This is a genomic window from Escherichia sp. MOD1-EC6098, from assembly GCF_002965865.1.
Classification (GTDB): Bacteria; Pseudomonadota; Gammaproteobacteria; order Enterobacterales; family Enterobacteriaceae; genus Escherichia; species Escherichia marmotae.
Genome location: NZ_PTSN01000014.1, coordinates 1 through 114,829, shown reverse-complemented (window position 1 = coordinate 114,829; position 114,829 = coordinate 1). Strand labels below are relative to the sequence as shown.

Here is a 114,829-nt window from a genome sequence, read left to right as displayed (position 1 = left end):
CTCTTTTCACTCGGTTTTATTTTTACCGCACCCAATGCATAGCCAAAACTTTTATCGCCATCAAGATACCATCGGGTACTCATATCAGCACGAGCACCTAATTTATAAACATAATAGGCTCCACCTTCGACGCCAATAATATTAGCGTAATAACCGCTATTAAAATCGAGCAATCCTCCTTGCACCCATGCGTAAATATCTCTTCCCGCGCCAGCACTGGGCTTGTCAGCCCGGCGCAATTCATTTTTCAGTCTGATTCGTAGTCCCGCTTCATCGTCAGCCAGTTGTGCAGCGTAAGCGGAGGTAAGGCCAGAGGCAGCCGTCAGGGAAATAACGGCCATGGCCACTATTTTTCTCATAGTTGCACCTTTGATGTTCTGATTATTTTTATAAGATATTAATTAGTGATATCGCTGATTAATTGCTGCTGCATTTTTTTACGATTATCAATTTCGACCACAATTTCTTTGAATTTTTTATCAGTCAGCGGATAAAACCAAATTATAACGAATGCCAGTAGCATAAATCCGCAAGGGACTAAGGCAATTGATGTGCGGATCCCCATAATAACTTCCGGCGTTTGTGCCTGATTCGCAATATATCCGCTTAATCCCAAAATAAAGGCGGGAATTGAACCCCCTATTGCCTGTCCACATTTTCGGGTAAATGAGAATAATGAATAGGTAAGCCCTTCAATGCGTACACCGGTCAGGTATTCACCATATTCTACAGTATCGGCCTCCAGCGCCCACATCACCGTCATGGTAACGCCCTGACCCACTGAAGCGATGGCTAACGCGATCAGTGCCACCGGCAGCGACCAGACTGAAACCCAGAAGAACAGCAAATAACCACAAGTTCCCAGCAGAGCGCCAATCAGGAAGGTATTCTTTTTACCGATTCTGGCAACCATTCCCGGCACCAGCGGTGCCGATGCCACTGTGCCGACCAGGTTTTGCACCAACACCAGCACAGTAAACAACCCGGCATCATTCAGTACATAGCGCACGTAGAACAACGACGAAGCACTGACCGCGAAGGTCGAGATCAGCACGCATAGCGCGCCAATGCACAACATAAACAGCGGACGATTCCGTTTCAGCGTTTGCAGGCTGATCTTCAATGACGGCTGCGCCACGATACGCACTACATTCTCGCGCGTCGATTTAAAGCAAATGAAGTAAAGCACCATCCCGGCAATCGCCAGGGTAATCGTCCAGAAATGGTATACCGACACCATCTCCTCCGGGCTGGAGTGCTTAATGCTCGGGCCAATCAGAAAAGCCAGGCAGACAAAGGTCAGCGAAGCGGCAATCCCGCGAGCCGCGCCCAGACGGGCGCGGGATTGTGGTTGTTGGGTCATGGCAGTTGCCAGTGAGCCATAAGGTATATTGACCAGGCTGTAACAAAGCCCCAGCCCCATATAAGTCAAATATGCATACACCACTTTGCTGCTATGACTCCAGTCGGTCGGCACCCAGAAAACCAGCACGCTGAAGATCATTAACGGTGCAGTGCCGAACAGCAAGAAGGGGCGGAATTTGCCCCAACGGGTATTTACGCTGTCTACCACCCGTCCGGCGAAGACGTCAGCAAAAGCATCGAATACCCGCACCAGTAATAGCATGGTGCCCGCCGCAGCGGCACCGACGCCAGCGACGTCGGTGTAGTAACTCAACAGGAAGAGCGCCCCCATGGCGAAGGCGAAGTTATTGGCAACGTCACCGAGGCTGTAGCCGACGATGGTGCGCCATGAGAGTTGTTGATTCATTTTTTGCCTCCCTGCTGCGGTTTTTCACCGAAATTCATGCCAGTCCAGCGTTTTTGCAGCGAGAAAGCCGCCGATTTTGGTTTGCGGTCACGAGTGAAAATCCCTTTCTTGTTACCGCCAACGCGCAGAATGCCCTGCGAAGTCGCAAAATCAGCGAAGTTCCATACCTGTTCACCAACGACAGCACTAACACGGTCAAAGACGCGGTGATACATATCCAGCCACGCGCACTGATACTCTTCACTCCACATATCGGTGTACATCGAGTGCAGACCGGCTAACGTATCCACCCCGTATTCGGTGATGATAATCGGCTGATGCAGTTTCTCCTGCCACGCAAGCAGTTCTTTTTCCAGTACCTTTTCTGCCGTCTCCAGATCGCCGCTTTGGACATACCAGCCGTAATAACGGTTCAGACACAGCACATCAAAGAGATCGCTGATGGTATCGGTGTGAGCGTCGCAGAACATCACATTGACGCAGGTGATCGGTCGTGTCGGGTCGAGTTTACGCGTTGCTTCTGCCAGTGGCGCGAAATATTCCCGGGCACCTTGCGGGCGGGTATCTGGTTCATTGGCAATGCTCCACATCACCACGCTTGGGTGGTTTTTGTCACGCGCAATCAGTTCTTTAATCGCCTGTAAGTGCGCCTGCTGGGTTTCCCCATTGACCGCCTCTTCGCTGTACAGTTCTTTCGGTTTGTTGCCCGCTTCGAAACCAATTCCTAAAGAAAGGTTAAAGCCGACGGCGGCAGTTTCATCAATCACCACAATGCCATGTTCGTCAGCCCAGTCGAGCATCTCTTCAGCGTAAGGGTAATGCGAGGTGCGGTAAGAGTTGGCACCAATCCAGTCCATCAATGCGTGATCGTGCACCATCAGCACGTTATCGAATCCCTTGCCACGCAAATCCGCATCTTCATGACGACCAAAGCCAGTGAAGTAGAACGGTTTGTGGTTGATCAGGAACTGTTCACCCTTTACTGCCACCGAGCGGATACCGACGCGCAGTGGATAGATGTCGCACTCTGTCTGGCTTTTTGCGGTGACGCACAGTTCATAGAGATACCCATCACCGGGTTGCCAGAGATTCGGGTTCACCACTTGCAAGGTTCCGCTGTGACCTTGTCCGGCTGCGACAACCTGCTGATCAGCATCACGCAGTTCGACGCTGATATCACCATTGGCCACCACCTGCCAGTCAATGGAAGCGTGGTTGCAGTCTTGCGCTACATGCGTCACCACGGTGATATCGTCCACCCAGGTGTTCGGCGTGGTATAGAGCATTACGCTGCGGTGGATCCCGGCGTAGTTAAAGAAATCATGGAAATAAGACTGCTTTTTCTTGCCGTTTTCGTCGGTAATCACCATTCCCGGCGGGATAGTCTGCCAGTTCAGCTCATTGTTCACACAAACGGTGATACGCACACTTTTTCCGGCAATCACATATGGAGTCACATCGGCTTCAAACGGCGTATAGCCGCCCTGATGCTCCATCACTTCCTGATTATTAACCCACACTTTGCCATAATGAGTGACCGCATCGAAACGCAGCACGATACGCTGGCCCGCCCAACCTTTGGGTATAAAGACTTCGCGCTGATACCAGACATTGCCCACATAATTACGAATATCCGCATCAGCAAACTGATCGTTAAAACTGCCTGGTACGGCAATCGCCCGACTCTCTTGCAACGTGCTTTCCCACCAACGCTGATCATTTCCACAGTTTTCGCGATCCAGGCTGAATGCCCACAGACCGTCGAGTTTTTTGATTTCACGGGTTGGGGTTTCTACAGGACGTAACATAAGGGACTCCTCATTAAGATAAAAACACTGGTCAACCTTTAATTTGATTAGTTAACCAATTAAGCAATGCAAACAGTTATCTGTGAGAAACCCACGGAAGAGAAATGGAAATAAAAAGAACTGACACCGCGATCAAAAAACCAAAAACTGCAATACCCACAGCGTGACATGGATCGCATTAATCTCTAAAACAACGTTGACAGAAGCTACAAAATAAGCAACCGAACGCTCGTTCGAGTAGCTTAAAACGCTAAATTTCCGTGACATATGATTGTGGTGTATGTGTTAACGGGATTTTGCGATCAGGCGAGAACGTTTTGGTATGGTGCTGTTAAGGACATTAAATGCGGGCGCAGTGGTCACCGGCCCGCGGCAAGAAGATATCAGGATGCGGTTAAAATACCGCCAATCATCGCACGTAATCCCTGGGCAAATGACGCGTCACCCGCCAGGTCTTCGGCTTCGATGTCGGCCAGTACGCCATAGGTCAGATCCAGCAATAAACGAGAGGTCATCGCCGTGTTAATGTCAGGACTTATCTCACCTTTTTGCTGGGCATCGCGCATACGCTGGGCGATGTATTCGGTGATTGTCAGATGCTTATTCCTGAGCATAGCGGCAACCTGCGGATTGCGCATTCCTTCCGCCATAATCTCTACCACCAGCGCCCGCTGGGCAAAGGCTTCATGCGTCAGGGAGACTATCGACTCGACCATATATTCTACAAAATGAATCCCTTCGATAGGGTCCCGGAAGCGGGCCAGCGCCCTCTCCTGATCCTGGAGGATAATTGCCTGAATCAAGGCTTCTTTAGAAATGAAATGGTGGTAAAGCGTCCCGGGACTTATACCGCAGGATTTACAGATGGCTTTCATCGAGGCACTGTGAAATCCATTTTCTGAAAAAATCTCTCTGGCAGCATTGAGGATCCGGGTCCGTGTCGGTTGTGCTTCAGTCTGCATGTTATCCATCGTTAAACCAATATAGTTAGCATGAATAACTAGTTTACCGCGTTGTCAGGTGAGCGCCTATCATTGCTGTTGAATAGTGCGAAGGCACACCCGATTCGTTTACTATTCACACGATAATTGGTCAACCAATGAACATAACATGGTTACCAGTTTTCTGGCGTTTTTTCACTGCTGAACTCGCTGTACCGGTAAACAACACTCACTCAGTTGTTTACCGGCCTGCTAGCGATTAATTAAGCTCCTGTACCCCACCGCCGGATACGGTGAGTATTTGCCCGCTTATCCAACTGGCAGCAGGTGAACACAGAAACAGCGCCGCGTTAGCAATATCTTGCGGTTGACCCAGACGTCTGATTGGCGTGTGCTGCAACATTTTTTGTTCAATTTCTGGCGTAATAACGGATTTTAGAGCATCAGTTAATATTGCCCCCGGCGCAATGCCATTCACCCGAATATTTTTTTCACCCAGATCAAATGCCATATTTCTCACCAGATGACTGGCCGCAGCTTTAGATGACGCATAGGAAGTCATGTTTTTATTTTTATTTTCTGCAGCCATAGAAGTGATAGTCAGAATAACACCTCCGCCATTTTTTTCCATTTCTGGCGCAATGAGTTGTGACAGATGGAAAAAAGAAAACACATTCAGTTCATAAGCGCGGCGGAAATCCGCCATTGGCATATCAAACGGTTTAGGACCACCGCCACCCGCGTTGTTAACCAGAATATCCACTTTGCCCAACTTACTGATGGCAAAGTCTGCCAGAGCAGATAATTCCTGTTCGGAAGTAATATCACAACGCCAGGCAAATGCCTGTCCACCAAGCTGTTGAATCTCATCAACAACATGATTTGCTGCATCGGCATTAATATCACTGACCACCACAGATGCACCTGCTGTCGCGAATGTAATGGCAATTTCTTTACCAATACCAGCACCCGCACCGGTGATGATGGCGCATTTTCCGTCGAGTCTCAGGTTGTCAGAATTAAACACATAAACCTCCTGTGAACTTCAGTAAATAAATTAAAAGGCACCGCCTGTGTGCCACATTTTTTATCATTAACCTCGGGGAAAAGACACTACCAGGTATAGCAGATAAAGAGAGATTATTTCGCCGTAATGAGCCGCGCGGGGATAATCAGATTTCGAGAGTGATTCTCTTCGTGACTGATTTTTTGCATCATGCGATCGGCAAGCGTAAAGCCCAGTTCCCGCGCAGGTGTGCAGGCCCAGACAATCGGAAAATCATCAAGAGCAGTTTGCGTTACATCAGTAAATGCCGCTAATGAAACCTGTTGCTCAAAATAACGATCGACCCCGCTTTCGCCGCTTTGCCGCCCTGCTTTCAGTAAACCAAACCACGCGCCCATCGCAATGGTTTCGTTGTAGCACACCACCGCGCTGATGGTCGGGTTATGGCGCAAAAGCGCCGTTATAGCTTCCGCAGCCAGCTTCTGGCTGGAAGAACATTCCAGTACCCAATCGCTGTGAAACGGCAGACCAAATTTTAATAGTGTTGCGCAATATCCACCCACTCGTTCCGCGCGGGTTAAAGAGGAACTTTGCCCTCCCAGCCAGGCGATACGCTGATGCCCATTGCGAATAAGGTGTTCCGTCAATAACTGCGCTGCCTGCATGTTATCCGGGCGAACAGTATCCACATCTTCAAGATAGCTGGCACGGGATGCAAAAATCACCGGGATGTCTTTTTCTTCTGCCATGCGCCGCAGGTCATCACTGCTTCCTGCCGCACCGGCAATCACCACACCATCGACACCCTGATTCAGTAGCAGTGAAAATCGCTGGGCCAGTTGCTCGCCATCTTTACCGCCGTGGAGCAAAAAAACCATCCGCCCCTGTGCTTCCAGTGCCTCTGTCAGCCCGGCCGTTAATTCAGCGTAAAACGGCGAAGATAAGTCGCGCACAATTAAGCCAATTACGCCACTCTGCCCGCCGCGCAGCGCAGATGCCTGGCGATTTCGCACAAAGCCTAACTCTTCAATGGCCGCGTTAACCCGTTCTCCCGTGGCGGCAGATATTCGCCCTTTGCCACTAAGCACCAGCGAAACGGTACTGACTGACACGCCCGCAGCCAGCGCAACATCATGAATGGTGATTTTTTTGGCGGTAGCCATGCAGATGACCTACTCCCTGATTATGTGACAGATAAAACGTTTTACCTTTAATTTATCTTATACCCGCTATTATCGTTGCGTAATGTGATTTATGCCTCACTAAAATTTGATAAAACGTTTTATCTTCTCGCGCAATTTATTGAATCCAGACTGTTCTCAACAAGGAGTCGTTTTATGACGGCGAAAGCAGCACCGAAAGTCACGCTGTGGGAATTCTTCCAGCAGTTAGGCAAAACCTTTATGTTACCCGTGGCGTTATTGTCGTTCTGCGGCATTATGCTCGGAATTGGCAGTTCCCTTAGCAGCCACGATGTCATCACCCTAATCCCGGCATTGGGTAACCCCGTGTTGCAGGCCATCTTTACCTGGATGAGTAAGGTTGGCTCGTTTGCTTTTAGCTTTCTGCCAGTGATGTTCTGTATTGCAATCCCACTCGGGCTGGCGCGTGAAAACAAAGGTGTTGCAGCATTCGCGGGTTTTGTCGGTTACGCGGTCATGAACCTTGCGGTTAACTTCTGGTTGACCAATAAAGGCATTCTACCAACCACCGATGCAGCCGTTCTGAAAGCCAATAATATCCAGAGTATTCTTGGGATCCAGTCGATCGACACCGGGATCCTCGGTGCAGTGATCGCCGGTATCATTGTCTGGATGCTGCATGAGCGTTTCCATAATATCCGCCTGCCAGATGCGCTGGCGTTCTTCGGCGGCACCCGCTTCGTGCCCATTATCTCCTCACTGGTGATGGGACTTGTCGGTCTGGTAATTCCGTTAGTCTGGCCGATATTTGCTATGGGCATTAGTGGATTAGGTCATATGATCAATAGCGCAGGCGATTTCGGACCGATGCTGTTTGGTACTGGCGAACGTCTGCTGTTGCCGTTTGGTCTGCATCACATTCTGGTGGCATTAATTCGCTTTACTGATGCGGGCGGCACGCAGGAAGTCTGCGGTCAAACCGTAAGCGGCGCGCTGACTATCTTCCAGGCGCAATTAAGCTGCCCGACCACACACGGTTTCTCTGAAAGCGCTACGCGTTTCCTCTCCCAGGGAAAAATGCCTGCCTTCCTCGGCGGCCTGCCTGGTGCGGCATTAGCCATGTATCACTGCGCACGCCCGGAAAATCGCCATAAAATTAAAGGCCTGCTGATTTCTGGCCTGATCGCCTGTGTCGTTGGCGGCACCACAGAACCGCTGGAGTTCCTGTTCCTGTTCGTTGCGCCAGTCCTGTATGTCATCCACGCACTGTTAACCGGCCTCGGCTTCACTGTCATGTCCGTTCTCGGTGTCACCATCGGTAATACCGACGGTAATATCATCGACTTTGTGGTATTCGGTATTTTGCATGGTCTGTCGACTAAGTGGTACATGGTGCCAGTGGTGGCGGCAATTTGGTTTGTTGTTTACTACGTCATCTTCCGTTTCGCTATCACCCGCTTCAATCTGAAAACACCGGGGCGCGACAGTGAAATCGCCAGCTCAATCGAAAAAGCCGTTGTCGGTACGCCCGGTAAATCAGGTTACAACGTTCCGGCAATCCTCGAAGCCCTGGGTGGTGCCGACAATATTGTCAGCCTTGATAACTGTATTACTCGCCTGCGTTTGTCTGTGAAAGATATGTCGCTTGTGAATGTGCAGGCGCTGAAGGACAATCGGGCAATTGGCGTAGTTCAATTGAATCAACATAACCTGCAGGTTGTTATTGGGCCGCAAGTTCAATCGGTAAAAGATGAAATGGCCGGTTTGATGCGCACTGTTCAGGCATAAGGATAAAATATGTTCGATTTTTCAAAGGTCGTGGATCGTCATGGAACATGGTGTACACAATGGGACTATGTCGCTGACCGTTTCGGCTCTGCGGATCTGCTGCCGTTCACGATTTCAGACATGGATTTTGCCACCGCACCCTGCATTATCGAGGCGCTGAATCAGCGCCTGATGCACGGTGTGTTTGGCTACAGCCGCTGGAAAAACGATGAGTTTCTCGCGGCAATTGCCCACTGGTTTTCCACCCAACATAACACCGCTATTGATACGCAGTCGGTGGTTTATGGCCCTTCTGTTATCTATATGGTGTCGGAATTGATTCGCCAGTGGTCTGCCGTCGGTGAAGGCGTGATGATCCATACCCCCGCTTACGACGCATTTTACAAAGCCATTGAAGGTAATCAGCGCACCGTGATGCCCGTTGCTTTAGAGAAGCGGGAGGACGGTTGGTTTTGCAATATGGCAAAACTGGAAGCTGTACTGGCGAAACCAGAATGTAAAATTATGCTCCTGTGTAGCCCGCAGAACCCCACGGGTAAAGTCTGGACTTGCGATGAACTGGAGATAATGGCAGACCTTTGCGAACGCTATGGTGTACGCGTTATCTCCGATGAAATCCATATGGATATGGTATGGGATGAGCAACCACATATTCCCTGGAGCAACGTGGCGCGCGGAGACTGGGCGCTGCTGACTTCTGGTTCGAAAAGTTTCAATATTCCTGCCCTGACCGGAGCTTACGGTATCATTGAAAACAGCGAGAGCCGCGAGACGTATTTATCAGCACTGAAAGGTCGTGATGGGCTTTCCTCCCCTTCTGTACTGGCATTAACAGCACATATCGCCGCCTATCAGCAAGGCGCAGCGTGGCTGGATGCCTTACGTGTCTATCTGAAAGACAATCTGAGGTATATCGCCAATACAATGAACGCCGCGTTCCCGGAACTCAACTGGCAGCCCCCACAATCCACTTATCTCGCCTGGCTTGATTTACGGCCTCTGAACATTGATGACAATGCACTGAAAAAAGTCCTGATTGAGCAAGAAAAAGTGGCGATCATGCCGGGATATACCTACGGCGAAGAAGGCCGTGGCTTTGTTCGTCTCAATGCCGGATGCCCTCGTTCGAAACTGGAAAAAGGTGTCGCCGGATTAATTAACGCCATCCGCACTGTACGTTGATTGCGATTGCGCAACGCAAATAATCGTTGCGCAATCGTAGATTTTTACCCTGCTTTGTTTTTATAATGGTGCGCACTTTTATATCCAGAAAAAGAGTGCGACCATGATTGATACCACCCTGCCATTAACTGATATCCATCGCCACCTTGATGGCAACATTCGTCCCCAGACCATCCTTGAACTTGGCCGCCAGTATAATATTTCACTTCCTGCACAATCGCTGGAAACGCTGATCCCCCACGTTCAGGTCATCGCCAACGAACCCGATCTGGTCAGCTTCCTGAGCAAACTTGACTGGGGCGTTAAAGTTCTCGCTTCTCTTGATGCCTGCCGTCGCGTGGCATTTGAAAATATTGAAGATGCCGCTCGAAACGGCCTGCACTATGTCGAACTACGTTTTTCGCCAGGCTACATGGCGATGACGCATCAGTTGCCTGTTGCGGGCGTGGTTGAAGCCGTCATTGATGGCGTGCGTGAAGGTTGCCGCACTTTTGGTGTGCAGGCGAATCTTATCGGCATTATGAGTCGAACCTTTGGCGAAGCCGCCTGCCAGCAAGAACTGGAGGCATTTTTAGCCCACCGTGACCAGATTACCGCGCTGGATTTAGCCGGTGATGAACTTGGTTTCCCGGGGAGTCTGTTCCTTTCTCACTTCAATCGCGCACGTGATGCGGGTTGGCATATTACTGTTCATGCAGGTGAAGCTGCTGGCTCGGAAAGCATCTGGCAGGCTATTCGTGAACTGGGGGCGGAACGTATTGGACATGGCGTAAAAGCCATTGAAGATCGGGCGCTGATGGATTTTCTTGCCGAACAGCAAATTGGTATTGAATCCTGTCTGACCTCAAATATTCAGACCAGTACCGTAGCCTCTCTGGTGGCACATCCACTGAAAACGTTCCTTGAGCATGGTATTTGCGCCAGCATTAACACTGATGATCCGGGGGTTCAGGGCGTAGATATCATTCACGAATATACCGTCGCCGCACCCGCTGCGGGTTTATCTCGCGAGCAAATTCGCCAGGCGCAGATTAACGGTCTGGAAATGGCGTTTTTGAGCGCCGATGAGAAACGTGCTCTGAGAGAAAAAGTGACTGCGAAGTAAGAACATGCCTGATAAGGCGCGTAAGCGTCGTATCAGGCATTTGAATTCATCGCCGGATGCAGTGTAGTCGCTTTATCCGGCTCCAAAAATCGATTATCACGCCAGGCACAGCGTCGCGCGATGTTTGGCGGATTCGATACCAAGTTCAATGAGTTCCATCACCTGAATCGCCTGACTTGCCGGCACCGGATTTTCTCCGTCACCATTCAACGCATCACGAATAGCAGCGTAGTAAGCCGGATAATTTCCCGGCACCGTCAGCAGTGTTTCTTCGACGCGTTCCTCACCTTCAACACGGGTAAGTACGCCGTCACGCATATCATAGCCCCAATCTTCCTGCGGCAAACGTTCGCCATTTTTCAGCCGCTCTTCCTGTGGATCGAGTCCATACTTAACGTAGCTGCCGCGAGAACCATGAACGATATAGCGTGCCGACTCTGCTGCCGCCAACATAGTGCCGTGTAAAATGACCCGCCGCTGTGGGTAGGACAAAATGGCGTGGAAATAATCTGTCGACTGCGCTCCCGGGCGTAACTGTGCTAAATCTACGGTCATGCTGACGGGTAAGCCAAACAGCGTAATAGCCTGATCGAGCAAATGCGGCGCTAAATCGTACCAGATACCGCTACCGGGGCCGCCCTGTTCACGCCAGCGATCGCGCACCTGTGGACGGAAGCGGTCGAAATGAGACTCAAAGTAAGCCACTTCCCCCAGCAAGCCTTCCGCGAGCAAACCTTTTAGCGTCAGGAAATCGCTATCCCAGCGACGGTTATGAAACACTGACAACACGCGCCCAAGACTCTTTGCCAGAGCATCCAGCTCCCGTGCTTGTGACAGTGTCACGGTGAAAGGCTTATCAACAACCACATGTTTACCCGCTTCCAGTGCCGCTTTTGCTAACGGAAAATGGGTATCGTTGGGCGTAGGAATGACAATCAGGTCAATATTAGGATCATTAAAGAGATGCTTCGGTTCAGAGACAACCGTAACTGTTGGCCAATCAGCCTTCACTTTTGTTTCGTCACTGCTGGAGATCACCGCCAGCTCCAGCCCGGGCGTGCCCGCAATCAGGGGAGCATGGAAGGTTTTGCTCGCATAACCGTACCCAATCAACCCAACACGGATGTTGTCGCTCATGTCATTGCCTCTCATTGAAGTATGATGCTATTTGACACTATCCTTTACCCTCTCTCAACAGTTTAATAACCTGCCTGCAATACGGGGGGTTATTTAACTTAAGTCAAAAAAAGAGCGAATTTTCTGAAGGCAAAAGATAAATATCGCAAAAACATCAGTAAAAATCTTGCTGGAGCAATTATTGCTAAGTAACATTTACGGCCTTAGTTAATGGATCAATCAACATAGATGTGGGCAGTAATGAATCGTCTTATTGAATTAACAGGTTGGATCGTTCTTATCGTTTCAGTCATTCTTCTTGGCGTGGCGAGTCACATTGACAACTACCAGCCGCCTGAACAGAGTACTCCGGTACAACACAAGTAATCTCTGCGTTTGCAGGGCAACATGCAGCCCGTCCGGGTGCATGTTTTGACTTGTCGGGTATTTAAACCAGGAATTTATTATTTTGCACGGTGTTGTTGACGATTGTCAGGGATAGTAAAGCGCGTTACTCTTTTATTAGCAGTATTTCATCCCAGAATTATTTGCCATCAGCACATTCTTATTATTGCTTTAACGTTCACCTATGGTGAGATTTTATCATTACATATAATGCCTACCACTTTGGTATTAGTTATTTAATGGATCTTTTATGACAGCTCAGGAATACTTATTAAAATTTCGTAAAATCAATTCACTCGAAAGCCTGGAAAAACTCTACGATCATCTTAATTACACCCTGACGGACGATCAGGATATTATAAATATGTATCGTGCAGCCGATCACCGCCGAGCAGAGCTGGTTTCTGGCGGGCGTTTGTTTGACCTCGGACAGGTTCCGAAATCGGTCTGGCACTACGTTCAATAAAGAAAGTAGCGATCGGTTATAAAAGCTTTATAATGACGCCCCTAAAATTAGATTTGCCCGTTTGCTGTCGCTATTCTGGAGAACTTATGACCACCACAACGCCACAACGTATTGGAGGCTGGTTGCTTGGCCCGTTAGCCTGGCTGTTAGTTGCCTTACTGAGTACGACGCTGGCGCTGTTGCTGTACTCCGCAGCGTTATCTTCTCCTCAAACATTTAAAACGCTCAGCGAACAATCCCTGACAACGCAAATCTCATGGGGCGTTTCGTTTATTACCGCCATCGCTATGTGGTATTACACACTGTGGTTAACCATCGCTTTCTTTAAACGTCGGCGTTGTGTTCCTAAACATTATATTATCTGGCTACTGATTTCCGTATTACTGGCAGTTAAAGCCTTCGCGTTTTCTCCGGTTGAAGATGGTGTAGCCGTTCGCCAGTTGCTGTTTACTTTGTTGGCAACTGCATTGATCGTCCCCTATTTCAAACGCTCGTCGCGGGTGAAAGCGACGTTTGTGAATCCGTAATAACCTTACAGTTAACCTGTTGTCGCCTGCTCTGGATTAACGGATAATAGGCGGCTTTTTTATTTCAGGCCGAAAAATGACTGACTACCTGTTACTGTTTGTCGGAACTGTACTGGTCAATAACTTTGTACTGGTCAAGTTTCTGGGGCTCTGTCCGTTTATGGGGGTTTCCAAAAAGCTGGAAACCGCGATGGGCATGGGGCTGGCAACAACATTTGTGATGACGCTGGCGTCTATTTGCGCCTGGCTTATCGACACGTGGATTTTAATCCCACTCAATCTGATTTATCTGCGCACCCTGGCGTTTATTCTGGTGATTGCCGTAGTCGTGCAGTTCACCGAGATGGTGGTGCGTAAAACCAGCCCGGTACTTTATCGGCTACTCGGGATTTTTCTGCCGCTTATCACCACCAACTGTGCGGTGCTCGGCGTAGCGTTGCTGAATATCAACCTCGGGCACAATTTCTTGCAGTCGGCGCTGTACGGTTTTTCTGCTGCTGTCGGCTTCTCGCTGGTGATGGTGCTTTTTGCCGCCATTCGCGAACGTCTTGCTGTGGCCGATGTTCCGGCCCCTTTTCGTGGTAATGCCATTGCGCTGATTACTGCGGGTCTTATGTCTCTGGCCTTTATGGGCTTTAGTGGTTTGGTGAAGTTGTAATGAATGCTATCTGGATTGCCGTTGCCGCCGTGAGCCTGCTGGGCCTGGTGTTTGGCGCCATTCTGGGTTATGCCTCCCGCCGTTTTGCGGTGGAAGACGATCCGGTCGTTGAGAAAATTGACGAAATTTTACCGCAAAGCCAGTGTGGTCAGTGCGGTTATCCAGGCTGTCGTCCGTATGCGGAAGCCATCAGTTGTAATGGCGAAAAAATCAACCGCTGCGCACCTGGTGGCGAAGCTGTGATGTTGAAAATTGCCGAGTTGCTTAATGTCGAGCCACAGCCGCTGGATGGCGAAGCGCAAGAGTTGACGCCTGCGCGCATGGTGGCAGTTATTGATGAAAATAACTGTATTGGCTGCACTAAGTGCATTCAGGCGTGTCCGGTAGACGCCATTGTTGGCGCTACCCGCGCAATGCATACAGTGATGAGCGATCTGTGCACGGGCTGCAATCTTTGCGTTGACCCATGCCCTACACACTGCATCTCCTTACAACCGGTCGCAGAAACGCCTGACTCCTGGAAATGGGATCTGAACACCATTCCCGTGCGCATCATTCCCGTGGAACACCATGTTTAAGTTATTTTCTGCTTTCAAAAAAAATAAAATCTGGGACTTCAACGGCGGTATTCATCCACCGGAAATGAAAACCCAGTCCAACGGTACGCCTCTACGCCAGGTGCCACTGGCGCAGCGATTTGTCATTCCGCTGAAGCAACATATTGGCGCTGAAGGTGAGCTGTGTGTTAGCGTCGGGGATAAAGTGCTGCGCGGTCAGCCACTCACTCGCGGTCGCGGCAAAATGCTGCCGGTTCACGCACCAACCTCCGGCACCGTTACAGCTATTGCCCCCCACTCTACGGCTCATCCTTCAGCATTAGCTGAGTTAAGCGTGATTATTGATGCTGATGGTGAAGACTGCTGGATCCCACGTGACGGCTGGAGCGATTACCGCTCACGTAGCCGGGAAGAGTTAATTGAACGTATTCATCAGTTTGGCGTCGCCGGGCTGGGGGGGGCGGGCTTCCCTACGGGTGTTAAATTGCAGGGTGGCGGCGATAAAATCGAAACCTTGATTATCAATGCTGCCGAGTGCGAACCGTATATTACCGCCGATGACCGTCTGATGCAGGATTGCGCTGCTCAGGTGGTGGAAGGCATTCGCATTCTTGCGCATATCCTACAACCGCGCGAAATTCTTATCGGTATTGAAGATAACAAACCACAGGCGATTTCCATGCTGCGCGCAGTGCTGGCAGACTCCCGCGATATCGCTCTACGGGTTATTCCAACTAAATATCCTTCCGGCGGTGCCAAACAGTTAACCTACATCCTGACCGGGAAGCAGGTGCCACACGGCGGCCGTTCATCAGATATCGGTGTGTTAATGCAAAACGTCGGCACCGCTTACGCGGTGAAACGCGCAGTTATCGATGGCGAGCCCATTACCGAGCGCGTGGTGACGCTGACTGGTGAAGCCATTGCACGTCCGGGCAACGTCTGGGCGCGACTGGGTACACCTGTGCGTCATTTATTGGATGATGCCGGATTCCGTCCTTCTGCTGATCAAATGGTGATTATGGGCGGCCCGCTAATGGGCTTTACATTGCCGTGGCTGGATGTGCCGGTCGTCAAAATCACTAACTGCCTGCTGGCGCCGTCGGCCAGTGAACTCGGTGAACCGCAGGAAGAACAAAGCTGCATCCGCTGTAGCGCCTGTGCTGACGCCTGCCCTGCCGATCTTCTGCCGCAACAGTTGTACTGGTTCAGCAAAGGTCAGCAGCACGATAAAGCCACCGCGCACAACATTGCCGACTGTATTGAATGTGGGGCCTGCGCCTGGGTTTGCCCGAGCAACATTCCACTGGTGCAATATTTCCGTCAGGAAAAAGCAGAAATTGCCGCCATTCGTCAGGAAGAGAAACGCGCCGCAGAAGCAAAAGCGCGTTTTGAAGCCCGTCAGGCACGTCTGGAGCGCGAAAAAGCCGCGCGTCTTGAACGACATAAGAGCGCGGCGGTACAACCTGCAGCCAAAGACAAAGACGCGATTGCTGCCGCACTGGCACGTGTGAAAGAGAAGCAGGCCCAGGCCACGCAGCCTATTGTGATCAAAGCTGGCGAACGTCCGGATAACAGCGCAATTATTGCAGCACGGGAAGCGCGTAAAGCGCAAGCCAGAGCGAAGCAGGCAGAATTACAACAGATCAACGACGCAACAACCGTTGCTGATCCGCGCAAGGCTGCCGTCGAGGCCGCTATTGCCCGCGCCAAAGCACGCAAACTGGAACAGCAGCAGGCTAACGCCGAGCCGGAAGAACAGGTTGATCCGCGCAAAGCCGCCGTCGAGGCCGCTATTGCCCGCGCCAAAGCACGCAAACTGGAACAGCAGCAGGCTAACGCCGAGTCAGAAGAACAGGTTGATCCGCGTAAAGCTGCCGTCGAGGCCGCTATTGCCCGTGCCAAAGCGCGTAAACTGGAACAGCAGCAGGCTAACGCCGAGCCGGAAGAACAGGTTGATCCGCGTAAAGCTGCCGTCGAGGCCGCTATTGCTCGTGCCAAAGCACGAAAACTGGAACAGCAGCAGACTAACGCCGAGCCGGAAGAACAGGTTGATCCGCGTAAAGCGGCAGTTGCCGCGGCTATTGCCCGCGTTCAGGCAAAAAAAGCCGCCCAGCAAAAGGTTGTAAACGAGGACTAAATGGTATTCAGAATAGCTAGCTCCCCATATACCCATAACCAGCGCCAGACATCGCGCATTATGCTGCTGGTACTGCTCGCAGCCGTGCCTGGAATCGCGGCACAACTGTGGTTTTTTGGCTGGGGCACTCTCGTTCAGATCCTGCTGGCATCGGTCAGTGCATTGTTAGCCGAAGCGCTTGTGCTTAAGCTGCGCAAGCAGTCAGTAGCCGCAACGTTGAAAGATAACTCAGCATTACTAACAGGCTTATTGTTGGCGGTAAGTATTCCACCTCTCGCGCCGTGGTGGATGGTCGTGCTGGGTACGGTGTTTGCGGTGATCATCGCTAAACAGTTGTATGGCGGTCTGGGGCAAAACCCATTCAACCCTGCAATGATTGGTTATGTAGTATTACTGATCTCCTTCCCGGTACAGATGACCAGTTGGTTGCCGCCGCATGAGATTGCGGTCAACATCCCTGGATTTATCGACGCTGTGCAGGTTATCTTCAGCGGCCATACCGTCAGCGGCGGTGATATGAACACGCTACGCTTAGGCATTGATGGTATCAGCCAAGCGACGCCGCTGGATACGTTCAAAACCTCTGTCCGCGCCGGTCATTCAGTTGAGCAAATTATGCAGTATCCGATCTACAGCGGTATTCTGGCAGGCGCTGGCTGGCAATGGGTAAACCTCGCCTGGCTGGTTGGCGGCGTGTGGTTGCTATGGCAGAAAGCGATTCGCTGGCATATTCCCGTCAGCTTTTTAGTGACGCTGGCGCTATGCGCAACGCTGGGCTGGTTGTTCTCACCGGAGACGCTGGCATCACCGCAAATTCATCTGCTGTCTGGCGCGACCATGCTTGGCGCATTCTTTATTCTGACCGATCCGGTGACCGCTTCTACGACTAATCGTGGTCGTCTGATTTTTGGCGCACTGGCGGGCTTATTAGTCTGGTTGATCCGCAGTTTCGGCGGCTATCCTGACGGCGTGGCTTTTGCTGTCCTGCTGGCGAACATCACGGTTCCTCTGATCGATTACTATACGCGTCCGCGCGTTTACGGCCATCGCAAAGGATAAACCATGCTGAAAACTATCCGAAAACACGGTATTACGCTGGCACTGTTTGCCGCCGGTTCAACAGGTTTAACGGCGGCCATCAACCAGATGACCAAAACGACGATTGCTGAACAGGCCAGCCTGCAACAAAAGACGTTATTTGATCAGGTGTTGCCAGCCGAACGCTATAACAATGAGCTGGCACAAAGTTGCTATTTAGTGAATGCGCCTGAGCTGGGTAAAGGTGAACATCGGGTTTACATCGCTAAACAGGATGGCCAGCCGGTAGCTGCCGTTCTGGAAGCGACTGCGCCGGATGGCTATTCAGGCGCGATTCAGCTACTGGTCGGAGCCGATTTTAACGGCACTGTACTTGGCACACGCGTGCCAGAACATCACGAAACGCCAGGGCTTGGCGATAAAATCGAACTGCGCCTCTCTGACTGGATCACTCATTTTGCGGGTAAAAAAATCAGCACCGCAAATGACGCTCACTGGGCGGTAAAGAAAGATGGCGGTGATTTCGACCAGTTCACCGGCGCGACCATTACGCCTCGCGCGGTGGTGAATGCGGTAAAACGCGCCGGGTTGTACGCCCAAACGTTACCAGAACAACTTTCTCAACTTCCTGCCTGTGGAGAATAGACCGTGAGCGAAATTAAAGACGTTATTGTTCAGGGGTTATGGAAGAACAACTCCGCACTGGTTCAGTTGCTCGGTCTCTGCCCGCTGCTGGCAGTCACGTCAACTGCCACCAACGCACTGGGTTTAGGGCTTGCGACTACGCTGGTGTTGACTCTCACCAACCTGACTATCTCGACGCTGCGTCACTGGACGCCAGCCGAGATCCGTATTCCTATTTACGTGATGATCATCGCCTCGGTGGTCAGTGCCGTACAAATGCTGATCAACGCCTACGCCTTTGGTCTGTATCAATCGTTAGGAATTTTTATTCCGCTGATTGTCACTAACTGTATCGTTGTTGGTCGCGCTGAAGCCTTCGCTGCAAAAAAAGGTCCGGCGCTTTCGGCGCTGGACGGCTTTTCGATTGGCATGGGTGCAACCTGCGCAATGTTCGTGCTGGGTTCACTGCGCGAAATTATCGGCAACGGAACGTTATTTGACGGTGCCGATGCGCTGTTGGGTAACTGGGCAAAAGTATTGCGCGTGGAGATCTTCCACACTGATTCCCCTTTCCTGCTCGCAATGTTACCACCAGGGGCATTTATTGGCCTGGGACTGATGCTGGCAGGAAAATACCTGATTGATGAAAAAATGAAAAAGCGCCGCACTGAAGCAGCCGCTGAACGCGAGTTGCAAAACGGTGAAACAGGGAATGTCTGATGAACAAAGCAAAACGACTGGAGATCCTCACCCGCCTGCGTGAGAACAATCCTCATCCCACAACCGAGCTTAATTTCAGTTCGCCTTTTGAATTGCTGATTGCTGTACTACTTTCTGCCCAGGCCACTGATGTCAGCGTTAATAAAGCAACAGCGAAGCTCTACCCGGTAGCCAATACGCCTGCCGCGATGCTCGAACTGGGTGTTGAAGGCGTGAAACCGTATATCAAAACCATTGGGTTATATAACAGCAAAGCGGAAAATATCATCAAGACCTGCCGTATCTTACTGGAGCAGCATAATGGCGAAGTTCCGGAAGATCGCGCTGCGCTGGAAGCATTGCCCGGCGTTGGACGCAAAACAGCTAACGTGGTGTTGAATACCGCTTTCGGCTGGCCGACCATTGCTGTAGATACCCACATTTTCCGTGTCTGCAACCGCACCCAATTTGCTCCCGGGAAAAACGTCGAACAAGTTGAGGAAAAACTGCTAAAAGTAGTTCCTGCAGAATTTAAAGTCGACTGCCATCACTGGTTAATCCTTCACGGGCGTTATACCTGCATTGCCCGCAAACCGCGCTGTGGCTCCTGCATTATTGAAGATCTTTGTGAATACAAAGAGAAAGTTGACATCTGACACAAACAGGTACTGCCGTTTCTTCATCCATTACCGCTACTCATCCTCTTCAAAAACAACTTTCTAACGTTAATGATGCCGCCTCGCTGCGGCATCATTAGGCAATCCGTTTGTGAATAACCAAAAATGCAGGTTAATTGTTTTTTTAATAGCGAAATTTTCTATTCATTTGTGATCGAAATCACACTGATACACAAATGTAAAAATAATGCACCTCAAAAGTTAAATTTAACAAAGCATTGATTCAATCCGACCTGAAACCTACAAAACATTACACTGGCTATTTTTCAGATAATGGACTATCCCACTACATGAAACACCTTATAGCAGAACATATCGCCAAAGAGGAATTATTACCCGGCTCAAGTAGTGAAAAAATCTGCCGTTACGTTTTTTGAAAAATTTAACGCTGGATAACATTTCCCAAAACCGATGAATTCTCCAGGTCAGTTATATGTAACAGATTATTACAAAGGACTTGTCTGAAAGTGCAAGATAGTGAACATTACCTGCCGTTTCCCCTCCCACTATAACAATTGCGCGTATGTTTTTTAGACATCACGCGAGAATGCACCCCCGTTAATATGGGATGTAAAAAAAGAGGTAAAAGTGTCCACTGCAAACCAAAAACCAACAGAAAGCGTTAGTTTGAACGCTTTCAAACAACCGAAGGCGTTCTATCTCATCTTCTCGATTGAGTTATGGGAACGTTTTGGTTATTACGGCCTACAAGGAATTATGGCTGTCTACCTGGTTAAACAACTGGGTATGTCTGAAGCGGATTCAATCACACTTTTCTCTTCCTTTAGTGCCCTGGTTTATGGTCTGGTCGCTATCGGCGGCTGGTTAGGTGACAAGGTACTGGGTACTAAACGCGTCATTATGCTTGGCGCTATCGTGCTGGCGATTGGCTATGCGCTGGTTGCGTGGTCTGGTCACGACGCAGGTATCGTCTATATGGGTATGGCGGCAATTGCTGTCGGTAACGGCCTGTTTAAAGCCAACCCGTCTTCGCTGCTCTCGACTTGCTATGAGAAAAACGACCCGCGTCTGGACGGTGCATTTACCATGTACTACATGTCCGTCAACATCGGTTCTTTCTTCTCTATGATTGCAACCCCGTGGCTGGCGGTTAAATACGGCTGGAGCGTCGCGTTTGCGCTTAGCGTAGTCGGTCTGTTGATCACCATTGTTAACTTTGCCTTCTGCCAGCGCTGGGTTAAACAGTACGGTTCGAAACCTGACTTTGAACCAGTCAACTACCGTAACCTGCTGCTGACCATTATTGGCGTTGTGGCACTGATCGCGGTTGCAACCTGGCTGCTGCACAACCAGGAAGTTGCGCGTATGGCGCTGGGCGTTGTTGCCTTCGGTATCGTTGTTATCTTCGGTAAAGAAGCGTTCGCCATGAAAGGTGCTGCGCGTCGTAAAATGATCGTTGCCTTCATTCTGATGCTTGAAGCAATCATCTTCTTCGTGCTGTACAGCCAGATGCCGACGTCGCTGAACTTCTTTGCGATTCGTAACGTTGAACACTCCATTCTGGAGATGGCGGTTGAACCTGAACAGTATCAGGCGCTGAACCCATTCTGGATCATCATTGGTAGCCCGATTCTGGCCGCTATCTATAACAAGATGGGCGACACTCTGCCGATGCCGACCAAATTTGCAATCGGTATGGTGATGTGTTCTGGCGCATTCCTGATCCTGCCAGTGGGCGCGAAATTTGCTTCTGACGCCGGTATCGTTTCTGTAGGCTGGCTGGTAGCAAGCTATGGCCTGCAGAGTATCGGTGAACTGATGATCTCCGGTCTGGGTCTGGCAATGGTTGCTCAGCTCGTTCCTCAGCGTCTGATGGGCTTCATTATGGGTAGCTGGTTCCTGACCACTGCCGGTGCAAACCTGATTGGTGGTTATGTTGCGGGCATGATGGCTGTTCCGGATAACGTAACCGATCCGCTGATGTCGCTGGATGTGTATGGCCGCGTGTTCTTGCAGATTGGTGTCGCCACTGCCGTTATCGCAGTGCTGATGCTGCTGACCGCACCGAAACTGCATCGCATGACTCAGGACGATGCTGCAGACAAAGCAGCGAAAGCTGCCGTAGCATAAATTTCAGGGAAACTCTTTTACAAGCCGCTAACTTTTCGTTAGCGGCTTTTTTTTTATTCAACAACGCACTACCATTCTTTAAACCACAGCCAAAAGGAGTTACCGATGAAACTGTTCTATAAACCGGGCGCCTGCTCTCTTGCTTCCCATATCACCCTGCGTGAGAGCGGAAAGGATTTTACGCTCGTCAGTGTGGATTTGATGAAAAAACGCCTCGAAAATGGTGATGATTACTTTGCCATTAACCCTAAGGGACAGGTTCCTGCGTTACTGCTCGATGATGCCACGCTACTGACAGAAGGCGTGGCGATTATGCAATACCTTGCCGATAGCGTACCCGACCGTCAATTACTGGCTCCGGTAAATAGTATTTCGCGCTATAAAACCATCGAATGGCTGAACTATATTGCCACCGAACTACATAAAGGCTTTACCCCGCTGTTTCACCCGGCTACACCAGAAGAGTTCAAACCGATTGCGCGCGCACAACTGGAGAAAAAACTGCAGTATGTTAACGACGCGCTGAAAGATGAGCACTGGATCTGTGGGCAACGTTTTACTATTGCTGATTCCTACCTGTTTACGGTTCTGCGCTGGGCATACGCGGTGAAACTGAATCTGGAGGGTTTAGAGCACATTGCGGCATTTATGCAACGTATGGCTGAACGTCCGGCGGTGAAAGCTGCGTTGACGGCGGAAGGATTGCAGTAATAGTCATCGGCCCACAGGAAACTGTGGGCCGAAAAGAGGTATTTCAGAGTTTCGTTGCGCTGAAATAATGTTCCGGTTTGGCTATACGATCTTGTGCTGCAACCACCTGCAGCTCATATTCCTGCATTGCTTTGGTGGTCACCATAATTTCGTATACTGCGGCAGTCACATGTTCCAGCGCCTGTTGCAACGTTGCGCCCTGCAACAGTTTCACCAACAGTAAACCGCTCGTCACATCACCAACACCGACCGGCTGACGCATACCAAAATCTACCAGCGGACGGCTGATATGCCAGGCTTCATCGGCAGTAACCAGCAGCATTTCAAAACGATCGCGGCTGTAACCCGCACGCGCCAGGTGTTTAACCAACACAATTTGTGGCCCTTGCGTAATGAGTTCGCGCGCAGCTTTAACGGCTTCTTCGACGGTATGTACCGGATGCTCACAGAGGATTTCCAGCTCCACCAGATTCGGCGCGATGATATCGCTGGCAGGCAGACCGTGACGCACATGAAACTCCGCCACACCCGGCGCGACGATGCAACCTTTTTCAGGATGCCCCATTACCGGATCGCAAAAATATTTCGCCTGTGGATTCGCCGCTTTCACCTGACGGACAATACCGAGGATATGTTCCCCCTGTTCCGCCGACCCCAGATAACCACTGAGTACAGCATCACAGGTATGTAATTTATCGATGGCGGCAATGCCCTGAACAATTTCGGTTAAATGGCTGGGCGGCATTACGCAGCCAGTCCATTTGCCGTATTGGGTGTGATTAGAAAATTGAACGGTATTCAACGGCCAGACATTCGCGCCCAGGCGGCGCATCGGAAACTCTGCCGCACTGTTACCCGCATGACCATAGACAACGTGAGACTGGATAGCGAGAATATTTTTCATCGTGTTCCCTGTATAAAAACCAGGGGAGTGATTTCTCACTCCCCTTTTCCACTTAGTGCATTATTTCCAGCAAATCAGACAGTAATTCTTTTTGCCACGACGCAGTAAGGTATAACGACCAAACAGACGATCTTCTTCTTTAAAGAAGTATTCAGGATCGGACTGTTTTTCACCGTTAATGGTGATGGCATTGGACGCGATAGTTTTACGCGCCTGACCACGGGACGGTTGAAGCTCAGAATCGACCAGTGCCTGCATCAGATCAGCGCCTTTTTCCATCTCAACCATCGGTACGCCGTCCTGCGCTAGCTGTTCGAAGTCCGCTTCACTAAGCGCACTCAAAGAACCGCTGAACAGGCATTCGGTAATACGTTTCGCGGCTTGCAAACCCTCTTCACCGTGAACCAGACGCGTCACCTGCTCCGCCAGTACATACTGGGCGCGTGGTGCTTTACCACTGTTCTTATCTTCCTCTTCGAGGGCATTGATCTCTTCAATGCTCATGAAGGTGAAGAACTTCAGGAAGCGGTAAACGTCGGCATCAGCGGTATTGATCCAGAACTGGTAGAACTTGTACGGACTGGTTTTCTTCGGATCCAGCCATACGGCTCCGCCTTCAGTTTTACCAAACTTAGTGCCGTCAGCCTTGGTGATCAAAGGAACGGTCAGGCCAAACACCTGATTCTGATGCAGACGGCGAGTCAGATCGATACCAGAGGTGATGTTCCCCCACTGGTCAGAACCGCCAATCTGCAACGTCACACCATACTGTTTATTCAGGCAGGCGAAGTCATAGCCCTGCAACAGGTTATAAGAAAACTCGGTGAACGAAATACCTTGATCTTCACGGTTGAGACGCTGCTTAACCGCTTCTTTGTTGATCATCTGGTTAACGGAGAAGTGCTTACCGATATCGCGCAGGAAGGTCAGCACGTTCATATTGCCGAACCAGTCATAGTTGTTCGCGGCGATAGCAGAATTTTCTCCACAGTCGAAATCGAGGAACGGGGCAACCTGCTTGCGGATTTTGTCCACCCACTCCTGAACAGTTTCTTCGGTGTTCAGCTTACGCTCGGCAGCTTTGAAGCTCGGGTCGCCAATCAGACCCGTCGCGCCGCCTACCAGCGCAACCGGCTTGTGGCCCGCTTGCTGGAAGCGTTTCAGGCATAACAATGGAACAAGATGCCCCAAATGCAAGCTGTCAGCGGTAGGATCGAAGCCGCAATAGAGCGCGATCGGGCCTTGCGCCAGTCGCTCTGCTAACGCTTCTTCGTCCGTCACCTGGGCCACCAGCCCCCGCTCTTGCAATTGTTTAATCAAGTTACTGCTTGCCATCAAAATCTCCATGTATATAACGACTGCACCTTTGCCGGTACACGACTTTTCGCCAGATGCGAAAGAGACATAGAATAAAGTGCCGGAATCAGGAGTGCCAGCGATTAAAGCAAGATTTTTGCATCTTTTCAGGGTGCGAGACGATCGATTTTCCACGCCTCATTTTCACGCTGGTACAAAAAGCGGTCATGCAGACGATGCTCACCACCCTGCCAGAACTCAACCTGCTCAAGACTGACGCGGAAACCGCCCCAGAAACTCGGTAAAGGGACTTCGCCCTGCTGAAACTTCTGCTTCAGCTCAAGGAATTTACTCTCAAGGATCCCGCGCGCGGAAATACGGCTGGACTGCTTCGATACCCACGCGCCAATCTGGCTGTCACGGGGACGGCTATGAAAATATTTCATCACTTCGAGAGGCGAAAGACGTTCCGCTTTACCGATAACCATCACCTGGCGCTCAAGAGTATGCCAGGGGAAAAGCAGGCTAACGCGCGGATTTTGTTCGATTTGATGCGCTTTGCGACTGCCAAGGTTAGTGTAAAACACCATACCTTTTTCGTCGTAATGTTTGAGTAAAACGATGCGCTGATAAGGCTGACCATGTTCATCAACGGTCGCGACGACCATCGCTGTAGGATCAGCCAACTTAGCTTCACACGCCTGGGAGAGCCAGCGTTCGAAAAGGGTTAATGGATCGGCGGGAAGATCGCGGCGGCGTAAACCGCCTTTGGTGTATTCACGCCGCAGATGCGCGATTTGCTGCAATTCGTCGTTATCAGACATGGTTTTCTTTACGGATTGTCAGTGGGTGACGCTATTGTGCGCCGCCCCTGGAAAAATCTCAACGCTGTGGATTTTGTAACTGACAGTTATTCAAGACAATGCGGTCACGCTTATAGACCGTCGCCTCATTGCCTTTCGACCAGAAAACGTAGATACCGTCGGTATAACGCGCGCCTGATGCTGAAATGCCCTGTTTAAGGTGCAGTAATTGATTGTCGTAGACAAAACTGACTTCCTGACGTGGATTATTCAGTTTTACCGTCAACGGTTTTTCATCACACTGGTATTCCAGCGTATCGGTTTGCATGCGCTCAACCAGTTGATTGAACGCGCTACAGCCGGTGAGAAGCACCGGTAAACAGATCAGTAACAGTTTTTTCATAAACATATCCCGAAGACTTTCCTGGTCCGGAGAGCAAAACGCTCTCCTCAACATCCAAGTGTAACGGCAGAAGCAGTAGGAAAAATTCAGTTAACTCTGATATCGCGGGTTTGCGGGAAAAATTGCGCCCAATACCGTCGCCTCGCTTGCGCCAGTGACCGAGGGCAGATTGCCAGGCAGCCCCGCCAGCGTCCGCCAGGCAAGCCAGGCGAAGGCCAATGCTTCCATGTCATCACCGCTAATGCCGACAGCATCAGTGGTGGTCACTTCCGTTCCTGGCAGCAAGGCAGCAAGTCGCGTCATCACTAATGGATTACGGCTTCCGCCACCACATACCATCAAACGATCACAACCACCACTCAATAACACCTGTTCAGAAATGGTCACTGCTGTCAGTTCCACCAGCGTCGCCTGGACATCGCGCGCATCAACGCCCGGGAATTGACGCAGGTGACGCTCCAGCCAACCGTAGTTAAAGTATTCACGCCCGGTGCTTTTTGGCGCAGGCTGGGAAAAATACGCATCACTAAGCATATTTTGCAGCAGAGGGAGAATGACCCTGCCCGCGCGTGCCCATTCAGCGTCTTTATCGTAAGGTTTACCCGCCTGACGCCAGATCCACGCATCCATCAGCATGTTACCCGGTCCGGTATCGTAGCCACCCACCGGTTGCCCAGGAATGAGCAGTGACAAATTGGCAATACCACCAATGTTGAGCACCATACGCCGCTCAGTAGGATGAGCCAGCAATGCATGATGAAACGCTGGCACCAGCGGTGCGCCCTGTCCACCCAGGGCGATATCGCGACGGCGAAAATCCCCGACGACAGTAATTCCAGTGCGCGCCACAATTTGGTTGTTATCCCCAATCTGTAGAGAATGCGGCGCGACGCCCGTGGGTTCGTGCCATACAGTCTGACCGTGGCAACCAATAGCAACGATATCTTTCGGCTGCAAATTTTCTTCTTTGAGCAATGCGTTAACGGCATCGGCAAACAGGCGACCAAGTTGAGTATCCAGTTGACCAAACTGCGAAAGTGTAAGCTGCTGTCCCTGGCAAATATCCAGCACCGCTTGTTTAAGTGATGGAGGGATCGGCCAACTCAAACTTGCCAACTGCGCCACCCTGTGTTCATCGATTGTCGCCAGCACAACATCGACACCATCCAGACTAGTGCCTGACATTACGCCAATAAAGCGGCCTGATTTCATAGTTCATCCTTTTTCAACCTGACGTTTGCGCTCCACTCAAACACAAACCTCTCGCGAATTCCATGCATGAGTGCCGATTTTTACCGTTGGTAGGAAAACATTATATTTATATCAATAACTACTATGAATGTTTTGTTTATACTTGGTTAACCGTATTCTAATTATGATTCCATCATGTTTTAGTGGAACATGTAATCATAGTTATACCAATGCCATTTACTTTGGCCATGAGGGATGCTTGTGAGGCGTTTCATGGTAATCAGGAGATTTTTCAATGATTAAGCGCGTACTGGTTGTATCAATGGTCGGTCTGTCTCTTGTAGGTTGTGTCAACAACGATACCCTTTCTGGTGATGTCTATACCGCCTCTGAAGCGAAGCAAGTGCAGAATGTCAGCTATGGCACAATCGTTAATGTACGACAGGTACAAATTCAGGGTGGTGATGATTCCAACGTTATCGGCGCAATTGGCGGTGCGGTTCTCGGTGGCTTCCTTGGAAATACCGTTGGCGGCGGAACCGGGCGTTCTCTGGCTACCGCGGCAGGTGCTATCGCAGGCGGTGTAGCCGGTCAGGGCGTGCAGAGCGCAATAAACAAAACCCAGGGTGTGGAGTTGGAAATTCGTAAAGATGATGGCAACACCATCATGGTGGTACAGAAACAGGGCAATACCCACTTCTCTCCGGGACAACGTGTCATTCTGGCCAGCAACGGCAGCCAGGTGACTGTTTCCCCGCGCTAAACACGTTAACGTGTGGTCAGGTAACTGGCCACACGCCTCCTTCATTTCACCCTTTGGCCTGTAACTCTATGATGTTATGCTCAATTTTTACAATGAGCTTAATCAATTGTTCCAGCTCCTCTGCGGAAATCCCATGCAAAATTTCCGCCCGGGTTTTGTTAATCACAGCTTCCATTTCGCTAATCAGCGGCTCCGCCTTTTCCGTCAGTTTAATGCGTTTGGCCCGACGATCACTGGCACAAGTTTGACGCGAAATTAACCCTTTTTCTTCCAGTTGGTCCAACGTACGAACCAGTGAAGGCTGCTCAATGCCGATCGCTTTTGCCAGTTGAATTTGCGACTGGTCTGGAGGTAACTGATGGATATTGTGCAACGTTACCCAATGGGTTTGCGTTAACTCCAGCGGTTTCAGGCGATGGTCTATCAGAGCACGCCATATGCGCACCAACCGTGCCAGATCAGAACCTAGTGGCGATTCCAATTTCATCTCCTTATAATTAGCTTGCTAAGATATTATACAGCTTTTAGAATAGTGTGCAGCAATTGTATTGCTAAAACAAATGTATTGCTGCATTTGCTTACCATCAGACATGCTTTTCAGAAATAGCGAGTAACTTTCTCGCACATAAAGAATATTTATTAATCTAAAGCAATATATTCAGCCGTAAAGGAATCTATTTTGTGAAGTTTATGCATAGTGCAACAGGATTACCCTTACAAGATCTGGTGTTCGGTGCATCCATCTACTTTCCTCCGTTTTTCAAAGCGTTCGCGCTTGGATTTGTCATCTGGCTCGTTATACACCGCCTGCTTCGCGACAAAATCTACGCCGGAGACATCTGGCATCCCTTGTTAATGGATTTGTCGCTGTTTGCGATTTGCGTTTGCTTTGCCCTGGCAATACTGATTGCGTGGTAACTATGTCAATTAAAACCATTAAATATTTCTCAACAACTATTGTAGCGGTTTTTGCAGTTCTTGCCGGATGGTGGCTATGGAACTACTACATGCAGTCCCCCTGGACACGCGACGGAAAAATACGCGCAGAACAGGTTTCTATCACGCCACAGGTGTCTGGACGTATTGTTGAGCTGAATATAAAAGACAACCAGTTGGTTAACGCGGGTGATATTCTGTTCTCTATCGATAAAACGCCCTTTCAGATTGCTGTGCTTAATGCCCAGGCTCAGTTGGCAAAAGCGCAATCTGACCTCGCCAAAGCCAATAATGAAGCTAACCGTCGCCGCCATCTCTCACAAAACTTTATCTCTGCCGAAGAGCTGGATACCGCTAACCTCAATGTTAAAGCGATGCAGGCAAGTGTCGATGCCGCACAAGCAACGCTGAAACAGGCACAATGGCAACTGGCGCAAACGGAAATTCGCGCCCCGGTGAGTGGATGGGTCACTAATCTCACCACCCGCATCGGTGACTACGCCGACACCGGAAAACCACTGTTTGCTCTGGTGGACAGCCATTCGTTTTACGCCATTGGTTATTTTGAAGAAACCAAATTGCGCCATATCCGGGGCGGTGCGCCAGCACAAATTACACTCTACAGCGACAATAAAACGTTACAGGGTCACGTTTCCAGTATTGGTCGGGCGATTTATGATCAGAGTGTGGAAAATGATTCCAGCCTGATTCCCGACGTTAAACCTAACGTTCCCTGGGTTCGTCTCGCCCAACGTGTTCCTGTTCGTTTTGCTCTCGATAACGTCCCCGGCGATGTCACGCTGGTATCCGGCACCACCTGTAGTATCGCTGTAGGCCCGTAATGAACGTACCGCCATGGTTGCTGCACAATTTCCCCTGGTTCAGAGCCACGCTGGCGCAATGGCGTTATGCGTTACGCAACACCATTGCCATGTGTCTGGCGCTGACGGTTGCCTATTATTTAAATCTTGATGAACCTTACTGGGCAATGACCTCGGCGGCGGTGGTCAGCTTCCCCACCGTTGGCGGTGTCATCAGCAAAAGCATGGGACGTATTGCTGGCAGTTTGCTCGGAGCTATCGCGGCACTGATTCTTGCCGGACATACTCTCAACGAGCCGTGGTTTTTTCTGTTGAGCATGTCTGCGTGGCTTGGCTTTTGTACCTGGGCCTGCGCGCATTTCACGAATAACGTGGCCTATGCATTTCAACTGGCGGGCTATACTGCGGCCATTATCGCCTTTCCGATGGTCAATATTACTGAAGCCAGCCAGCTATGGGATATCGCTCAGGCACGTGTTTGTGAAGTGATTGTCGGTATTCTTTGCGGCGGCATGATGATGATGATCCTGCCGAGCAGTTCTGATGCCACCGCTCTTTTAACCGCACTGAAAAACATGCATGCTCGTTTACTGGAGCATGCCCGTTTGCTTTGGCAGCCCGAAACGACCGATGCCATTCGCACAGCACATGAATTGGTAATTGGGCAAATACTGACCATGAATTTGCTGCGTATTCAGGCGTTCTGGAGCCACTATCGTTTCCGCCAGCAAAATGCACGCCTGAATGCACTACTCCACCAGCAATTACGTATGACCAGCGTCATCTCCAGCCTGCGACGTATGTTGCTCAACTAGCCCTCACCGCCCGGTGCCACACGGGAAATTATCGAACAGTTACTGACGGTGCTCGCCAACTCGCAAACAAATTTTTACACCGTTGCGCGCATTATTGCCCCGCTACGCCCAACCAACTTAGCCGACTACCGGCACGTCGCCTTCTGGCACCGATTACGTTATTTTTGCCACCTTTATCTGCAAAGTAGTCAGGAATTGCATCGCCTGGAAAGCAGCTCAGATGATCATACCAGGCTCCCTCGCGCATCTGGTCTGGCACGTCATACCGATAATGCCGAAGCTATGTGGAGCGGACTGCGTACATTTTGTACATTGATGATGATTGGCGCATGGAGTATTGCCTCGCAATGGGATGCTGGTGCCAATGCATTAACGCTGGCAGCAATTAGTTGCGTACTTTACTCCGCAGTCGCGGCACCGTTTAAGTCGTTGTCGCTACTGATGCGCACGCTGGTATTACTTTCGCTATTCAGTTTTGTGGTTAAGTTTGGCCTGATGGTTCAGATTAGCGATCTGTGGCAATTTTTGCTGTTTCTCTTCCCGCTACTGGCGACAATGCAGCTTCTCAAGTTGCAGATGCCAAAACTGGCCGCGCTGTGGGGACAACTGATTGTATTTATGGGGTCGTTTATCGCTGTCACTAATCCTCCGGTGTATGATTTTGCTGATTTTCTTAACGATAACCTGGCAAAAATCGTTGGCGTGGCGCTGGCATGGTTAGCATTCGCCATTTTGCGACCGGGGTCCGATGCCCGCAAAAGCCGCCGTCATATTCGCGCACTGCGACGGGATTTTGTCGATCAACTTAGCCGTCACCCAACCCTGAGTGAAAGCGAATTTGAATCGCTCACTTATCATCACGTCAGCCAGTTGAGTAACAGCCAGGACGCGCTGGCTCGCCGTTGGTTATTACGCTGGGGCGTGGTGCTGCTGAACTGTTCACATGTTGTCTGGCAATTGCGCGACTGGGAATCACGTTCCGATCCTTTATCGCAGGTGCGAGATAACTGTATTTCATTGTTGCGAGGAGTGATGAGCGAGCGTGGCGTTCAGCAAAAATCACTGGCGGCCACACTTGAAGAGTTACAGCGAATCTGCGACAGCCTTGCCCGCCATCATCAACCCGCTGCCCGTGAGCTGGCGGCGATTGTCTGGCGACTGTACTGCTCGCTTTCGCAACTTGAGCAGGCACCACCACAGGGTACGCTAGCCTCTTAATTAATAACACCACAGGCATAGCGTTCACCGCCGCCGCCCAGCGGTTTTGGTTGATCGGACATATTATCGCCGCCAACGTGGATCATCAGCGCCTTGTCTTTAACTTCGTCGAGTGATTTCAGACGAGGCGCAATGACGGCATCGGTTGCTTTACCGTCATTGTTGACCACCAGCGCAGGCAGATCGCCTAAATGCCCTGCACCTTCTGGCCCTTCATGTTTACCGGTATTTTTGGGATCAAGATGTCCGCCTGCAGATTGCGCCGCAGTAGCTTTGCCATCTTTCGTTGCTGGCTGGCAGCTTCCTTTGGCATGAACATGGAAGCCATGCTCACCGGGCGGTAATGCTTTCAGATCGGGCGAAAATTCCAGACCTTTATCGGTTTCAGTAATCGTTATGCTGCCAATTGACTGCCCAATCCCCTGTGATGTGACGAGGTTCATCTCGACTTTTTCACTGGCGGCTTGCGCGCCGGTCGCAACAACCAGCGTCAGAATAGCCAGACTAAAACGTTTCATAAGACCTCCGCTCAATGTGCATACCTGAATAAGTGTAAACCAGTGACACATATTTGAACGGAGGCGATTCCGAAAGTGCTTACGGGACGTCGTAACCTAATGCCGCTTTACGGATACGGAACCACTGCTGGCGTGTCATTTTCAGGGATTCCGCTTCAACGGCGGCACGCACACGCTCAATTTTACCGGAGCCAATAATCGGCAGCGGCTGCGATGGCAGGCGCAATATCCAGGCATAAACCACCTGCTCGATAGAACCCGCGTTTAATTCTTCCGCCACCACAGCAAGTTCATCACGTAGCGGCCTGAAATAATCATCATTAAATAAACGGCCACCGCCAAGACAAGACCAGGCCATCGGGCGAATACGCAGTTGTTGTAGTTGATCGAGCGTACCATCCAGCAACAACGGCTGATGCACCGGAGAAATTTCCACCTGATTAGTGGCTAGAGTAAATGGCAAACGCGATTGCAGCAGGGCAAATTGCGCAGGCGTGAAGTTCGATACGCCAAAATGGCGCACTTTGCCGCTCTGATGCAAATGTTTAAACGCATCCGCCACTTCATCGGCATCCATTAACGGGTCGGGACGGTGGATTAACAGTAAATCCAGATGATCGGTCGCGAGATTAATTAGCGACTGTTCGGCACTTTTAATAATATGGTCGCGATCGGTGATGTAATGACCAATAACGTTTTCTTCACGCGCAGTCGTCGCGATGCCGCATTTGCTGACAATTTCCATCCGTTCACGCAAATGCGGTGCCAGTTTCAGCGCCTCGCCAAATGCCGCTTCGCACTGATAGCCGCCATAAATATCAGCGTGATCCACGGTGGTCACACCGAGATCCAGATGCTCTTCAATAAAACTAACTAACTGGCGTGCGGACATATTCCAGTCCATCAGTCGCCAGTAGCCCATCACAAAACGGGAAAACTCCGGGCCTTGCGGCGCAATAGTAATACGCTGAACCATAATCGCTTCCTCTTATCAGATATGAGAGGAGTATACGCAAGATTGCTCTCAAAAGAGTGATGGTTGCTCTGGTTCGTCTGATGACGTTGGCCTGTTCGCGCGTAATTTACGCATAAGTCGTTGTCGGCAAAGTCGCAGAACCTCCTGTTTTTCACCATCACTCATTTTATTCCAGTTAAAACGCTCATCCCGGCTACGAAAACAGCCACGGCAAAATCCGCGTTCGTCAGACTGGCAAATTCCCCGGCATGGGCTCTGGACGGGAAAGAACTCTAATTGCTCCGCCACCTCGCCCTCCTTATATAAGATTATTACCACTATTGAAGCTGTTAATGCCCAAAGTAGCAACTTTGCTTGCACTAGACCGACCGGTCTACTACACTCAAGCGCATGAACAAACATCCTGAACACGATACTCGCGAACACCTCCTGGCAACCGGAGAGCAACTCTGCCTGCAGCGTGGGTTTACCGGAATGGGGTTAAGCGAATTACTGAAGACCGCCGAAGTGCCAAAAGGGTCTTTCTACCACTACTTTCGTTCTAAAGAGGCGTTTGGTGTTGCCATGCTTGAACGCCATTACGCGGCATACCACCAACGACTGACGGAGTTGCTGCAATCTGGCGAGGGAAATTACCGCGACCGTATTCTGGCCTATTACCAGCAAACGCTGAACCAGTTCTGCCAGCATGGGACGATCAGCGGCTGTCTGACAGTAAAACTTTCTGCTGAAGTGTGCGACCTGTCAGAAGATATGCGCAGCGCGATGGATAAAGGTGCGCGCCAGGTCATCGCTCTGCTCGCCCAGGCGCTGGAAAATGGCCGCGATAGCCACTGTTTAACCTTTTGCGGAGAACCGCTGCAACAGGCGCAAGTTCTCTATGCGTTGTGGTTGGGGGCCAATCTGCAAGCCAAAATTTCGCGCAGCTCCGGGCCTCTGGAAAACGCGCTAACACATGTCAAAACCATTATTGCGACGCCTGCCGTTTAGCAGGCATTTTTTATTTTATCACCAGACGACCGGGAGTCTTTATGTCATCTGAAAAACTGTATTCCCCACTGAAAGTGGGCGCAATCACGGCGGCAAACCGTATCTTTATGGCTCCTCTGACGCGCCTGCGTAGCATTGAACCGGGTGATATCCCTACTCCGTTGATGGCGGAATATTATCGCCAACGCGCCAGTGCAGGTTTGATCATTAGCGAAGCCACCCAGGTTTCCGCCCAGGCAAAAGGGTATGCGGGCGCGCCAGGCATTCATAGTCCGGAGCAAATCGCCGCGTGGAAGAAAATTACCGCCGGTGTTCATGCTGAAAATGGTCATATCGCCGTGCAACTTTGGCACACGGGACGCATTTCTCACGCCAGCCTGCAACCTGGTGGCCAGGCACCGGTAGCGCCTTCTGCACTTAGTGCGGGTACACGAACTTCTCTGCGCGATGAAAATGGTCAGGCGATCCGCGTCGAAACCACCATGCCGCGTGCGCTGGAGCTGGAAGAAATCCCGGGTATTGTCAACGATTTCCGCCAGGCTATCGCCAACGCCCGTGAAGCCGGTTTTGATCTGGTGGAACTCCACTCCGCTCACGGTTATTTACTGCATCAGTTCCTCTCTCCATCCTCCAACCATCGTACCGATCAGTACGGCGGCAGCGTGGAAAATCGCGCTCGTCTGGTGCTGGAAGTTGTTGATGCCGGGATTAAAGAATGGGGTGCCGATCGCATTGGTATTCGCGTTTCGCCAATTGGTACTTTCCAGAACACCGATAACGGCCCGAATGAAGAAGCCGATGCGCTGTATCTGATTGAACAACTGGGTAAACGCGGCATTGCTTATCTGCATATGTCCGAACCAGACTGGGCAGGCGGCAAACCATATACCGAGGCGTTCCGCGAAAAAGTACGCGCCCGTTTCCACGGCCCGATTATCGGGGCTGGTGCATATACGGTAGAAAAAGCAGAAACGCTGATCGGCAAAGGGTTAATTGATGCGGTGGCGTTTGGTCGTGACTGGATTGCAAACCCGGATCTGGTCGCTCGATTGCAGCGCAAAGCTGAGCTTAACCCACAGCGTGCCGAAAGTTTTTACGGCGGCGGTGCGGAAGGTTATACCGACTACCCTACGCTGTAATCCAACATTGCGAGCGGCGCAAAACCGCCGCTATACTAAAACAACATTTTGAATCTGTTAGCCATTTTGAGGATATAAAGATGCGTCTTCTTCACACCATGCTGCGCGTTGGCGATCTGCAACGCTCCATCGATTTTTATACCAACGTGCTGGGCATGAAACTGCTGCGTACCAGCGAAAATCCGGAATACAAATACTCGCTGGCGTTTGTTGGCTACGGCCCGGAAACAGAAGAAGCGGTAATTGAACTGACCTATAACTGGGGCGTGGATAAATACGAACTTGGCACCGCTTATGGTCACATCGCCCTTAGCGTCGATAACGCCGCAGAAGCTTGCGAAAAAATCCGTCAGAACGGCGGTAACGTTACCCGTGAAGCGGGTCCGGTAAAAGGCGGTACTACGGTTATCGCTTTTGTGGAAGATCCAGACGGTTACAAAATTGAATTGATTGAAGAGAAAGACGCCGGTCGCGGTCTGGGCAACTAATCTCCTGCCGGGCGTGAACTCATCGCGCCCGCATCTTTACTGCATCAGCGGGTAATATTTGTCATAATGCACGCTGCAATTTTTCCGTATTAAGAGAATCAGATGTCCGATAACGCTCAACTTACCGGTCTGTGCGACCGTTTTCGTGGTTTTTATCCTGTTGTGATCGATGTCGAAACCGCCGGATTTAACGCCAAAACCGATGCACTGCTTGAGATCGCCGCCATCACCCTGAAAATGGATGAACAAGGCTGGCTGATGCCGGACACCACATTACATTTTCACGTCGAGCCGTTTGTCGGCGCTAATTTGCAACCAGAAGCCCTCGCCTTCAATGGTATTGACCCGAACGATCCCGATCGCGGTGCAGTCAGCGAATATGAGGCGTTGCATGAGATTTTCAAAGTTGTCCGTAAAGGCATTAAAGCGAGCGGCTGTAACCGCGCCATTATGGTGGCGCACAATGCCAATTTCGACCACAGTTTTATGATGGCTGCCGCAGAACGCGCCTCACTGAAACGTAACCCGTTCCACCCTTTTGTCACTTTCGACACCGCGGCACTGGCCGGGCTGGCTCTCGGACAAACCGTATTATCAAAAGCCTGCCAGACCGCTGGCATGGATTTTGACAGCACCCAGGCGCATTCCGCGCTGTACGACACTGAACGCACCGCCGTGCTGTTTTGTGAAATCGTCAACCGCTGGAAACGACTGGGCGGCTGGCCGCTCCCTGCCGCTGAAGAGGTGTAATCGAGTCGATGCCTGATGACATGTAATGACTCAGGCATCTATAGTGAGGCTATTCCACGAATCATGCATGATATTCACGGGGAATAGCGTTAATTGTTGTTCCGGGAAGTCGCCACCTGGTTCTCGAACGCTGTCACGATGAAATTGGCGACTGGCGTATTATTTTACACTCCCCTTATGGGCGACGAGTGCATGAACCGTGGGCGGGGGCGCTGGTAGTCATTGCTGGCGGAAAATTGTTGCTCTACCTGGCACAAGGCGGCAAGAAGATGCTGGTATGGCAAGAAAAAGATGAACTGCTCCCCCCAGAAGTATTCCACGCACTGGCAACCGCACTACGCCGCGAACCACGGCTACGCTTTACATTGACAGAAGTGAATGATCAACCGGTACGGCAAACGCCGATGTTTACGCTGCTGCGTGAGGCGGGATTTTCCAGTTCGCCACAAGGGCTGGATTGGGGATAAAAAACACTGACGGATGCCCGTTAGCCTCCGTCAGTATTGCGGGACGGATTATTCCGCGTCCGGCTCTTCAGACTTGTATTTAGCGGCGGTTTCTTTGATTAGCTGCTGCAGTTCGCCACGCTGATACATTTCGATCACGATATCACAGCCACCTACCAGCTCGCCGTCCACCCACAACTGTGGGAAAGTCGGCCAGTTAGCGTATTTCGGCAGTTCCGCGCGAATGTCCGGATTCTGCAGGATATCAACGTAGGCAAAACGTTCGCCACATGCGGCAAGCGCCTGAACTGCCTGGGCAGAAAAACCGCAGCTTGGCAGTTTCGGTGAACCTTTCATGTACAGCAGGATCGGATTTTCAGCAATCTGGCGTTGGATTTTTTCGATAGTGGTGCTCATTGTCTTGCTTCCTCAAACTTCTTTACGGCAGTAATCTGACATTGTAGCGGGTCAGTGCGGCAACGGAAAATAACATTTTCATCACGCTTTTGCTATTTTATCCCTTTGCTCTATTTGTTGCATTTCAAATATTCGTTTCTTCGCTGTTGCGCTGCAAACTGGCGTATTTATGACCATTTCCAGCTTTCACTGCTGCATTTTTTTACGCTCACCGACGAAATATATTTTTTAACAATAAAAGCTATTAACTTTCTCTTCTTCTATGCATTAGAATCATCAAGTTTTGTAAATCAGACGCAGGCATGATAGACCTGCCTTAACAGAGGGACGCTCAGTGGCGCGGATAAACCGTATTTCGATCACGCTCTGTGCTTTACTTTTTACCACCCTGCCTTTAACGCCTATGGCCCATGCTTCAAAGCAAGCCAGGGAGAGTTCTGCTACTACTCACATCACCAAAAAAGCAGATAAAAAGAAAAGCACGGCAACCACCAAAAAGACCAATAAAGCCAGCCAGAAAACAGCGAAAAAAGCCGCCAGTAAAAGTACCACTAAAAGTAGAACTGCTTCTTCCGTAAAAAAATCCTCCATTACCGCTTCTAAAAACGCCAAAAACCGCAGCAAACAAGTTGTGAATAAAACAGCGGCAGCCAGCTTTACGGAAAAGTGCACTAAACGTAAGGGTTATAAAACACATTGCGTGAAAGTTAAAAATGCCGCACCAGGAACCCTCGCTGACGCACATAAAGCCAAAGTACAGAAAGCCACTACCGTGGCAATGAATAAACTGATGCAACAAATTGGCAAGCCATATCGCTGGGGCGGCAGCTCACCGCGTACCGGTTTCGATTGTAGCGGGCTGGTTTATTACGCCTATAAAGATCTGGTGAAGATCCGTATTCCACGTACAGCTAACGAAATGTATCACCTGCGTGACGCCGCACCGATCGATCGCAGTGAATTGAAAAATGGCGACCTGGTCTTCTTCCGCACTCAGGGTCGCGGAACCGCCGATCACGTTGGCGTGTATGTTGGCAACGGCAAATTTATTCAGTCTCCGCGCAGTGGACAGGAAATTAAAATCACTTCTTTAAGCGAAGATTACTGGCAGCGCCACTATGTAGGTGCTCGTCGGGTAATGACCCCAAAAACACTTCGCTAAAACTTTACCCTGTTGTTACAGCAACAGGGTAAGTTCATCTTTTGTCTCACCTTTTATTTTGCTACCCTATCCTCACGCACAATAAGGCTATTGTACGTATGCCAATTAATAATAAAGGAGAGTAGCAATGTCATTTGAATTACCTGCACTACCATATGCTAAAGATGCTCTGGCACCGCACATTTCTGCGGAAACTATCGAGTATCACTACGGCAAACATCATCAAACTTATGTCACTAACCTGAACAACCTGATCAAAGGTACTGCGTTTGAAGGTAAATCACTGGAAGAGATTATTCGTAGCTCTGAAGGTGGCGTATTCAACAACGCTGCTCAGGTCTGGAACCATACTTTCTACTGGAACTGCCTGGCACCGAACGCCGGTGGCGAACCGACTGGTGAACTGGCTGACGCTATCGCCACTTCTTTTGGTAGCTTTGCCGATTTTAAAGCGCAGTTTACTGATGCTGCGATCAAAAACTTTGGTTCTGGCTGGACCTGGCTGGTGAAAAACAGCGATGGCAAACTGGCTATCGTTTCTACTTCTAATGCCGGTACTCCGCTGACCACCGATGCGACCCCGCTGCTGACCGTTGATGTCTGGGAACACGCTTACTACATCGACTATCGCAATGCGCGTCCTGGCTACCTGGAACACTTCTGGGCGCTAGTGAACTGGGAGTTCGTGGCGAAAAATCTCGCTGCATAATAACTGATGGCAAATGCAACATTGCCTGATGCGTTACGCTTATCAGACCTACGCGGATGAGGCGTTAACACCACATCTGGCAAGATAAATCGCACTTTGCCTGCAAACTGTAACGCAGAAGGTTATCCTTCTGCGTTTTTGTTTTATTAGCTGTTGGCAACGCAAACTGCTTCAGGTTGTTTTCTGGCTGACATAAACACCAACAATAATGCCAGTCCCGCGACAATCGCCCCCATCACCGGCACAAAACTATACCCCAGACCACCGGAAATCACCGCACCACCAGCAGCCGCTCCCAATGCATTTCCAAGGTTAAAGGCACCAATATTCACCGATGATGACAGACCCGGCGCTTCGCTGGCGACTCGCATCACTCGCATCTGCAAGGGCGGTACGACCGCAAAGGTTGCCGCGCCCCACACTACCATGCTGATTGCCGCACCGAACTCATTACGGGCCAGGAACGGGATTGCCAGCATAATCACCATCAGCAGCAACAAAAATCCCTTCAGCGTGCCGTTGACCGAACGATCTGCCAGTTTACCGCCGAGATAGTTACCGATAGAGAATCCGACACCAATCAGCACCAGCATGGCTGTAACAAACACCGGCGTCGCGTGGGTGATACTTTGCAGCACCGGAGAAATATAAGTGTAGAGCGTAAACATTGCGCCAGCCCCCAGCACCGTCGTCAGTAAAGCCGATAACACCTGCGGACGCAGCAGCACCGCCAACTCTTTTTTCACTTCTGGTCGCGCCCCTGCGCCACCTTTCGGTAAAGAGAAGTACAGGCTAATCATCGAAATCACGCCCAACCCCGCCGTTGCCAGGAACGACATTCGCCAGCCAATAGTTTCACCCAGCCAGGTCGCCGCCGGAACACCGCCGATATTCGCCAAAGTTAAGCCCATAAACATGGTCGCAACTGCGCTGGCCTGTTTATGTTTTGGCACAACGCTTGCGGCCACAACTGACCCCAGGCCAAAAAATGCACCGTGATTCAGACTGGTCAAAATACGTGAAAGCAGCAGTGTCATGTAATCCGGGGCAATGGCAGAAAGTACATTACCAAGGGTAAAAATCGCCATCAGGAAAATTAGCGCGCTGCGGCGGGCACGATGAGAAAGTAATAATGTCATCAGCGGCGCGCCAACCATCACACCAACCGCATAGGCACTGATTAACATTCCGGCAGCAGGGATCGAGACATCCACACCGCGCGCAATGACGGGCAACAGGCCCATTGGCGAGAACTCCGTTGTCCCGATACCAAACGCGCCAATCGCCAGCGCCAGCAACGGATAGTTAATTTTCATGCCTAATCTCCACCTCTTCGCGTCATCACGCGATGTTCATCAAAGTGGCGAAAGCATGACATCAATCACAAAAGAATGAAAATAACAAAAAGAGAAAACACTTTTGCCATTTTGCTAACAAAGAGGAGAGAGATGCGAGGGAGAACGCGCTCCCTCGAGGGGAAATCAGTGCAGCGCGGCAGTCAAACCCACTGCCACGATCAAACCAAGAACGATAATGGTTGTTACCAATGAAAATTTAAGGTCGGTGCTCATCAAGTTTTCTCCTTTTTTATTACCACACAAAAAATGATATTACTCATTTTTACACAGTGTGATGAAAAAATCTCCCGGCATTTATAATGATAAGTGTTTTTACTACTTCCCCTTTTCATCAAGATCGGCCAAAATTCCACGCTTACACTATTTGCGTACTGGCCATTGACCCCTTCCTGACGCTCCGTGTCATTTTTCCGGCGTACCGCAACACTTTCGTTGTGCGTAAGGTGTGTAAAGGCAAACGTTTACCTTGCGATTTTGCAGGAGCTGAAGTTAGGGTCTGGAGTGAAATGGAATGGCAACAATAAAAGATGTAGCGAAACGAGCAAACGTTTCCACTACAACTGTGTCACACGTTATAAACAAAACGCGTTTTGTCGCGGAAGAGACTCGTAACGCTGTGTGGGCAGCGATTAAAGAATTACACTACTCTCCTAGCGCGGTGGCGCGTAGCCTGAAGGTTAACCACACCAAGTCTATCGGTTTGCTGGCGACCAGCAGCGAAGCGGCCTATTTTGCCGAGATCATTGAAGCGGTAGAAAAAAATTGCTTCCAGAAAGGCTACACACTGATTCTGGGCAATGCGTGGAACAATCTTGAGAAACAGCGGGCCTATCTGTCGATGATGGCGCAAAAACGCGTCGATGGCCTGCTGGTCATGTGTTCTGAGTATCCGGAACCATTACTGGCGATGCTGGAAGAGTATCGCCATATCCCGATGGTGGTGATGGACTGGGGCGAAGCAAAAGCGGACTTTACCGATGCAGTTATCGATAACGCTTTTGAAGGCGGCTACATGGCCGGGCGCTATCTGATTGAACGCGGTCATCGCGAAATTGGCGTTATTCCTGGTCCGCTGGAGCGCAACACCGGCGCTGGCCGTCTGGCGGGTTTTATGAAAGCGATGGAAGAAGCCATGATCAAGGTGCCGGAAAACTGGATTGTGCAGGGTGACTTTGAGCCTGAATCGGGTTATCGCGCCATGCAGCAAATCCTGTCGCAACCGCACCGCCCTACTGCTGTCTTCTGTGGCGGCGATATCATGGCTATGGGCGCACTTTGCGCCGCTGATGAAATGGGTCTGCGCGTACCGCAAGATATTTCGCTGATCGGTTATGATAACGTGCGCAACGCCCGTTATTTTACTCCGGCGCTGACGACTATCCATCAGCCAAAAGATTCGCTGGGCGAAACGGCGTTCAACATGCTGTTGGATCGTATCGTCAACAAACGCGAAGAACCGCAGTCAATTGAAGTTCATCCGCGGCTTATTGAACGCCGCTCCGTGGCTGACGGCCCGTTCCGCGACTATCGTCGTTAATCATCCGTTGCGGGAGTCTCTTCCGGCTCCCGCAGCCATTCCTTATTCAGCGTCTCGCTATCACCGAGATACTCCAGCAGCCAGGTTAACGCAGGCGACATATCATTCTGCTGCCAGGTCAGACAACATGCCGAATCAGGGAATGGATTTTCCAGTTCTAATGCTACCCACTTCCCCTCGTTCAGCCACGGTTTAGCGAAATGGGTCGGCACCATGCCAATGCATAACCCGGCCGAGATACAGGTTGCCGATGATTCCCAGTCCGGGACAACCAGGCGCTTTTGGTTATCGAGCAGCCAGGTAATACGTTTGGGCAGCGTCCGTGACGTGTCTTCGCGCACCAGTGACGGCCAGTTGCGCAACGTATCATCGCTGAACGGCCCATTCATCGACGCAAGCGGATGGTGGCGGGCAACAACACAACTCCAGCTCAACATTCCCATATCACGGAAGGCGTAACGCCCACCTACCGGAATCGCCCGTGTCGCACCAATCGCCAGTTCCACACGTCCGTCGGAAAGCGCATCCCAGACACCGTTAAACACCTCCTGAAAAACCAGAAGTTCGACGTCATCAAAATGGCGATAGAAATCAACAATCATCTGCCGCGTGCGTTCTGGCCTGACAATATTATCTACCGCGATGGCTAACTGACCGCGCCAACCGTTCGCTATCTGCTGACATTGCTGGCGAGTGATCTGCATTTTTTTGACAACAGAGCGCCCTTCTTTGAGAAACCACGCCCCGGCAGCGGTCAGTTCCACGTCACGATGACGCCTTTCAAAAAGCGGCACTGCCAGCCACTCTTCCAACTGACGAACGGTATAGCTGACCGCAGAAGGAACGCGATGCAACTCCTGGGCCGCGGCGCTAAAACTACCATTACGCGCCACCGCATCAACCACTTCGAGAGAATACTCAGACCACATAGTTTGCCTGCAAAATTTTTGAAACCAGTCATCAAATATTACCGTTTCACAACACGAATTTCACTCCCTACACTTTGCGACGGTGTTTAATTGAGAGATTTAGAGAATATACATGCAACCTGGGAAAAGATTTTTAGTCTGGCTGGCGGGTTTGAGCGTACTCGGTTTTCTGGCAACCGATATGTATCTGCCTGCTTTCGCCGCCATTCAGGCCGATCTGCAAACGCCTGCGTCTGCTGTCAGTGCCAGCCTTAGTCTGTTCCTTGCCGGTTTTGCCGCAGCCCAGCTCTTGTGGGGGCCGCTCTCCGACCGATATGGTCGTAAACCGGTGTTATTGATCGGCCTGACAATTTTTGCTCTGGGTAGTCTGGGGATGTTATGGGTGGAAAACGCCGTCACTCTGCTGGTATTGCGGTTCGTGCAAGCTGTGGGGGTCTGCGCCGCGGCAGTTATCTGGCAGGCGTTGGTGACGGACTACTACCCTTCACAAAAAGTGAATCGTATTTTCGCCACTATCATGCCGTTAGTGGGACTGTCTCCGGCGCTTGCTCCTCTTTTAGGTAGCTGGCTGCTGGTCCATTTTTCCTGGCAGGCGATTTTCGCCACCCTGTTTGCCATTACCGTAGTACTGATTCTGCCCATTTTCTGGCTTAAACCCACGACTAAAGCACGTAATGATAGCCAGGATGGTCTGACCTTTACCGATCTGCTGCGTTCAAAAATCTATCGCGGAAACGTACTGATTTATGCTGCCTGTTCAGCCAGTTTCTTTGCCTGGCTGACCGGTTCTCCGTTCATCCTTAGCGAAATGGGTTACAGCCCGGCCGTCATTGGTTTAAGTTATGTCCCGCAAACTATTGCGTTTCTGATTGGTGGTTATGGCTGTCGCGCCGCGTTGCAGAAATGGCAAGGTAAGCAGTTGTTGCCGTGGCTACTGATGCTGTTTGCTGTCAGCGTCGTGGCAACCTGGGCGGCAGGATTCATTAGCCATGTTTCACTGGTCGAAATTCTGGTCCCATTCTGTGTGATGGCGATTGCCAACGGCGCAATCTACCCGATTGTTGTCGCACAGGCGTTGCGGCCCTTCCCACATGCAACCGGACGCGCCGCAGCCTTGCAGAACACTCTGCAACTGGGACTGTGCTTCCTCGCAAGCCTGGTGGTTTCCTGGCTTATCAGCGTTAGCACACCTCTGTTCACCACCACTAGCGTGATGTTATCAACTGTGGTGCTGGCCGCTCTGGGTTACATGATGCAACGTTGTAAAGAACGAGACTGCCAGAATCAAAGCAATGCCGAAGTCGCTCATAGTGAATCGCATTGATATATATCGATATCTTTATACTTAGGCCGCTAACAAAATTTTGTTGTATGATTGAAATTAGCGGCCTATACTAATTTTCAGTTGTTAAGATTACGATAAATATTATGTTTCTACGGGGACAGGAGTGTTCCCGGTTTACTATGGATGGTCATTTCGGCAAGGGTTCCTCCTTTCCCTCTGTTCTACGTCGGATTATAGACTCGCGGTTTTTTCTGCGAGATTTCTCACAAAGCCCAAAAAGCGTCTACGCTGTTTTAAGGTTCTGATCACCGACCAGTGATGGAGAAACTATGAGTTCATCGTGTATAGAAGAAGTCAGTGTACCGGATGACAACTGGTATCGTATCGCCAACGAATTACTTAGCCGTGCTGGCATTGCTATTAATGGCCCTGCTCCGGCAGATATTCGTGTTAAAAACCCCGATTTTTTTAAACGCGTCCTGCAAGAAGGATCGTTAGGGTTAGGCGAAAGTTATATGGATGGTTGGTGGGAATGTGACCGACTGGATATGTTTTTTAGCAAGGTCTTGCGCGCAGGTCTCGAAAACCAACTCCCCCATCATTTCAAAGACACACTGCGCATTGCTGGTGCACGCCTTTTCAATCTACAAAGTAAAAAACGTGCCTGGATAGTTGGCAAAGAGCATTACGATCTCGGTAATGACTTGTTTAGCCGCATGCTTGATCCCTTCATGCAATACTCCTGCGCTTACTGGAAAGATGCCGATAATCTGGAATCAGCCCAGCAAGCGAAGCTCAAAATGATCTGTGAAAAATTGCAGTTAAAACCGGGTATGCGCGTACTGGATATTGGCTGTGGTTGGGGCGGTCTGGCACATTACATGGCATCTAATTATGACGTAAGTGTGGTGGGTGTCACGATTTCTGCCGAACAGCAAAAAATGGCTCAGGAGCGCTGCGCAGGTCTGGATGTCACCATCTTGCTGCAAGATTACCGGGACCTGAACGACCAGTTTGACCGTATTGTTTCGGTTGGAATGTTCGAACATGTCGGGCCGAAAAATTACGATACCTATTTCGAAGTGGTGGATCGTAATCTGAAACCGGAAGGTATTTTCCTGTTGCATACTATCGGCTCGAAAAAAACCGACCTGAATGTTGACCCGTGGATAAATAAATATATTTTTCCGAACGGTTGTCTGCCCTCTGTTCGGCAAATTGCTCGCTCCAGCGAACCGCATTTCGTGATGGAAGACTGGCATAACTTTGGTGCCGATTACGACACCACGTTAATGGCCTGGTATGAGCGATTCCTCGCCGCATGGCCAGAAATTGCTGATAACTACAGTGAGCGCTTTAAACGGATGTTTACCTATTATCTGAATGCTTGCGCTGGTGCTTTCCGCGCCCGCGATATTCAGCTCTGGCAAGTGGTGTTCTCACGTGGGATCGAAAGCGGTCTTCGGGTTGCACGCTAAATGTCATTCTATCGCCCCCGTTTTGGGGGCGATGTCATTTCAAATCAGGCTTCAGTATCTTATTGATTCAAGGCCTGCTCACGCATTGCCAGCACACGTTCTACCGTATCTACCACTGCCTGAGTTTGTGGATCGATTTCGATATTGACACGCGCGCCGAGTTTTTTCTTACCGAGGGTGGTACGTTCCAGCGTTTCCGGAATTAAATGCACACAGAAACGGGTCGACGTTACTTCGCCTACGGTCAGGCTAATACCGTCGATTCCGATAAATCCTTTATACAGGATATATTTCATCAACTGACTATCCTGCACTTTAAACCAGATCTGGCGATTATTTTCAGAGGTTAATATTTTCGCGACTTCGGCGGTGGTCATAATATGACCCGACATTAAATGCCCACCTATTTCATCACTGAATTTCGCCGCACGTTCTACATTTACCCAATCCCCAACCTGTAAATCGCCAAGATTGGTAATGCGTAACGTCTCTTTCATCAGGTCAAAACTGATATGGTTACCGTTGATTTCCGTCACGGTCAGGCAACAACCGTTGTGTGCTACAGACGCTCCGGTCTCCAGACCATCAAGCATGTAGTCAGGTAACTCAACCACATGAGTACGAAAATTTGGTTTCTCGTCAATCGACACCAGTTTTGCAGTGCCCTGCACTATCCCCGTAAACATACTTACAACTCCTGAAATCAGTTAAGGCATTCTGTTCAGCACAATAGCAGGTGGGAAACACCCTTGCCAGTAAAGGGGGCTGAATGGTTATTTTTTCACTGGAGAATTAATAAATCCTCGCTACAATAGACTGAATTTCCCCTGCTTCTTCTTTTTGCTGCCCATTCAGGCGGCTTTTTAGTCTCTCATATAACAACAATATAAAAGGTGTTCACGTGCAGAAGTATATCAGTGAAGCGCGTCTGTTATTAGCATTAGCAATCCCGGTGATTCTCGCGCAAATCGCCCAAACCGCAATGGGTTTTGTCGATACCGTGATGGCGGGCGGCTATAGTGCCACCGACATGGCGGCGGTGGCTATCGGTACGTCAATCTGGCTTCCGGCCATCCTCTTTGGCCACGGACTGCTACTGGCATTAACGCCGGTTATCGCGCAATTAAATGGTTCTGGTCGCCGTGAGCGCATTGCGCACCAGGTGCGACAAGGTTTCTGGCTTGCCGGTTTCGTTTCAGTGCTCATTATGGTGGTACTGTGGAATGCGGGTTATATCATCCGCTCCATGCAAAATATCGATCCGGCGCTCGCTGATAAAGCGGTAGGTTATCTGCGAGCACTGTTGTGGGGCGCACCGGGCTATCTATTCTTCCAGGTCGCACGTAACCAGTGTGAAGGTCTGGCAAAAACCAAACCTGGGATGGTGATGGGTTTTATTGGCCTGTTGGTGAACATTCCAGTGAACTATATCTTTATTTATGGTCATTTTGGGATGCCAGAACTCGGTGGCGTCGGCTGTGGTGTGGCGACTGCGGCTGTGTATTGGGTGATGTTCCTCGCTATGGTTTCTTATATTAAACGTGCCCGCTCCATGCGCGATATCCGCAACGAAAAAGGCACCGCTAAACCGGATCCAGCCGCCATGAAACGCCTGGTGCAACTTGGTCTTCCTATCGCGCTGGCGCTGTTCTTTGAAGTGACGCTGTTTGCTGTGGTGGCGCTGTTGGTATCCCCACTCGGTATTGTCGATGTGGCAGGCCACCAGATTGCACTGAACTTCAGTTCGTTGATGTTCGTTCTTCCAATGTCACTGGCTGCAGCGGTAACCATCCGCGTAGGTTATCGTCTGGGCCAGGGTTCGACGCTGGATGCACAAACAGCCGCACGGACAGGGCTTATGGTTGGCGTTTGTATGGCGACTCTGACCGCAATTTTCACGATTTCACTGCGGGAGCAAATCGCCCTGTTGTATAACGATAACCCAGAGGTTGTGACGCTGGCGGCTCACTTGATGTTACTGGCAGCGGTGTATCAGATTTCTGACTCCATACAGGTGATCGGCAGTGGGATTTTGCGTGGTTATAAAGATACGCGTTCCATTTTCTATATCACCTTTACGGCTTACTGGGTGCTGGGTTTGCCGAGCGGCTACATTCTGGCTCTGACCGATCTGGTGGTTGAACCAATGGGGCCAGCAGGCTTCTGGATCGGTTTTATTATCGGCCTGACTTCTGCTGCCATTATGATGATGCTGCGTATGCGTTTTCTGCAACGTTTACCGTCAGCCATTATTCTGCAACGAGCCGCTCGTTAATAAAGACAAGGCGCAACCTTCGCGGGTTGCGCCTTTGTTTTCATGCAGGCCGGAGCGTTGCGCCAATCCCGTCTTCGTCTGGCTGAAGTTTAAGCGCGCTACAGACAGGTTGCCGACTGGCATCCGTTATCTCAACGTGAATATCACCGCTAACTTCCCCTTTCACACTGATAGAGTCAGGCGAAATCTCTTTCGCACTGGTTTGCAGGCAGATCGTTCCTTCTCCGCGCAGGCTTTTCGCTTTCAGTTGTACATGCGTTGCTGCCGCCGTGATCAGCCACACTTTTCCACCGTCAAGCTTTAACTCTCCAATACGAAAAGTGACACCGTCACCTTTCACCGTGCTACCATCGAGGATTAACACGCCACCCTGCTGTACCGTAACCGTTGACTGCTGTAAATCGGCACCATAACCAATAATCAAAGAGCTACTTTCTTGTACGGCGACGTTACCCATCAGTTCAACTGGCGCACAATCCTCTTCCACTACAAATTTATCGTCCGCGCTGGTGGGAGACATGACAATCATCGTGCCACCTTTCACCACCACATTTTCCACCGTCCCCGCATGAATTTCAGCCCGTCCTCCCGTATTCACCGCCAAATCTTTGGCCTTACCGGAACTGTAGAGCTGTAGACCGTCCGTCCCCAGGCGATAAACGGCGCTATTCTCAACCAGGGTGTGGATGTCTTCTCCACCAAGATTATTCATGGCACCGCCCACAAGTGTCGTATCGCTGGCTTTCCCCGCCAGCATAAAGACACCGCCCTGGTTAATCATACTGTTGGAAGCTTCTCCACCTGGGTAAACCAACAATTCACCGCCTTCATCCACTATTGCAGATGAAGTTGTTCCGTTAACCAACAAACCACCAGCCTGATCGAGAATGATTTTTTCTGCCCGGTGACCTTCCAGTACGCGCAAGTTACCGCCGTTCTCCAGCAACAAACCGCAGGCATAGCCCTGATCAACGCTAAATTCACCTTCAGGATGGCGGCCATTAACAGTAGCGAACGTTGAAAGGCTAATTGCTCCACCGTCGGACTGAACAATATCTGTGGCAATGGCCCCGTCACTGACTGATAACGTGCCATTGTTGCCGTACTGTGCCCCCCTGGCGATCCCGCCTGCTTCCACTTTCAGCCAGCCCGCACCAGTCACTATGGTGTTTTCTGCCCTTCCGCCAGCCTCAATAATCAACTCACCGTCCGTAAGTTGAGTCGCACCGACGACCTCGCCTGTCTTAACAATTTGCACGTTCCCGTCGCTCATCAAATTTTTTTCATCAGATCCCATGATTTATTCCTTTGCTGCATCTGTGTGCCCTTATCACCACCTAAGTGTAAAGGCTACGAAGGATTTATCCACGCCAGAATTGATATGGAGGCAAACGGCACGGTTTACATCCTGATGCGCGAGGCCATTGACTGTGTCAGATGTAAATATGACTCTGAACAAAAACCGCCCTTTAAAATCAACAAAATATAGACAATTTGCTTAAAAGCTCTGCAAACGGTCGAAATGGTGCAGAAAATTACGTTTTACCTCTTGCCACCTTTCCACTCTGCCGCTAATATTCGTCCCCGTTGTCACCTACAACGTTGCGTTCATAGCTCAGTTGGTTAGAGCACCACCTTGACATGGTGGGGGTCGTTGGTTCGAGTCCAATTGAACGCACCATCCTGCGTCCGTAGCTCAGTTGGTTAGAGCACCACCTTGACATGGTGGGGGTCGGTGGTTCGAGTCCACTCGGACGCACCAGATTTTCTTAGTCTGGTCTCCTCATTTTTATTCCCTTATTTATTCTCTGTATCCAATACGTTAAAAGATTTACACTATTTTCGTATGTGTTATCAGAAGGAGAATAACGATGGCGACTTTGTTACAGCTTCACTTTTCATTTAATGGTCCCTTTGGCAATGAAATGGCCGAACAGCTTAAACCGCTTGCCGAGTCGATTAATCAGGAACCCGGTTTTCTGTGGAAGGTGTGGACGGAAAGTGAAAAGAACCACGAAGCCGGTGGCATCTATCTCTTTGCTGATGAAAAAAGCGCTCTTGCCTATCTGGACAAACATACAGCTCGCCTGAAAAATCTCGGTGTCGATGAAGTTATTGCCAAAGTTTTCGATGTCAATGAGCCACTGAGTCACATCAATCAGGCAAAACTTGCCTGACAGATCTTAATGAAGGGCGGTTAGCGCCCTTTTCATCCCTGTCTGAAATTTCTCATTTTATATAGATTTCAACCAAACTTATCTGATAACGCTAAATTCGAAAGAATGCACACAGGTAAGTAACAATGAAAAAAATCGCCATTGTGGGTGCCGGACCAACAGGGATTTATACTTTCTTCTCACTTTTACAACAACAAACGCCGCTTTCTATTTCCATCTTCGAGCAGGCCGACGAAGCCGGTGTCGGTATGCCGTACAGCGATGAAGAAAATTCTAAAATTATGCTGGCAAATATTGCCAGTATTGAAATACCACCGATTTATTGTACTTATCTGGAATGGTTACAAAGGCAAGAGGCCAGTCACCTGCAACGTTACGGCGTTAAAAAAGATACCTTGCACGATCGCCAGTTTTTACCGCGTATTCTGCTGGGTGAGTATTTTCGCAATTGCTTTTTACAATTAGTTGAACAAGCCCGACAGTTGAATTTTGAGATAAACGTGTATGAATCATGTCAGGTGACCGATCTGCAGGTCACAGACTCCAGTGTCATTCTTGCCACAAATCAGGAGCTACTCACAGAGACGTTTGATTTAGCGCTGATAGCTACCGGTCACGTCTGGCCTGATGAAGAAGAAGTCACCCGAACGTATTTCCCCAGCCCGTGGTCAGGATTACTGGAAGCGAAAATTGATGCCTGTAACGTCGGAATTATAGGCACATCCTTGAGCGGACTGGATGCAGCAATGGCGGTTGCCATTCAGCACGGTTCGTTTATTGAAGAAGATAATCAACACGTTCGCTTTCAACGCGATAGTAACAGTGAAAATCTGCATATTACGTTGATGTCCCGTACAGGTATTTTGCCGGAAGCCGATTTCTATTGCCCTATCCCCTACAAACCATTACGCATCGTCACAGAACAGGCTTTAAATAGAGAAATAGAAAAAGGTGCAGACGGTCTGTTGGATCGGGTATTCAAATTGATACAACAAGAAATTAGTTCTGCCGATCCTGACTGGAGTCAACGTATAGCGTTAGAGAGCCTCAATGTAGATACCTTTGCTCAAGCCTGGTTTGCCGAGCGTAAACAACATGATCCTTTCGGCTGGGCGGAAGAGAACTTAGCCGAAGTCGAGCAAAATAAACGGGAAAAACATACTGTCCCCTGGCGTTATGCCATTCTGCGTTTGCATGAAGCCGTACAGGAAATTGTGCCGCATCTGAATGTACACGACCATAAACGATTCAGTAAAGGACTTGCCAGAGTCTTTATCGATAATTATGCGGCAATCCCTTCAGAATCTATTCGTCGCCTGCTGGCCTTGCGCGAGGCGGGGATCATTCATATTCTCGCCCTTGGTGAGGACTACGAGATGGAAACCAACGAAACGCACACCGTTCTGAAAACAGCAGACAACAGCTACTCGTTTGATGTTTTTATTGATGCCCGGGGTCAACGTCCACTCAAAATACAAGATATTCCTTTCCCTGGGCTGCGCGAACAGTTGCAGAAAACAGGCGAGGAAATCCCTGATGTTGGTGAAGATTATTCGTTACAGCAGCCTGAAGAATTACGGGGGCGCGTGGCATTCGGCGCGTTACCCTGGCTGATGCACGACCAGCCTTTCGTTCAGGGGCTTACGGCTTGTGCAGAAATTGGCAAGGCTATGGCACAGGCCATCGCAAAGCCTGCTTCCCGTTCACGCCGGCGTCTTACGTTTGATTAAAGGTAAAGTTATCAGCACTCAACAAACTGATGTTGCTCATTGAGACGATAGCGAACTCCGGCACAAATATTATTTTCGCCTTCAACGGCGACGGCAAAGCGCACTCTTTCGCCGTCATGATATGCCAGCACGGCGCTGCAACCTGGACCGAGAATATTAGCCATGATTTTTCCTTTGCAAGACTCACACAGTAATATCTTTCCACTCGGTTATTTTTTACTTTTGGTATTTACGGTGGCCATCATCCACGGACATGCCGTAGTACAGGCACTACAGCCAATACGCTATAAATTAAAATACATATCGAAATTATGATAATTCCCTTTTATACCTTTCTTAAAACAAATCCTCATAGAGCAATAAAAGAATAGAGGATGAAGTATTGCACTCCATCCCCGAACAATTATTTCACCAGTGCGTTAATAACTGTTTCCATCGCTTGCTTTTCCAATTCGCTACGCTGAATACGTTTATTTGCTAATGCTGTACGCAACACACCAGCGATGACTATGTGTTTTGGCTCCTGACCCAAATCGCGCATCTCCAGAACCACCTTCCCTACCACTCTGCACATTTCGCGGTACAGCTCGTCATCTTTTGTCCGGTTGCCCATTATTCATACCCATTTATCATGCCAGTCATCAGCATATATCAATCTCATCAATTAAACAAAAAACAAACAAAATCAAACAAATAACCCGATAAATTATTTTAATTGTATCAGTTGAATGGTATGACTTTGCGCCAGCAGACCTTCTCTCTCCAGCTATCGTTTTCACGTTGCGCAAACAGTGATGTTTTTGCGTAATCTCTTTCTGAGGACGTTAAATCTTTGATAACAATTTATTGTGAATATGGATGATTGTTTTTTGAAACGCTGTTTTTGTTTTCCTTTTGGATTAAATTCAGCGTATAATGCGCGCCAATTGACTCTTGAATGGTTTCAGCACTTTGGACTGTAGAACTCAACGACTCAAAAACAGGCACTCACGTTGGGCTGAGACACAAGCACACATTCCTCTGCACGCTTTTTCGATGTCACCTATCCTTAGAGCGAGGCATCATCACTTTCGTAATACCGGATTCGCTTTCCGGCAGTGCGCCCAGAAAGCAAGTTTCTCCTATCCTTCTCAACTTAAAGACTAAGACTGTCATGAAAAAGACCAAAATTGTTTGCACCATCGGACCAAAAACCGAATCTGAAGAGATGTTAGCTAAAATGCTGGACGCAGGCATGAACGTCATGCGTCTGAACTTCTCTCATGGTGACTATGCAGAACACGGTCAGCGCATTCAGAATCTGCGCAACGTGATGAGCAAAACCGGCAAAACTGCCGCTATCCTGCTCGATACCAAAGGTCCGGAAATCCGCACCATGAAACTGGAAGGCGGTAATGACGTTTCTCTGAAAGCAGGCCAGACCTTTACTTTCACCACTGACAAATCTGTTATCGGCAACAGCGAAATGGTTGCGGTAACTTATGAAGGTTTCACTACCGACCTGTCCGTCGGCAACACCGTGCTGGTTGACGATGGTCTGATCGGTATGGAAGTTACCGCTATCGAAGGTAACAAAGTTATCTGTAAAGTACTGAACAACGGTGACCTGGGCGAAAACAAAGGTGTGAACCTGCCGGGTGTTTCTATTGCCCTGCCGGCACTGGCTGAAAAAGACAAACAGGATCTGATCTTCGGTTGCGAACAAGGTGTAGACTTTGTTGCAGCTTCCTTTATCCGTAAGCGTTCTGACGTTATCGAAATCCGTGAACATCTGAAAGCGCACGGTGGCGAAAACATCCAAATCATCTCCAAAATCGAAAACCAGGAAGGCCTCAACAACTTCGACGAAATTCTCGAAGCCTCTGACGGTATCATGGTTGCACGTGGTGACCTGGGCGTAGAAATCCCGGTTGAAGAAGTTATCTTCGCCCAGAAGATGATGATCGAAAAATGTATCCGTGCACGTAAAGTCGTTATTACTGCGACCCAGATGCTGGATTCTATGATCAAAAACCCGCGTCCTACCCGTGCAGAAGCCGGTGACGTCGCGAACGCCATCCTTGACGGTACTGACGCAGTCATGCTGTCTGGTGAATCCGCAAAAGGTAAATACCCGCTGGAAGCTGTTTCTATCATGGCAACCATTTGCGAACGTACTGACCGCGTGATGAACAGCCGTCTCGAGTTCAACAACGATAACCGTAAACTACGCATTACCGAAGCAGTTTGCCGTGGCGCGGTTGAAACGGCTGAAAAACTGGATGCTCCGCTAATCGTCGTCGCAACCCAGGGCGGTAAATCTGCTCGTGCAGTGCGTAAATACTTCCCGGATGCAACTATCCTGGCCCTGACCACTAATGAAAAAACTGCACATCAATTAGTGTTGACCAAAGGCGTTGTACCGCAACTGGTTAAAGAAATCACCTCTACTGATGATTTCTATCGTCTGGGTAAAGAACTGGCTCTGCAGAGCGGTCTGGCGCACAAAGGCGACGTTGTAGTAATGGTTTCTGGCGCACTTGTCCCGAGCGGCACTACCAACACTGCATCTGTTCACGTCCTGTAATATTGCTTTTGTGAATTAATTTGTATATCGAAGCGCCCTGATGGGCGCTTTTTTTATTTAATCGATAATCAGAAACAATAAAAAATCAAATCGGATTTCACTATATAATCTCACTTTATCTAAGATGAATCCGATGGAAGCATCCTGTTTTCTCTCAATTTTTTTATCTAAAACCCAGCGTTCGATGCTTCTTTGAGCGAACGATCAAAAATAAGTGCCTTCCCATCAAAAAAATATTCTCAACATAAAAAAGTTTGTGTAATACTTGTAACGCTACATGGAGATTAACTCAATCTAGAGGGTATTAATAATGAAAGCTACTAAACTGGTACTGGGCGCGGTAATCCTGGGTTCTACTCTGCTGGCAGGTTGCTCCAGCAACGCTAAAATCGATCAGCTGTCTTCTGACGTTCAGACTCTGAACGCTAAAGTTGACCAGCTGAGCAACGACGTGAACGCAATGCGTTCCGACGTTCAGGCTGCTAAAGATGACGCAGCTCGTGCTAACCAGCGTCTGGACAACATGGCTACTAAATACCGCAAGTAATAGTACCTGTGAAGTGAAAAATGGCGCACATTGTGCGCCATTTTTTTTGCCTGCTAATGACTGCTATTGCATCGCGCGTAACATATTTCCCTGCTCAGGCTCGCCATTCTGCGCTGACTCAACTGCGGACGCATTGCTGGCTGCGGGCGTCGCTCCGTTGCTCACCGCAACCGGATACCCTGCCCGACGATATAATGCTTTATCAACTAGCGTCTGATCTACCGCCTTATTATCTTTGAATTGTGTAAAACCAACGGGCAGTTTATACGGCATCGTCTGAACGTTCTGCTGTTCCTCTGCCGATAGCGGTCGATGCACTTCCACATAACGCATTCCGTTCGGTTCTACGGAGTATTTCACCGGCTCATTGATCACTTTAACCGGCGTTCCCGTTCTCACGCTGGAGAACAACGCTTTAATATCCGGCGCATTCATACGAATACAGCCCGAACTGACGCGCAAACCAACGCTGTCCGGCGCGCTGGTGCCATGAATGAGATACTCGCCATTACCATGCGCCAGGCGCAGTGCGTAGCGTCCTAGTGGGTTATTTGGCCCAGCGGGTACAACTGGCGGTAATTTGATGCCTCGCTCCAGTGAGCGTTGACGAATACCTGCAGTTGGCGTCCAGGTAGGATTCGGGATTTTTTGCCCTACCCGTGTTTCCATCACCGGCGTTTCCAGTCCCTGCAAACCAATTCCTATCGGGTAGACCTGTACGATATTTTCTCCCGGCGGATAATAATAAAGTCGCAGCTCAGCAAGGTTAACAATAATTCCCTGACGCGGCGCATCAGGTAATAACAATTGCGAAGGGATGGTTATCATCGTGCCAGGTTTTGGTACTGGTGCAATGGTGTTATTGGCTTCAAGGATCAACATTGCCGCAGTATCAAAACGTCGTGCGATAGCCTGAAGGTTTTTATCCCCCTCTTGAACCGTATAGGTTTGATTCTGCCCAACCAGTCGGCTTCCGGTTGGTGGAAGCGGATAATCTACCGCCCAGGCCGCGTGGATGGCGCTAAAAGCACCGATAAGAGTCAGTGTAAGCAGAGACGCGCGTTTCATTGTAAACCTCCTGTATTTGCCGGAGACTCACGCTGAGACGTCGGATGGTGCTTTTGCTTACCTGAAGCCAAAACACTCCTGTGCTGACCAGAGTAAACATCGACCATCCGGCAATGTGAGTCATCCGGATGAAAGCTGTTCTTTTAGTTTAGCTAAGTGCAGCGGCTTTGGCGCGAATTGCACGAATCATCGCTTCCAGACCTTGTGAGCGAGACGGGGTGAGATGTTGGGTGAGCGCCATTTTTTCAAACCACGGACGCACGTCAAAATTAATAATATCCTGCGGCGTCATCTGGTCGTAGAGAATAAAGACGACCGCGATAAGCCCTTTCACAATGGCGGCATCGCTGTCGCCCTGTAATTCAATAATTCCCTGCGCATTCTGGCGCATCACAATCCACACCTGACTCTGGCAGCCCTGAATGCTATTTTGCGGGCTTCTGTCTTCGTCACGTAATTCAGGCAGACGCTGGCCCAGCTCAATAATGTAGAGGTATTTTTCTTCCCAGTTGGTGCAACGTAAAAAATTACGCAGCAATTTTTCTTTATCTGGCAACACAGCCATAGAGCCTCCCTGTTATCCCAGCAGACGGTGAATACGTTGTAATCCTGTTACCAGACGATCCACTTCTTCATGGGTGTTATACATAGCCAACGATGCCCGACACATAGCGGGCACGTTGTAATACGCCATTAATGGCATCGCGCAGTGATGACCGGTACGCACAGCAATGCCATAGTTATCAAGAAAACTGCCGACGTCATAGGCATGATGTTTACCGAGATTAAAGGCAATAACGCCAAGTCTGTTCTGTGGGCCATAGAGAGTAAGATCCGGCACTGCTGCCAGTTGTGACAGCGCGTAATGCATCAGATTCTGTTCATACTCAGCAATGTGCTTAAGCCCCAGCGCCGAAACATATTCCAGCGCCGCGCCAAGTCCAATAATGCCGCCGGTATTGGGCGTACCTGCTTCAAACCGCCACGGCGCTTTGGCCCAGGTGGTGCCTTCGCTAAGACTAACGGTGGCGATCATTGATCCGCCCCCTTCCCACGGCGGCATCTCCTGCAACAAGGCTTCTTTAACATAAAGAATGCCAATCCCGGTGGGACCATACAGTTTATGCCCGGAGAAAACGTAGAAATCGCAATCCAGCGCCTGCATATCCACCGGATGATGCATCACTGCCTGAGCGCCATCCACCAGCACTTTTGCGCCATGCTGATGCGCAAGAGCAATCATTTCCGGTAGCGGATTTTCCGTCCCCAGCACATTAGACACGTGAGTAATCGCCAGCAGACGGGTTTTCTCATCGAACAGATTAGGCAGCGTCTCCAGTTGCAGCGTACCATCGGGGTTGAGGGGGATCACCCGCAACTCTGCACCAACGCGCGCACAAAGCATTTGCCAGGGAACGATGTTAGCGTGGTGCTCCATCTGACTGATAATGATGTTATCGCCCGCCCGCACGTTGCTGTTGCCCCAGCTATTGGCCACCAGATTGATGCCTTCCGTTGTACCGCGAACGAACACCAGTTCTTCCGCCGAGCGGGCATTGATAAACAGCGACGCCCGCTTGCGCACGTTCTCCATTTTCTCGGTCGCCTGGGCGCTCAACGTATGAATACCGCGATGCACCGCCGCATAGCCGTGACGATAGAACCCGGCTTCAGCGTCAATCACCTGGCTCGGTTTCTGCGCGCTGGCGGCGCTGTCGAGATAAGCCAGCGGCAGACCGTTCACCTCACGCGAAAGCACCGGAAAGTCGGCCCGCACTTTGTCGACGGAAAAAGTCATCTTGCACCTCCCGGCAGCCGTTGACCGATACGGGCCAGCACCTGCTGTTTAAGCCCCTCATCACGCAATGCTTCTGTCAGTTCAGCAGCAAAGGCGTAGATAATCATCTGCAGGGCATCCTGCTGATTGATCCCGCGCGAACGCAGATAGAACATCTGTTCGTCATTGATGCGCCCGACCGTTGCGCCGTGGCTACATTTCACATCATCAGCATAGATTTCCAGTTGCGGTTTGGTATCCACTTCCGCCAGCTTGCCCATCAACAGATTATTGTTGGTCATCTGGCCGTCAGTTTTAATGGCGTGCTGCGCGACGTTAATCAAACCATTAAATACCGCGCGCCCTTTGTCGCTGACGATGGTTTTGTGCACCTGACGGCTGTTACAAAACCCTTTATTATGTTCAAGCCAGGTGCGGGTATCACATACCTCGTTTTTCACCGGCATCGCCAGGCTATTAATACGTAACGTGCTGTTTTCGCCATTGAGTTGCGTACTGGTGTTATGGCGTAAAACAACGCCACCAAGCAGGAAGCTGTGGCTAAATACGGAGGCATCGCCCGCCAGCAGCAAATCGTTATGTGCAAAGTGGTGGCTTACAGGATTTTCAAACGCGAGCTTGATATGCTGCAAGTGGGCGTTCGCGGCAACGTTGATAGTGAACCGCGCTCCGGTAAAATGACGAGCGTCATTCAGGCTGACAAAATGTTCAATCACCGTGGCTTCGGCACCTTCCGCCAGATCCAGATGATGCCGATAGTGGGCGGTGTTCACTTCTTCACCTGCCACGCCCTGGGTAATATGCATTAACAGCAATGGCTTCGCGGGCCGTTGACCGCGCTTCACGGCAATATGTGTCACGCTTTGTGCCAGGCTTTCCGTCAGATGCAGAAACACTTCCGGCTGTATGGCATCAGGCAGTCCCTGACGTTCGTCGTTAATACTCACCTCATAGCCGCTGCCTTCGGTCGTATCGCTAAGTGATGGCACGTAGCGTCCATCGACAAACACCAGCCGCACGGCGTCTAAAGTGAGTGCTAAAGCATCTCGCTGTTGCGGGGATATCTCACCCGCAATGCTGACAAACTGGCTATTGGTCAGCCCTTCCAGTGGCGTATATTTCCAGTGCTCATGTTTACGTGTCGGCAGTCCGGTACGCAGCAGTTGTTGTAAATGCTGCTGTGCTTGCGGGGAGCGTTTCGCCCCTCCGACCTCAAACAAGTGATGCCACTGTTGCAGCATGTTACTGCTGTTCGCTAAGCCAGCCATAACCCTGCTCCTCCAGTTGTTTGACCAACGTGAAATCACCGGATTTCACAATTCGCCCCTGATACAAAACATGGACATAATCAGGTTTGATGTAATCAAGAATGCGCTGGTAATGCGTAACGATGATGAACGAGCGTTTGCCATCACGCAGCGAGTTCACACCATCAGCAACCACTTTTAATGCGTCAATATCCAGCCCGGAGTCCGACTCATCAAGAATACACAGTTCCGGCTCCAGCACGGCCATTTGCAAAATATCGTTGCGCTTTTTCTCGCCCCCGGAAAACCCAACGTTAACCGAACGGGTTAATAAATCTTCCGGCATTTTCAGCAGGGCGATTTTCTCTTCCATCAAATCCTGAAAATCGAAGCGGTCGAGTGTTTCCTGGCCGCGATAGCTGCGCACCGCATTGAGCGCCGTTTGCAGGAAAAACTGGTTACTGACGCCAGGGATTTCCACCGGATACTGGAAGGCCATAAAGATACCTTCACCTGCACGATCTTCCGGCGACAACTCAAGCAAATCTTTGCCTTTAAACTCAACCGCCCCCCCCGTCACTTCATAATCTTCGCGCCCGGCAAGCGTTGCCGATAAGGTACTTTTCCCCGAACCGTTTGGCCCCATAATGGCGTGAACTTCACCTGGACGAACGTCGAGGCTTAATCCGCGCAGGATAGCTTTATCTTCCACGCTGACGTGTAAATCTTTAATACTTAACATATTTATTCCTTATCCGACGCTATGTTCAAGACTGATGGCGAGGAGTTTTTGTGCTTCAACGGCAAATTCCAGCGGCAGTTCAGAGAACACATCTTTGCAGAAACCGTTAACAATCATCGAGATGGCGTCCTCTTCACTGATCCCGCGTTGCAGGCAATAAAACAACTGATCTTCGCCAATGCGCGACGTAGTCGCCTCGTGCTCCAGTTGCGCGCTGTTATTGCGACACTCGACATACGGGAAAGTATGCGCCCCGCAGTTAGCGCCAATCAGCATTGAGTCGCACTGAGTGAAATTGCGCGCATTGGTTGCCGTTGGCATGATTTTCACCAGGCCGCGATAACTGTTCTGGCTGTGCCCTGCGGAGATCCCTTTCGAGATAATGGTCGATTTGGTGTTCTTACCGATGTGGATCATCTTGGTGCCGGTATCAGCCTGCTGATGGCCACTGGTCAGCGCCACCGAGTAGAACTCACCGATTGAGTTATCGCCGCGCAGAATGCAGCTTGGGTATTTCCAGGTAATCGCTGAACCGGTTTCCGATTGCGTCCACGACATTTTACTGTTTTCTCCTTCACACAAGGCGCGCTTGGTGACGAAGTTGAGAATACCGCCAGTATTGTTATCGCCTGGGAACCAGTTTTGCACCGTGGAATATTTCACCTCGGCGTTTTTATGGATGATGACTTCCACCACCGCCGCGTGTAGCTGATAGCTATCTCGCACTGGTGCGGAGCAGCCTTCGATGTAGCTGACATAACTGTCTTCGTCGGCTATCAGAATAGTGCGCTCAAACTGCCCGGTTTTTTCTGCGTTAATACGGAAATAGGTCGAAAGTTCCATTGGGCAGCGCACACCTTTAGGTACATAAATAAACGTACCGTCGGAAGCTACTGCCGCATTGAGTGCGGCAAAGAAATTGTCATTACCTGGCACCACAGTGCCGAGATATTTCCTCACCAGTTCCGGGTGTTCATGAATCGCTTCGCCAAAGGAGCAGAAGATGATCCCTTGCTCTGCCAGTTTTTCACGGTAGGTGGTGGCAACCGAAACAGAATCGAAAATGGCATCCACCGCCACCTCTTTGCCTTCACGCACCGGTACGCCCAACTGCTCAAATGCCGCTTCCACCTCTTTACTTAAAAAAGCGTTCGCACCCGTTTGTTGCACGGCACCAGGTTCCGACGCACAAGTATCATCACAGTTACCGCACGATGGTGCCGAGTAATAGCTGTAATCCTGATAATTCAGCTTGTCATAGTGGCCTTTCAGCCAGTGCGGTTCTTCCATCTCCAGCCATGCGCGGTAGGCATTGAGCCGAAATTCCAGCATCCATTCTGGCTCATTACGCTTAGCCGAAATTGCGCGCACCACTTCTTCGTTTATGCCCTTAGCCAGCTCATCAGTAGCTAACTGGGTGAAGAATCCTTCTTTATAATTCAGTGGGCCGCCGGTCCAGGTTTTGACATCGTCAGTTGCTTCAGTATTACGAGACATAGTACCGCCTATACCCCAAAGCTTTCGCCACAGCCACATTCATTCTGGGCTTTCGGGTTGTGAAATTTGAATATCTGATTAAGTCCTTCGTGAACGAAATCGACTTCCGTGCCATCAATAAACGGCATCGCTTGCAGCGGGACGAACAACTTCGCGCCGTCGTGTTCAAACAGCAGATCGTCTTTGTCCGGCTCGCTGACGCTGTCGAGTACATAGCCAAAGCCCGCACAGCCCGTTTGTTTAACACCTAATCGCACGCCGACCATGCCCGACTGCTTCGCCACCAACTCACGGATGTGTGCTGCCGCTGCCGGTGTTAGCGTTAAGCCTTGCCAGGCGAAATCCTCCGGATTAAACGTTCCTGAATGCATGTCCATCGATTTACCTCACTTAAATCGCTTACCGCGGATAACAGCATGTTAGTGATAATGATTATCAGTTCAACCCAGCAAACGCAGGGGCTTTCCCATAAAACATGCTTTTTGCCTGCATTTAATAAGCATAGACCCTGATTTGTGGGTTAACAGGTACGCTAAGAATTAGGTATCTCATTGTTAGATAATGATTATTATAGAAATAGAGTTAAGGCGGTGATGGAAAAGGAAAAGTTGTATCGAAAATGACTATTTAAGGGATAGGTAAAAAAGTAGCGAGTTCAGAAATAAGAAAACCCTTAAGTCTGTTCGACACAGACTTAAGGGTTTCTACCCCATCCGGCGCTTATCTCCGGCACTCACAGTGGCTTAGCTCTTGAAGGGGCGATAAGAATAATCTCATAAGACCAGGCCACCGTTTTAACACAAACTGCGATTTGTATTCTTTTTAAGCGAGATCAAGCGGGTAAAATAAGCAGCATTAAGGAAGCCGTCGAGCCTGGACGGAGGTTAATCCAGGTCGATTTGGCGAGCTTTCGGCATTACACCACAATCAATGCACGCCCAGACGCCAGGCGAAGTAGATTTCTTCTTTTAATTCAGCAGAAGAGAGTGTGAGCAGGTCAGCGAATTCAAGTTCTAATTGTTTCAGTCGTTTGAGATATTGGGCAGGAGAAAGATTGCTCTGGTCACGGCGTAAAAATTCCATAGCCAGTTGGGTGGGATCAAGTTGAGTAGACATAGCATCCTCGTTTGTAGACAAGACCTGCACAGTATACCACCGTTTACTGCGCAGATAATAACCAAAAACAATATGCGTCACATTTTTCTGGTGACAACGTCACAAAATGGCGGTCGTCAATCGTGACGAACAGCACAAACGCTCTTTCTCATCGAAGATTTCAATCTGCCAGACCTGGTGCCTTGAACCGAGATGCAGCGGTTTGCAAACGCCGCGAACCCGCCCTTCTCGCGCCGACCGGACATGGTTGGCATTGATTTCCAGACCAACGACTTTTTGCTCGCCTTCGGTACATAAATAACCGGCAACGGAACCGATACTCTCAGCCAGAACCACAGACGCCCCGCCATGCAGCAACCCAAAAGGCTGCTTCGTCCGCTGATCTACTGGCATTGTCGCTTCCAGCGTGTCATCACCAATATGTTCAAAGCGAATATCCAGTAACCCCACCATGTTTCCTTCACCCATGACATTCAGCGCCTCAAGGGTGATTTTACGTTTCCATATCATTTAATAATCTCCAGTAATGCCTGCACAGGATGGCGTACCCCCGTGCCTTCAACCCGTTTTACCTGGCTTCGGCAGGAATATCCGGTTGCCAGGCAGCGATTACGCGGCAGTCGCTGCATCGCCTGATGCCAGGATAACTCATAGATCCCGAGCGAATTTTTATGATTTTTCGCTTCATGTCCGTAAGTCCCCGCCATGCCGCAGCAACCCACACTGACATTTTCCAGCTTCGCGCCAAAACGGGCAAATATCGTGGCCCACTGCGCTGGCGCACCCGGCAAGGCGGTGACTTCGGTACAGTGGCCAAAGAAATACCACGGCTCGCCACTAACCGCTGCCACCGGCTGTGGCTGAAGTGCGTTTGCCAGCCATTCATTTGCCAGTAAGACCTGAAAATCACCGCGCTCCTCGCCCAGCGTCAGCTTATATTCGTCGCGATAACAAAGCACCAGAGCTGGATCGACGCCCACCATTGGCATTCCCAGCTTCGCCATGCGGTTGAGGAAATCCGCCGTCTTTTTCGCTGTCTTTGCAAAACGATTGAGAAAGCCTTTGATATGCTGCGCTTTACCATTTGGTGAGAACGGCAGTAACACGGGCTGGAAACCTAATTTCTCGACCAGACGGACAAAATCCGCTACCACCTGTGCATCGTAATAACTGGTGAAAGGGTCTTGCACCACCAGCACCGTGCGTGCTTTCTGCTCAGCATTAAGCACTTCAAGCTGTTCCAGCGTCATGTTTGCCGAGCGATGCCCCACCATTTGTTGTTGCAACGACGGCACCGAAAGCAGCGGCAAGTCGACCATGCCGATATGTTTTTTCGACAGTTTGCGCACCAGCGGTTGGTTAATGAAGAAGTTAAACGTCTTCGGCGCTCGCGCCATTAGCGGCGCATAACTCTCGACCGTCGCCACCAGATGGTCACGCAGCGGGCGTAAATAACGGGTGTGATAAAGTTGCAGGAAACGAGAGCGGAACTCCGGCACATCAATTTTGATAGGGCACTGGGTTGAACAGGCTTTACAGGCCAGGCAGCCAGACATCGCCTCTTTGACTTCGTGGGAGAAGTCATACTCACCTTTATTGGCATGCCAGCTATTACGAGTGCGGGCAATCAACGTGCGCAAACTGGCTCGCGTTTCAGGCAGTTCTTGTTCCAGTTTTAATGGGTCAACACCACGGTCAGCCAGCAAACGCAACCATTCGCGCACCAGCGTCGCGCGCCCTTTCGGTGAATGGATACGATTCTGGGTTATCTTCATCGACGGGCACATTGGGCTACGAGCATCAAAGTTGAAGCATAAACCGTTGCCGTTACATTCCATTGCCCCGCGCCACTGCTGACGAACTGCGATAGGGATCTGCCGGTCAAACGTACCGCGTTTCACCGCGTCCACTTTCATCATCGGCGCGTCGATACCTTCTGGCGGACAAATTTTCCCCGGATTAAGCCGATTATGCGGATCAAACGCCGCTTTAACTTTGCGCAGTTCAGCGAAAAGTTCCTCACCGAAAAACGCCGGGCTGTATTCGGCACGAAAACCTTTACCGTGCTCCCCCCACAACAAACCACCGTATTTCGCGGTAAGCGCCACCACGTCATCAGAGATTTGTTTCATCAAAATCTCTTGTTGCGGATCGCACATATCCAGCGCCGGACGGACGTGCAAGACCCCCGCATCGACGTGGCCAAACATGCCATAGCTTAAACCGTGACTGTCGAGCAGTGCGCGAAATTCAGCAATATAATCCGCCAGATGTTCCGGCGGTACGCAGGTATCTTCGGCAAATGGGATCGGTTTGGCTGCCCCTTTAGCATTGCCAAGCAGGCCAACAGCTTTTTTACGCATCGCATAAATGCGCTCGACTCCAGCCAGCTCACAACACACCTGCCAGCCGATCACGCCCGCTTGCTGGCTGGCGATCAGCTCATCCAGCCGCGCACAGAGTGCGTCTACCCGCTCGTCGATCAACGCCTCATCGTCCCCGGCAAATTCAACAATGTTCAGCCCGAGCATCTCTTTGTCGGGCACATCGGTAATCAGTTCGCTAACGGAATGCCAGACGATATCTTCCCGCGCCAGATTCAGCACTTTAGAGTCCACCGTCTCTACTGAAAGCGCGCGCGCCTCAACCATAAACGGCGCATTACGCAGCGCGGAGTCAAAAGAGTCATATTTGACATTCACCAGACGGCGCACTTTAGGCAAACGAGTAATATCCAGTCGCGCTTCGGTAATAAAGGCCAGCGTCCCTTCTGAACCCGTCAGAATACGAGTCAGGTCGAACTCGGTCATCTCATCGTTAAAGACATGGCGCAGATCGTAACCGGTAAGAAAACGGTTAAGTTTGGGGAACTTGTCGATAATTAACTGCCGCTGCTGGCGGCAGCGTTGATAAACCGTTTTATAGATACGCCCGATAGCGGTGTTGGTTTTACCCAGCGTTTCAGCCAGTTCTACGGGTAAAGGTTGCGTATCGAGAATATCGCCCCCCAACAACACCGCCCGCACGCCCAGCACGTGATCTGACGTTTTGCCATAGACCAGCGATCCCTGACCGGAAGCATCGGTATTAATCATCCCGCCGAGCGTTGCCCGGTTGCTGGTCGAAAGTTCCGGTGCAAAGAAATATCCGAACGGTTTCAGATACTGGTTAAGTTGATCTTTAATCACCCCAGCTTCAACGCGCACCCAGCCCTCTTCAGGATTAATTTCGATGATGCGGTTCATATGGCGAGACATATCAACAATAATCCCCTGGTTGAGCGCCTGACCGTTAGTGCCGGTGCCACCGCCGCGTGGGGTGAAGATCAGCGATGAATAGCGTTCCTGCGCAGCCAGACGGGCGATTAACGCCACATCTGCGGTTGAACGTGGAAATACCACCGCATCGGGGAGAAGTTGGTAAATGCTGTTGTCGGTCGACATTGTCAGACGATCGGCATAACTTGTCGCCGTATCGCCAGTAAAACCCTGTTGCTCCAGCTCTTGCAAAAAATTAAGCACCAGTTGAACGACGCCGGGTGCCTGGGAAATCTGTGGAATCATTATATTGACCCTTTCCTGCGGTCTGTGATGAGAGATTAATCGTTTGCGTGTTATGTCACTTGTTGTACCACATTTTTTTCTTACACGCCCATCAGAATTAAGGGCAGAATCGGCCTGTTAAAAACCGCTGAAATTGCTCATCATTATGCAGGTGAGTTTCACGTGTTCACGTCGCGTCGACGATTTGACGCACAAAAAAGGTGAAAAGTAGTTATGGTAAATGTTCGTCAGCCCAGGGATGTCGCACAAATTCTGCTTTCGGTGCTGTTTTTAGCCATCATGATTGTGGCATGTCTGTGGATTGTTCAACCCTTTATTCTCGGCTTTGCATGGGCCGGTACGGTGGTTATCGCCACCTGGCCGGTATTGTTACGTTTGCAAAAAATCATGTTTGGCCGCCGCTCTCTCGCCGTTCTGGTAATGACGCTGTTGTTGGTGATGGTGTTTATCATCCCTATTGCCTTACTGGTTAACAGTATTGTCGATGGCAGCGGTCCGGTAATTAAAGCCATTTCCAGCGGTGACATGGCGTTACCCGATTTAGCGTGGCTTAATACCATTCCGGTGATTGGCGCGAAGCTGTATGCAGGCTGGCACAATTTGCTGGATATGGGGGGGACGGCGATCATGGCGAAAGTCCGTCCTTATATTGGCACCACCACCACCTGGTTCGTCGGACAAGCGGCACATATTGGTCGCTTTATGGTGCATTGTGCGCTGATGCTGTTATTCAGCGCCCTGTTGTACTGGCGCGGTGAACAGGTAGCGCAAGGTATTCGCCATTTTGCGACTCGTCTGGCAGGCGCTCGCGGTGATGCCGCTGTACTGCTGGCGGCGCAGGCTATCCGCGCAGTAGCGCTGGGCGTTGTGGTGACTGCGTTAGTACAAGCCGTTCTTGGTGGGATCGGTCTGGCCGTTTCCGGCGTTCCTTACGCCACGCTGCTGACGGTATTAATGATCCTCTCCTGCCTTGTCCAGCTTGGTCCGTTGCCGGTGTTGATTCCAGCGATCATCTGGCTTTACTGGACCGGCGATACCACCTGGGGCACGGTATTGTTAGTGTGGAGTGGCGTGGTCGGCACACTGGATAACGTTATTCGCCCGATGTTAATTCGCATGGGAGCAGATTTACCGCTCATCCTCATCCTCTCCGGGGTCATCGGTGGTTTGATTGCCTTCGGTATGATCGGCTTGTTTATTGGTCCGGTACTTCTGGCTGTTTCCTGGCGTCTGTTTGCCGCGTGGGTGGAAGAAGTCCCGCCGCCGACTGACCAGCCGGAGGAAATTATCGAAGAACTGGGCGAAATTGAAAAAACGAATAAGTAAATCTCTCATCAGGCGGCTTTGCCGCCTGATTGTTAATCAGGGCTAATTAATATTTCCTTTTTTTCATTCATCCTCTTGCTTACTGCCATTCAGCAACGCTTACCTGTCGCAAATCCTTTACAGTTTTTAAACTAATGAGACGAATCTGATCGACGCAAAAAGTCCGTATGCCTACTATTAGCTCACGGTTATAAATCAACATATTGATTTATAAGCATGGAATCCCCTGAGTGAAAAACGAATTGCTGTGTGTAGTCTTTGCCCATCTCCCATGATGGGCTTTTTTTTAACACTTTTTCGCCCCAACAACTCGCCTCTCGATATCTCCAGGAATATTGCACAAGATACTGTGATTCTCTTCAAGCCGTTAGCTGGCTGATAGTGTTATTTATATTTTATCCTTTTATTCATGCAGCCATTACACAATGAACGCTTATGAACTCCAGGCACTACGCCATATTTTTGCCATGACTATTGATGAATGCGCGACCTGGATTGCCCTGACGGGTGACAGTGAAAGCTGGAAACAGTGGGAAGACGGCAAACGCGCCATTCCTGATCGCGTTGTTGAACACTTCTGGCTATGCGTCAGCAAAGAAAAAAACATCTTCACGCTATCATAAAGAAAATAAATAACCGCATCGGCAATAATACCATGCGTTCCTTCCCTGACTTAACTGCGTTTCAACGTGTCTACCCTGATGGCAATTTTATTGACTGGAAGATTTATCAATCGGTAGCCGCTGAATTATATGCGCACGACCTTGAGCGTCTTTGTTGATATTTTAACGGGAATCAATAGCCATTATTACAAGAATAATGACCGGATATTGACGCAACATCGCCACACTTTTTAAAGCAAAATTGCTAAGTGGAACTTATGAAAATGCTGTTTTTATTTGATATTCCTGCCTGCCCGAATTTAACCCTCGCTTACTGTCTGGCAGTGTGCGTCGGTATCGCCAACTCAGCACTGGATACTGGTGGCTACCCCCGCACTGATGGAATGTTTCCCGAAAGCCTCCGGTTCAGCGGTAATTCTGGTTAAAGCGATGATCTCATTCGGGCAAATGTTCTATCCAATGCTGGTGAGTTATATGCTGCTGAATAACATCTGGTACGGCTATGGGTTAATTATCCCAGGCATATTATTTGTACTTATTACATTGATGCTATTGAAAAGCAAATTCCCCAGCCAACGGGTTGATGCTGGCGTTGCCGGAGAATTACCGCAAATGAACAGCAAACCGTTAGTCTGGCTGGAAGGTGTTTCATCGGTAGTGTTCGGTGTCGCGGCATTCTTGACCTTTTATGTGATAGTGGTGTGGATGCCCAAATATGCGATGGCATTTGCCGGTATGTCGGAGGCCGAGGCTTTAAAAACCGTATGGGTTCGCTGGTCTGTGTCTTTATCTTTGCTGCACTACTGAAAAAATGGTACGCCCCATCTGGGCTAATGTTTTTAACTCTGCGCTGGCAACGATCACTGCCGCCATTATCTATCTCTACCCTTCTCCGCTGGTGTGTAATGCCGGAGCCTTTGTTATCGGTTTCTCTGCTGCTGGCGGTATTTTACAGCTCGGTGTTTCGGTCATGTCAGAGTTCTTCCCAAAAAGCAAAGCCAAAGTCACCAGTATTTATATGATGATGGGGGGATTGGCTAACTTTGTTATTCCACTGATTACCGGTTATCTGTCGAATATCGGCCTGCAATATATCATCGTTCTCGATTTCACTTTTGCTCTGCTGGCTCTGGTGTTAATTATGGATGTTACGGCTAAATATGAATTAATTGGGCTGATGGCTTATCCTATCCGCCATAGCTTATCGCCTGAAATGCAGAATAAAGCCTTAGAAAAAGCGGGATTGCCATTTACCTATATGGCCTTTGAGGTGGATAACGACAGCTTTGCCGGTGCAATTGAAGGATTAAAAGCCTTGAAAATGCGCGGAACCGGTGTGTCGATGCCAAACAAACAACTGGCGTGTGAATATGTTGATGAATTAACGCCAGCGGCAAAACTGGTGGGGACGATCAATACCATCGTCAATGATGACGGCTACCTGCGCGGCTATAACACTGACGGCACGGGTCATATTCGCGCTATTAAAGAGAGCGGTTTTGATATCAAAGGCAAAACTATGGTGCTTTTAGGTGCCGGTGGCGCATCAACGGCAATTGGCGCTCAGGGTGCAATTGAAGGTTTAAAAGAAATTAAACTCTTTAACCGTCGGGATGAGTTTTTCGATAAAGCCCTCGCCTTCGCGCAACGGGTTAATGAAAACACCGATTGTGTCGTAACAGTCACCGATCTTGCCGACCAGCAAGCCTTTGCTGAAGCGCTGGCTTCTGCCGACATTTTAACCAACGGCACAAAAGTAGGAATGAAACCCCTTAAGAATGAGTCTTTAGTTAATGATATCAGTTTGTTACATCCAGGACTTCTGGTCACTGAATGCGTGTATAACCCGCATATGACGAAGTTATTACAGCAGGCGCAACAAGCAGGTTGCAAAACGATTGATGGATACGGCATGTTGTTGTGGCAAGGGGCTGAACAGTTCACGTTATGGACTGGCAAAGATTTCCCTCTGGAATACGTTAAACAGGTCATGGGGTTCGACGCCTGACAGGCTGACCGCGTGCAGAAAGGGTAAAAAATGAAAACCGTAACCGTAAAAGATCTCGTCATTGGCACGGGCGCACCAAAAATCATCGTCTCGCTGATGGCGAAAGATATCGCCAGCGTGAAATCTGAAGCTCTCATCTATCGTGAAGCGGACTTTGATATTCTGGAATGGCGCGTGGATCACTTTGCCGACCTCTCCTGTGTAGAGTCGGTCATGGCAGCGGCAAAAGCTATCCGTGAGATAATGCCGGAAAAACCACTGCTGTTTACCTTCCGCAGCGCCAAAGAAGGCGGTGAGCAGGCACTTTCGACAGAAGCGTATATTGCGCTCAATCGCGCAGCCATCGACAGTGGTCTGGTCGATATAATCGATCTGGAGTTATTTACCGGCGATGATCAGGTTAAAGAAACCGTCGCCTACGCTCACGCGCATGATGTGAAGGTTGTCATGTCCAATCATGATTTCCATAAAACGCCAGAGGCCAAAGAAATCATCGCCCGTCTGCGCAAAATGCAGTCCTTCGACGCCGATATTCCCAAAATTGCACTGATGCCACAAAGCACCAGCGATGTGCTGACATTACTTGCCGCGACCCTGGAGATGCAGGAACAGTATGCCGATCGTCCAATCATTACGATGTCGATGGCAAAAACTGGCGTAATTTCTCGTCTGGCCGGTGAAGTATTTGGTTCGGCGGCAACCTTTGGCGCAGTAAAAAAAGCCTCTGCGCCGGGGCAAATATCGGTGAATGATTTACGCACAGTATTAACTATTTTGCATCAGGCATAATAAATAACGCTCCGGCGGGAACTTCCTTACCCGCCGAAATAAAAGTAAGTATTTTAAGAGTATTTAATAAAAATATTTCGTGAATATCTGCGCGCTATTTTTCTGGCTGACGCAGGGAAATTCACACCTGAATCAGGAAAAAAAATAATGAAACCTGTAAAACCATCTCGTATTAATGGATGAGTGCCGATCCTGTCGGCACAGGAAGCAGTAAATTATATCCCCGACGAAGCAAGGCTTTGTATATTAGGCGCTGGCGGCGATATTCTGGAGGCCACCACATTAATTACCGTTCTTGCTGATAAATATAAGCAGCCCCAGACACTGCGTAATTTATCAATTATTAGCCCTACAGGGCTTGGCGATCGCGGTATTAGTCCGCTGGCGCAAGAAGGTCTTGTGAAATGGGCATTATGCGGACACTGGGGACAATCGCCGCGTATTTCTGACCTTGCAGAACAAAATAAAATTGTTGCCTATAACTATCCACAAGGTGTGCTCACCCAAACATTGCGCGCCACCGCTGCCCACCAGCCGGGGATTATTAGCGATATTGGTATCGGCACATTTGTCGACCCTCGCCAACAAGGCGGAAAACTTAATGAAGTGACCAACGAAGACCTGATTAAAATGGTCGAGTTTGATAATAAAGAATATCTCTATTACAAAGCGATTGCGCCGAATATCGCCTTTATTCGCGCCACCACCTGCGACAGCGAAGGCTATACCACCTTTGAAGATGAAGTGATGTATCTCGACGCATTGGTTATTGCCCAGGCGGTGCACAATAACGGCGGTATCGTGATGATGCAGGTGCAGAAGATGGTTAAGAAAGCCACGCTGCATCCCAAATCTGTCCGTATTCCGGGCTATCTGGTGGATATCGTTGTTGTCGATCCCGATCAAACTCAGCTTTATGGCGGCGCACCGGTTAATCGCTTTATTTCTGGTGACTTCACGCTTGATGACAGCACCAAACTTAGCCTGCCCCTTAACCAACGTACACCATCCGGTAAATAAAAAAGTTTTTGTTAAGGAAAGATATTATTCAGCGATTAACCCAGCGTTATTGCGAAATCATGGAATAAGTTTCGTATGCGGGAATAGCGTAAGCCCGGCGACAGGACGCCGCCGGGTATTTATTTTACTTTTTCAGTTCAGCCAGACTTAACCATGTTTGCACCACGGTATCCGGGTTCAGGGACAAGCTATCGATCCCTTCCTCCATCAACCATGCAGCAAAGTCCTCGTGGTCAGACGGGCCCTGACCGCAAATCCCGACATATTTGCCCTGTTTCTTCGCAGCACGGATCGCCATTGATAACAGTGCTTTCACGGCGTCATTGCGCTCATCGAACAGTTCAGAAACTACGCCGGAGTCACGATCCAGACCGAGCGCCAACTGTGTCATATCGTTTGAGCCGATAGAAAAACCATCGAAATATTCGAGGAACTGTTCAGCGAGCAAGGCGTTGGACGGAATTTCACACATCATGATGATCTTCAGCCCGTTCTCACCACGTTTCAGCCCCTGACGCGCCAGTTCTTCAACCACCGCTTTCGCCTGCTCAACGGTACGCACGAACGGGATCATGATCTCAACGTTGGTTAACCCCATGTCGTTGCGCACACGTTTCACCGCTTCACACTCCAGCGCGAAGCAGTCGCGGAAACTTTCGGAAACGTAGCGCCCCGCGCCACGGAAGCCAAGCATCGGGTTCTCTTCATGCGGCTCGTAACGCTCGCCGCCCACCAGGTTGGCGTATTCGTTAGATTTAAAGTCCGAGAGACGAACAATGACGCGCTTCGGATAAAACGCAGCGCCCAGCGTCGCGATCCCTTCGGTCAGACGACCAACATAAAATTCACGCGGAGAATCAAAACCTTTCATCATCTCGCGGATTTCGTTTTGCAACTGCGGTTCCTGGTCGTCAAACTCGAGCAGTGCGCGCGGGTGAACGCCAATCATGCGGTTGATGATAAATTCCAGACGCGCCAGACCCACGCCTTCGTTTGGCAGGCAGGCGAAGTCAAACGCACGATCCGGGTTACCGACGTTCATCATCACTTTCAGCGGCAGATCCGGCATGGTTTCCACGCTGGAGCTTTTCACGCTGAATTCCAGCAGTTCGGCATAAACGTAACCGGTGTCGCCTTCGGCACAGGAAACGGTAACCTTCTCACCGTCTTTCATCCGTTCGGTTGCATCACCACAGCCGACTACCGCCGGAATACCCAGTTCACGAGCGATGATCGCCGCGTGACAGGTACGCCCACCACGGTTAGTGACGATGGCCGACGCTTTCTTCATGATCGGTTCCCAGTCCGGGTCGGTCATGTCGGTGACCAGCACATCACCTGGTTCGATGCGGTTCATTTCGCTGATGTCATGAATGACTTTCACCGGGCCTGCGCCAATGCGATGGCCGATAGCACGGCCTTCTGCGATAATCTTGCCCTGTGAATGCAGGGTATAACGTTCCGTGACCTGGCCGCGTGAACGCACGGTTTCTGGACGCGCCTGCACAATGAACAATTTGCCGGTGTGACCATCTTTTGCCCACTCAATGTCCATCGGGCGACCGTAGTGTTTCTCAATTTGTACGGCCTGTTTTGCCAGTTCCTGCACTTCTTCGTTGGTCAGCGAGAAGATGTCACGCTGTTCCTGTGGCACATCTTCAATTTTAACCTGTTTGCCATGTTCCTGAGTCGGCGCGTAGACCATGCGGATTTTTTTCGACCCCATCGTGCGGCGCACGATAGCCGGACGATTCGCCGCCAGCGTTGGTTTATGCACGTAAAATTCATCCGGGTTAACCGCGCCCTGCACCACCATTTCACCGAGGCCCCATGCGGAAGTGATAAACACCACCTGGTCGAAACCGGATTCGGTATCAATGGAGAACATCACGCCAGAGGATGCGAGGTCGGAACGCACCATCCGCTGAACACCGGCGGAGAGCGCCACGCCACGGTGATCGTACCCCTGGTGAACGCGATAAGAGATAGCGCGATCATTAAACAGGGACGCAAAGACATGTTTCACAGCTACGAGGACGGCGTCAAACCCCTGAACGTTAAGGAAAGTTTCCTGCTGACCGGCAAAGGAGGCATCCGGCATGTCTTCTGCGGTGGCGGAGGAACGCACTGCAAAAGAGGCGTTTTCGTCATCGGCAGAAAGCTGGGCATAGGCTTCGCGGATGGCATTTTCCAGCTCAGGCTGGAAGGGAGTGTCGATAATCCACTGGCGGATTTGCGCGCCTGCTTTCGCAAGCTGGGTAACATCGTCAATATCCGTTTTATCCAGCAGTTCATAAATGCGCTGGTTTACGCCGCTTTGATCCAGAAACTGGTTAAACGCATCGGCGGTTGTGGCAAAACCATTCGGAACGGAAACACCCATTCCGGAAAGGTTAGTAATCATTTCACCCAGGGAGGCATTTTTGCCCCCAACCCTGTCTACATCATTCATGCCGAGTTGGTTATACCAAAGCACCAGCGGTGACGAGCCATTGTTGGACATCGAACAATCCTTTTGTGATAAATGAACGGTTTGAGAAACACATTTCTGCGCATTTATCTTTGCATATTTAACCGGATGAAAAAAACGGTGAATCGTTCAAGCAAATATATTTTTTTGCTTTTTAAGACTGCTCCCAGCGTTGCGCAAATCCACTATCTTCGATAATTCCCACATAAACCATCGGTATAAACGAAACCATAAAAATGAAATGCTATTTTCATAAAAAATAAAATTGAAGGTTCATTTTATAAACCAGTCATAACGTTCTACGCTTCTGTGCATTTTTAATTTATGCTTTCATAGAATTATGTCTGCATCTCGGGAAGAACAAAATGGATAATGCTGTTGATCGCCACGTTTTTTATATTTCTGATGGTACGGCAATTACTGCGGAGGTATTAGGTCACGCAGTCATGTCGCAATTTCCCGTTACTATCAGCAGCATTACGCTGCCGTTTGTCGAAAATGAGAGCCGTGCACGGGCGGTGAAAGATCAGATCGACGCGATTTACCAGCAGACGGGCGTGCGCCCGCTGGTCTTTTACTCCATTGTGTTACCGGAGATTCGCAACATCATTTTGCAAAGCGAAGGGTTTTGTCAGGATATTGTTCAGGCGCTGGTTGCTCCGCTACAACAAGAGATGAAGCTGGACCCGACACCAATTGCTCACCGTACCCACGGCCTGAACCCTAATAATCTTAATAAATATGATGCGCGCATTGCGGCGATTGATTACACCCTCGCCCATGATGACGGCATTTCGTTGCGCAATCTGGATCAGGCGCAAGTGATCCTGCTCGGCGTCTCTCGCTGTGGTAAAACACCTACCAGCCTTTACCTCGCGATGCAGTTTGGCATTCGCGCAGCAAACTACCCCTTTATTGCCGATGATATGGACAACCTGGTCCTGCCTGCGTCGCTCAAACCACTTCAGCATAAGTTGTTCGGCCTGACTATTGACCCGGAGCGGCTGGCAGCCATTCGCGAAGAACGTAGAGAGAACAGCCGCTATGCCTCGTTGCGTCAGTGCCGGATGGAAGTCGCAGAAGTGGAAGCGTTGTACCGTAAAAATCAGATCCCGTGGATCAACAGTACCAATTATTCGGTAGAAGAGATTGCCACCAAAATCCTTGATATCATGGGACTTAGTCGGAGAATGTACTAGAAAACTAGTATAGAAGTTCGTTTTTTTGTTACTATGCCGTCAATTGCGCGAGGTGTTGCCTGCCTCGCACTTGAAATCAGCAGGGATTGGTTTATCGTGATGCGCATCACTTCCTGGCAACCCTGCCGTTGAAGCAACAAATTTCTGAGACTTGTAATGAACAGAACTGACGAACTCCGTACTGCGCGTATCGAGAGTCTGGTAACGCCCGCTGAACTCGCGCTGCGGTATCCCGTAACGCCTGGCGTTGCCAGCCATGTAATTGATTCCCGGCGCAGAATTGAAAAAATATTGAATGGTGAAGACAAGCGACTGTTGGTCGTTATTGGTCCCTGTTCGATCCACGATCTTACCGCTGCAATGGAGTACGCCACCCGTCTGCAGACGCTGCGTAATCAGTACCAGTCACGGCTGGAAATCGTAATGCGCACTTATTTTGAAAAACCGCGCACCGTTGTCGGCTGGAAAGGATTAATTTCCGACCCGGATTTAAACGGCAGCTATCGCGTAAATCACGGCCTCGAACTGGCGCGCAAGTTACTGTTGCAGGTGAATGAACTGGGTGTGCCCACTGCCACTGAGTTTCTCGATATGGTGACCGGTCAGTTTATTGCCGATCTGATTAGCTGGGGGGCGATTGGCGCACGCACAACCGAAAGCCAGATCCACCGTGAAATGGCTTCAGCTCTCTCCTGCCCGGTAGGTTTTAAAAATGGCACTGATGGCAACACGCGGATTGCCGTAGATGCAATCCGTGCTGCCCGCGCCAGCCATATGTTCCTCTCGCCAGACAAAAACGGCCAGATGACCATTTACCAGACCAGCGGCAACCCGTATGGCCACATTATTATGCGTGGCGGCAAAAAACCGAATTACCATGCCGATGATATCGCCGCCGCCTGCGATACATTGCACGAGTTTGATTTACCAGAACATCTGGTGGTGGATTTCAGCCACGGCAATTGCCAGAAGCAGCATCGTCGCCAGTTAGAAGTCTGTGAAGATATTTGTCAGCAAATCCGCAATGGCTCTACGGCGATTGCCGGCATTATGGCGGAAAGTTTCCTGCGCGAAGGTACGCAAAAAATTGTCAGCGGTCAGCCGCTCACCTATGGCCAATCCATTACCGACCCGTGTTTAGGCTGGGAAGATACCGAACACCTGATCGAAAAACTCGCCTCTGCGGTAGATACCCGCTTCTGAATGCGTGCCCATTCCGTCGGGAATGGGCATTTCTGCTCAACCTGTTGTCTTCTCAACGAATTATTACTTGCCCTGACGCAATATTATATTGATAATAAGAATCATTGTTATATCAATTATTATTAATTTTTATGAGCTATACGGATAGCAGCAGACTCACGCCTAAAACGGATGCAAATCAGAAGGCTCCTTCTCCACAGCCCATTCGGCGGATTGCCAGCCAGACACTGCTAGGTCCGGATGGCAAGCTCATCATTGATCATGACGGACAAGAATATCTGCTACGTAAAACACAGGCAGGCAAACTGTTGCTGACCAAGTAGCGTTTAACTTGAACAACTGACTTCCAGCCGTTTGCCCCAGTCCGGTGGACGGCTGACATAATCATCATCTCTGTCGCTGAAAGGATTTCGCAACGCCTCATGCAGGCGATGTAACTCCGTCATATCGCCTTGTTCTGCCGCCTCGATGGCCCGTTGTGCCAGCCAGTTACGCAACACCAGCGCCGGATTGACGCTCTGCATAAGTTGCTGACGTTCGCTGTCGGTGACTTCATCTTGCTGCAAACGCGCCCGATAACGCGCAAACCAGTTATCAAACGCCGCACGATCAATAAATTCATCACGCAGTGGTGATGCCGCGCTGTGCTGCCCGGTCAGACTCAACATGCGGAATGTGCGGGTATAATCGCTGCGCTCTCGCGCCATCAGGCTGAATAATTCACTCAGCAAAACGTTATCCTCTTTTTGCTCCGTCATGAAGCCCAGTTTTCGGCGCATCCGTTGCCCATATTGGCTCAACAAAACCTGCTGATAGCTGTCCAGTGCCTCATTCAACGCATCCACAGAAATAAATGGCGATAATGTCTGTGCCAGACGCTGTAAATTCCACAACGCGACGGCAGGTTGATTATCAAAACTGTAACGCCCTTGATGATCCGAGTGATTACAGATAAAGCCCGGTTCGTAATCATCAAGAAAACCAAACGGTCCGTAATCGAGCGTCAATCCGAGAATTGACATATTGTCAGTGTTCATCACGCCATGTGCAAAGCCGACTGTCTGCCAGTTAGCAATTAACGACGCGGTACGTGCAACAACATCGGTAAACCAGAGACGGTATTTGTTCTCATCATCCTGAAGGTGCGGCCAGTAATGACGAATGGCAAAATCAGCCAACTGGCGAACTTTTTCCGGCTCGCGGCGATAATAAAAGTGCTCGAAGTGGCCAAATCGTAAGTGACTGCGCGCCACACGCATCAGCATCGCGCCCGATTCCACCGTTTCCCGATAAACCGGCGTATCGCTGGTGACAATACTTAAAGCGCGCGTCGTTGGAATGCCCAGGTAATGCATCGCCTCGCTGGCGAGGCTTTCGCGAATCGTAGAGCGTAATACCGCCCGTCCATCGCCCATTCGCGAATAAGGCGTCAGCCCCGCACCTTTCAAATGCCAGTCCATTGTGGTGCCATCGGCAAGCTGTTGCTCACCAAGTAGAATGCCGCGCCCGTCACCCAACTGGCCCGCCCAGACGCCAAACTGATGACCACTGTAGACCTGCGCCAGTGGTGACATGCCCGGTAGTAATGTTTCTCCTCCCCAGACGCCCGCGCCACTTTCAAACAGCGACGATGGAATACCCAGCGTATTAGCCAGTTCGGCGTTATACCAGATCAGCCGGGCATTATTTAAAGGCGTGGGGGAAAGTGATGTATAAGTTGCAGGTAATTCATCACGCCAGCGAGTAATAAAAGACAGGGTCATAGATCCTCCTGTCTGATAGTGTAGACGGTAACCCTCGTCTTAAACACCAGCAAACAAAGGGGTTATCGCTGAACCAGAGTTGTTACCTTGCTTACGGGAACGGCTGGCCATAAGCTTCCTTGTAGGGCATGGAAACCATACGGCGTTATTTTCGCCAACATTCCTGAGGTATCAATACCCGCCGCAATGATATAGTTGCAACAGGGTGATATTTGCGCATGAATAGCACGAATAAATGGCGCGAAGGATGTATTAGCTATTTGTTGCTGAACAAAGCCTTTATCCAACATAACTCGGGTGAAAAGACCATCAAATATCGCTTTCATGGTACTGTTTCCCGCACCTAAATTTCCCAATACCAATGGAAAAATTTGCGATAAGTGCAAAAGGTTGTAATTATCTTTCCCCTCATTAAGCTGTGGATAATTTTCATTAATCCGCAATTCAACAAAGGGAATTTTTAATAGTTGGGCTGCGTAATTATTATCAATTAATAATAACCTTGCCACTTGCGGTGTCAAATTAACCCATGCAAAGAGTTTGTGTCGAATAAAAAAATGTTGGCATGATTTAAGTAATTCCAACTGCTCGACAAATAACTGCCAATGCTGCTCCTCGGAAAGTTGCGCCATAACCCGCGTCGTCGGGATGCGAACCGTACCGTCTTCACTGGAGAAATGGGTTATTAATTCAATCCCAACAAGATTTTGCTGACTATCTCTTATCGGCAGAAAATAGCAATCAGAATGATAAACATTCTCCAGTAGAACCTTCATGGTAACCACCCTTCTCCAGGAATGTTTTTGCAATTCCGGCTAAAAAAGATGAGACCATAAGGCATAAAAAATACAGATCGGATAACTTTCATTTTTTCCTTGTTAACCACTTTTTCAGGGGTCCCTTTTAAGATTATCCTAATTATAAACGAATATTCCATTTACGGAATTTTTGTCTGAAAAATACTACTTTATTCAGAAGTAAAAGGACGGCGATGTATCATCACCGTCCTTTTTGACATACTAGATCCGTCTTGCTTGCCAGAAATTTTTCTGCCAGTAGACATTATCAAGGGAAGAGCGCATCACCCCTTTGCTGGTAGAAGCATGAATAAATTGGTTGTTGGTATCATAAATACCCACATGTAAACCATTTTGCCCGGAGCCAGTTTTGAAAAAAACCAGATCGCCTGGCAGCAACTCTTCTTTATCAATTTGAGTACCGATAGAGGCCTGCTGCTTTGTTTCACGCGGCAACTGCAAATCGAAACGATCGCGCATCGTTACGACCACAAAGCCTGAGCAGTCCACCCCACGACGACTCATGCCGCCATAACGATAAGGTGTGCCATGCCAGCTTTGTAGTTGATCGTTCAAACCGGCAATGACGGTAATAGAGTCAGAAAGTCTGGCATTTGGCGGCGGCGCTTTGTGATGGCTACACCCAACCAGAAACAGTGCTGTGATTAAAATAAGGCAGAAACGCATTCCGTACGAATCCTCTGTTTTTTATTCTTGCATTAATTTAGCGTCGAAATTACCCGATTTTCAAGATGCTATTGCTATCAGGCAGTCGAAATCAGCATTCTGTGTCCTTCAATGTCCAGACGGCGGAAATTCATCCCGTAAGCCTGGGCCAGGTTCGGCGGCGTCAAAACTTCATCCCGGCGTCCACTGGCTAACAGTTTCCCTTGTTTAAGTAACCAAGCCCGATGCGCGTGACGCAATGTGTGATTGAGATCGTGACTGCTCATCACTATCGCCAGTCCTTGCTGGCACAGCGCGCTCAGAATTTTGTCTAACGCACTTTGCTGGGCAACATCAAGGCTGTTCATGGGTTCATCGAGAAGCAGCAATTGACCATCAGGATTGGCTTGCGGCGTGATTTGCAGTACCACCGCAGCAAGACGCACTCGTTGCCATTCACCGCCGGAAAGTTGATTAGTGTTACGTCCGAGCTTGTCATCAAGGGCCAGCGCCCCGGCAACATCATTTAGCAGGTCAGTACGCGTTTTATCATGCTGATGCATGGTCAGGTAATGCCATACCGGCATAGCAAATGGCGGCGTTTGTTGCTGCGAAAGGTAAGCACGATGCAGCGCGAGCTTCGCCGCGGACCATGCTTCCAGTGGCTGGCCAGCAAACTGAATGTTTCCCATACCGCTGGTCATTCCGGCCATCCGCGCCAGCAACGTACTCTTGCCTGCGCCGTTCGGCCCCACCAGATGCAGGATCTCCCCTGCCCGGACTTCGCCAGAAAGCGGCCCCAGGCGGGTTGATTCCGCAACATCCTGTAACTGCATCACAATAGACATTATTTCGCCAACGCCAGTTTAATGCTTTCCATCACAATAGGATCTTCCGGCGTCATATCCGGGGAAAAACGCTGGATAACCTTACCATCCCTGCCCACTAAGAATTTTTCAAAATTCCATAAAATATCATCAGGATACAGTGGTGCCCGCCCCTTACTGGCCAGGCGCGTATAGAATCCGCTTTCTTCCGGCGCAACGGCGGTCGGCGCTGCGGCAATCAATTTTTGGTACAGCGGATGACGACCTTCGCCATTAACTTCAACCTTACTGAACATCGGGAACGTCACACCCCAGGTCGTTGTACAGTAAGTTTTAATTTCTTCATCGCTGCCCGGCTCTTGCTCAAGAAACTGGTTGCACGGAAATCCCAATACTATAAAACCACGATCGGCCCAAGCTTTCTGAATGTTCTCTAACTGTTCATATTGCGGCGTTAAGCCACACTTTGAGGCGACATTGACAATCAGTAGCACATTACCGGCATATTTCTCCAGCGTGGTCACTTCACCGTCAATCGTCTTCACTACGGTGGTCAGTATGGAATCTTGCATCGTGTCTCCTGGATGAGGTCAGTAAAAATCTTAGCTTTTAATCATAGACCGTCTTTTGCGGCTAACGCCCTGCTTTTAACAATAACCAGATAAACACCGGCGCTCCCAGGGTTGCGGTGACCACACCAATGGGCAACTCGGCGGAAACCAGCGCCAGGCGAGCGACAATATCAGCGAGAAGCAATGCGGTAGCTCCCGCCAACGCACAGCCGGGAAGCAATACACGATGATCGGTTAACCCGCACAGCCGCAGAATATGCGGGATCACCAACCCAATAAATCCGATAGCACCAGCAAGCGCCACACTGACGCCGACCATCCAGCCGGTCGCGGCCACCAGCACATTGCGCCAGAACCACAGAGGCAAACCTAACTGTCGCGCCGGGATCTCACCAAGCGCTAACATATTCATCGGTCTGGACTGGCAGCAGACCCACAGCAGCACGGGAATCAACGCCAGCATCAACCAACTTTGCCGCCACTCAACGCCGCCAAAGCCGCCCATCATCCAATACATCAACTGCCGTAAATCAACAGAAGTGGAAAAGTAGATGGCCCACGTCATTAATGCACTACAGATAATCCCTAATGCAACCCCCGCCAGCAATAATCGGCTGGTCGAAAGATGACGACGAGCAAAACGTAAGAGAATTAAAGTGATAATGAGCGCACCAGCAATAGCACAAAGTCCCAGCGCCCACTCAGGTAATTGCCCTTGCCCCAGCAATACAGCAGCAATAAGCCCCACACCTGCACCGTTAGAGACGCCGAGTAGCCCGGGTTCTGCCAATGGGTTTTCAAATAACGCCTGCATCACTGCACCGGACAATGCCAGCGCCGCTCCAACCAATAGCACAGCCAGCGTGCGCGGAAGACGTATTTGCCAGATAAAAAGCTCGCCTCGGGGGGTAAACCAGTCATCTGGCGAGATCCATTGTTCACCAGCACAAAGGCTTAAAAGAAGCGCCAGCAGCATTAATGCTGACAAGGTAAATAACCAGCGTACATTTTGTCGCTGTTGTTGGCGGGCAAGTGTCAGCATGATATCCGTTCAGCTTCAGAATAATGCTGTTGATTTTACGGTGACTCTGCGGGAGTGAAAAGAAAAAAGGCCGCAGAGCGGCCTTTTTAGTTAGATCAGATTACTCGTCTTTGGGCGAAGCGTTTTCGACCCGGCTTTTTAACTTCTGCCCTGGTCTGAAGGTCACCACGCGCCGTGCTGTAATGGGAATATCTTCGCCCGTTTTCGGGTTACGTCCCGGACGTTGATTCTTATCACGCAGATCGAAGTTACCAAAGCCAGAGAGTTTTACCTGCTCGCCGTTTTCCAGAGCGCGACGGATCTCTTCGAAAAACAGTTCAACCAGTTCTTTGGCATCCCGCTTGCTAAGCCCAAGCTTATCAAACAGATATTCTGACATTTCAGCTTTTGTAAGCGCCATAGGTTCAATCCCTCAATGATGCCTGGAATCGCTCTTTTAATGCCTCTACACATTTGGCGACGGTAGCGGCAATCTCCTCTTCTTCGAGTGTACGGCTGGTATCTTGCAGGATCAGGCTTATGGCGAGGCTCTTATACCCCTCCGCAACACCCTTACCGCGGTACACGTCAAATAAGTTTACGCCAACTACCTGATTTACGCCAACTTTCTTACATTCGGATAAAATATCCGCAGCGGGAACGTTTTCTGCGACCACAACCGCGATGTCGCGACGGTTCGCCGGGAAGCGAGAAATCTCGCGCGCTTGAGGCACCACGCGGTCTGCGAGCTTGCCCCACTCCAGTTCGAACACCAGAGTGCGACCGTTGAGATCCAGTTTACGTTCCAGTTCAGGATGAACAACCCCAACAAAACCAATGCGTTCACCTTTCAGATAAATCGCTGCGGATTGTCCAGGATGCAGCGCCGGATTCGCTTCTGCACGGAACTCAACCTCATTCAGTTTACCAGTCAGGTCGAGAACGGATTCCAGATCACCTTTCAAATCATAGAAATCAACGGTCTCTTTTGCCAGGTTCCAGTGCTCTTCATAACGGTTACCGCAAATAACACCAGCTAACATCAGATCCTGACGAATGCCCAATGGTGCCTGGGTGTCCGGAACAAAACGCAGGCCACTTTCGAAAATACGCACACGGTTTTGCTGACGGTTCTGGTTGTACACTACCGTTGCCAGCAGGCCAGTCCACAAAGAAAGGCGCATTGCTGACATTTCAACCGAGATCGGACTTGGCAGCAGTAACGCTTCTGCACCCGGGTGGATCATCTGCTGAACTTTCGGATCCACGAAGCTGTAGGTGATCACTTCCTGATAGCCTTTGTCGTTGAGAAGCGTTTTCACACGCTTGAGCGACAGGTCAGCTTCGCGGTGAGTGCCCATAATCAGGCTCGCCTGCACCGGCTCGTCCGGAATGTTGTTGTAGCCATAAACACGAGCGACTTCTTCGACCAGATCCTCTTCAATCTCCATGTCGAAACGCCAGCTCGGCGCAACTGCCTGCCACTCGTCCTTACCTTCGGTCACTTTGCAGCCGAGGCGACGCAGAATGTCGGTAACCTGCTCATCGGCAATATGATGGCCGATCAGGCGATCCAGTTTGCTGCGACGTAAAGTGATAGTCGCACGCTTCGGCAGCGTTGCTTCGTTGGTGATATCGATAACCGGACCTGCTTCACCGCCGCAAATGTCAATCAGCAGACGAGTCGCACGTTCCATTGCTTTATGCTGCAGTGCCGGATCAACACCACGCTCGTAACGGTGAGACGCATCGGTATGCAGGCCATGACGACGAGCACGACCGGTGATAGACAGCGGGCTGAAGAAAGCGCATTCCAGCAAAACGTTTTGCGTTTCTTCATTTACGCCAGAATGTTCGCCGCCGAAGATGCCACCCATTGCCAGTGCCTTGTTGTGGTCAGCAATAACCAGAGTGTCAGCATTCAGCTTCGCTTCAGTGCCATCGAGCAACACCAGCGTTTCACCCTCTTTCGCCATCCGCACCACAATACCGCCTTCAATGCGATCTTTATCGAAAGCGTGCATCGGTTGACCCAGTTCAAGGAGCACGTAGTTGGTCACGTCAACGACCGCATCGATAGAACGAATGCCGCAGCGACGCAGTTTTTCTTTCATCCACAGCGGAGTTGGGGCTTTAACGTTAATGCCTTTTACGACGCGACCAAGATAACGTGGGCAGGCTTCAGGCGCTTCTACTGCAATCGGCAACGTATCGTCAATGGTTGCACCAACCGGAATGATTTCCGGTTCAACCAGCGGCAACTGGTTCAGCACAGCAACGTCGCGCGCAACACCAATGATGCCTAAACAGTCGGCACGGTTTGGCGTAACGCTGATTTCGATAGTGTTATCATCGAGTTTCAGGTATTCACGAATGTCAGTACCAATCGGCGCATCCGCTGGCAGTTCAATAATGCCGTTATGATCGTCAGAAATGCCCAGCTCGGAGAAAGAGCACAGCATCCCTTCAGACGGTTCGCCACGCAGTTTCGCCGCTTTAATTTTAAAATCACCCGGCAGAACAGCACCAATGGTCGCTACCGCCACACGCAGGCCCTGACGGCAGTTTGGTGCGCCACAGACAATATCCAGCAGGCGATCACCACCAACGTTGACTTTCGTCACTCGCAGTTTGTCAGCGTTTGGATGCTGTGCGCACTCAACTACTTCACCAACAACCACGCCATGGAAGCTACCGGCAACCGGTTCTACACCGTCAACTTCCAGACCCGCCATAGTGATTTGATTCGCCAGCGCATCGCTATCAATCGCTGGGTTCACCCATTCGCGTAACCACAGTTCACTGAATTTCATAATCTATTCCTGCCTTATTTAAACTGTTTGAGGAAACGCAGATCGTTTTCGAAGAATGAACGCAGGTCGGTGACGCCGTAACGCAACATAGTCAGGCGCTCCATCCCCATCCCAAAGGCAAAACCGGAGTAAACTTCCGGGTCGATACCGACGTTACGCAGCACATTTGGATGCACCATGCCGCAACCCAGCACTTCCAACCATTTGCCGTTTTTACCCATAACGTCCACTTCTGCAGACGGTTCGGTGAACGGGAAGTAGGAAGGACGGAAGCGGATCTGCAAATCTTCTTCAAAGAAGTTACGCAGGAAGTCGTGCAGTGTGCCTTTCAGGTTGGTAAAGCTGATGTTGGTGTCAACAATCAGGCCTTCCATCTGATGGAACATCGGTGTGTGAGTCTGGTCGTAGTCGTTACGATAAACACGGCCAGGTGCGATGATACGAATCGGTGGCTGCTGGGCTTTCATGGTGCGGATCTGTACGCCAGACGTCTGGGTACGCAGCAGGCGAGTAGCATCAAACCAGAAAGTGTCGTGGTCAGCGCGCGCCGGGTGGTGACCTGGAATGTTCAGAGCATCAAAGTTATGATAATCGTCTTCGATTTCCGGCCCGGTAGCCACGGTAAAGCCAAGCTCACCGAAGAAACTTTCGATACGGTCGATAGTACGGGTCACCGGATGCAGACCGCCGTTTTCAATACGACGCCCCGGCAAGGAGACATCAATAGTTTCTGCTGCCAGACGCGCATTCAACGCCGCGCTTTCCAGCTCGGCTTTACGCGCATTCAGCGCCTGCTGCACCTGCTCTTTTGCTTCGTTGATAACCGCACCGGCTGCCGGACGCTCTTCTGGCGGCAGCTCACGCAGGGTCGTCATCTGAAGGGTCAAGTGCCCTTTTTTACCCAAATATTCGACGCGCACATTGTCTAACGCGGCAACATCTGACGCCTGGCTAATGGCCGCCTTCGCACTGGCAACCAGTTCTGCGAGATGTGACATGGTTTTCCTCATTGTGTCGGTGGTGACACTGGTTCGTTGGACTTAGAGCCTATCCCATCAGGCTATTTTACTTGCCATTTTGTCCCGGACAGTGCTCGAAATCCTCACGTACTTAAGTACGCTCCGGTTTCTCCGCGCTGGCCATGTCCAAACTGACTGCGACAATTACGCCTATTACGCCTGATGAGACAGGCTTTTTATTTTTCAGAACGCGCATACAAAAAAAGCCTCCACTGGGAGGCTTTCAGGCGCTGTTTTCCGTTTCTCTTCTCACGCGCTAGCCTCCTGGAGTCAGGTGCTAAAGTAAAAAAAGAAGCGGAAAATAGCAGCATTCATTGCTTGCGTTACCTTTTGGAACTTTTCAAAAGACCTTTATTGAAAAGGCTACGACGATAAAAGTCAATGTTCTGATAGTGTTGAAACGAAAAGAGGGAGACAAGCTCCCTCTTTCAACTGGCTTATGCCAGAGCTGCTTTCGCTTTTTCAACCAGAGCGGTGAACGCTACTTTGTCGAATACTGCGATGTCAGCCAGGATCTTACGGTCGATTTCAACAGAGGCTTTTTTCAGGCCATTGATGAATTTGCTGTAAGAAATACCGTTCTGACGTGCTGCTGCGTTGATACGCGCAATCCACAGTTGACGGAACTGACGCTTACGTTGACGACGGTCACGGTAAGCATACTGACCAGCCTTGATAACAGCCTGGAAGGCAACGCGGTATACGCGAGAACGCGCACCGTAGTAGCCTTTAGCTTGTTTCAAAATTTTCTTGTGACGTGCGCGTGCAATAACACCACGTTTTACGCGAGCCATATGTGCTCTCCTGTATCTATTCTAATTAAAAAGTTAAAAAACGTTAACGGCTTATGCGTACGGCAGGCACGCGATTACCAGGCCCAGATCGCCTTTAGAAACCATGGCTTTCGGACGCAGGTGACGTTTACGTTTGGTCGCTTTTTTGGTCAGAATGTGACGCAGGTTAGCGTGCTTGTGCTTAAAACCACCTTTACCGGTTTTTTTGAAGCGCTTAGCAGCACCGCGTACGGTCTTAATTTTTGGCATTTTAATAACTTCCACTTCGCATTGTTGATAAACAGAAACAAAGACGAATCACCCTGTGAGCCGAGGCCCACAGGAATGATTACTTGATGGCCTTACTGTTTCTTCTTAGGAGCGAGCACCATGATCATCTGGCGGCCTTCGATCTTCGTTGGGAAGGATTCGACCACTGCCAGTTCTTGCAAATCGTCTTTCACGCGATTAAGCACTTCCATACCGATTTGCTGGTGCGCCATCTCACGACCGCGGAAACGCAGTGTGATTTTGGCTTTATCACCCTCTTCCAGAAAGCGAATCAGGCTGCGGAGTTTTACCTGATAGTCGCCTTCATCTGTACCAGGACGGAATTTAATTTCCTTAACCTGGATAACTTTTTGCTTTTTCTTCTGTTCCTTAGAAGACTTGCTCTTTTCATAGAGGAATTTGCCGTAATCCATGATACGACAAACCGGCGGCTCGGCGTTAGGGCTGATCTCGACTAAGTCTACTCCGGCTTCTTCAGCTTTCTCCAGAGCTTCTCTCAGACTCACAATACCAAGCTGCTCGCCTTCCAGACCTGTTAAGCGAACTTCCTGGGCGCGAATTTCGCCATTAATACGGTTAGGGCGCGCCGTTTGAACTCGTTTTCCGCCTTTAATACCTTATTCCTCCAATTGTTTAAGACTGCGGCTGCGAATCTCTTGTTGCAGCTTCTCGATCACTTCATTTACGTCCATGCTTCCCAGGTCTTTACCACGGCGGGTGCGAACGGCAACTTTGCCAGATTCCACCTCTTTATCACCACAGACCAACATATACGGGACGCGACGCAAAGTGTGCTCGCGGATTTTAAAGCCAATCTTCTCATTTCTCAAGTCTGCTTTAACACGAATGCCCGCATTTGATAGTTTTTGCGTCAATTCGTTAACGTATTCAGACTGCGAATCAGTAATGTTCATGATAACAACCTGAACCGGCGCAAGCCAGGTCGGGAAGAAACCAGCGAACTCTTCGGTCAGGATACCGATGAAACGTTCCATAGACCCCAGAATTGCGCGGTGAATCATTACCGGAACCTTACGCTCGTTGTCTTCGCCCACATAGGAGGCGCTCAGACGAGACGGCAAGGAGAAGTCCAACTGTACCGTACCGCACTGCCATGCACGATCGAGGCAGTCATACAGGGTAAATTCAATTTTCGGACCGTAGAAAGCGCCTTCACCCAGTTGATATTCAAACGGGATGTTGTTTTCTTCCAGCGCAACTGCCAGGTCCGCCTCAGCACGATCCCACATTTCGTCGCTGCCAATACGTTTTTCAGGACGAGTGGAAAGTTTGACCACGATTTTCTCGAAGCCAAAAGTGCTGTACATATCATAGACTAAACGGATACATCCGTTAACTTCATCGCGAATTTGTTCTTCAGTACAGAAGATATGCGCGTCATCCTGGGTGAAACCACGTACACGCATCAGTCCATGCAGAGAACCTGACGGCTCGTTACGGTGGCAGCTACCGAACTCGGCCATACGCAGCGGCAGATCGCGATACGACTTCAGCCCCTGGTTGAAAATTTGTACGTGACCCGGGCAGTTCATCGGCTTAATGCAGTATTCACGGTTCTCTGAAGACGTGGTGAACATCGCATCTTTGTAGTTTTCCCAGTGTCCGGTTTTTTCCCACAGGACGCGGTCCATCATGAACGGACCTTTTACTTCCTGATACTGGTACTCTTTCAGTTTAGAACGTACGAACACTTCCAGTTCACGGAAGATTGTCCAGCCGTCGTTGTGCCAGAACACCATACCCGGCGCTTCTTCCTGCATATGGTACAGGTCAAGCTGCTTACCGATTTTACGGTGGTCGCGTTTCGCGGCTTCTTCCAGGCGCTGCAGGTAAGCGTTGAGGGCTTTTTTGTCTGCCCACGCAGTACCGTAAATACGCTGCAACATTTTGTTGTTGCTATCGCCGCGCCAGTAAGCCCCTGCCGTTTTCATCAGTTTGAAGTGATGGCAGAAACGCATGTTCGGTACGTGCGGACCGCGGCACATATCGACATATTCTTCATGAAAATAGAGACCCGGCAGGTCATCATGGGCAATATTTTCGTCCAGGATGGAGACTTTATAGCTCTCGCCGCGTTTAACAAACGTTTCACGCGCTTCGTGCCAGCTAACTTTCTTCTTAATGACGTCGTAGTTTTTCTCAGCAAGCTCATGCATCCGCTTCTCGAGTGCTTCGACATCTTCCTGGGTTAACGTGCGGTCAAGATCAACGTCATAATAGAAACCGTTGTCAATAACCGGGCCGATTGCCATTTTGGTATGCGGCCAAAGTTGTTTAATTGCGTGCCCTAACAGGTGCGCGCAGGAGTGACGAATGATCTCCAGACCTTCTTCGTCTTTAGCGGTAATGATCGCCAGTTTAGCGTCGTTTTCAATCAAATCGCACGCATCTACCAGTTCGCCATTAACGCGCCCTGCGATACAGGCTTTCGCCAGACCTGGACCAATGTCCAGCGCAACATCCATGGGGCTTACAGCGTGGTCGTAATGGCGTTGGCTGCCATCAGGAAGAGTAATAACAGGCATGTTATATCCTTATTTGCAGTGGTGACCCACACGAAAGATCACATACAAAGATTCATATGAAATTTACCAAAAAGGTTTGGGTTGATTCCCGCTTCACTCTGCGAAATATGTCACAGCATACCGGTTGGTGATGCCAGACCTACACCCACTTTCTGATAATACCGCCTGGCAGTTTACACGGTATTTGTTGTCGGGCAAAGCGACAATCACCATGATCGATATGATATAAATCAACACAGGCAACACCTGCCCATTTTGTTACACTCGATTATCGACTACTCGAAATACGCAGGAAAATCGCATGCCGACAAAACGTTTTGACAAAAAACACTGGAAGATGGTGGTGGTACTACTGGCTATCTGTGGCGCGATGCTGTTACTGCGTTGGGCAGCAATGATTTGGGGCTGAATGGTAAGACTCTATCCGCTAACGTAAAAGCCAGACCGCACGTCGCAGTCCGGCAGTAATAGTTACATTTTATATCCCAGCGATAACGTTGTTCGGCGGTCAGTATGTTCTGGGGCCGATTCAGGCGGTTCAGAGTTCCACGTGACGTTGTAAGCCACTTTAAGACCGAAATGCTCATTGATGGCAACATTCAGCGCACTTTCCGAGTTTAACGTCGTGTCTTCCGCGCCAAAGACGGAAACACCTTGGGTAAATTTAGCGTTGTCGGTCAACTGCCACGCATAAGCCCCGGAAGCATAACCCAGCGGCTGAGTTTCACTGGCATTGTCGGTATATTTGTCGTAACGCACGCCAGGACCGAATTCAAAGCGGAAACTGTGTACCGGACCATTCAAAAACTGGCGACCATAACCCGCAGTCAGCACATCGCGTTCGCGATAACCGTTATAACGGTCTGTCAGCCAACTAGCCTGACCAAATAAATAGTCATAGTCAGTTAAATTAAAACGGCTACGCCCGCCCACCGCATATTTTTCCGAAGAACGTTCATCATTAGAAGACGTATTGCTGGCGTTCCCCCACAGCGACCAGGCAGTAGTATACCCATACCAGGTCATAGTGGTATCAGCCGTTAGTGAAGAACTTTTCGTGTTACCTGATTGTGCAAGGTAACCTGCATTCAGATTACCTTCGAAAGGTTTTTTGGCGCTGGCAGGGTCGTCCATGACAGTAAAAACGGAATCATCGGCAGTTGCATTCAGAGACGCAAACATACCCCCCGCCAACATAACGATGGCAGGAACTGTCTTCAAAAGCTTCATTTATTAAAAGTCCGTACAACAAAAAAAGAGACCATCGCGGTCCCGGAAACTTTCTTGAGGATCAAAGAGTAGCGTCCCTGGAAAGGTAAAAAATTATAAAAAGGAGTGAAAAACTTAGCAATGACTTCTTATTTCATTTTTTGAATAAGCACATTGCGAAAACAGATATTTATTTATATATCTTTACCCGATTAATTTTATATAAATATCCAATAAATCATATTGTTAATTTCTTCACTTTCCACTGATTCAGTGCCAGACTGAAATCAGCCTATAGGAGGAAATGATGGTACGTATCTATACGTTGACACTTGCGCCTTCTCTCGATAGCGCAACAATTACCCCGCAAATTTATCCCGAAGGAAAACTGCGCTGTACCGCCCCGGTGTTTGAGCCTGGTGGCGGCGGTATTAACGTCGCCCGCGCCATTGCTCACCTTGGGGGTAGCGCCACGGCAATCTTCCCGGCTGGCGGCGCAACCGGCGAACATCTGGTTTCACTGCTGGCTGATGAAAATGTCCCGGTCGCCACTGTCGAAGCAAAAGACTGGACCCGCCAGAATCTGCACGTACATGTAGAATCTACGGGTGAGCAGTACCGATTTGTCATGCCTGGCGCGGCGTTAAGTGAAGATGAATTTCGTCAACTTGAAGAACAGGTTCTGGAAATTGAATCAGGGGCTATCCTGGTCATAAGCGGCAGTCTGCCCCCAGGTGTGAAGCTGGAAAAATTAACTCAACTTATCTCCGCTGCACAAAAACAAGGGATTCGTTGCATTGTCGACAGTTCCGGCGATGCACTAAGCGCGGCACTGGCCATTGGCAATATCGAACTGGTGAAACCTAACCAGAAAGAGCTCAGCGCACTGGTCAATCGCGAACTCACCCAGCCAGATGATGTGCGCAAAGCCGCGCAGGAAATCGTAAATAGTGGTAAGGCCAAACGGGTTGTTGTTTCTCTTGGCCCGCAAGGGGCGTTGGGAGTGGACAGCGAAAACTGCATTCAGGTAGTGCCGCCACCGGTGAAAAGCCAGAGTACCGTCGGTGCAGGTGACAGCATGGTCGGCGCGATGACGCTGAAGCTGGCGGAAAATGCCCCTCTTGAAGAAATGGTTCGTTTTGGCGTAGCCGCAGGTAGTGCCGCCACGCTCAATCAAGGAACTCGCCTGTGCTCCCATGACGATACGCAAAAAATTTACGCTTACCTTTCCCACTAATAGAGATATTCCCCCAACATTGGGGGAATCACCACAAACCTGTCGGCAACGCGTTTCTCCGACTATGCTAAAAAATCACGTGATAACAAAGAGGTGAATTATGGCCGGTGGCGACCTTGTCCGCTATGTCATTACCGTCATGTTGCATGAAGACACATTAACTGAAATTAATGAGTTAAATAACTTTCTGACACGCGACGGTTTTTTACTGACCATGACGGATGATGACGGAAATATCCATGAGCTGGGAACGAACACCTTTGGGCTTATTAGTACTCAAAATGAAGATGAAATAAGAGAGCTGGTTGCCGGGCTTACCCAAAGTGCAACCGGCAAATCCCCGGAAATCACAATCACCACCTGGGAGAAATGGTATAGCGACAGAAAATAAATGGTTTTTGGGCAATAATCAGTCTGTGGTGTGCGTTAGCTCGTGTTTTTTCACCGCATTCTTGCGCTAACTTTATGATCTGGCAGACAACATGGGAGAGACATCATGTGGCAGGCAATCAGTCGTCTTTTGAGCGAGCAGTTAGGTGAAGGCGAAATCGAACTGCGTAATGAACTGCCTGGCGGGGAAGTCCATGCCGCATGGCATTTGCGCTATGCTGGACGTGATTTTTTCGTCAAATGTGATGAAAGGGACCTGCTTTCCGGTTTTACCGCCGAAGCCGATCAACTGGAATTATTATCACGCAGTAAAACCGTTACTGTGCCCAGAGTCTGGGCTGTTGGCGCTGACCGGGACTACAGTTTTTTGGTGATGGACTATCTCCCGCCTCGCCCGTTGGATGCACATAACGCATTTATTTTAGGGCAGCAAGTTGCGCGCCTGCATCAATGGAGTGATCAGCCACAATTTGGCCTCGATTTCGATAACGCACTTTCGACTACTCCACAACCCAACACCTGGCAACGTCGCTGGGCAACGTTTTTTGCTGAACAACGTATTGGCTGGCAACTGGAACTGGCGGCAGAAAAAGGGATCGCCTTCGGCAATATCGACGCCATCGTCGAACACATTCAGCAACGTCTGGCCTCACATCAGCCGCAGCCGTCACTGTTACACGGTGATTTATGGTCCGGAAACTGTGCGCTGGGTCCGAATGGCCCGTACATCTTCGATCCCGCTTGTTACTGGGGTGACAGAGAGTGCGATCTGGCGATGTTGCCGCTGCACACTGAACAACCGCCGCAAATCTATGACGGCTATCAGTCAGTTTCACCGCTACCGGCAGATTTCCTCGAACGTCAACCAATTTACCAGCTCTACACGTTACTTAATCGTGCAAGGTTGTTTGGCGGGCAGCATTTGGTTATTGCTCAGCAGTCACTGGATAGATTATTAGCGGCGTGATGTGAGTTGATGATAATGGCCGCTTCGCGCGGCCTTTTGATTAAATAAACCCAAGCAGAGAAAAAAACACATACCCAGCAGCAATACAAATGACCGGCAGGATATAGAGTGAAAAAAACTGCAAGAAAATGGTATGGTGCGGAACAACAATGCGTGACTCAATCTGTTCACGCGTTAACCCCTCGTCTCCTTTAGCCTTCTCCAGAATGAGTTGATCCTCAACACCTTCACGTAAGAAACGCGCCTGGCGGCTCATACGGGCACCGGAATCTTGCAACGCAAGTCCAACAAATATCAGGATGAAAATCACCCAGAACATAATATTCACACCGCCATTAAAATTGGGCGTCGGTGAGTTGTACCAGAACAGATTCAAAAAAGGCGTATTCGCCTGCATCATATCGATCATGACATGGGTAAAGTCGAGCATGACCGCATTAATGCCTTCCTGATTTTCCTGCCGGGTATTCATAAATTTCAGCAAAGAAATCAGCGTAGAGATCAGTGCGGGTATAAAAATCACCCAACCGAAAATCCTTTTCAAAACAGCAATGCGTCCAGCTTGTTGATACGTCATGAGTTCTCCTTGATTAAGACGCGTCGATTCACTTAGTTTACCTGTAGATATCTGTTTTCGCCCATTCTTTAAAGGCGATATGATAGGCGCTTAATCATAAGCACTGCTTAATACCTTACACTTAATGCTCTAAAGGAGAGGTTGTAATGTCAACCCCGCGACAGATTCTTGCTGCAATTTTCGATATGGATGGATTACTTATCGACTCTGAACCTTTATGGGATCGAGCCGAACTGGATGTGATGGCAAGCCTGGGGGTGGACATCTCCCGTCGTAACGAGCTACCGGACACCTTAGGTTTACGCATCGATATGGTGGTTGATCTGTGGTACGCCCGGCAACCGTGGCGTGGGCCGGGTCGTCAGGAAGTGGTAGAACGGGTTATTGCTCGTGCCATTTCACTGGTTGAAGAGACTCGGCCATTACTGCCTGGTGTGCGTGAGGCCGTTGCGCTGTGCAAAGAACACGGTTTATTGGTTGGCCTGGCCTCTGCGTCGCCGTTACATATGCTGGAAAAAGTGCTGACCATGTTTGACTTACGTGACAGTTTCGATGTCCTCGCCTCCGCAGAAAAACTGCCTTACAGCAAACCGCACCCGCAAGTGTATCTCGATTGCGCAGCAAAGCTGGGTATTGATCCGCTGGCCTGCGTGGCGCTGGAAGATTCTGTAAACGGTATGATCGCCTCTAAAGCAGCCCGTATGCGTTCCATCGTCGTTCCTGCGCCAGAAGCGCAAAATGATCCACGTTTTGTGTTGGCAAACGTGAAGCTTTCATCTCTCACCGAACTCACCGCGGAAGACCTCCTCGGCTAATAAAAATCGGGCAGTGTCATCACTGCCCCTGGTTTTTTATCTGAATTTTTATTCAACTGGCGGATTTATCATCATTTTGTGATAAAGAGTTACACCGTCACCACTTCCGCGCACTGTATAAAAATCCTATACTGTACGTATCGACAGTTTAGTGAGTTTTATCATGACGGCGGAAGGTCACCTTCTTTTTTCTATTGCTTGCGCGGTATTTGCCAAAAATGCCGAACTAACGCCCGTGCTGGCACAGGGTGACTGGTGGCATATTGTCCCTTCCGCAATCTTAACGTGTCTGTTACCGGACATCGACCACCCAAAATCGTTTCTTGGGCAGCGATTAAAGTGGATATCAAAACCCATTGCCCGGGCATTTGGACACCGTGGATTTACCCACAGTCTGCTGGCGGTCTTTGCGTTGCTGGCGACCTTTTATCTTAAAGTTCCGGAAAGCTGGTTTATTCCGGCTGATGCTTTGCAAGGTATGGTGCTGGGTTATTTGAGCCATATCCTTGCCGATATGCTGACACCGGCTGGCGTTCCCCTCCTCTGGCCATGTCGCTGGCGCTTCCGCCTGCCAATTCTGGTGCCACAAAAGGGCAATCAACTGGAACGTTTTCTCTGCATGGCATTATTTGTCTGGTCGGTGTGGATGCCCCATTCATTGCCCGAAAACAGTGCCGTGCGTTGGTCATCGGAAATGATCAATACCTTGCAGATCCAGTTTCATCGCCTTATTAAGCATCAGGTTGAATATTAAAGCGGCAAAAACCGTCTTTCTGGAATAAGCAATTCCATTTGAATATAAGAGCCAGCTCACAGTTCTGTTAATCTTGCGACAACACTATGACTGTTACACAGTGATAGAAATAATAAGATCAGGAGAACGGGGATGAACTTTCCATTAATTGCGAACATCGTGGTGTTCGTTGTGCTGCTGTTTGCGTTGGCCCAGACTCGCCACAAACAGTGGAGTCTGGCAAAAAAAGTGCTGGTGGGTCTGGTGATGGGCGTGGTCTTTGGCCTTGCTCTACACACCATTTATGGTTCTGACAGCCAGGTACTTAAAGATTCTGTACAGTGGTTTAACATTGTCGGTAACGGCTATGTTCAGCTACTGCAAATGATCGTCATGCCGTTAGTATTCGCCTCTATTCTGAGCGCGGTTGCTCGCCTGCATAACGCATCTCAGTTAGGCAAAATCAGTTTTCTGACCATCGGTACGCTGCTGTTTACCACGCTGATTGCGGCGCTGGTCGGTGTGCTGGTGACCAACCTGTTTGGTCTGACTGCTGAAGGTCTGGTTCAGGGTGGCGCAGAGACGGCGCGTCTGAACGCTATCGAAAGCAACTATGTTGGTAAAGTTGCAGACTTAAGTGTTCCGCAACTCATTCTGTCCTTTATCCCGAAAAACCCGTTTGCCGATTTGACTGGTGCCAATCCGACGTCAATTATCAGCGTGGTAATTTTTGCCGCCTTCCTTGGTGTCGCCGCGCTAAAACTGTTGAAAGATGATGCGCCGAAAGGTGAACGCGTCTTAACCGCTATCGACACGCTGCAAAGCTGGGTGATGAAACTGGTTCGCCTGGTCATGCAATTGACCCCTTACGGCGTGCTTGCGCTGATGACCAAAGTCGTTGCCGGTTCCAATCTGCAAGACATCATTAAGCTGGGTAGCTTCGTTGTCGCGTCCTACCTGGGTCTTATCATTATGTTTGCGGTACATGGCATTCTGCTGGGTATTAACGGCGTAAGCCCGCTGAAATACTTCCGTAAAGTATGGCCAGTACTGACGTTTGCCTTCACCAGTCGCTCCAGCGCCGCGTCTATTCCGCTGAACGTAGAAGCGCAAACGCGTCGTCTGGGTGTTCCTGAATCCATTGCCAGTTTCGCCGCTTCTTTCGGTGCGACCATTGGTCAGAACGGCTGTGCTGGTTTGTATCCGGCAATGCTGGCGGTGATGGTTGCGCCTACAGTTGGCATTAACCCACTGGATCCAGTGTGGATTGCGACACTCGTCGGTATCGTCACGGTGAGTTCAGCAGGTGTTGCAGGTGTTGGTGGTGGTGCGACATTCGCCGCGTTGATTGTTCTGCCAGCAATGGGCTTACCGGTAACGCTGGTGGCTCTGCTAATCTCCGTTGAACCGCTTATCGATATGGGCCGAACTGCATTGAACGTTAGCGGCTCAATGACCGCAGGTACGCTGACCAGCCAGTGGCTGAAGCAAACCGATAAGTCCATTCTGGACAGCGAAGACGACGCCGAGCTGGCACACCGTTAATCCTGGTTTATAACGCAAAACGCCTGTCATCCGACAGGCGTTTATTTATTCTTCGATCTCATTTTCTTGCCGCACCTGATTTGCCCAACGCTGGGCCGACTCCGGTACGCTAAACGCCGGTGAGCGCAAGAATGATTCCCCCACCAGGACAAACGCCACATACTTGCCGCGCAGTATCCAGACATCACGAAACGAATCCATTTTAACCGCATGTTCTGGCGGCGCGGGTTCTGTGCGCGGAACATAGCTAATAATCGGGCGGTTTTGCTGACGTAGCGGTTTCTTCATTACTGGCTTCACTAAACGCATATTAAAAATCAGAAAAACTGTAGTTTAGCCGATTTAGCCCCCGTCCGTCCTGCTTTGCGTACATTCCCAAAAACCTTCTCTGGCACCACTTCCAGAGCGAGATCCCCCTGGTGGTCTATAGTTAGAAGGTTTTTTGACCAAAACAGCGGCCCTTTCAGCAATGAAATAAGGAGACGAGTTCAATGTCGCAACATAACGAAAAGAACCCACATCAGCACCAGTCCCCCCTGCACGATTCGAGCGAAGCGAAACCCGGGATGGACTCACTGGCACCTGAGGACGGTTCTCATCGTCCAGCGGCTGAACCGACCCCGCCTGGTGCGCAACCTACTGCGCCAGGTAGCCTGAAAGCGCCGGATACGCGTAATGAAAAAATAAATTCCCTGGAAGATGTGCGTAAAGGTAGCGAGAATTATGCACTGACCACCAATCAGGGTGTACGCATAGCCGACGATCAAAACTCCCTGCGTGCCGGTAGCCGTGGGCCTACGCTGCTGGAAGATTTTATTCTGCGTGAGAAAATCACTCACTTTGACCACGAACGCATCCAGGAGCGTATTGTTCACGCACGCGGTTCTGCTGCTCACGGCTATTTCCAGCCGTATAAAAACTTGAGCGACATCACCAAAGCCGATTTTCTGTCTGATCCGAACAAAATCACTCCGGTATTTGTGCGCTTCTCTACCGTTCAGGGGGGCGCTGGCTCGGCAGATACCGTGCGTGATATCCGTGGTTTCGCCACCAAGTTCTATACCGAAGAAGGTATTTTTGATCTCGTTGGCAACAACACGCCGATCTTCTTTATTCAGGATGCACACAAATTCCCCGATTTTGTTCATGCGGTAAAACCGGAGCCGCACTGGGCGATCCCACAGGGAGGCAGCGCCCACGACACTTTCTGGGATTATGTTTCCCTGCAACCTGAAACCCTGCATAACGTAATGTGGGCGATGTCAGACCGTGGGCTCCCCCGCAGTTATCGCACAATGGAAGGCTTCGGCATTCACACCTTCCGCCTGATTAACGCCGAAGGTAAAGCAACCTTTGTGCGTTTCCACTGGAAACCACTGGCAGGTAAAGCCTCGCTGGTATGGGATGAGGCGCAGAAACTGACGGGGCGAGACCCGGACTTCCACCGTCGCGAACTGTGGGAAGCGATTGAAGCGGGCGACTTCCCGGAATATGAACTTGGCTTCCAGTTGATTGCGGAAGAGGATGAATTCAAATTCGACTTCGACCTGCTTGACCCAACAAAACTTATCCCGGAAGAGTTAGTCCCCGTTCAGCGCATCGGTAAAATGGTGCTCAATCGTAACCCGGATAACTTTTTTGCCGAAAATGAACAAGTGGCTTTCCATCCTGGACACATTGTCCCCGGTCTGGATTTCACCAACGATCCGCTGTTGCAGGGGCGTTTGTTCTCCTACACCGACACACAAATCAGCCGTCTTGGCGGGCCGAATTTCCATGAAATTCCAATTAACCGCCCAACCTGCCCGTACCACAATTACCAGCGTGACGGCATGCATCGGATGGGAATCGACACTAACCCAGCAAACTACGAACCGAATTCGATCAACGATAACTGGCCGCGAGAAACACCGCCGGGGCCGAAACGCGGAGGTTTTGAATCCTATCAGGAGCGCGTAGAAGGCAATAAGGTGCGCGAGCGTAGCCCATCGTTTGGCGAATATTATTCCCATCCGCGCCTGTTCTGGTTAAGCCAGACACCATTCGAACAGCGCCATATTATCGATGCTTTCAGCTTTGAGTTGAGTAAAGTTGTACGCCCATATATTCGTGAGCGCGTTGTTGACCAGCTAGCGCATATCGATCTCAACCTGGCGCAAGCGGTAGCAAAAAATCTCGGTATTGCACTGACAGACGACCAACTGAACATTACGCCACCACCGGACGTGAACGGGCTGAAAAAAGATCCTGCGTTAAGTCTGTATGCCATTCCGGATGGGGATGTGAAAGGCCGTGTGGTCGCGATTTTGCTTAATGATGAGGTGAGATCGGCAGACCTTCTGGAAATGCTCAAGGCACTGAAAGCTAAAGGCGTTCATGCCAAACTGCTTTATTCACGGATGGGAGAAGTGACAGCAGATGACGGTACAGTATTGCCAATAGCCGCTACCTTTGCTGGAGCCCCCTCACTGACGGTTGATGCGGTTATTGTCCCATGCGGCAATATCGCGGATATCGCAGACAACGGCGACGCAAACTACTACCTGATGGAAGCCTATAAACACCTTAAACCAATAGCCCTGACGGGAGATGCACGCAAGTTCAAGGCAACAATCAAGGTCGATGACCAGGGTGAAGAAGGGATTGTTGAAGCCGACAGAGCTGACGGCAATTTTATGAATGAGTTACTGACTCTGATAGCGGCGCACCGCGTCTGGTCACGTATCCCTAAGATTGACAAAATCCCTGCCTGAATATAGGCGGCGCAGTTGCGCCGCCTTTGCCTGATGCGCTGCGCTTATCAGGTCTAGCGTAATAATTCATAATATATTGAAATTGCTACACTTTGCTGGCCGGATAAGGTATTTACGCTACATCCGGCAAAACAACATTACCTACACATCAAGATAACTACCCAACCGATAACCTCGCTCGGCAATGGCATACTTCAACGATGCTGATGTCAACACTTCCAGCTCCGTTAACCGTGGAAAACAGTAAGCACTCTGGCGAATCGTATTATCAATAAACGCCGGATGGCACATCACTTCCAGCGAGCGCTCACCGCGATGACTGGAATCATCCACCGCTTGCAGGAACAGGGACTCGCTGATCTCTTCACCATAGAATGCGCTACTGAAGCCCTGCGAACTGCGCAATTTAGCCGGTAAATCACTATCGTTAAATACTGGCTGACGATCGATGCGCAACGCAATCCCCTCTTCAGCGGCAAACCTGGCCACAATCGGGAAAATCTGCGGAAACATATGCACATGATGATGACTATCAAGATGGGTAGGTTTGCGCCCAAACAGCTCAATGAAACGCAGATACTGGCTGGCAAGTTCCTGAGCAATTTCCTCCAGTGGTAAAGCATCTTCTTTTGCCAGTTGCCAGATCCATTTCCCCAACACGCCTTCGCGGGTTAAACCGGGCATTACAGTTAGCGGCTTGCCCAGGGTGAGGACAAAATGCATCCCGACGGCCAGGCTCGGCTCATCACGACTCAACTGCACCGCATGGTCGATGGCTTCACCATTTACCAGCGCCGTCGTCGACGTGACAATCCCGTTGCGACAGGCCTCGATAATGCCGTAGTTCTGACCTTTACTTAAGCCAAAATCATCTGCATTAACAATCAGTAAGCGTTCCATAATCAGCCCCGGTTAATGTGCTTTTTTGAGATCTACAATACAGTCAGCAAAGTTTGGTAGCCACTTCTCGTGCGCCAGAATCATCTCACGTGCCAGCAACTCTGCGTCATGATCGGAATGCACCAACGGGCTAAGGTTTAGCGCCAGTAACACATCGTTAAATTCACCGCTAAGTGCTGCGTTGCTGGCGGCAATTTCAAAGCCTTTAATGGTGTGGATCAGCCCCATGACTTTGTCATCAAAATGGGTAATTCGCGGATGTGGCGTCGCGCCATTGCGACCCAGCGTACAGGTCATTTCTACCGCCCAGTCAGGCGGAATATTATCAATATGCCCATGATGCGGGATATTAATGTAATGTTCCGTTTGCTTGTCGTTGTAGATAGCGTTAATCACCTCGCACGCCGCGTCTGAGTAATAAGCCCCACCGCGCTGCTCCAGCTCTTTCGGTTTAACTTTCAGCTCCGGGTTTTTATACAGCTCAAAGAGTTGTTTCTCGACTTTCTGCACTATCTGCGCACGCGCACCGCCTTTGTAGTATTCACCCATTTCAATCGCCAGCATCTCTTTTTGCTTGAAGTAATAAAGCAGATAAGAACATGGCAACAGATTCAGCGAACGAATTAAGCCTTCGCTAAACGGCAGATCGAAAATGTTTTTTACGCCAGACGCTTTTAACTGCCCGGATGCCACGCCGTCGAGCAATTCGGCAAAGCGCGATTTGCCATTTACCAGCACATCCTTAATAAACACCATATGGTTCAGGCCGAACAGATCGATAGATAAATCATCGCTCTCATTCAACGCTAAAACATCGCTGATAAACATTTTCATACCCACAGGAATATTACACACGCCGATAAAGCGTTTAAATCCAGTGTGACGATAAACCGCTTCAGTGACCATTCCCGCCGGGTTAGTAAAGTTGATAACCCACGCATTCGGACATAGTTCTTCAACATCGTTCACAATATCGAAAATCACCGGAATGGTGCGCAGACCTTTAAACAGGCCTCCCGCACCGTTGGTTTCCTGGCCAAGATAGCCATGACTTAACGGAATGCGTTCATCCAGTTCACGTGCCGGTAATTGACCTACGCGCAGTTGAGTAGTGACAAAATCAGCCCCTTTCAGCGCCTCACGACGATCAAGCGTTTTATAAAGCTTTATCGGTACGCCAGCGTTATCAATCATGCGCTGACAGAGTTCAAAAATAATATCCAGTTTCGCTTTACCACCTTCGACATCCACCAGCCATAATTCAGTAACCGGCAATTCGTGATAACGCTTAATAAACCCTTCCAGTAACTCCGGGGTATAACTACTCCCGCCACCAATAGTGACGATTTTTAATTTCTGGTTCATAATTTCTCCCTTCATCAGGAAATACTGATATTCTTCATGCCTGCCTCTGTGTCAGGAATATCCCGGTTTCCCCAGGATAAACAAGGCACGCATGTAAATTTAATGATCAGCGATAACAGCTACTGATTAAATTCAGTCAATTTCTTACGATAGCTATTTGGCGTAAAAGACGTTAGTTTCTTAAACGTTTTAATGAACAGACTTGGGCTACTATAACCAGCTTCAAATGCAATATCCGTCACAGAATAGTTGGTCATTTCCAGTTGTTTTTTGGCAAAGTTAATGCGGATTTCATTAATAATCTGCATCGGCGTTTTGCCATAGTATCGCTGAGTCGCACGCGTCAAATACTCCTGCGATTTAGCCGATAACGTCACCATGTTTTCCAACGCATTTTCACTGAACTGCACTTTATCATGCATCTTTTCAACCGTATTTTTTAGCCACTGTGGCACATCATCAATCACCTGTTCTTCGCGGTAATGGCGTAAACGGTTAATGACATAAAAAGTGACTATCTCAACAAATTCTTCCAGCCCGGTTTCACTGAAATTCAATGAAGAAATTACCGTTTCCACATAAGTGAGAAAAGCATTATTAGTGCGGTAAACCTGTGAAGCAACAAAGCAATAAGGTAACAACGGTAAATAATGCTGTTCAAAAAAATGTTTACTGATCCCAACGTTCAATATGCGCGTGGCACCAAACTCATAAAAACTTTGATGGTGTGATCCTAACGGAATAAAAACAAAATCGCCCCGTTCCAGCAACACACGCTTGCCGTTAATCTCCTGGAAATAACGACCGGTTAAAACCAGGGTAAATTCATAATAGTCATGCTGATGCAACCCAGTAATACTTTCGGTTTTATTGTAGATAAACACATGGAAATTTTTGCCATTAAATAATTGCTGCTCACGGGCAGTGGCAATTTCCGGCGCGTTAATCACTGGCTGCATCATTGACTCCTTATGCTTTCAGTTTTTCATGAAGCTCAATTAATTCACTAATCAGTTCACGCGCGAGCATTGAAGTCATTAAATGATCCTGCGCGTGGACCAGCACCAGGCTAACTTTCATCTTTCCTTCGCCCTGATCGCCTTCAATCAGCTTCGTCTGTACCAGATGCGCTTCATTCAAGGCCATCCGCGATTGATCCATCATCGTTCTGGCGGCTGCAAAATCGCCCTGCTTCGCCTGCTTCAGCGCGGCATACGCCAGACTACGTGCCTGTCCGGAGTTGATGATAAGCCCCATCACCACTTCTTCCAGTTCTTCGGCTTCGGTTTGCGTGTCAGGAATGTTTTCGAGATCCATCATACATCGTTCCTCTCTATTCTTACCGGCACGAGTTGCCCGCGCCGGTGTCGATTAAAATTTCAGGGCGTTAGCAATATCTTCTTCACTCTCTTCTTTATCAATCACGTTCTGCGCTTTGTTCGCCACCACAACAAATGGCAGATAAATCAGCGTTGCGATACCAAGGTTGAAGAGTGCGACCAGCAATGCGGCGACGCTACCGTTAGTATTAAAGAAGGCTCCCAGACCGGTTGGCATGGTCCACGGCGCAATGTTGGTCACCGGCGGGATAATGCCCATGTAGTACGTCGCCAGGGTAATTGCCGCCAGAATTGGTTGCACCAGCACGAACGGGATAAACATTACCGGATTCATGATAATCGGCAGACCAAACAGAATCGGTTCGTTAATCTGGAAGATGCCTGACGGCAGTGCCAGTTTTGCCACCTGACGATAGTCAGCACGACGAGAAGCGATAAAAATGGCCAGAATAAGCCCCAGGGTCGCGCCGCTGCCGCCGAGGAAAATAAAGGAGTCCAGCATCGGCTTGGCCCAGATATGGAAAGTCTTACCGGCTGCCAGCGCCGCTTCGACGGAACCATATTGCTGGTAGGTGGCGATGTTTTCCAGCGCCCACGGCGTCATAATGCCGTTGTCCAGGGCGGTCAACGCCAGCGCGCCATGAATACCAAAGAACCAGAGCAGCGGAACAAAGATCACATAGGCCCAGCCAACCACGCTACCCAACGATGCCAGCGGCGTCGAAATGGTATCCATAATAATCTGGTGGAAGTTAGTGCCCCAGGTAGTCAGCGCCCAGGCAATAATCCCCATCACGGAAAGAATAATAAAGCCGGGAATTAATGCAGAGAAAGAACGCGATACCGATGTCGGTACGCTGTCGGGTAATTTAATGACCCAGTTGCGGCGGACAATAAAGGTAAACATTTCTGCTACCACCAGGCCGATAATAATCCCGGAGATAATATTCGCGCCGCCTAACCAGTTTGCGCCGACCGCATAGGCTTCACCGACGCTATAAGGAGTGACGGTCATAAATGCCGCAACGGATAACAATCCTGCCGCCAGTGCATCGACTTTACGCTCTTCTGCCAGCGCCATGCCGATAAAGAACGGTGTCATTAAAGACATAATCCCTAACGTTCCGTTATAAACGTTGCCGCCAATACCCTTCAGCCCATTGAGTGTTTCAATAGTTGAGGCATCAAGGCGAATACCTAACGAGTAAAAAAACGCCCCCTCCCCAAAGCTCAGAAAAACGTTATTGATTAATACAAACATGGCCCCTGCGAGGGTTAACGGCATTAAGCGAATAAAGCCGTTTTTGATTGCATTAACGTGTGGCTGCTTTCCTATTTTGACTGCAAAAGGGAGGAGTACCTTTTCAAGCGATGCAATAACATTACTCATAGAAAAATACCCTTAAAAACCGCAATTAAAATATTGCGGTATAGATTTATGAAATAACTCTTTGACGGAAAATTTAAAAATTAATTTGCTGCGGCTTTTTTAATTGCTGCAACTGCAGCCTTAAGCACGCCTAAACCATCGACTTTGCCATATAACAGTGAGTCAATTACTTCAACCGGTTTGTTGGGTAACAAACGCTGGATTTCGGGCAACATATAAGCAATCTGCGGCCCCAATAACACGACATCGGCATTCTGACCTTTTTCACCAGCCAGTGTTTCCGGAAATGCTTCAATAATGACCGGAACTTCATATTTTTCTGCCTGAGCGCGCATTTTTGATACCAGTAAAGAGGTAGACATGCCCGCAGAACAAAACAGATAAATGTGTTTCTTTTCCATAAAACTGCCCTCATCAACGACTATCTGTCAGCCAGACACTCCGCAAGTCTTAACCTGCTTCCATGCTCTGGGTAACTTGCGAAACCAACATGACTTTTTTTGGTGGCTGAAAAGAGTATACGGTATTGACCTGAACGATAGTATTTCCTTGACCTCATAAATTGTCTCTCCTTGACCTGCCGTTATGACCTTCTTCACATTTTAGTTAAATAATTCGCGACAATAAATAAGAACAAGGGTCAAAAAAAAACCGGCGCAATGGCCGGTTTCTGTTGTAACTCAAGCTTTCTGGCGAAGAAATTACTTCGCTGCTTGTGGATCGGTGTCGTATTCGGCACAGGTCTGATAGCCGGAGTTGATGACATGTCCGGTATCATCTAACGCGACAAAATAGGTTTCTGCTTTACCATCACGTTGACCCAGGATATAGGTCTGGCAAGTACCACGAGCATGGATCATGCTCACTTCAGACGAAGGTTTACCCGCAATTTGTGCAACCTGCGCCCGGCTCATGCCTTTTTTGACGTCTTTCACCACAGGCTGTACAAACTGGTCTTTGGTACGATCATACGCCGTACAACCTGCCAGCATGGTTAATACCGCCGCTGCACCCAGAATTCCTGCCATATTCTTGTTCATATTTCGTCCTCTTGTTTATCAGCGTGTTAGATAAGCCTGGAATACATCGGGGGCTTTTTCAAGCCCGTGAACGAAACGGCTCCGCTTTCAGAGGATTCCTGTATGACGTTTTAACCGCCATTCAACTTGCTGTCGCTTGTCGTTTCTGTAGCAACGGGTTAGCTTTAAGGAAGTTTTATTTTTTTGTCTGGAGGGGTTCAATGACATTGCAACAACAAATAATAAAGGCGCTGGGCGCAAAACCGCAGATTAATGCCGAAGAGGAAATTCGCCGCAGTATCGATTTTCTGAAAAGCTATCTGCAAACCTATCCGTTCATTACATCACTGGTACTTGGTATTAGTGGCGGTCAGGACTCCACGCTTGCCGGGAAACTGTGTCAGATGGCGATTAACGAACTTCGTCAGGAAACGGGCAACGAGGCACTGCAATTTATTGCAGTACGCCTGCCCTACGGTGTTCAGGCCGATGAACAGGATTGTCAGGATGCCATTGCCTTTATTCAACCGGATCGCGTATTAACCGTTAATATCAAGGGCGCGGTATTGGCCAGCGAACAGGCACTGCGCGAAGCGGGTATTGAATTAAGTGATTTCGTTCGTGGCAATGAAAAAGCACGTGAGCGGATGAAAGCACAATACAGCATTGCAGGCATGACCCACGGCGTCGTGGTGGGCACCGATCATGCGGCAGAAGCCATTACCGGATTCTTCACTAAATACGGTGACGGAGGCACTGACATTAACCCGCTATACCGTTTGAACAAGCGTCAGGGTAAACAATTACTGGCAGCGTTAGGTTGCCCGGAGCATCTCTATAAGAAAGCACCAACCGCCGATCTGGAAGATGATCGTCCGTCACTGCCGGATGAAGTCGCGCTTGGCGTCACTTATGACAACATTGATGACTATCTGGAAGGGAAAACCGTACCGGAACAGGTCGCCAGAACCATTGAGAATTGGTATCTGAAAACCGAGCATAAACGCCGCCCGCCCATTACCGTTTTTGATGATTTCTGGAAAAAATAACGCAGACATGCTGTGTCAGATATCACCAGTGTTATCGGGCGCAGCATTCTAATAATGAATCACTGAACTTGATCCGGTGAATAGCCTGCAAGCCAGCTAATTTCACTGAACAGCAGTTTGCCTTGCGGTTGTAAAAGCCGCAGGGTGTGCCTGCCATCGTACCAGCATGCGCCCTGGTCGGTAATCAACAGCTTGTCGCCCAGTTGCCACGCTCCGCTAATAACAAACACCACCCCACCACGTGAGCCAAAAGTGGTGAACGTGCGATCGGCAATTCTGACTTTCGCCTTACAGGCATCAAGGCGCGTCATAATGTTGAAATCCATCGACATCTGCCCTTCGGTCAGTTTTGCTTTTACCACCTGGTCCGCCGCGAAGGCAAAAGGCTGTAACGGTTTTAAGGTATGGCTAAAATGGCCTGCGCTTTCAAGGAGCATCTCGCCACCTTCCAACAGCGTCACACTCCTTTCCATGCCCGGAAACAAAGAAAACTCACCATTTGCGGCAATGGAAGCAATGCTGGCGCGCCAGTAAAAATCACGTTTTGCCGGGGGAAAGCTACAGATTTCGCGAGTTTCACCGGCAGCGTTTCGCCACAGGTTCACCGACATTTTACGCATATCAAAGTATTCCATACTCGCTCCCGGCATGCTCTTTTCATTGTTATCGTTCAGGCAACCGGGGATTGTTATCGGCAACTCGGGTGATTTACCTTAGTGGTGATTAGGCTTTTTTTGCAAAAGTTGAACAGCAGAAAAGAAAACCGCCGATCCTGTCCACCGCATTACAGCAAGGTAGTGGACAAGACCGGCGGTCTTAAGTTGTCAGGCTGAAAGATTATTCAGCAGTTGCAGGCATTTTACCCTTTGCCGCAGGGCGTTCTGTCAGACGCTTCTCAAAATTGGCATTAAATTGCTTTTTCTGCTCCGGCGTCAGGATGTTGTAAATCTTGTTCTGGGTTTCCAGGTGCGCCAGCATGTTAGCTTTGCGCTGCTCTTCCATTTTTGCGATCTGCGCTTCAGCTTTTGCTTTGTCGAAGGTATCGCTGGCAATAATGTCATGCATTGCGCGGCGTTCTTCCAGCGGCGGACGTTTCATCTGATCACGCTGACCTTTCATGATTTCGCGGATCTGCTGTTTCTGCGCGTCGGTCAGGTTCAGGTCTTTAAACATCATGTCGTGATGTGGACCAAATTTACCTTTATGGTGCATCATCGGCTTGGCGTCAGCCGGTGCTGCGGTAGTGGTATCAGCGGCATGGGCCAGGTTAGCCGCGCCAAAAGCCAGGGTAGAGGCAACAAACAGTGCGGTTAATTTACGCATATTCAATATCCTTCCTTTCAGTTATTTATTACGGCTTTCTTAAGTAACGTGCCGTGTTGACGAGATTAACTTTACTGACTTTAGCGTCAATTAATCAGAGCAACGGTAAATCAATGAAAGTGTAAAAAACACTTTTGCGCCAATTATGGAGAAAAAAAGAAAATTTGATGGAGAGTGATGAATAAATATTACAACACGCTGATTTTGCAGGAATTATGAAGAACTATACCTGATAGCTGGTGATAATTAAAGCAAATAACCAGGATTAATCCGTATTATTTCATTAAAAACCCAGTAAATACCCGCAGATGATTTCTGCAGGTAAGCATCAGATTATTTGCTCCAGCATTAACCCTGCACGCAATCCCAGCGCCACCAATGGATTAGGGAATAACACATATTCAACATCATGAGTCACCGTAAAGCGTTCTTCGCCATCCTGCGCTAACAACGTCCCCTTCTTAAACGCCGTGAAGTTCAATGTCTCGCTCGCCATATGCAGTTCAAAATCAGTGGAGTGGCGGGTAATTTGCGAAACCACCCGGTAACGTAATGGCGGCTTTTTATCAAAACCGACGCTCATCCCGGATAACAGCGCGGCAATCGCGCTGGACGTTGGCGCAAACTGGCAAAGATCGTTTTGCCCAAACGGCAACGCTTTGCCAAGTTCCAGCGTACACGCCTGGGTGCCAAAATGTTCGGCGCTAAAATGGGTAAACGTGCCGCCAGGCGTCTGGTGAAACACCAGTGCCTCCAGCCCCGCTGCGCCCAGCCACGTCAGAAACTTCTCATCCCAGGGAATATCACGTTGCGGTAAAACACCAAAACGCGGATGGTATGAACCACGAATTGCGGTATGCAAATCAAGGTGCCAACGAACGGACTCTTTACCCTGTTGATAAAAATCTTCCAGACTCTGTTCCAGTTCGCGGGCGCGACAGGTTTCGCCGCTTTCGGCAAATAGCTGCCAGCGTCCGCCAAACATTCGATTCATATCGCTATGACAATAACGCTTACCTTGCTTCAGGGCAGGAGGATTTCCGAGGATCGCCAGCAGCCGCCAGCGCAACTGAATCTCACCGTGATAAATTGCCCCAAGCAACGCCTCCAGCATCTCAACAGGTGCTGTTTCATTACCGTGGATCCCCGCTGATATCACCAGCGCACCTTGCGGTGGGGTGACTGGCGTCAGTTCCAGCAGCCCGTCCCCCAGCCAGCGCCAGTGGACACCGTTGCTTTCTCTCGCTGTTACGGCTGGTTTTTTACCCGTTAACGTCAGGGCAAGAAAATTATCCATTGCCACTCCCCTCCCGTTGGAACGGGTAAACCGAACCGAGATTCAGCAAACGAGTCAATGCATCCAGAGCTTCCCTTCCTTCGCGCAGCAATTGCGGATCGGCAAGATCGGCAGCGGTAAGACGATCGCGGTAGTAACGATCCACCCAGTCATTGAGCGCATTAAACTGTGTCTCGTTCATCATCACCGCCGGATTCACCGCCTGACGTTCTTCTGCCGTCAGCACCACGCGCAAACGCAGGCACGCAGGGCCGCCACCGTTTGCCATACTTTCGCGTAAATCAAAAACTTTCAGTTCACTGATCGGGTTATCGGCAACAAGTAATTCATTGAGATAACGCCATACCCCGGCATGTTCCCGACACTCCTGCGGCAGCACCAACACCATCGAACCGTCATCACGGCTCAACAACTGGCTGTTAAACAGATAGGTCGAGACAGCATCCGCTACGGAAACCTGTGCCGACGGAACTTCTATTGCCATAAAACCGCTCACCCGCGCACACAGATTTGCCAGTAATTGCGCCTGACGGGCGAATGCCTGCTGATGGCAAAACAGCACCTGGCGGTTGCTCACGGCAATCACATCATTATGAAAAACCCCCTGATCGATAACTTCCGGGTTTTGTTGAGCGAAAATTACCTGTTGTGGATTAACCTGATTCAGCCTTGCTACCGCCTCACTGGCTTCGCGGGTTTGCCGCGCCGGATAACGGGAAGGTCGCGTGCCAGTGCCCTCTTCCCGGCCATAGACGAAAACCTGTATACCCGGATCACCATAGTTACCACTGAGCCGATTGTGGTTTGCCGCCCCTTCATCACCGAGCAGCGCCACTTGAGGCAGTGCCGAATGCACGGTGAATTTCTCTTCATCAATAAAAATGGCTTTTAACAGCAATTCGGTGGTCAGTGCTTCCAGCGAACGGTGAAATTTGTTGTTCAGATTGGCAACCGTCAGGTGCACTTTGCCATCCAGCGTGTCGGCAGAAGGTGCCACCGTCGCCGCATTCGCGACCCACATTGGCGAAGCGGAACTGACACTGGAAAGCCAGTGCGGCGCCTGACGAGCAACCTTTTCCAGCACTCGCTCATCGCTGCCGCTGAATCCCAATTGACGCAAAACCGGAATAAACGGGCGCTCGTGAGGCGGGATCACCGCCTGCGGGAATCCCGCATCGGCAAGGGCTTTCATTTTCAGCAAGCCCTGTTTTGCCGCCAGTCGCGGGTTAGATACCTGAAAACGGTGGCGGGTAGAAGCTTCATTACCAAACGACAGGCCAGCGTAATGATGCGTCAGCCCCACCAGCCCGTCGAAATTAACTTCCCGGGCGTTCATGGCACCACCTCATCGGAAAAATCCAGCCCGGGGTTAAGCGTAGTGGGCAGCGTTAACGAGTCCGATTCCAGGCTTGCCATCGGCCAGGCACAATAATCAGCGGCATACCATGCACTGGGGCGATGATTGCCGGAAGCGCCTACGCCACCAAATGGTGCAGTACTGGCCGCACCGGTCAGCGGTTTGTTCCAGTTAACGATCCCCGCTCGTGCCTCCAGTAACAGTTGTTCGAATTTTTCCCGCACTGGTGAAACCAGCCCACAAGAGAGGCCAAAGCGAGTGTTGTTCGCCATCTTAATCGCCTCATCGAAGGTGTCATAACGCCAGACACGCAGTAACGGCCCGAACACTTCTTCATCCGGCACGCCAGAAATGCCCGTCATGTCAATGATTCCAGGTGAAAGCAGTGAAGTACCTGGTTGCAGTAAGCGTGGCGTAAGCAACGTCCGTCCGCCCATGTTTTCCAGCTCCTGCCAGGCGGTAACAACATGCTGCGCGGCCTGTTCAGAAATCAGCCCGCCGATAAACGGCTGTGGTTCGTCATCCCAGTTGCCCGGTGTTAATCGCTGGCTGACGGCAACCAGGCGAGCAAGAAACGCATCGCCCTGCGCTCCACTTTTCAACAATATACGACGGGCGCAGGTGCAGCGTTGTCCGGCAGTAACAAATGCCGACTGGATAGTCAGATGCACTGCGGCGTCGATATCCGCCACTTCATCAATAATCAGCGGGTTATTGCCACCCATTTCGAGGGCGAGGATTTTTTCTGGCTGACCGGAAAGCTGACGATGCAACTGGTAGCCAGTGTTGGCGCTACCGGTAAACAGCAAACCATCGAGATCTTCCAGCGCACTCAGCGCCTGACCGGTTTCGCGCCCACCCTGCACCAGATTCAGCACCCCTGGCGGCAATCCAGCCTGCTGCCATAAGCGCATTACCGCTTCGCTGCTCCACGGTGTCAGCTCACTGGGTTTAAAGATAATTGTGTTGCCTGCCAGCAACGCCGGAACAATATGCCCGTTAGGTAAATGCCCAGGAAAATTGTACGGACCAAACACCGCCAGCACGCCGTGTGGGCGATGGCGTAAGCTTGCCGCCCCGTCTGGCATTTCACTGCGCTGATCACCCGTGCGCACGTGATATGCCTTGATTGAAATAGCAATTTTATTAATCATCGCCGTCACTTCGGTTGCCGCCTCCCAACGCGGCTTACCCGTTTCTCTGGCAATAATCGTCGTTAATTCAGCTTTATTGCTTTCCAGCAGTCCGGCAAATCGTTCAACTCTTACCTGACGATCGCCAAAGGAGAGCCGCGCCCAACGCGGAAACGCTGCGCGAGCAGCACGACATGCCAGCGCCACCTGAGCAGCATCGGCATCATTGCCTTGCCATAAAACGTCGCCAGATACCGGATTACGCTTCACGCGCAGCGCACCCAGGCCCGTCACCCAGTCGCCGTTGATCCATAAAGTCATACTGTTTTCTCCTCTGCGCACAGGCGTACCAGACGAACGTGATCCCCGGCATGACACTTGAGAGCGTCCAGTTGTGCGGCGGTTAAAATCAAACGCTCGGTAGCCGGATCGCTACGCACCAGCACCACGCGGAAATGATGATAATTTTCATTGGCGACCAGACAGGCCGGAAAATCGCCCTGTGCGGGTTGCCCTTCTGCCACTTCCACCAGCCGGCTTTTGCGAATGGCGCGAACGCGGTCGATGTCACACTCCAGCGTCGGCCCACCGTCGAAAATGTCGATATAGTTGCGGTAGCGAAAGCCCTCTTTTTCCAGCACCGCCCGCGCGGGTGCCGTTTGCGGATGTACCTGACCGATAACGTCTTGCGCTTCCTGGGATAAAAAGTCCGTATAGATCGGATGTTTTGGCATCAACTCAGCAATAAATGCCTTTTGACCAGTACCGCAGAGAAAATCGGCTCGGCTAAAATCCATCGAAAAGAAGCGTTTACCGAGGCTTTGCCAGAACGGCGAATAGCCGTGTTCGTCAATCACCCCACGCATTTCGGCAACCACTTTGTCGTTAAACTTGTCGCGAAAGGCTGCCATAAACATGAAGCGAGATTTCGACAACAAATAGCCGTTGCCCTCTTTGCGCCAGTCCGGATCGAGAAACAGCGTGCACAATTCGCTACTTCCGGTGTGATCATTACTGAGAAAAAGCGTCGGTAGCGCGTTATAAACATTCAGCTCTTTCGAAGCATGAACCAGCGTGCCGACGCGATAGTTGTACCAGGGATCGTTTAGCCCAACAGCCACCTCAATGGCGCAAATGCCCGCCACCGTACCTGTTTCACTCTCTTCCAGCACGAACACATAACCCTGCTCACTTTTGGGTAATTCGCCTTGCCATGTTTTGATGGCTCTATCGATACGCGCCAAAAGTGTGGCTTCATTGGCAGGAAGCGACGTTAAACCGCCGCCCGTTTTACTGGCAAGTTGCATTAACGCCGCGACATCGCTGCGCTCAACGGGACGGATGACCATCATGATGAACCTCGGCTAACAACGCGTTCACAGGCCAGCGCAAAGCGATCCAGCCCGGTAGCCATATCTTCTTCGCTGACATTCAGCGCCGGAGCAAAACGCACCACGCTGCCGCCCGCAATCAGCACCATCACGCCTGCTTTTGCCGCTTCCTGAGAAATCTGTTTCGCTTGTCCGGCATAGTCGGCATTCAGAACACAGCCAATCAGCAGACCCAGGCCACGAATTTCACTGAACAAACCGCAGCGATGATTAATAGCGTTAAGCCGCTCAACAAACCCGTCGTGGCGCTGTTTGACGCCATTACGCATTTCCGGCGTATTGATAAGATCCAGCACTTTGCCCGCCACTGCTGATGCCAGCGGATTACCGCCATAGGTGGTGCCGTGGGTGCCAACGGTCATCACGCTGGCGCACTCCTCCGTTGCCAGCAGCGCACCAACGGGGAAACCGCCGCCCAGCGCTTTGGCGGTGGTCAGCAGATCGGGGGTTACGCCGTAGTGCATATAGGCATACAGTTCACCGGTACGCCCGACGCCGGTTTGTACCTCATCAAAAATCAGCAATGCATTGTGGCGGTCACACAATTCTCGCAGCCCCTGTAAAAACGCTTTGCTGGCTGGCACCACGCCGCCTTCACCCTGCACTGGCTCGACAATTACCGCGCAGGTGGCGTCGTCAATCAGCGCACTGGCAGAATTGAGATCGTTATACGCGGCATGACGGATGTCCGGCGGCAGTGGCGCAAAATCCTGAGAATAGGCTGGCTGGCCGCCTGCGCTAACGGTAAACAGCGTGCGCCCGTGGAACGCATTGTTAAACGCCACGATGCCGCTCTTATGGCTGCCGTAGCGGTCATGGGCGAATTTGCGCGCCAGTTTCAACGCTGCTTCGTTGGCCTCCGCACCGGAGTTACAAAAGAACACGCGATCGGCAAACGTCGCGTCGATAAGTTTTTTCGCCAGTCGCAGCACTGGTTCGTTGGTATAGCCGTTACCGGTATGCCAGAACTTACTCGCTTGCTCGTTTAGCGCCTCGCGCAATTCCGGATGCGCATGGCCCAGCGCGTTCACTGCAATGCCACCCGCGAAATCGATATACTCTTTCCCCTGCTGATCCCACAAGCGCGAACCTTCGCCGCGTACCGGAATAAACGGTGCCGGAGCGTAAACAGGTATCATCCATTCATCAAAGTTTTCACGCGTAATTGACTGAGACATAGCGCCCCATAGTAAATAAATAGTT

Annotated in this window: 113 protein-coding genes, 2 tRNA genes, 1 other RNA gene, 8 pseudogenes and 1 other annotated feature (1 of these 125 cut by a window edge); of the genes and pseudogenes, 57 read left to right on the top strand and 67 right to left on the bottom strand. The window is 50.0% G+C overall.

The window, feature by feature from the left end:
• From uidC to malI, 6 genes are all read right to left on the bottom strand, one after another.
• Window positions 1-359, bottom strand: partial view of a glucuronide uptake porin UidC gene (gene uidC / locus C0K55_RS15615; protein WP_001516344.1) — the 5' end (the start) only. 907 nt of this gene lie to the left of the window's left edge; the window shows 359 of its 1,266 coding nt (coding positions 1-359); it begins with the start codon at window positions 357-359; its stop codon lies beyond the left edge, outside the window.
• 38 nt (window positions 360-397) lie between these two features.
• Window positions 398-1,771 (bottom strand): glucuronide transporter, encoded by a 1,374-nt coding sequence (uidB, locus tag C0K55_RS15610; RefSeq protein WP_001075870.1) that lies wholly within the window; start codon window positions 1,769-1,771, stop codon window positions 398-400.
• Window positions 1,768-3,579: a beta-glucuronidase gene (gene uidA, locus C0K55_RS15605; protein ID WP_001516343.1), complete on the bottom strand. Its 1,812-nt coding sequence runs from the start codon at window positions 3,577-3,579 to the stop codon at window positions 1,768-1,770. Before uidA ends, uidB begins: the two co-directional genes overlap by 4 nt.
• A 383-nt stretch (window positions 3,580-3,962) precedes the next feature.
• Entirely contained in the window at window positions 3,963-4,550 is a 588-nt protein-coding gene (gene uidR, locus C0K55_RS15600; protein WP_000369704.1) for a DNA-binding transcriptional regulator UidR, read from the bottom strand.
• Window positions 4,551-4,779: 229 nt separating this feature from the next.
• On the bottom strand, window positions 4,780-5,547 hold the full coding sequence (hdhA, locus tag C0K55_RS15595; protein ID WP_000483368.1) for a 7-alpha-hydroxysteroid dehydrogenase: 768 nt from the start codon (window positions 5,545-5,547) through the stop codon (window positions 4,780-4,782).
• A gap of 113 nt (window positions 5,548-5,660) precedes the next feature.
• Window positions 5,661-6,689: a mal regulon transcriptional regulator MalI gene (gene malI, locus C0K55_RS15590; RefSeq protein WP_001516341.1), complete on the bottom strand. Its 1,029-nt coding sequence runs from the start codon at window positions 6,687-6,689 to the stop codon at window positions 5,661-5,663.
• Between the two features lie 174 nt (window positions 6,690-6,863).
• Between malI and malX the strand changes: the two genes are divergently transcribed.
• The 3 genes from malX (at window position 6,864) to add (ending at window position 10,743) form a co-directional block, all read left to right on the top strand.
• Window positions 6,864-8,456 (top strand): PTS maltose transporter subunit IICB, encoded by a 1,593-nt coding sequence (gene malX, locus C0K55_RS15585; protein ID WP_001516340.1) that lies wholly within the window; start codon window positions 6,864-6,866, stop codon window positions 8,454-8,456.
• Between the two features lie 9 nt (window positions 8,457-8,465).
• Complete coding sequence (locus C0K55_RS15580; protein WP_038354318.1) at window positions 8,466-9,638, top strand: MalY/PatB family protein; 1,173 nt, start codon at window positions 8,466-8,468, stop codon at window positions 9,636-9,638.
• Window positions 9,639-9,741: 103 nt separating this feature from the next.
• A complete protein-coding gene (gene add / locus C0K55_RS15575) occupies window positions 9,742-10,743 on the top strand; it encodes an adenosine deaminase (protein ID WP_000567479.1) in 1,002 nt (333 codons plus the stop codon).
• 96 nt (window positions 10,744-10,839) lie between these two features.
• Here add and C0K55_RS15570 read toward each other — a convergent pair whose 3' ends face one another.
• A complete protein-coding gene (locus C0K55_RS15570; protein ID WP_001282501.1) occupies window positions 10,840-11,880 on the bottom strand; it encodes an oxidoreductase in 1,041 nt (346 codons plus the stop codon).
• Between the two features lie 240 nt (window positions 11,881-12,120).
• On the opposite strand from C0K55_RS15570, the gene blr reads away from it, so the two are divergent.
• From blr to gstA, 12 genes are all read left to right on the top strand, one after another.
• Complete coding sequence (blr, locus tag C0K55_RS15565) at window positions 12,121-12,246, top strand: division septum protein Blr (protein ID WP_032141301.1); 126 nt, start codon at window positions 12,121-12,123, stop codon at window positions 12,244-12,246.
• A gap of 268 nt (window positions 12,247-12,514) precedes the next feature.
• The gene (ydgT, locus tag C0K55_RS15555; RefSeq protein ID WP_000126621.1) at window positions 12,515-12,730 is read left to right on the top strand and encodes a transcription modulator YdgT; all 216 of its coding nucleotides are present in this window, start codon (window positions 12,515-12,517) and stop codon (window positions 12,728-12,730) included.
• Window positions 12,731-12,816: 86 nt separating this feature from the next.
• Window positions 12,817-13,257 (top strand): DUF2569 domain-containing protein, encoded by a 441-nt coding sequence (locus C0K55_RS15550; RefSeq protein WP_001516338.1) that lies wholly within the window; start codon window positions 12,817-12,819, stop codon window positions 13,255-13,257.
• A 76-nt stretch (window positions 13,258-13,333) separates the two neighbouring features.
• Window positions 13,334-13,915 (top strand): electron transport complex subunit RsxA, encoded by a 582-nt coding sequence (rsxA, locus tag C0K55_RS15545; RefSeq protein ID WP_000133193.1) that lies wholly within the window; start codon window positions 13,334-13,336, stop codon window positions 13,913-13,915.
• Window positions 13,915-14,493, top strand: a complete 579-nt coding sequence (gene rsxB, locus C0K55_RS15540) for an electron transport complex subunit RsxB (RefSeq protein WP_000991825.1) — start codon at window positions 13,915-13,917, stop codon at window positions 14,491-14,493. Before rsxA ends, rsxB begins: the two co-directional genes overlap by 1 nt.
• Window positions 14,486-16,612 carry an electron transport complex subunit RsxC gene (rsxC, locus tag C0K55_RS15535; RefSeq protein WP_105266073.1) on the top strand — a complete coding sequence of 709 codons (2,127 nt, stop codon included), beginning with the start codon at window positions 14,486-14,488 and terminating at the stop codon, window positions 16,610-16,612. The genes rsxB and rsxC overlap by 8 nt, the downstream gene beginning before the upstream one ends.
• Window positions 16,613-17,671: an electron transport complex subunit RsxD gene (gene rsxD, locus C0K55_RS15530; protein ID WP_001516335.1), complete on the top strand. Its 1,059-nt coding sequence runs from the start codon at window positions 16,613-16,615 to the stop codon at window positions 17,669-17,671. It begins immediately after the preceding gene.
• A gap of 3 nt (window positions 17,672-17,674) precedes the next feature.
• Window positions 17,675-18,295 carry an electron transport complex subunit RsxG gene (rsxG, locus tag C0K55_RS15525; protein ID WP_105266074.1) on the top strand — a complete coding sequence of 207 codons (621 nt, stop codon included), beginning with the start codon at window positions 17,675-17,677 and terminating at the stop codon, window positions 18,293-18,295.
• 3 nt (window positions 18,296-18,298) lie between these two features.
• A complete protein-coding gene (rsxE, locus tag C0K55_RS15520) occupies window positions 18,299-18,994 on the top strand; it encodes an electron transport complex subunit RsxE (RefSeq protein ID WP_001289639.1) in 696 nt (231 codons plus the stop codon).
• Window positions 18,994-19,629 (top strand): endonuclease III, encoded by a 636-nt coding sequence (gene nth, locus C0K55_RS15515; protein ID WP_105266075.1) that lies wholly within the window; start codon window positions 18,994-18,996, stop codon window positions 19,627-19,629. The genes rsxE and nth overlap by 1 nt, the downstream gene beginning before the upstream one ends.
• 609 nt (window positions 19,630-20,238) lie before the next feature.
• Window positions 20,239-21,741, top strand: coding sequence for a dipeptide/tripeptide permease DtpA (dtpA, locus tag C0K55_RS15505; RefSeq protein ID WP_105266076.1), 1,503 nt, complete (start codon window positions 20,239-20,241; stop codon window positions 21,739-21,741).
• 105 nt (window positions 21,742-21,846) lie between these two features.
• The gene (gene gstA / locus C0K55_RS15500) at window positions 21,847-22,452 is read left to right on the top strand and encodes a glutathione transferase GstA (protein ID WP_105266077.1); all 606 of its coding nucleotides are present in this window, start codon (window positions 21,847-21,849) and stop codon (window positions 22,450-22,452) included.
• Between the two features lie 43 nt (window positions 22,453-22,495).
• On the opposite strand, the gene pdxY is transcribed toward gstA, so the two are convergent.
• The 5 genes from pdxY to anmK all read right to left on the bottom strand — a co-directional run bounded on the left by pdxY (window position 22,496) and on the right by anmK (window position 27,070).
• Window positions 22,496-23,356 (bottom strand): pyridoxal kinase PdxY, encoded by an 861-nt coding sequence (gene pdxY / locus C0K55_RS15495; RefSeq protein ID WP_000789755.1) that lies wholly within the window; start codon window positions 23,354-23,356, stop codon window positions 22,496-22,498.
• Between the two features lie 60 nt (window positions 23,357-23,416).
• Entirely contained in the window at window positions 23,417-24,691 is a 1,275-nt protein-coding gene (gene tyrS / locus C0K55_RS15490; protein ID WP_001516333.1) for a tyrosine--tRNA ligase, read from the bottom strand.
• Window positions 24,692-24,819: 128 nt separating this feature from the next.
• The gene (gene pdxH, locus C0K55_RS15485; protein WP_016248676.1) at window positions 24,820-25,476 is read right to left on the bottom strand and encodes a pyridoxamine 5'-phosphate oxidase; all 657 of its coding nucleotides are present in this window, start codon (window positions 25,474-25,476) and stop codon (window positions 24,820-24,822) included.
• 58 nt (window positions 25,477-25,534) lie between these two features.
• Complete coding sequence (gene mliC, locus C0K55_RS15480; protein ID WP_000480882.1) at window positions 25,535-25,864, bottom strand: C-type lysozyme inhibitor; 330 nt, start codon at window positions 25,862-25,864, stop codon at window positions 25,535-25,537.
• 84 nt (window positions 25,865-25,948) lie between these two features.
• Window positions 25,949-27,070 carry an anhydro-N-acetylmuramic acid kinase gene (gene anmK, locus C0K55_RS15475; RefSeq protein WP_105266078.1) on the bottom strand — a complete coding sequence of 374 codons (1,122 nt, stop codon included), beginning with the start codon at window positions 27,068-27,070 and terminating at the stop codon, window positions 25,949-25,951.
• Window positions 27,071-27,344: 274 nt separating this feature from the next.
• Between anmK and slyB the strand changes: the two genes are divergently transcribed.
• Window positions 27,345-27,812: an outer membrane lipoprotein SlyB gene (gene slyB, locus C0K55_RS15470; RefSeq protein WP_000597202.1), complete on the top strand. Its 468-nt coding sequence runs from the start codon at window positions 27,345-27,347 to the stop codon at window positions 27,810-27,812.
• 46 nt (window positions 27,813-27,858) lie between these two features.
• On the opposite strand, the gene slyA is transcribed toward slyB, so the two are convergent.
• Window positions 27,859-28,293, bottom strand: a complete 435-nt coding sequence (gene slyA, locus C0K55_RS15465) for a transcriptional regulator SlyA (protein WP_001516330.1) — start codon at window positions 28,291-28,293, stop codon at window positions 27,859-27,861.
• A gap of 200 nt (window positions 28,294-28,493) precedes the next feature.
• Here slyA and C0K55_RS15460 point away from each other — a divergent pair, with 200 nt between their 5' ends.
• The 3 genes and pseudogenes from C0K55_RS15460 (at window position 28,494) to C0K55_RS15450 (ending at window position 31,602) form a co-directional block, all read left to right on the top strand.
• Window positions 28,494-28,730 (top strand): DUF1656 domain-containing protein, encoded by a 237-nt coding sequence (locus C0K55_RS15460; protein WP_000670973.1) that lies wholly within the window; start codon window positions 28,494-28,496, stop codon window positions 28,728-28,730.
• Between the two features lie 2 nt (window positions 28,731-28,732).
• Window positions 28,733-29,590 carry an efflux RND transporter periplasmic adaptor subunit gene (locus C0K55_RS15455; RefSeq protein WP_105266079.1) on the top strand — a complete coding sequence of 286 codons (858 nt, stop codon included), beginning with the start codon at window positions 28,733-28,735 and terminating at the stop codon, window positions 29,588-29,590.
• A pseudogene (locus C0K55_RS15450) lies at window positions 29,590-31,602 on the top strand (FUSC family protein). The gene C0K55_RS15455 and the pseudogene C0K55_RS15450 overlap by 1 nt, the downstream one beginning before the upstream one ends.
• Here the strand turns inward: C0K55_RS15450 and sodC are convergent.
• From sodC to C0K55_RS15435, 3 genes are all read right to left on the bottom strand, one after another.
• Window positions 31,599-32,120, bottom strand: coding sequence for a superoxide dismutase [Cu-Zn] SodC (gene sodC / locus C0K55_RS15445; RefSeq protein ID WP_000819798.1), 522 nt, complete (start codon window positions 32,118-32,120; stop codon window positions 31,599-31,601). The pseudogene C0K55_RS15450 and the gene sodC overlap by 4 nt on opposite strands.
• A 79-nt stretch (window positions 32,121-32,199) precedes the next feature.
• The gene (locus C0K55_RS15440; RefSeq protein WP_000250649.1) at window positions 32,200-33,096 is read right to left on the bottom strand and encodes an aldo/keto reductase; all 897 of its coding nucleotides are present in this window, start codon (window positions 33,094-33,096) and stop codon (window positions 32,200-32,202) included.
• Window positions 33,097-33,144: 48 nt separating this feature from the next.
• Complete coding sequence (locus tag C0K55_RS15435) at window positions 33,145-33,384, bottom strand: DUF1289 domain-containing protein (RefSeq protein ID WP_024191872.1); 240 nt, start codon at window positions 33,382-33,384, stop codon at window positions 33,145-33,147.
• Window positions 33,385-33,486: 102 nt separating this feature from the next.
• Between C0K55_RS15435 and nemR the strand changes: the two genes are divergently transcribed.
• The 6 genes and pseudogenes from nemR to C0K55_RS15410 form a co-directional block, all read left to right on the top strand.
• Window positions 33,487-34,086, top strand: coding sequence for a DNA-binding transcriptional regulator NemR (gene nemR, locus C0K55_RS15430; RefSeq protein WP_001032896.1), 600 nt, complete (start codon window positions 33,487-33,489; stop codon window positions 34,084-34,086).
• 41 nt (window positions 34,087-34,127) lie between these two features.
• Window positions 34,128-35,225, top strand: a complete 1,098-nt coding sequence (gene nemA / locus C0K55_RS15425; protein WP_000093624.1) for an N-ethylmaleimide reductase — start codon at window positions 34,128-34,130, stop codon at window positions 35,223-35,225.
• 80 nt (window positions 35,226-35,305) lie between these two features.
• Window positions 35,306-35,713, top strand: a complete 408-nt coding sequence (gene gloA / locus C0K55_RS15420; protein WP_001237802.1) for a lactoylglutathione lyase — start codon at window positions 35,306-35,308, stop codon at window positions 35,711-35,713.
• A 102-nt stretch (window positions 35,714-35,815) separates the two neighbouring features.
• Window positions 35,816-36,463, top strand: coding sequence for a ribonuclease T (gene rnt, locus C0K55_RS15415; protein ID WP_001282288.1), 648 nt, complete (start codon window positions 35,816-35,818; stop codon window positions 36,461-36,463).
• Between the two features lie 83 nt (window positions 36,464-36,546).
• Window positions 36,547-36,627 (top strand): annotated as a pseudogene (locus C0K55_RS27155) (hypothetical protein); the annotation flags it as partial.
• Window positions 36,628-36,666: 39 nt separating this feature from the next.
• Window positions 36,667-36,930: pseudogene (locus C0K55_RS15410) on the top strand (ATP-dependent helicase); the annotation flags it as partial.
• Between the two features lie 48 nt (window positions 36,931-36,978).
• Here the strand turns inward: C0K55_RS15410 and grxD are convergent.
• A complete protein-coding gene (gene grxD, locus C0K55_RS15405; protein WP_000108172.1) occupies window positions 36,979-37,326 on the bottom strand; it encodes a monothiol glutaredoxin 4 in 348 nt (115 codons plus the stop codon).
• A gap of 334 nt (window positions 37,327-37,660) precedes the next feature.
• Here grxD and mepH point away from each other — a divergent pair, with 334 nt between their 5' ends.
• Together mepH and sodB are read left to right on the top strand one after the other, a co-directional pair.
• The gene (gene mepH / locus C0K55_RS15400; RefSeq protein ID WP_038354310.1) at window positions 37,661-38,488 is read left to right on the top strand and encodes a peptidoglycan DD-endopeptidase MepH; all 828 of its coding nucleotides are present in this window, start codon (window positions 37,661-37,663) and stop codon (window positions 38,486-38,488) included.
• 127 nt (window positions 38,489-38,615) lie between these two features.
• Window positions 38,616-39,197 (top strand): superoxide dismutase [Fe], encoded by a 582-nt coding sequence (gene sodB / locus C0K55_RS15395; protein WP_105266081.1) that lies wholly within the window; start codon window positions 38,616-38,618, stop codon window positions 39,195-39,197.
• A gap of 146 nt (window positions 39,198-39,343) precedes the next feature.
• On the opposite strand, the gene C0K55_RS15390 is transcribed toward sodB, so the two are convergent.
• Complete coding sequence (locus tag C0K55_RS15390) at window positions 39,344-40,513, bottom strand: MFS transporter (protein ID WP_000701022.1); 1,170 nt, start codon at window positions 40,511-40,513, stop codon at window positions 39,344-39,346.
• A gap of 165 nt (window positions 40,514-40,678) precedes the next feature.
• Window positions 40,679-40,768 (bottom strand): cytochrome bd-I accessory subunit CydH, encoded by a 90-nt coding sequence (gene cydH / locus C0K55_RS15385; protein ID WP_000102278.1) that lies wholly within the window; start codon window positions 40,766-40,768, stop codon window positions 40,679-40,681.
• 298 nt (window positions 40,769-41,066) lie between these two features.
• Here cydH and purR point away from each other — a divergent pair, with 298 nt between their 5' ends.
• Window positions 41,067-42,092: an HTH-type transcriptional repressor PurR gene (purR, locus tag C0K55_RS15375; RefSeq protein ID WP_000190977.1), complete on the top strand. Its 1,026-nt coding sequence runs from the start codon at window positions 41,067-41,069 to the stop codon at window positions 42,090-42,092.
• Here purR and punR read toward each other — a convergent pair.
• Window positions 42,089-43,021 carry a DNA-binding transcriptional activator PunR gene (punR, locus tag C0K55_RS15370; RefSeq protein WP_000269487.1) on the bottom strand — a complete coding sequence of 311 codons (933 nt, stop codon included), beginning with the start codon at window positions 43,019-43,021 and terminating at the stop codon, window positions 42,089-42,091. The two genes, purR and punR, sit on opposite strands and share 4 nt — an antisense overlap.
• Window positions 43,022-43,133: 112 nt before the next feature.
• Between punR and punC the strand changes: the two genes are divergently transcribed.
• Both punC and cfa read left to right on the top strand, forming a co-directional pair.
• Window positions 43,134-44,345, top strand: coding sequence for a purine nucleoside transporter PunC (gene punC / locus C0K55_RS15365; protein WP_016261990.1), 1,212 nt, complete (start codon window positions 43,134-43,136; stop codon window positions 44,343-44,345).
• A 290-nt stretch (window positions 44,346-44,635) separates the two neighbouring features.
• Window positions 44,636-45,784, top strand: a complete 1,149-nt coding sequence (gene cfa / locus C0K55_RS15360) for a cyclopropane fatty acyl phospholipid synthase (protein ID WP_000098885.1) — start codon at window positions 44,636-44,638, stop codon at window positions 45,782-45,784.
• Window positions 45,785-45,843: 59 nt separating this feature from the next.
• Here cfa and C0K55_RS15355 read toward each other — a convergent pair whose 3' ends face one another.
• Complete coding sequence (locus C0K55_RS15355) at window positions 45,844-46,470, bottom strand: riboflavin synthase (RefSeq protein ID WP_000493961.1); 627 nt, start codon at window positions 46,468-46,470, stop codon at window positions 45,844-45,846.
• Between the two features lie 215 nt (window positions 46,471-46,685).
• On the opposite strand from C0K55_RS15355, the gene mdtK reads away from it, so the two are divergent.
• A complete protein-coding gene (mdtK, locus tag C0K55_RS15350; protein WP_001174974.1) occupies window positions 46,686-48,059 on the top strand; it encodes a multidrug efflux MATE transporter MdtK in 1,374 nt (457 codons plus the stop codon).
• A gap of 40 nt (window positions 48,060-48,099) precedes the next feature.
• On the opposite strand, the gene C0K55_RS15345 is transcribed toward mdtK, so the two are convergent.
• On the bottom strand, window positions 48,100-49,356 hold the full coding sequence (locus C0K55_RS15345) for an AIDA repeat-containing protein (protein WP_105266082.1): 1,257 nt from the start codon (window positions 49,354-49,356) through the stop codon (window positions 48,100-48,102).
• Between the two features lie 307 nt (window positions 49,357-49,663).
• Between C0K55_RS15345 and C0K55_RS15340 the strand changes: the two genes are divergently transcribed.
• The 4 genes from C0K55_RS15340 (at window position 49,664) to C0K55_RS15325 (ending at window position 51,966) form a co-directional block, all read left to right on the top strand.
• Window positions 49,664-49,740: transfer RNA gene (locus tag C0K55_RS15340), tRNA-Val, on the top strand.
• A gap of 4 nt (window positions 49,741-49,744) precedes the next feature.
• Window positions 49,745-49,821 (top strand) — tRNA-Val (locus tag C0K55_RS15335).
• Window positions 49,822-49,930: 109 nt separating this feature from the next.
• Complete coding sequence (locus tag C0K55_RS15330; protein ID WP_001516325.1) at window positions 49,931-50,236, top strand: monooxygenase; 306 nt, start codon at window positions 49,931-49,933, stop codon at window positions 50,234-50,236.
• Between the two features lie 125 nt (window positions 50,237-50,361).
• Window positions 50,362-51,966: an FAD-NAD(P)-binding protein gene (locus C0K55_RS15325; RefSeq protein ID WP_105266083.1), complete on the top strand. Its 1,605-nt coding sequence runs from the start codon at window positions 50,362-50,364 to the stop codon at window positions 51,964-51,966.
• A gap of 11 nt (window positions 51,967-51,977) precedes the next feature.
• On the opposite strand, the pseudogene C0K55_RS26120 reads toward C0K55_RS15325, so the two are convergent.
• The 3 genes and pseudogenes from C0K55_RS26120 to fumD all read right to left on the bottom strand — a co-directional run.
• Window positions 51,978-52,124: pseudogene (locus C0K55_RS26120) on the bottom strand (protein YdhT); the annotation flags it as partial.
• 54 nt (window positions 52,125-52,178) lie between these two features.
• Window positions 52,179-52,247: pseudogene (locus C0K55_RS26620) on the bottom strand (ferredoxin-like protein); the annotation flags it as partial.
• Window positions 52,248-52,369: 122 nt separating this feature from the next.
• Window positions 52,370-52,579, bottom strand: coding sequence for a fumarate hydratase FumD (gene fumD, locus C0K55_RS15315; protein WP_000528337.1), 210 nt, complete (start codon window positions 52,577-52,579; stop codon window positions 52,370-52,372).
• Between the two features lie 338 nt (window positions 52,580-52,917).
• On the opposite strand from fumD, the gene ynhH reads away from it, so the two are divergent.
• The 3 genes from ynhH (at window position 52,918) to lpp (ending at window position 55,079) form a co-directional block, all read left to right on the top strand.
• Window positions 52,918-53,112 (top strand): protein YnhH, encoded by a 195-nt coding sequence (gene ynhH / locus C0K55_RS26910; RefSeq protein WP_242664678.1) that lies wholly within the window; start codon window positions 52,918-52,920, stop codon window positions 53,110-53,112.
• A 7-nt stretch (window positions 53,113-53,119) separates the two neighbouring features.
• A complete protein-coding gene (pykF, locus tag C0K55_RS15310; protein ID WP_105266084.1) occupies window positions 53,120-54,532 on the top strand; it encodes a pyruvate kinase PykF in 1,413 nt (470 codons plus the stop codon).
• A gap of 310 nt (window positions 54,533-54,842) precedes the next feature.
• Window positions 54,843-55,079, top strand: a complete 237-nt coding sequence (gene lpp, locus C0K55_RS15305; protein WP_000648420.1) for a murein lipoprotein Lpp — start codon at window positions 54,843-54,845, stop codon at window positions 55,077-55,079.
• A 63-nt stretch (window positions 55,080-55,142) separates the two neighbouring features.
• Here lpp and ldtE read toward each other — a convergent pair whose 3' ends face one another.
• The 10 genes from ldtE to ydiJ all read right to left on the bottom strand — a co-directional run bounded on the left by ldtE (window position 55,143) and on the right by ydiJ (window position 66,110).
• Entirely contained in the window at window positions 55,143-56,147 is a 1,005-nt protein-coding gene (gene ldtE, locus C0K55_RS15300) for a L,D-transpeptidase LdtE (protein ID WP_105266085.1), read from the bottom strand.
• Between the two features lie 148 nt (window positions 56,148-56,295).
• A complete protein-coding gene (gene sufE / locus C0K55_RS15295; protein ID WP_001516323.1) occupies window positions 56,296-56,712 on the bottom strand; it encodes a cysteine desulfuration protein SufE in 417 nt (138 codons plus the stop codon).
• Between the two features lie 12 nt (window positions 56,713-56,724).
• Window positions 56,725-57,945: a cysteine desulfurase SufS gene (sufS, locus tag C0K55_RS15290; protein ID WP_000144599.1), complete on the bottom strand. Its 1,221-nt coding sequence runs from the start codon at window positions 57,943-57,945 to the stop codon at window positions 56,725-56,727.
• Window positions 57,942-59,213 (bottom strand): Fe-S cluster assembly protein SufD, encoded by a 1,272-nt coding sequence (gene sufD, locus C0K55_RS15285; RefSeq protein ID WP_105266087.1) that lies wholly within the window; start codon window positions 59,211-59,213, stop codon window positions 57,942-57,944. The genes sufS and sufD overlap by 4 nt, the downstream gene beginning before the upstream one ends.
• A complete protein-coding gene (sufC, locus tag C0K55_RS15280) occupies window positions 59,188-59,934 on the bottom strand; it encodes a Fe-S cluster assembly ATPase SufC (RefSeq protein WP_105266088.1) in 747 nt (248 codons plus the stop codon). The genes sufD and sufC overlap by 26 nt, the downstream gene beginning before the upstream one ends.
• A gap of 9 nt (window positions 59,935-59,943) precedes the next feature.
• The gene (gene sufB / locus C0K55_RS15275; RefSeq protein ID WP_001516322.1) at window positions 59,944-61,431 is read right to left on the bottom strand and encodes a Fe-S cluster assembly protein SufB; all 1,488 of its coding nucleotides are present in this window, start codon (window positions 61,429-61,431) and stop codon (window positions 59,944-59,946) included.
• An 8-nt stretch (window positions 61,432-61,439) separates the two neighbouring features.
• Window positions 61,440-61,808 (bottom strand): Fe-S cluster assembly scaffold SufA, encoded by a 369-nt coding sequence (gene sufA, locus C0K55_RS15270; protein WP_000367150.1) that lies wholly within the window; start codon window positions 61,806-61,808, stop codon window positions 61,440-61,442.
• Window positions 61,809-62,358: 550 nt separating this feature from the next.
• Window positions 62,359-62,547: a YdiH family protein gene (locus C0K55_RS15265; protein WP_001516321.1), complete on the bottom strand. Its 189-nt coding sequence runs from the start codon at window positions 62,545-62,547 to the stop codon at window positions 62,359-62,361.
• 99 nt (window positions 62,548-62,646) lie between these two features.
• Window positions 62,647-63,057: a 1,4-dihydroxy-2-naphthoyl-CoA hydrolase gene (menI, locus tag C0K55_RS15260; RefSeq protein ID WP_000637992.1), complete on the bottom strand. Its 411-nt coding sequence runs from the start codon at window positions 63,055-63,057 to the stop codon at window positions 62,647-62,649.
• Entirely contained in the window at window positions 63,054-66,110 is a 3,057-nt protein-coding gene (ydiJ, locus tag C0K55_RS15255; protein WP_000613014.1) for a D-2-hydroxyglutarate dehydrogenase YdiJ, read from the bottom strand. Before ydiJ ends, menI begins: the two co-directional genes overlap by 4 nt.
• Window positions 66,111-66,323: 213 nt before the next feature.
• Here ydiJ and ydiK point away from each other — a divergent pair, with 213 nt between their 5' ends.
• The 7 genes and pseudogenes from ydiK to C0K55_RS15215 form a co-directional block, all read left to right on the top strand.
• Window positions 66,324-67,436 carry an AI-2E family transporter YdiK gene (gene ydiK, locus C0K55_RS15250; RefSeq protein ID WP_016248667.1) on the top strand — a complete coding sequence of 371 codons (1,113 nt, stop codon included), beginning with the start codon at window positions 66,324-66,326 and terminating at the stop codon, window positions 67,434-67,436.
• A gap of 184 nt (window positions 67,437-67,620) precedes the next feature.
• An RNA gene (gene rprA / locus C0K55_RS15245) (antisense sRNA RprA) lies at window positions 67,621-67,726 on the top strand.
• A gap of 135 nt (window positions 67,727-67,861) precedes the next feature.
• Window positions 67,862-68,217, top strand: a pseudogene (locus C0K55_RS26210) (YdiL family protein).
• Between the two features lie 96 nt (window positions 68,218-68,313).
• Window positions 68,314-69,221, top strand: a pseudogene (locus C0K55_RS15230) (MFS transporter); the annotation flags it as partial.
• Window positions 69,201-70,067 carry a quinate/shikimate dehydrogenase gene (ydiB, locus tag C0K55_RS15225; RefSeq protein ID WP_105266094.1) on the top strand — a complete coding sequence of 289 codons (867 nt, stop codon included), beginning with the start codon at window positions 69,201-69,203 and terminating at the stop codon, window positions 70,065-70,067. The pseudogene C0K55_RS15230 and the gene ydiB, both read left to right, overlap by 21 nt.
• Before the next feature lie 30 nt (window positions 70,068-70,097).
• Window positions 70,098-70,856, top strand: a complete 759-nt coding sequence (aroD, locus tag C0K55_RS15220; RefSeq protein WP_105266091.1) for a type I 3-dehydroquinate dehydratase — start codon at window positions 70,098-70,100, stop codon at window positions 70,854-70,856.
• Window positions 70,857-71,039: 183 nt separating this feature from the next.
• Window positions 71,040-71,858, top strand: a pseudogene (locus tag C0K55_RS15215) (CoA-transferase); the annotation flags it as partial.
• A gap of 142 nt (window positions 71,859-72,000) precedes the next feature.
• Here the strand turns inward: C0K55_RS15215 and ppsA are convergent.
• Entirely contained in the window at window positions 72,001-74,379 is a 2,379-nt protein-coding gene (gene ppsA / locus C0K55_RS15210; RefSeq protein WP_000069391.1) for a phosphoenolpyruvate synthase, read from the bottom strand.
• A 332-nt stretch (window positions 74,380-74,711) separates the two neighbouring features.
• On the opposite strand from ppsA, the gene ppsR reads away from it, so the two are divergent.
• The 3 genes from ppsR (at window position 74,712) to hemP (ending at window position 77,071) form a co-directional block, all read left to right on the top strand.
• Complete coding sequence (gene ppsR / locus C0K55_RS15205; protein WP_000368060.1) at window positions 74,712-75,545, top strand: posphoenolpyruvate synthetase regulatory kinase/phosphorylase PpsR; 834 nt, start codon at window positions 74,712-74,714, stop codon at window positions 75,543-75,545.
• A gap of 156 nt (window positions 75,546-75,701) precedes the next feature.
• Window positions 75,702-76,748: a 3-deoxy-7-phosphoheptulonate synthase AroH gene (gene aroH / locus C0K55_RS15200; protein WP_105266092.1), complete on the top strand. Its 1,047-nt coding sequence runs from the start codon at window positions 75,702-75,704 to the stop codon at window positions 76,746-76,748.
• Between the two features lie 131 nt (window positions 76,749-76,879).
• On the top strand, window positions 76,880-77,071 hold the full coding sequence (gene hemP / locus C0K55_RS15195; protein ID WP_001516313.1) for a hemin uptake protein HemP: 192 nt from the start codon (window positions 76,880-76,882) through the stop codon (window positions 77,069-77,071).
• A gap of 3 nt (window positions 77,072-77,074) precedes the next feature.
• Here the strand turns inward: hemP and selO are convergent, their stop codons facing one another.
• The 14 genes from selO to thrS all read right to left on the bottom strand — a co-directional run bounded on the left by selO (window position 77,075) and on the right by thrS (window position 89,836).
• Window positions 77,075-78,511 carry a protein adenylyltransferase SelO gene (gene selO / locus C0K55_RS15190; RefSeq protein WP_001516312.1) on the bottom strand — a complete coding sequence of 479 codons (1,437 nt, stop codon included), beginning with the start codon at window positions 78,509-78,511 and terminating at the stop codon, window positions 77,075-77,077.
• A 62-nt stretch (window positions 78,512-78,573) separates the two neighbouring features.
• Window positions 78,574-79,287 (bottom strand): EAL domain-containing protein, encoded by a 714-nt coding sequence (locus tag C0K55_RS15185; protein WP_000866247.1) that lies wholly within the window; start codon window positions 79,285-79,287, stop codon window positions 78,574-78,576.
• Window positions 79,288-79,530: 243 nt separating this feature from the next.
• Complete coding sequence (locus C0K55_RS15180; RefSeq protein ID WP_001209789.1) at window positions 79,531-79,995, bottom strand: C40 family peptidase; 465 nt, start codon at window positions 79,993-79,995, stop codon at window positions 79,531-79,533.
• 77 nt (window positions 79,996-80,072) lie between these two features.
• Complete coding sequence (gene btuD / locus C0K55_RS15175; RefSeq protein WP_000029478.1) at window positions 80,073-80,822, bottom strand: vitamin B12 ABC transporter ATP-binding protein BtuD; 750 nt, start codon at window positions 80,820-80,822, stop codon at window positions 80,073-80,075.
• A complete protein-coding gene (gene btuE / locus C0K55_RS15170; RefSeq protein WP_001154204.1) occupies window positions 80,822-81,373 on the bottom strand; it encodes a bifunctional thioredoxin/glutathione peroxidase in 552 nt (183 codons plus the stop codon). Before btuE ends, btuD begins: the two co-directional genes overlap by 1 nt.
• Before the next feature lie 61 nt (window positions 81,374-81,434).
• Window positions 81,435-82,415, bottom strand: a complete 981-nt coding sequence (gene btuC / locus C0K55_RS15165; RefSeq protein WP_000956546.1) for a vitamin B12 ABC transporter permease BtuC — start codon at window positions 82,413-82,415, stop codon at window positions 81,435-81,437.
• A gap of 100 nt (window positions 82,416-82,515) precedes the next feature.
• Entirely contained in the window at window positions 82,516-82,815 is a 300-nt protein-coding gene (gene ihfA, locus C0K55_RS15160) for an integration host factor subunit alpha (protein WP_001229265.1), read from the bottom strand.
• Between the two features lie 4 nt (window positions 82,816-82,819).
• Window positions 82,820-85,207 (bottom strand): phenylalanine--tRNA ligase subunit beta, encoded by a 2,388-nt coding sequence (gene pheT, locus C0K55_RS15155; RefSeq protein ID WP_105266093.1) that lies wholly within the window; start codon window positions 85,205-85,207, stop codon window positions 82,820-82,822.
• A gap of 14 nt (window positions 85,208-85,221) precedes the next feature.
• The gene (pheS, locus tag C0K55_RS15150; protein WP_000018588.1) at window positions 85,222-86,205 is read right to left on the bottom strand and encodes a phenylalanine--tRNA ligase subunit alpha; all 984 of its coding nucleotides are present in this window, start codon (window positions 86,203-86,205) and stop codon (window positions 85,222-85,224) included.
• Window positions 86,206-86,422: 217 nt separating this feature from the next.
• Window positions 86,423-86,547, bottom strand: a sequence feature (Phe leader region).
• Window positions 86,497-86,541 (bottom strand): pheST operon leader peptide PheM, encoded by a 45-nt coding sequence (gene pheM, locus C0K55_RS26115; protein WP_001386830.1) that lies wholly within the window; start codon window positions 86,539-86,541, stop codon window positions 86,497-86,499. (Overlaps the previous feature by 45 nt.)
• Before the next feature lie 116 nt (window positions 86,548-86,663).
• Complete coding sequence (rplT, locus tag C0K55_RS15140) at window positions 86,664-87,020, bottom strand: 50S ribosomal protein L20 (RefSeq protein WP_000124850.1); 357 nt, start codon at window positions 87,018-87,020, stop codon at window positions 86,664-86,666.
• A 51-nt stretch (window positions 87,021-87,071) separates the two neighbouring features.
• A complete protein-coding gene (rpmI, locus tag C0K55_RS15135; RefSeq protein WP_001124225.1) occupies window positions 87,072-87,269 on the bottom strand; it encodes a 50S ribosomal protein L35 in 198 nt (65 codons plus the stop codon).
• Between the two features lie 92 nt (window positions 87,270-87,361).
• Window positions 87,362-87,904: a translation initiation factor IF-3 gene (gene infC, locus C0K55_RS15130; protein ID WP_001700733.1), complete on the bottom strand. Its 543-nt coding sequence runs from the start codon at window positions 87,902-87,904 to the stop codon at window positions 87,362-87,364.
• Window positions 87,905-87,907: 3 nt separating this feature from the next.
• A complete protein-coding gene (gene thrS, locus C0K55_RS15125) occupies window positions 87,908-89,836 on the bottom strand; it encodes a threonine--tRNA ligase (protein ID WP_001144185.1) in 1,929 nt (642 codons plus the stop codon).
• A gap of 301 nt (window positions 89,837-90,137) precedes the next feature.
• Between thrS and yniD the strand changes: the two genes are divergently transcribed.
• Window positions 90,138-90,245, top strand: coding sequence for a small membrane protein YniD (gene yniD / locus C0K55_RS15120; protein ID WP_001142445.1), 108 nt, complete (start codon window positions 90,138-90,140; stop codon window positions 90,243-90,245).
• Between the two features lie 62 nt (window positions 90,246-90,307).
• On the opposite strand, the gene C0K55_RS15115 is transcribed toward yniD, so the two are convergent.
• The gene (locus C0K55_RS15115) at window positions 90,308-91,066 is read right to left on the bottom strand and encodes a DUF481 domain-containing protein (RefSeq protein WP_016261976.1); all 759 of its coding nucleotides are present in this window, start codon (window positions 91,064-91,066) and stop codon (window positions 90,308-90,310) included.
• 286 nt (window positions 91,067-91,352) lie between these two features.
• On the opposite strand from C0K55_RS15115, the gene pfkB reads away from it, so the two are divergent.
• The 3 genes from pfkB (at window position 91,353) to C0K55_RS15100 (ending at window position 93,639) form a co-directional block, all read left to right on the top strand.
• Window positions 91,353-92,282 carry a 6-phosphofructokinase II gene (gene pfkB, locus C0K55_RS15110; protein WP_061090887.1) on the top strand — a complete coding sequence of 310 codons (930 nt, stop codon included), beginning with the start codon at window positions 91,353-91,355 and terminating at the stop codon, window positions 92,280-92,282.
• Between the two features lie 100 nt (window positions 92,283-92,382).
• On the top strand, window positions 92,383-92,673 hold the full coding sequence (gene ghoS, locus C0K55_RS15105; RefSeq protein ID WP_000896961.1) for a type V toxin-antitoxin system endoribonuclease antitoxin GhoS: 291 nt from the start codon (window positions 92,383-92,385) through the stop codon (window positions 92,671-92,673).
• Between the two features lie 105 nt (window positions 92,674-92,778).
• On the top strand, window positions 92,779-93,639 hold the full coding sequence (locus C0K55_RS15100) for a fructosamine kinase family protein (protein ID WP_001516310.1): 861 nt from the start codon (window positions 92,779-92,781) through the stop codon (window positions 93,637-93,639).
• Window positions 93,640-93,679: 40 nt separating this feature from the next.
• Here C0K55_RS15100 and C0K55_RS15095 read toward each other — a convergent pair whose 3' ends face one another.
• Window positions 93,680-94,216 carry a YniB family protein gene (locus tag C0K55_RS15095; RefSeq protein WP_000222161.1) on the bottom strand — a complete coding sequence of 179 codons (537 nt, stop codon included), beginning with the start codon at window positions 94,214-94,216 and terminating at the stop codon, window positions 93,680-93,682.
• A 146-nt stretch (window positions 94,217-94,362) separates the two neighbouring features.
• On the opposite strand from C0K55_RS15095, the gene hxpB reads away from it, so the two are divergent.
• The 3 genes from hxpB to tcyP all read left to right on the top strand — a co-directional run bounded on the left by hxpB (window position 94,363) and on the right by tcyP (window position 97,309).
• Window positions 94,363-95,031: a hexitol phosphatase HxpB gene (gene hxpB, locus C0K55_RS15090; RefSeq protein WP_105266198.1), complete on the top strand. Its 669-nt coding sequence runs from the start codon at window positions 94,363-94,365 to the stop codon at window positions 95,029-95,031.
• A gap of 163 nt (window positions 95,032-95,194) precedes the next feature.
• Window positions 95,195-95,785, top strand: a complete 591-nt coding sequence (locus tag C0K55_RS15085; RefSeq protein WP_001516308.1) for a metal-dependent hydrolase — start codon at window positions 95,195-95,197, stop codon at window positions 95,783-95,785.
• Window positions 95,786-95,917: 132 nt separating this feature from the next.
• The gene (gene tcyP / locus C0K55_RS15080) at window positions 95,918-97,309 is read left to right on the top strand and encodes a cystine/sulfocysteine:cation symporter (protein ID WP_016261973.1); all 1,392 of its coding nucleotides are present in this window, start codon (window positions 95,918-95,920) and stop codon (window positions 97,307-97,309) included.
• 45 nt (window positions 97,310-97,354) lie between these two features.
• Here the strand turns inward: tcyP and cedA are convergent, their stop codons facing one another.
• Window positions 97,355-97,618: a cell division activator CedA gene (gene cedA / locus C0K55_RS15075; RefSeq protein WP_001241549.1), complete on the bottom strand. Its 264-nt coding sequence runs from the start codon at window positions 97,616-97,618 to the stop codon at window positions 97,355-97,357.
• Window positions 97,619-97,800: 182 nt separating this feature from the next.
• Here cedA and katE point away from each other — a divergent pair, with 182 nt between their 5' ends.
• Window positions 97,801-100,062 (top strand): catalase HPII, encoded by a 2,262-nt coding sequence (gene katE / locus C0K55_RS15070; RefSeq protein ID WP_105266199.1) that lies wholly within the window; start codon window positions 97,801-97,803, stop codon window positions 100,060-100,062.
• Window positions 100,063-100,203: 141 nt separating this feature from the next.
• Here the strand turns inward: katE and chbG are convergent, their stop codons facing one another.
• The 7 genes from chbG to osmE form a co-directional block, all read right to left on the bottom strand.
• Window positions 100,204-100,962, bottom strand: a complete 759-nt coding sequence (gene chbG / locus C0K55_RS15065) for a chitin disaccharide deacetylase (RefSeq protein ID WP_105266200.1) — start codon at window positions 100,960-100,962, stop codon at window positions 100,204-100,206.
• Window positions 100,963-100,974: 12 nt separating this feature from the next.
• Window positions 100,975-102,327: a 6-phospho-beta-glucosidase gene (gene celF / locus C0K55_RS15060; RefSeq protein ID WP_105263213.1), complete on the bottom strand. Its 1,353-nt coding sequence runs from the start codon at window positions 102,325-102,327 to the stop codon at window positions 100,975-100,977.
• A 119-nt stretch (window positions 102,328-102,446) separates the two neighbouring features.
• A complete protein-coding gene (chbR, locus tag C0K55_RS15055; RefSeq protein ID WP_072274912.1) occupies window positions 102,447-103,289 on the bottom strand; it encodes a transcriptional regulator ChbR in 843 nt (280 codons plus the stop codon).
• Window positions 103,290-103,296: 7 nt separating this feature from the next.
• Window positions 103,297-103,647 carry a PTS N,N'-diacetylchitobiose transporter subunit IIA gene (chbA, locus tag C0K55_RS15050; protein WP_001516303.1) on the bottom strand — a complete coding sequence of 117 codons (351 nt, stop codon included), beginning with the start codon at window positions 103,645-103,647 and terminating at the stop codon, window positions 103,297-103,299.
• A 51-nt stretch (window positions 103,648-103,698) separates the two neighbouring features.
• Window positions 103,699-105,057: a PTS N,N'-diacetylchitobiose transporter subunit IIC gene (gene chbC / locus C0K55_RS15045; protein ID WP_105266201.1), complete on the bottom strand. Its 1,359-nt coding sequence runs from the start codon at window positions 105,055-105,057 to the stop codon at window positions 103,699-103,701.
• Between the two features lie 80 nt (window positions 105,058-105,137).
• Window positions 105,138-105,458 (bottom strand): PTS N,N'-diacetylchitobiose transporter subunit IIB, encoded by a 321-nt coding sequence (chbB, locus tag C0K55_RS15040; protein WP_000412169.1) that lies wholly within the window; start codon window positions 105,456-105,458, stop codon window positions 105,138-105,140.
• A gap of 300 nt (window positions 105,459-105,758) precedes the next feature.
• Entirely contained in the window at window positions 105,759-106,097 is a 339-nt protein-coding gene (gene osmE, locus C0K55_RS15035) for an osmotically-inducible lipoprotein OsmE (RefSeq protein ID WP_001039038.1), read from the bottom strand.
• A 200-nt stretch (window positions 106,098-106,297) separates the two neighbouring features.
• Between osmE and nadE the strand changes: the two genes are divergently transcribed.
• Entirely contained in the window at window positions 106,298-107,125 is an 828-nt protein-coding gene (nadE, locus tag C0K55_RS15030; protein ID WP_016261970.1) for an ammonia-dependent NAD(+) synthetase, read from the top strand.
• Window positions 107,126-107,184: 59 nt separating this feature from the next.
• Here nadE and ves read toward each other — a convergent pair whose 3' ends face one another.
• From ves to astC, 7 genes are all read right to left on the bottom strand, one after another.
• On the bottom strand, window positions 107,185-107,760 hold the full coding sequence (gene ves, locus C0K55_RS15025) for an environmental stress-induced protein Ves (protein WP_105266202.1): 576 nt from the start codon (window positions 107,758-107,760) through the stop codon (window positions 107,185-107,187).
• 202 nt (window positions 107,761-107,962) lie between these two features.
• The gene (gene spy, locus C0K55_RS15020) at window positions 107,963-108,448 is read right to left on the bottom strand and encodes an ATP-independent periplasmic protein-refolding chaperone Spy (RefSeq protein ID WP_001228965.1); all 486 of its coding nucleotides are present in this window, start codon (window positions 108,446-108,448) and stop codon (window positions 107,963-107,965) included.
• Window positions 108,449-108,776: 328 nt separating this feature from the next.
• Window positions 108,777-109,745, bottom strand: a complete 969-nt coding sequence (gene astE / locus C0K55_RS15015) for a succinylglutamate desuccinylase (protein WP_001516299.1) — start codon at window positions 109,743-109,745, stop codon at window positions 108,777-108,779.
• Window positions 109,738-111,081 (bottom strand): N-succinylarginine dihydrolase, encoded by a 1,344-nt coding sequence (gene astB / locus C0K55_RS15010; RefSeq protein WP_105266203.1) that lies wholly within the window; start codon window positions 111,079-111,081, stop codon window positions 109,738-109,740. The genes astE and astB overlap by 8 nt, the downstream gene beginning before the upstream one ends.
• On the bottom strand, window positions 111,078-112,556 hold the full coding sequence (gene astD, locus C0K55_RS15005) for a succinylglutamate-semialdehyde dehydrogenase (protein WP_001516297.1): 1,479 nt from the start codon (window positions 112,554-112,556) through the stop codon (window positions 111,078-111,080). Before astD ends, astB begins: the two co-directional genes overlap by 4 nt.
• The gene (gene astA, locus C0K55_RS15000; RefSeq protein ID WP_000989393.1) at window positions 112,553-113,587 is read right to left on the bottom strand and encodes an arginine N-succinyltransferase; all 1,035 of its coding nucleotides are present in this window, start codon (window positions 113,585-113,587) and stop codon (window positions 112,553-112,555) included. The genes astD and astA overlap by 4 nt, the downstream gene beginning before the upstream one ends.
• A complete protein-coding gene (gene astC, locus C0K55_RS14995; RefSeq protein WP_016248650.1) occupies window positions 113,584-114,804 on the bottom strand; it encodes a succinylornithine/acetylornithine transaminase in 1,221 nt (406 codons plus the stop codon). Before astC ends, astA begins: the two co-directional genes overlap by 4 nt.
• Window positions 114,805-114,829 lie beyond the last annotated feature (25 nt).

Excerpts from the sequence above, each read along its gene's own strand:
- rsxB (WP_000991825.1), top strand. The coding sequence starts at position 13,915 with ATGAATGCTATCTGGATTGCCGTTGCCGCCGTGAGCCTGCTGGGCCTG.
- hemP (WP_001516313.1), top strand. The coding sequence starts at position 76,880 with ATGAGCTATACGGATAGCAGCAGACTCACGCCTAAAACGGATGCAAAT.
- rnt (WP_001282288.1), top strand. The coding sequence starts at position 35,816 with ATGTCCGATAACGCTCAACTTACCGGTCTGTGCGACCGTTTTCGTGGT.
- C0K55_RS15390 (WP_000701022.1), bottom strand. The coding sequence starts at position 40,513 with ATGAAAATTAACTATCCGTTGCTGGCGCTGGCGATTGGCGCGTTTGGT.
- C0K55_RS15265 (WP_001516321.1), bottom strand. The coding sequence starts at position 62,547 with ATGTCTACTCAACTTGATCCCACCCAACTGGCTATGGAATTTTTACGC.
- pheT (WP_105266093.1), bottom strand. The coding sequence starts at position 85,207 with ATGAAATTCAGTGAACTGTGGTTACGCGAATGGGTGAACCCAGCGATT.
- sodB (WP_105266081.1), top strand. The coding sequence starts at position 38,616 with ATGTCATTTGAATTACCTGCACTACCATATGCTAAAGATGCTCTGGCA.
- C0K55_RS15100 (WP_001516310.1), top strand. The coding sequence starts at position 92,779 with ATGTGGCAGGCAATCAGTCGTCTTTTGAGCGAGCAGTTAGGTGAAGGC.
- add (WP_000567479.1), top strand. The coding sequence starts at position 9,742 with ATGATTGATACCACCCTGCCATTAACTGATATCCATCGCCACCTTGAT.
- punR (WP_000269487.1), bottom strand. The coding sequence starts at position 43,021 with ATGTGGTCTGAGTATTCTCTCGAAGTGGTTGATGCGGTGGCGCGTAAT.
- cfa (WP_000098885.1), top strand. The coding sequence starts at position 44,636 with ATGAGTTCATCGTGTATAGAAGAAGTCAGTGTACCGGATGACAACTGG.
- punC (WP_016261990.1), top strand. The coding sequence starts at position 43,134 with ATGCAACCTGGGAAAAGATTTTTAGTCTGGCTGGCGGGTTTGAGCGTA.
- C0K55_RS15570 (WP_001282501.1), bottom strand. The coding sequence starts at position 11,880 with ATGAGCGACAACATCCGTGTTGGGTTGATTGGGTACGGTTATGCGAGC.
- rsxD (WP_001516335.1), top strand. The coding sequence starts at position 16,613 with ATGGTATTCAGAATAGCTAGCTCCCCATATACCCATAACCAGCGCCAG.
- blr (WP_032141301.1), top strand. The coding sequence starts at position 12,121 with ATGAATCGTCTTATTGAATTAACAGGTTGGATCGTTCTTATCGTTTCA.
- fumD (WP_000528337.1), bottom strand. The coding sequence starts at position 52,579 with ATGGGCAACCGGACAAAAGATGACGAGCTGTACCGCGAAATGTGCAGA.
- malI (WP_001516341.1), bottom strand. The coding sequence starts at position 6,689 with ATGGCTACCGCCAAAAAAATCACCATTCATGATGTTGCGCTGGCTGCG.
- btuE (WP_001154204.1), bottom strand. The coding sequence starts at position 81,373 with ATGCAAGATTCCATACTGACCACCGTAGTGAAGACGATTGACGGTGAA.
- ydiJ (WP_000613014.1), bottom strand. The coding sequence starts at position 66,110 with ATGATTCCACAGATTTCCCAGGCACCCGGCGTCGTTCAACTGGTGCTT.
- gloA (WP_001237802.1), top strand. The coding sequence starts at position 35,306 with ATGCGTCTTCTTCACACCATGCTGCGCGTTGGCGATCTGCAACGCTCC.
- nemA (WP_000093624.1), top strand. The coding sequence starts at position 34,128 with ATGTCATCTGAAAAACTGTATTCCCCACTGAAAGTGGGCGCAATCACG.
- pheS (WP_000018588.1), bottom strand. The coding sequence starts at position 86,205 with ATGTCACATCTCGCAGAACTGGTTGCCAGTGCGAAGGCGGCCATTAGC.
- sufB (WP_001516322.1), bottom strand. The coding sequence starts at position 61,431 with ATGTCTCGTAATACTGAAGCAACTGACGATGTCAAAACCTGGACCGGC.
- ppsA (WP_000069391.1), bottom strand. The coding sequence starts at position 74,379 with ATGTCCAACAATGGCTCGTCACCGCTGGTGCTTTGGTATAACCAACTC.
- C0K55_RS15115 (WP_016261976.1), bottom strand. The coding sequence starts at position 91,066 with ATGAAGCTTTTGAAGACAGTTCCTGCCATCGTTATGTTGGCGGGGGGT.
- C0K55_RS15185 (WP_000866247.1), bottom strand. The coding sequence starts at position 79,287 with ATGAAGGTTCTACTGGAGAATGTTTATCATTCTGATTGCTATTTTCTG.
- C0K55_RS15095 (WP_000222161.1), bottom strand. The coding sequence starts at position 94,216 with ATGACGTATCAACAAGCTGGACGCATTGCTGTTTTGAAAAGGATTTTC.
- C0K55_RS15325 (WP_105266083.1), top strand. The coding sequence starts at position 50,362 with ATGAAAAAAATCGCCATTGTGGGTGCCGGACCAACAGGGATTTATACT.
- nemR (WP_001032896.1), top strand. The coding sequence starts at position 33,487 with ATGAACAAACATCCTGAACACGATACTCGCGAACACCTCCTGGCAACC.
- tcyP (WP_016261973.1), top strand. The coding sequence starts at position 95,918 with ATGAACTTTCCATTAATTGCGAACATCGTGGTGTTCGTTGTGCTGCTG.
- anmK (WP_105266078.1), bottom strand. The coding sequence starts at position 27,070 with ATGAAATCAGGCCGCTTTATTGGCGTAATGTCAGGCACTAGTCTGGAT.
- chbR (WP_072274912.1), bottom strand. The coding sequence starts at position 103,289 with ATGATGCAGCCAGTGATTAACGCGCCGGAAATTGCCACTGCCCGTGAG.
- nth (WP_105266075.1), top strand. The coding sequence starts at position 18,994 with ATGAACAAAGCAAAACGACTGGAGATCCTCACCCGCCTGCGTGAGAAC.
- astE (WP_001516299.1), bottom strand. The coding sequence starts at position 109,745 with ATGGATAATTTTCTTGCCCTGACGTTAACGGGTAAAAAACCAGCCGTA.
- btuD (WP_000029478.1), bottom strand. The coding sequence starts at position 80,822 with ATGTCTATTGTGATGCAGTTACAGGATGTTGCGGAATCAACCCGCCTG.
- lpp (WP_000648420.1), top strand. The coding sequence starts at position 54,843 with ATGAAAGCTACTAAACTGGTACTGGGCGCGGTAATCCTGGGTTCTACT.
- sufA (WP_000367150.1), bottom strand. The coding sequence starts at position 61,808 with ATGGACATGCATTCAGGAACGTTTAATCCGGAGGATTTCGCCTGGCAA.
- sufE (WP_001516323.1), bottom strand. The coding sequence starts at position 56,712 with ATGGCTGTGTTGCCAGATAAAGAAAAATTGCTGCGTAATTTTTTACGT.
- rsxG (WP_105266074.1), top strand. The coding sequence starts at position 17,675 with ATGCTGAAAACTATCCGAAAACACGGTATTACGCTGGCACTGTTTGCC.
- thrS (WP_001144185.1), bottom strand. The coding sequence starts at position 89,836 with ATGCCTGTTATTACTCTTCCTGATGGCAGCCAACGCCATTACGACCAC.
- astA (WP_000989393.1), bottom strand. The coding sequence starts at position 113,587 with ATGATGGTCATCCGTCCCGTTGAGCGCAGCGATGTCGCGGCGTTAATG.
- pykF (WP_105266084.1), top strand. The coding sequence starts at position 53,120 with ATGAAAAAGACCAAAATTGTTTGCACCATCGGACCAAAAACCGAATCT.
- C0K55_RS15355 (WP_000493961.1), bottom strand. The coding sequence starts at position 46,470 with ATGTTTACGGGGATAGTGCAGGGCACTGCAAAACTGGTGTCGATTGAC.
- rpmI (WP_001124225.1), bottom strand. The coding sequence starts at position 87,269 with ATGCCAAAAATTAAGACCGTACGCGGTGCTGCTAAGCGCTTCAAAAAA.
- sufS (WP_000144599.1), bottom strand. The coding sequence starts at position 57,945 with ATGACTTTTTCCGTCGACAAAGTGCGGGCCGACTTTCCGGTGCTTTCG.
- spy (WP_001228965.1), bottom strand. The coding sequence starts at position 108,448 with ATGCGTAAATTAACCGCACTGTTTGTTGCCTCTACCCTGGCTTTTGGC.
- ydiK (WP_016248667.1), top strand. The coding sequence starts at position 66,324 with ATGGTAAATGTTCGTCAGCCCAGGGATGTCGCACAAATTCTGCTTTCG.
- astB (WP_105266203.1), bottom strand. The coding sequence starts at position 111,081 with ATGAACGCCCGGGAAGTTAATTTCGACGGGCTGGTGGGGCTGACGCAT.
- nadE (WP_016261970.1), top strand. The coding sequence starts at position 106,298 with ATGACATTGCAACAACAAATAATAAAGGCGCTGGGCGCAAAACCGCAG.
- ydiB (WP_105266094.1), top strand. The coding sequence starts at position 69,201 with ATGGATGTTACGGCTAAATATGAATTAATTGGGCTGATGGCTTATCCT.
- rsxC (WP_105266073.1), top strand. The coding sequence starts at position 14,486 with ATGTTTAAGTTATTTTCTGCTTTCAAAAAAAATAAAATCTGGGACTTC.
- ppsR (WP_000368060.1), top strand. The coding sequence starts at position 74,712 with ATGGATAATGCTGTTGATCGCCACGTTTTTTATATTTCTGATGGTACG.
- slyB (WP_000597202.1), top strand. The coding sequence starts at position 27,345 with ATGATTAAGCGCGTACTGGTTGTATCAATGGTCGGTCTGTCTCTTGTA.
- C0K55_RS15345 (WP_105266082.1), bottom strand. The coding sequence starts at position 49,356 with ATGGGATCTGATGAAAAAAATTTGATGAGCGACGGGAACGTGCAAATT.
- mliC (WP_000480882.1), bottom strand. The coding sequence starts at position 25,864 with ATGTTTATGAAAAAACTGTTACTGATCTGTTTACCGGTGCTTCTCACC.
- ydgT (WP_000126621.1), top strand. The coding sequence starts at position 12,515 with ATGACAGCTCAGGAATACTTATTAAAATTTCGTAAAATCAATTCACTC.
- sufD (WP_105266087.1), bottom strand. The coding sequence starts at position 59,213 with ATGGCTGGCTTAGCGAACAGCAGTAACATGCTGCAACAGTGGCATCAC.
- malX (WP_001516340.1), top strand. The coding sequence starts at position 6,864 with ATGACGGCGAAAGCAGCACCGAAAGTCACGCTGTGGGAATTCTTCCAG.
- purR (WP_000190977.1), top strand. The coding sequence starts at position 41,067 with ATGGCAACAATAAAAGATGTAGCGAAACGAGCAAACGTTTCCACTACA.
- ghoS (WP_000896961.1), top strand. The coding sequence starts at position 92,383 with ATGGCCGGTGGCGACCTTGTCCGCTATGTCATTACCGTCATGTTGCAT.
- selO (WP_001516312.1), bottom strand. The coding sequence starts at position 78,511 with ATGACCCTGTCTTTTATTACTCGCTGGCGTGATGAATTACCTGCAACT.
- C0K55_RS15580 (WP_038354318.1), top strand. The coding sequence starts at position 8,466 with ATGTTCGATTTTTCAAAGGTCGTGGATCGTCATGGAACATGGTGTACA.
- C0K55_RS15440 (WP_000250649.1), bottom strand. The coding sequence starts at position 33,096 with ATGGTTCAGCGTATTACTATTGCGCCGCAAGGCCCGGAGTTTTCCCGT.
- gstA (WP_105266077.1), top strand. The coding sequence starts at position 21,847 with ATGAAACTGTTCTATAAACCGGGCGCCTGCTCTCTTGCTTCCCATATC.
- cydH (WP_000102278.1), bottom strand. The coding sequence starts at position 40,768 with ATGAGCACCGACCTTAAATTTTCATTGGTAACAACCATTATCGTTCTT.
- yniD (WP_001142445.1), top strand. The coding sequence starts at position 90,138 with ATGCCGACAAAACGTTTTGACAAAAAACACTGGAAGATGGTGGTGGTA.
- sodC (WP_000819798.1), bottom strand. The coding sequence starts at position 32,120 with ATGAAACGTTTTAGTCTGGCTATTCTGACGCTGGTTGTTGCGACCGGC.
- ihfA (WP_001229265.1), bottom strand. The coding sequence starts at position 82,815 with ATGGCGCTTACAAAAGCTGAAATGTCAGAATATCTGTTTGATAAGCTT.
- ldtE (WP_105266085.1), bottom strand. The coding sequence starts at position 56,147 with ATGAAACGCGCGTCTCTGCTTACACTGACTCTTATCGGTGCTTTTAGC.
- hxpB (WP_105266198.1), top strand. The coding sequence starts at position 94,363 with ATGTCAACCCCGCGACAGATTCTTGCTGCAATTTTCGATATGGATGGA.
- aroH (WP_105266092.1), top strand. The coding sequence starts at position 75,702 with ATGAACAGAACTGACGAACTCCGTACTGCGCGTATCGAGAGTCTGGTA.
- menI (WP_000637992.1), bottom strand. The coding sequence starts at position 63,057 with ATGATATGGAAACGTAAAATCACCCTTGAGGCGCTGAATGTCATGGGT.
- osmE (WP_001039038.1), bottom strand. The coding sequence starts at position 106,097 with ATGAACAAGAATATGGCAGGAATTCTGGGTGCAGCGGCGGTATTAACC.
- btuC (WP_000956546.1), bottom strand. The coding sequence starts at position 82,415 with ATGCTGACACTTGCCCGCCAACAACAGCGACAAAATGTACGCTGGTTA.
- C0K55_RS15085 (WP_001516308.1), top strand. The coding sequence starts at position 95,195 with ATGACGGCGGAAGGTCACCTTCTTTTTTCTATTGCTTGCGCGGTATTT.
- sufC (WP_105266088.1), bottom strand. The coding sequence starts at position 59,934 with ATGTTAAGTATTAAAGATTTACACGTCAGCGTGGAAGATAAAGCTATC.
- pdxH (WP_016248676.1), bottom strand. The coding sequence starts at position 25,476 with ATGTCTGATAACGACGAATTGCAGCAAATCGCGCATCTGCGGCGTGAA.
- tyrS (WP_001516333.1), bottom strand. The coding sequence starts at position 24,691 with ATGGCAAGCAGTAACTTGATTAAACAATTGCAAGAGCGGGGGCTGGTG.
- C0K55_RS15180 (WP_001209789.1), bottom strand. The coding sequence starts at position 79,995 with ATGCGTTTCTGCCTTATTTTAATCACAGCACTGTTTCTGGTTGGGTGT.
- uidB (WP_001075870.1), bottom strand. The coding sequence starts at position 1,771 with ATGAATCAACAACTCTCATGGCGCACCATCGTCGGCTACAGCCTCGGT.
- rplT (WP_000124850.1), bottom strand. The coding sequence starts at position 87,020 with ATGGCTCGCGTAAAACGTGGTGTTATTGCACGCGCACGTCACAAGAAA.
- chbA (WP_001516303.1), bottom strand. The coding sequence starts at position 103,647 with ATGATGGATCTCGAAAACATTCCTGACACGCAAACCGAAGCCGAAGAA.
- uidA (WP_001516343.1), bottom strand. The coding sequence starts at position 3,579 with ATGTTACGTCCTGTAGAAACCCCAACCCGTGAAATCAAAAAACTCGAC.
- chbB (WP_000412169.1), bottom strand. The coding sequence starts at position 105,458 with ATGGAAAAGAAACACATTTATCTGTTTTGTTCTGCGGGCATGTCTACC.
- ves (WP_105266202.1), bottom strand. The coding sequence starts at position 107,760 with ATGGAATACTTTGATATGCGTAAAATGTCGGTGAACCTGTGGCGAAAC.
- chbG (WP_105266200.1), bottom strand. The coding sequence starts at position 100,962 with ATGGAACGCTTACTGATTGTTAATGCAGATGATTTTGGCTTAAGTAAA.
- astC (WP_016248650.1), bottom strand. The coding sequence starts at position 114,804 with ATGTCTCAGTCAATTACGCGTGAAAACTTTGATGAATGGATGATACCT.
- pdxY (WP_000789755.1), bottom strand. The coding sequence starts at position 23,356 with ATGAAAAATATTCTCGCTATCCAGTCTCACGTTGTCTATGGTCATGCG.
- pfkB (WP_061090887.1), top strand. The coding sequence starts at position 91,353 with ATGGTACGTATCTATACGTTGACACTTGCGCCTTCTCTCGATAGCGCA.
- grxD (WP_000108172.1), bottom strand. The coding sequence starts at position 37,326 with ATGAGCACCACTATCGAAAAAATCCAACGCCAGATTGCTGAAAATCCG.
- chbC (WP_105266201.1), bottom strand. The coding sequence starts at position 105,057 with ATGAGTAATGTTATTGCATCGCTTGAAAAGGTACTCCTCCCTTTTGCA.
- C0K55_RS15455 (WP_105266079.1), top strand. The coding sequence starts at position 28,733 with ATGTCAATTAAAACCATTAAATATTTCTCAACAACTATTGTAGCGGTT.
- rsxA (WP_000133193.1), top strand. The coding sequence starts at position 13,334 with ATGACTGACTACCTGTTACTGTTTGTCGGAACTGTACTGGTCAATAAC.
- katE (WP_105266199.1), top strand. The coding sequence starts at position 97,801 with ATGTCGCAACATAACGAAAAGAACCCACATCAGCACCAGTCCCCCCTG.
- celF (WP_105263213.1), bottom strand. The coding sequence starts at position 102,327 with ATGAACCAGAAATTAAAAATCGTCACTATTGGTGGCGGGAGTAGTTAT.
- aroD (WP_105266091.1), top strand. The coding sequence starts at position 70,098 with ATGAAAACCGTAACCGTAAAAGATCTCGTCATTGGCACGGGCGCACCA.
- C0K55_RS15550 (WP_001516338.1), top strand. The coding sequence starts at position 12,817 with ATGACCACCACAACGCCACAACGTATTGGAGGCTGGTTGCTTGGCCCG.
- C0K55_RS15330 (WP_001516325.1), top strand. The coding sequence starts at position 49,931 with ATGGCGACTTTGTTACAGCTTCACTTTTCATTTAATGGTCCCTTTGGC.
- cedA (WP_001241549.1), bottom strand. The coding sequence starts at position 97,618 with ATGCGTTTAGTGAAGCCAGTAATGAAGAAACCGCTACGTCAGCAAAAC.
- astD (WP_001516297.1), bottom strand. The coding sequence starts at position 112,556 with ATGACTTTATGGATCAACGGCGACTGGGTGACGGGCCTGGGTGCGCTG.
- uidR (WP_000369704.1), bottom strand. The coding sequence starts at position 4,550 with ATGGATAACATGCAGACTGAAGCACAACCGACACGGACCCGGATCCTC.